The organism is Luteimonas sp. YGD11-2 (assembly GCF_004118975.1).
Taxonomy (GTDB): domain Bacteria; phylum Pseudomonadota; class Gammaproteobacteria; order Xanthomonadales; family Xanthomonadaceae; genus Luteimonas; species Luteimonas muca.
The window spans coordinates 679344-792542 of record NZ_CP035376.1; the positions used below are offsets into that span (position 1 = coordinate 679344).

Consider the following 113199-nt stretch of genomic DNA (forward strand, 5'->3'; position numbering starts at 1 on the left):
CGTCGTCCCCAAGTTCGCCACGCTGCTGACGCGCGCGGACGAGCTTCCATGGCTCGGGTGGGCCGTGCTCAGTACCGGCATGTTCGCCCGTGAATACTGGTGGGTGCTATTGGTGCTGCTGGCAGGGGCAGGCGCTGCAGCCTGGCGCTCGCTGCAGGATCCGCAGGCACGGGCCAGGGGTTACGAGCGCCTGGAATCGCTGCCGGTCATCGGCGCCTGGCGGGTGGAGGCCGAGACCGCGGCGTGGGCGCGCATCCTCGCCACGCTGCTGGGCAACCGGGTGCCGCTGCTGGATGCCTTGTCACTCGCCCAGGCCGGCGTGCGCGCGCCCGGCCGGCGCGCACGCCTGGATGACGTGGTGCGCAACGTCCGCGCCGGCGCGACGCTTGCGGACTCCCTGGAGGAGCAGGCCACCCTCACCGCCACCGGCTACAACCTGATCCGAGTGGGCGAACGCTCGGGCGAGTTGCCCGCCATGCTGCAGTCACTCGCACGGCTGTGCGAAAACACCGGTCGCGCCCGCATGAAACAGTTCCTTGCGCTATTGGAGCCGCTGGCGATTTTGCTCATAGGTTCGGTGATTGGCGTGATCATGATCGGGATCATCCTGGCCATCACCAGCGCGAACGATATCGCCGTCTAGCACGACATCAGCTAACGCGCTGAGCGCGGTGCTCCGCACGTCGGCAAAATTGGCCAAAACCCTTGCTTTTTCTGTGAAGGGCGCGTCAATTTTCCGTCGCATGTGACGATGTAAGCAGTCCCATGATGATGAATAGGCCCGTCTCCTAGTCAGGTAGTCGTCCTGATCCTGAAGAGGCGGGATCGTGCTTGACGCTGCACTAAGGGTTGGTTAACGTTCGGCGGTAGCTTGCGGTTCGGGGGGTCCGGGGGACATGTCGTCTGTCCAGGCTTCAAGGATGCAACCGGTTGCCAGAGGGTTCGCCCGACGGTACCGGGGAGAACGGGTAACCGGTAAGAGCTACTTGCAAACTAAACGTTTAGTTGCCTACACCTAATGGAGTTACAGATGACGAAGTTCAACAAGACCCTGCTCGCCGCTGCTGTGGCCGCCGCGGTCGCGCTGCCGGGCCTCGCCTCGGCGGCCTCGCTCTCCTATGAGGCGAACCAGCAGATCACGTTCGCCAAGGACCTGATCGTCAATAACGGCACCACCATCAACACACCCAGCGAGCTCACCTTGCGCGCCACCGGCGATGACGCCACGCGCATCGCGACTGTTACGCCGGCCAACAATGCTGTTACGGTCAAGGTAACGCTGACCAACGGTGCGAAGTTTGACGCCACCGCTGACGCCCGTACCTTCGTGGAGGGCTTCCTTGTTGGTGCCCAGCTGGGCGGCACCGGCCAGAACCTCGTTGGCCTCCTGGTTGGCGCGCCGTACTACTCGGCTGACGGCCAAGAACTGAATTTCACCTTCAATGCTCCGGGGCAGGGCGCGGTGGGCGCAGCTGGCGACTACGCGCTGCGTCTTAACAGCATGCAGGTGACGAATCTGGTTCAGGGTCTTTTTACCCAGAATTTTATCGGTGCGGAAATCACTGCCCAGAACTCGGTCGGTCAGCAGATTCTTGCTGCGGGTGAAACGATTGCCCGTTCCGTTTGGGGTTTGAACATTACGTCCAGCCCGGCTGCTAACACCGACACGCGCATTGACGTTGCTGGCGGCGGTACCGGTGCCAACGCATACGGCCGCAAGACCCGCTTCTCGCCGACGGGCTCCGTGGGTGGCGCAAACGTTCCTGCTGCCGTCAACACGCTGTGGTCGCCTGGCTCGATCGTCATCGACATCGCCAAGGCCATGGAGACCGGTGCGGGTGCGACCGAGAGCTATGTCAACAACTTCAGTGCTGTGGCTACTAATCCGCAGTACAACGTTGTTGCCACCGCGCAGATCAAGATCGACGTGAAGGGCTCGAACCTGAGGGCGTTCGGCGGCGGCGATGCTTTCCTTAATTCCGCTGCAAGCTGTGATGCGACGGGCAGCCTCGCCGGCGTCGTGAACGCCGCGGGCGATACGATCGCATTCGAGGCAGCAGCCAGCAATGATCTGTTCGCCAACGTCACCAATGCTTCACCGACTCCCAGCACCGTGTACGTCTGCCTGCGTGCCGATGATAGCGATGAGATGATTGCGCAGGCGCTGTCGGCCAGCGTCAATGTCGATTACCAGCTGTCGACCCAGCGTCGCAACCCGCCGGCCGTTAACGTTAACCTGTCGCCGCTGCAGATCAACGGCAGCACGATGGTGTTCCAGAACGTCAACCCGGGCGCCAACAGCCGTGCGCAGTCGTTCCTCCGCATCACCAACAACACTGCGGACGTCTGCCCGGTCACGCTTGACGCCAAGGACGACGCAGGTCGCCTGAGCGGTGAGGTCACCTTCAACCTGCCGGCGCACGCCTCGCAGCACTTCAACTCGGACGAGCTGGAGAACGGTTCCTCGAAGGGCAACGGCTCCTTCGGCGACGGCACCGGCCGCTGGTACGTGCGCGTCACCGCCGAGTGCGATTCGTTCAAGGCTTCGGCGCTGAACCGCAACCTCGACACCGGCGTGGTCACCAACCTGACTCCTGAGAAGGAACAGGGCATCGAGTGGCTGACCCCGAGCACCCGTCTGTAAGAAGGGCGCTCACCGGTCGTCTTCTGACAACCGGCGCTAGATAAGGCGGGGGGCGCAAGCCCCCCGCTTCTTTTGTTTTCAGCGCGGCCTCAGGCGTGGGCCCAACCGCGCGGATCCGCGATGACCAGGTGCTCGGCCCTGCTCAAAGGGTCACCGCCGGGTCGATCAGGGTGTTTGTCACTGAGGTGTTACACGCGGGCATGGCTGCCCCCGCTGCGACCGGCTGCAGCGAATGCAAAGGTTCATGCTTGGCCGGTAGCCCGTTCACATGGATCGGGCGTAGGTTCGGGTCGTCGGCTCTGGTGGTTTGGAGCCAGTCGGGTGCACGCATCCGGCCTGCGGCGCCACGGGGATGTGGCGCTCCCACCAATGCCATCCCGCCTCAACGTGCTCAATGGCGCGCGAACGGCCATTGCGCGGTGGTTGCCCTTCGACTATCGCGTGTGCGGTGTTGCGGAACCAGACGAGTCGACCCGCTCACCCGTGGGCGGCGGCAGTCTGCCTCGGGCGGCCGCCGGCACCGGGTCCTGCGTTACTTACGGCGCGCTGTCCGCGTCTTCGTCCACCGGCGGGGCGCCGAGCTTGTCGTCCATACCCGCAAGAACGACAGCATAGGCCTCGGCCTGTTTCACCCACACGTCGGCATACGCTGCAAACGCCGGGTCGTCCGGGAGGGTGGGGCAGGCGGTTGCGCGGCAACGCGTCGCCAGCATCTGCTGCGCCTCACGCTCGATCCCCGGGCGCACCTGCTGGATGGACGCGGCATAACGCGCTTCCAGCCCGTCTGATGCTTCCTGCAGTGCGGCACGCTGCGCTTCCACACTGCTCAACCCGGACTGCCAGCTCGTCGCTCCGCTACGGTCGAGCAGGGCGTGCGCGCGCAGCGCCCAGGTCACCCGCATCTGCCAGCTACCGTATTCCACGGCGGTGCGAACTTCCTTGTTCGAGCAAGACGTATCGGCGGGCTGCGGAGCGGCCGGTTCGCCGTTCTGCCAGGCAAGCCACGCGCGACGCTCCTCCGCTGTCGCCGCAAGCGCAGCGCGCGCGGCAGGGTCGAGCCAATTGCAACGCGTGTCGAGCGCAAGCATGCGATCGAGTTCTTCGACCTGCCGCCCTGCCAGCTCACGCTGCTGCGCGGTGGCCGGAGCCGGAACCTCGAACGTCGGCAGGGCTTCCACGGGCACGTCCTCGACAACGGGGGTCGTCGGGGCGCAGGCGGCGACGCCCAGCGTGAGTGCGATGGCGGCGGCGAGACGGTGGGTCAGTCGGTTCATGCTGTCGATATCCGGATGGTCGGTCGGTTGCGCCGCGGCGGTCGACGGCGGTAACGCCTTGCCGCAATGGCGATCGGGCGGCGGGCGTGAAGTATCGCAGCCTGCACCGTGGGCGGCAAAGCGACGTAATGTGGCTACGCGAGAGGCTCTAGGGGGCGAGCGTTATGCCATAACGCGCGCGGAGGGCCTCCAGCTCGCCCCGGTAAAGCAGCCCCAGCCAAGGTCGTAACGCGTTGGGCAGCCACCGCCCCTGCCACTCCCCCGCGAAGACGGTTCCGTGGGTCTGCGAGGTCCTCAACGGCGGCAGCTGCAGGAAGTCGACGACCTGCTCCACTGTCTGCTGCGGGAACTCGCGCAGATCGCGGCTACGCAGCAGCAGCACCTGGGATGGAGGGAATGCCGCGGTCAACACGTCCAACTGGGTGATATAGCGCCCCCGGGCCAGGTAACTATGGTGGCGCAGTGGCGAACCATGGCCGAAATCGTGTTCGTGTCCCTTGAGCCGCCAGCGCTCGGCCAGCAGCGCCAATGGCAACGGCAGCCATTCGTCGCCTCGACCCCGCTCCATGTAGTACTGCGAGATGGCCCGCTCCACCGGGTCGCGCAGCAGCACGATCCACCGCATGCCGGGGTTGTAGCGTGCGATCCTGCGCACGAATGCGGGGTGGAAGATGGAGATGGGGGTGGCATCGCCGTGCAGGATGCCCGAGTCGATGTCGAACCCGCCTGGAAACAATGGTTCGAAGCGCGCATCGATCGCATCCGCCGTCCATCGCTCATCGAAGTCAGGCGCGTCAAAGACGTGCGCTTCCTTGCAGGCTGGCAACCGCAATTGAGGGTGTCGTCCGAGATACTGGGCAAGCGCCGTGGTACCGCCCTTCTGCACCCCCCCGATCATGAAGCCGATCCTGGGCGCGCTCATGCAGGCGGCGTCTCGAGGGCAGCGGCAAGATCCGCGATCGCATTGCTGTCGTACCACCGGGTCCACGACGGGTCGGCCTGTCGCAGCAGGGCCTCAGCGAGGCGGTTGACCGGCGTGGCGCGGTAGATGGATCGCGTGTTGCGTGGCGTCAGGTCCTCCCGCGCCGCGCCGGTCAATGCCATGGCCTGGCGCAGCGACGCTCCGCCGGTCGCAACGACGTCCTCGTAACGGAGAACACGGGTAGGCGGCAGATGCGCGCGAAACCGTGCGAAGAACCATTCCAGCACCATGACCTGGCGTGCGAGCCGCTCTGGCGTTTGATCGAGACGGAGACGCAGCGCAGCGTCGAAGTGTTCGCCCGCGGGCACCCGGCCCTGCGACACGGGCAGTTCCACGGTATTCCATGACGCCAGCACCGCCAGCGGATTGCGCACGATCGCAAAGCACTCCAGACGCGCCGCCAGGTCAGGCAGCAGCGCAGTGAACGCCGCATTGTGTTTGATGACCAGTGTGAAGCCCTGTGCCGGGCGGCCGACATGGATCGCACCATGTTCCACCACCAGGCGCCGCCGGCCGTCGGAGGCCGGTTCGTCGAACGGATTGTCGGGAACCGTTCCATCCCGGTGTTTGCTCAGGGCCTGGCCCGACGCCAGGAGTTGATGGCGGGTGTCGGAGTAGAACTGGTCCACCTGGCCGATGGCCTTCGCGGGACTGGGGTCCAGCGCGTGGATGTCCATCGGTTCGAAAAGGGCCACCGTGTCGTCGCAGGCATCGAGCAGATGGCACGCCAGCGTGGTGCCGCCACGCGGCACACCGGTCACCGCGATATTGCGAGGGGTCATGCGTTGCTCCACAGCTCGTCCACGGCGTCGAGTACCCGATGGAAGGCCTTGCGTTCGCGCTCCAGTCCGAACGCGTTGGCGGTCTGGCGGGCGGCCTGCTCCAGTCGGGTGCGCAGATCCGGATCGGCCAGAAGCGTGCGCGCGGCTGTCGCGTAGCTTGCAGCATCATCGGCCACCAGGGCATTGACGCCAGGCCGCAAATACGCCCGATTGCCAACGCAGTCGCCAACGACCACCGCGCATCCAAACGACATCGCCTCGAGGGCTGGCAGGTAGAAGCCTTCCGTATCGTGGGGAAGGGTGAGGACAACCTCCGCGCTTACCATGGCACCCAGGTATTCGGACCGCGGCAGCCTGCGATCGGACAGCAGCACATCGCAGTGCGGGGACAGCAGGTCGGCGATCCGGCGGCCGAGTGAGGGTCGCTTGATCGCATCAATGAAGACCCCCGACCTGTGAGCAGGCAGAGCCACCGGAGGAAGGTTGAGGGCTGCGTCGATGACCACGACGGGCCCGCGCACGCGCCCGGTGCGCTGGATCGCATGCGCGACCGGCTCACTGACGCAGATACGGATCGCGCGGCGGTCGAGGAACTGGAACAACGGCTCATCCGGATCCGCATGGCGCACGTGCTGGACCAGGTTGATCACCGGCTTGTCGTGGTGGTCGACCGGGTACTGCAACCAGTCCATGCCGCCGAGGAACAGCACATCGGCCGCCTCGGGGTCGAAACTCGGGCTCAGGGCGTCAGGATCATCCCGCCATGGGTTGTCGTCCCAGCTGCTGGCGGGGTCCATGTGGACCTGGGCCCACCAGCCGGGGTGGCTGCGGACGTGATTGAAGTAATCGTGCACCTTGCCATGACCCCCGGTATACCCGCCGAAGAATCGATGGAAGAGGACCCGTTGGGGCCGTGGCCGCGCCTCGGGATGCATCTCGCCCAGCGTCAGAGCACGTCGGCGAAGCCCCGCCGGAGCCGGTCGAAGCACAGCCGTCCGAGGCCCAGCAGCAACAGCGCCACCAGCCAGTAGGTGACGTAATCCCGGGTCGGTACGGGCCATTCGCCGCGCAGGACCGCATCCCGAATCGCCTGCACGGGCCAGCTGATGGGATTGAGGTCAACGACATGGGCCAATACCGGCGGCACCATTTCCCGCGGGAAAAACACGGTGGACGTGAACAGCGCAATCGTGACCACGGCGCCGGTGATCTGCGAAAGATCCCGCAGGTAGACCCCCAATGCCGCGAGGCAGAGACAGATGCCGTGCAGCATGACGAGGTAGGGCGCGAGGATGAAAGGTACCGCCAGCACGCTGGGATGCAGGCCGTTGCCCCAGATGGCATTGACGGCCACCAGGATCCCCAACCCGATGCCTGCGTGGAATGCCGCGCTTCCCAACGGCACGGCCACCAGGACCGGAAGGGGAAAGACGACCTTCCGGACGAAATTGCTGTGACGGATGAAGAGCCCGGCCGCCTGGCCCACCGACTCCGCCAACATCGCGTGGACGAGCAGGCCGGCGAACAGGTTGAGGGTGAACCCCAGATGGTCGTCTTCAGCGAGGCCGGGCCATCGCGCACGGAACACGACGCCGAACACGAACGCGTAGATCGTCAGCATCACGATGGGCAGCAGAACCGGCCACGCCCTTCCGAGCAATGAGCCGCGATATCGTGTCGCCAGGTCCTGGCCGACCAGTGTCCGCCAGAGGTGAAAAGACGCGTTCAGCGATGCGCTCATGCTATCCAGTGCCGACGGCGGGAATCGCGCCGTCGACCGGCGCGCGCCCTCACGCAATGGCGTAGCATAGGCGGCTTTCGTCGTTGCGGCAATGAAATGAACCCCACGCTCGCTCAAGAGGAACTTCCGTCCCGACCAGAGCCTGCGATCGCTTCCGATACCGCCTTGCTGGTACGCGAGGTCAGCAAGACGTATCACCTGTGGAGCACGCCGGCGAGCCGCCTGTGGGTGCCGTTGCTGCTGAGGGTCGCGCACTCCATACCGTCGCGGCCATTGTCCAACTGGTTTGCGAGCCGCGCGCATGCGCGACTGCATCGCCACGAGGCGCTGCATTCGATCAGTTTCACGCTCAAGCGCGGCGAAGCGCTGGGAATCATCGGACATAACGGCAGCGGCAAAAGCACGCTGTTGCAGATCATCGCCGGCGTACTGCAACCCACTCGCGGGACCGTATCGGTGAACGGTCGGGTGGCTGCGCTGCTGGAGCTCGGGTCCGGTTTCAATCCGGAACTTACCGGCCGCGAAAACGTGCGGGTCAACGCCGCCATCCTTGGTCTCGATCCCGCGCAGATCCGCGAGCGGATGGATGACATCCTCGCGTTTGCAGACATCGGTAGTTTCGTCGACGAACCCGTCAAGTCATACAGTTCGGGCATGGCTTTGCGGCTCGCATTCGCCGTCCAGGTCCATACCGATCCCGATATCCTCATCGTCGACGAGGCACTTGCCGTTGGCGACGCGGCTTTCCAGGCCAAAGCCATGGCACGGATCGACGAGATCCTGTCGGGTGGTACGACGCTTCTTTTCGTGGGGCATGACCTCAATGCCGTCAAGGCGTTCTGCCATCGCGCGATGCTTCTGGAGCGCGGTCGCATCATCCTGGAGGGATTGCCCGAGGAGGTTGTGACGGAGTACCTGCACCGCACGCATGCAGATGCGCTTGCGAAGCAGGATGCTGGACGCGCAAAGGTGTCCGCGCTGCAGGGTGGGTATGGCCTTGGTACCGCCTGCGTCGTTGGTGCCGAGGTGAATGGCACCGAGCATATCGGTGTCCAGTATGGCGAGGCGATCCGGGTGGGTCTCCGGGTGCAGCTTGGCCAGGACATCCGCCATCCCGGGGTGATCGTAGACATTCTCGACAACCGGGGCTTGCAGCTGTCTGGCAAACGCATCCGGCTCGACCCGTATGACGGCATCGTCGAAGTCGGCCTCGAGTTCGCGGCCACCTTTCAGCAGGGCGTCTACCGGATCAGGACGCGCGTGATCGACGCGCCTTCGATCGAGCGGACCACGGTGCTTTCCAGGCAGGAGGGAATGCTCTCTTTCGAAGTCGTGGATGATCGGAGGGCGGACTTCACAGGCGTATTCCCGCTGCAGATGGACATCAGTGTGCGTCAGCTCTGATGGGCTCGGCGCGCAGACTGGATCAGGGGGTATAGATGGCGAATATTCTGGGTGATTCCGACGGCACCGGCACGAGCGCGACTGTGAGCGAAGGCGGCAGCAAGTTGCTGCTGGTGCTTGGCATGCATCGCAGCGGCACATCAGCCTTGACGGGTGTGCTGCAGAAGCTTGGTGCCGAACTCGGCGAGGAACTCCTGGCTCCCACGCCGGACAATCCAAAAGGGTACTTCGAGAATAGCCGGATCGTTGACGTGCACGAGTCGCTGCTGCATGGCCTTGCCCGCGGATGGCAGGATCCGCGGGCCCTGTCCGCGCAATGGCGAGAGACCGCGGAGGCGGACAAGGCATTCGATGGGCTGTCGGCGCTGGTGCGTTCGATGGCGAAGCAGGCGCGCTTCGTTGCCGTCAAGGATCCCCGGGCGAGCCGTTTCGTTCCCTTGTGGCTGGATGTGGCGCGTGCGCTTCGACTCGATGTTGGCGCAGTCTTGATGGTGCGGCATCCGAATGAGGTGGCCGCATCGTTGCGCAAGCGCGATGGCCTGTCGCGGTCCAGGGCGCATCTCCTCTGGATGGTGTACCTGCTGGAGGCGGAGCGGGGTAGCAGGGGAGTGGCACGTGCGTTTCTGTCATACGAACACTTGCTGTCCAGCTGGCGGCAGGCATTGGCCGGCTTGCGCGATGCGCTGGGCGACATTGTTCCCGACACGCCGGATACAGCCATCGGTGAGATCGACGGGTTCCTCGACGCGTCATTGCGACGCCAGAAGGTAGGGGAGCTGGACGAGGGTGTGTCTCCCTTCGAACCGCTGGCCCTGGAGTTGTTCGGGCTTGCACTGCGCGGGGCCGCCAACCCGGCCGACGATTTGTCCGCGGCCTTCGACAGTATCGCCCGCCGGCTGGAACCCCTGGCCGCGCATTACCATGAGGGTCCGCTGCCGCTGGAACAGGAGATCCAGCGACAGAGGGAGCATCAGGTCCAGGTGGATACGACGCTGCAGTTCGCGGCTGTGCGCGAACTCTGGCGACCATCGCTACCGGTGCTGGCACCAGGTGCGGCCCGACTCTACTTCCAGGCCGGAACCGAACCCTTCAGCGAGGACCGGGCGGTGTCTGCGGAGCCGGTTTGCGATGGCAACCGCCGAGTCGTGGTCTTCGAAATTCCTGAAGGCCAGAAACTTGATACCTTGCGAATCGATCCCGACAGTCGGCCTGGCATTTACGCGCTGGAATCGCTCTTGATCTGCGGTCGCGCAGTCGAGCCGCTGCACTCGCGCATCAGCGGGCTCAACGAGTTTCCGTTTCCTTCGATCCGCGCAAGTGATGCATGTCGTATCGGGGCGATAGGCGACGACCCTCATTTCGTCGTGGATGTGCAGGACCAAACGCAGACGTTCGAGCCGGGCACGATGATCCGTGTCGAGGTCCGCTACCGTGTCGAGACGGTATTGTCCGAGGTCGGTGGACACATCGAAGACTATCGGGAGGCGTTGCAGGCTCACGGTCGCGAACTGGCCAACACGCAGCAGGGACTCGACGCCGCGCTGAACGCTGCGCTGCAGGAGCTCGCAGGGATGCGCCAGGGTCTGGAGTCTGGACTCCGGGAGCTCGAGAGGCGCGAAGCGAGATTGCAGCCAGTTGTCGATGCGATCCCTGACGTAGTAGCGCGCCAGAAGCTGCTTGTTTCCCTGGTCGAGGCCACGACGCTAAAGGTGGACGAACTCAGGCGCTTGGACCTGGCACGCATGGAGCAACAGCAGGAAGTGCTATTGACATGGGTTCGTCGCCGTTCCTTCGGATACTGGTGGCGCAGACTCACGCGTCGCGGGCGTTCGGGTTAGGCCATCGTTCGCCCCGAACACCTCCCTGTACAACTCGCGGCGACGTAGACCGACGTCGCCATGCATTTGAATCCCACCACCTTGACCGGGTGGTGCTCACGTCACACGGTCTCCGTCATTACCTGTCCGCCGAAGACTCATACCAGCCGAGGCTCTATGAAATTGCATTCTTCCTTGCTTCCACTTCATCAGGTGGAGCGCGTCACAACGGCGGGACAGGAGGCCTTCTGGCGGGCATCAGGAAACGACCCTGCGTTGGACGTTCCGTTGCCGGCCGGTGGCATGGATGGCGGCTGGTACCGTCTTGACCTCGAGATCGAGGTGCTCAGGGGTACTGTACATGCGCCGGTCCTGTACCCGGACTACCGACGCGGCTTCGTGACGGAAGACGACGCGCTGGCGCTTCCGCTGGGCAATGCCCGCAAAGGAATCCATCGTGTCCAATGGCTTGTGCGCTTCGTGGACACGCTGTCCGCGCTGCGATTCGATCCTTCTACGCTGCCTTCCGAGTTCCGGGTCACTGATTTCTCCCTTCGACGCCTCGGGAAGGTGGGTGCGGCAGCTTGCATGTTGCGTGCGCTATGGGGCACCCGAACGAGCGCCGGGCGCCTGCAGCTCATCACCGCGAGCGGGGCCGATCTGATGGCCGGTGGACCACGGCGGATGGCAGACAAGCTCTATCGTCTGTATTCGTCGCAGGGCTCGGTCGGCGGCTTTTCCGACTACGACGTCTGGCTCGAGTTCTACGACGATGTATCTGCCGATGGAATTGCGCTGACACTTGAGACGATGCCGCAGCTCTCGTCTTCGCCGGTCTTCTCTATCCTGGTGCCGACCTACAACACCGACCCGCGGTGGCTGAAAGCGTGTATTGACAGCGTGCTGGCGCAGACCTACCCGCACTGGGAGTTGTGTATCGCGGACGACGCGTCGACATCTCCTCATGTGTGGGAAATCGTCCAGTCGTACGTCGCGGCCGACGAGCGCATCAAGGCGGTAAGGCGCTCGCACAACGGGCACATCGCGGCTGCTTCGAACAGCGCGTTGGCCTTGGCTTCCGGGAAATATGTTGCGCTGCTCGACCACGACGACGCATTGCATCCGTTAGCACTGCAGTGGTGCGCGCTCGAGCTCGAAAAGAATTCACGCTGGCGGATGCTGTTTACCGATGAGGACAAGATTGATTCGGCAGGCAAGCGCAGCGACCCGTACTTCAAGTCGGACTGGAACCCGGACCTGTTCCTGTCACAGAATTGCGTCTGTCATTTGGGGGTGTACGAACGCGACCTCATGTTGGAGGTGGGTGGGTTCCGCGAAGGTTACGACGGCGCACAGGACTGGGATCTGACGCTGCGAGTTACCGAAAAACTCGGTGCGGATGAGATCGGGCATATCCCGAAGGTGCTCTACCACTGGCGCATGATCGAAGGCTCGACCGCGCTGGCTCCCGGTGAGAAGAGCTACGCCCACCTTGCGGCTATGCGCGCAATCCAGGATCACTTCGACCGTACCGGCACACCTGCGCAGGTGGTGGAGATGCCCGGATTCAGCGGCTACTACCGGATCAGTCATGCGATTCCGGAGCCCGCTCCGAAGGTGAGCCTGCTGATCCCCACGCGTGACCGGGTCGATCTCCTGCGGCAGTGCGTGGATTCCATCCTGAAGTTGACGACATATCGGAATTACGAGATCGTAATTCTGGACAACGGTTCTGTCGAAACCGAAACGCTCAAGTATTTCGATTCACTTGCAACGATGTCGAACGTGCGGGTGTTGCCGTACGACGCGCCATTCAACTATTCGAAGATCAATAATTTCGGTGTCGCACAGACCAGCGGTGAATTGATCGGTCTGCTCAACAACGATATCGAGGTGATCAGCACGGACTGGTTGACGGAGATGGTGTCGCACGCGATTCGCCCCGCAATCGGTGTGGTCGGCGCCATGTTGTATTACCCAAATGACACGATCCAGCACGCTGGAGTCGTCCTGGGAATCGGCGGTGTGGCCGGGCATTCCTATGTGGGGATGCCACGCGATTATCCGGGCGACAAGCATCGGGCAGGACTTGTGCAGAACCTCAGCGCCGTTACTGCGGCTTGCGTCGTGTTACGCAGGGACGTGTTTGAGCAGGTCGGCGGCCTCGACGAGGATCTCGTCGTTGCATTCAACGATGTCGATTTCTGCATCCGCGTCAGGGAGGCGGGCTATCGCAACCTTTGGACACCCTTCGCGGAACTCTATCACCACGAATCCGCATCGCGCGGCTATGAGGATACGCCAGAGAAGATCGCCCGTTTCAAGCGGGAAGAGGCGCTTATGAAGGCGCGCTGGGGCCATTTGCTGAGCGCGGACCCTTATTACAACGTCAATTTCTCGCTGGTCAATGCGCCGTTCACCCTTGCCTATCCTCCACGGGGTTAAGTGATGCCCAGGCACAACCCGAGATGGGATGTGCCTGTTATCCGGCCGAATCCCTGATACCCCCGTCCTTCAGGGCATTGGGCATGGGCACAGGTCGCCGGCGGATGACGGGGTGCATTGGGGTCCGAGGCGTGTTCGCGATGTCGTAGCTGACGAAGGCAAGCAGAAACTGCAAGCCTGAAATGATTGCGATGGTCGCGATCATGATCGTGCCGACCGGCGTGCTGGTATCGGCAACGCTGGACTGGTACCAGTGGTATCCACCGAAGAGCACGCCGAACGTGAGTAGCAGCAGGCCTATCGCCAGTTCGATCGAAGCGACCGGCATGTCGCGGAGGAAGTAGCTGTATCCGATCCGTTTCAGTCCATTGCGCACGTGTTTGACGGCGAACTCCCCGATCACTTTCGAAATCTTCAGGTGACTCGTCTCATCCGCGTAGTGCGCGGTCATAGGAATGTCCTTGACCGTTGCGCGGAGGGTATTGAGGCGGAACAGGATGTCGGTCTCGAAGAAGTACCGCTGGCTGATCGAGTCGAATGGCAGATAGCTTGCGACACTCGCGTGTATCGCCGTATAGCCATTAGTGGGATCGAAAACGTCCCAGTAGCCTGATGAAGCCTTGGCCATGAACGAAAGGCCAAGGTTGCCAACCCGGCGAACTGGCGGCATCCGACGGATCTCGCCGAGCTCCCAGAAGCGGTTGCCCTTGGTGTAATCGGCGTTGCCGCTCAGGATCGGGGCGACGAATTCAGGTAACAGCGCCGGATCCATCTGCCCGTCGCCATCGATCTTGACGATGACGTCGCTGTCCGCGGCGATCGCTGCGGCATACCCCGTCATGACGGCGCCCCCAACGCCACGGTTCTGCGCATGCCTGATCACGTTCACGCGCGGATCCCGGCAGTGGGCCTCAATGAAATCGCCGCTCCCATCGGGACATCCGTCGTCAATACAGAAGATGCGGTTGACCTCGGGGCCGATGCGGTCGATTACGCCCAGCACGTGGCGGGTCACCCTGTAACAGGGAATCACCACGGCGACGGAGGGGGGGGGGCGAACCCAGCTGGAGATGAATTGATCATGGTGATTCCCCCTTATCTAGCATCCCGAGATGGGTGCAGGTGCGGGATCCGTCGGGAAAAACCATGGTGGTATCCACGGCACCCGACGCTAATCCAACAACGCACAACTCGGTGTCAGCGCTCGGATCTTCGAGGAATCCTTCGACGATGAAGCCGGAGTGGGCGAGCGCCGTTGAAACGGCAGCGGCAACGTCTGGGCGAGGCACCCGTTTTACCAGCACGTCCTGCATCCCCGCATTCGACCACAGGCCGATCATGGATTGCGCGCCGGGGGGCGTTCGGGACCAGCCAGCAAGGCGAAACCGGCCGTGCTGGTCAATGATCATGTCGTCTATGTGGCCATTGGCGAGATCGACTGCGACATCGGGTCGCTCGCTCATGAGGGCGACCTGCTCCGGCTCAGGCTTGGGCGTCAAAGCGCGCTCCATCCGGCCCGCCATGACGTCGAAGGGCACGCCCACGGAATCCGCAGCCATCAGCACCGGTTCGCTTCCTTCGATTACTGAAACGTGGGCGTACCTATTGAAGATTTCATTGAACCTTGCGGGCTCCATGTCTCCGAAGTATCCGCGGAAGAAATCGAGCTGGGGGGCATAAAGCACGTGATTGATGCTTGAAATCCCGGCGCCGGCGATCAGCGCCCCATAGTGGCCGGGCGCCACGAGCGTGCCGCGTTCGTCCAGCACGGCTCCGCGCTCGAGCAGCGTCGAGCGCACTAGTTCCCGATCAAGGTTGAAGATGGGATGGGCGACCTGCACAGGATTGAACAGACCGAACATGGCCAGGTTCGCCCCCGCTGCTACCCAGCAAACCAGGACGGTGCGTGCGTTGGCGGAGTGCACGATTGCCATACCGCCGAGCACCACGACGACAGCTGCGAGTGGCACCAAGTCGAGTCGGGAAAAGGTCCCGCTGATGGATCCATCGCCGAGAAGATATTTCACGGCGACAGCTCCTGCGGCCGCGCCAGCTAGAAGCAGGGCGCGAACGGTGGAGACGCGTACCCCCGCGATAGCCAGATAGGCGGCGGCGAGAATGTTCACCAGGAGCCCGAAACCGACAAGAGCGCGGGCGGGTGGTACGAGGTACAGCCCGGAGACGCGCGCAATCAGCGGGTTGACGCTCAAGAACATCCATGCCGCGAACACCCCCAGCCCGACCAGGATCGCGAAGATGCTCCAGCGGTGATCCTGCATCCAGGCGCGGAATCGGCGGTGATCCGCAAGGCACACCGCGAACAGCGGCAGAAGGGTGGATAGGACCGCGATCTCACAAGCGTTGGAATTGGTGAAGCGTGGCAACGGCTCGTAACCATTGATCAGCGCAGTTGGGGCGAAGTGGCCGAGAAGACGCTCCAGGCCGACTCCTCCGCTGGCGGCGATGCGGCGCCCCGGATATACGGTCTGCTGCATCACATCGATCAGCTCGTGGAAGTATCCGATGAACAGCGCGAGAGCGATGCTGCCGGCAACCGTGGCGTCGAAGAGGGTCCCCACGCGGATTGCGTCACGCCTGAAGCCCAGGATGAGGAAACCGATCGCCAGGGCGATGGAATAGAGGAACGGCGGATACGCGCATGACAACAGCCAGACAAGGATGGCGTAGGCGGTCAAACCGATCCGCGCGAGACGGTTGCCTGAGTACATCCATGCGAGCGCTACCCATGGCGCAAGGGCGAACGCACCAGCGTTGGTCGTCCACCATGCCTGCACGTACTGGGAGAAGTAGAGGGCGACGGCGATTGGCACGGAGACCCAGACGGACAGTCCGAGCTTGCGTACGAACAGCGCCCACCCCACGATGAACGCAGCTGCGAGGAAGAAGAAATAGAAGGAGTAGCCATAGGCTGGCGGCGCGACGATAAAGCCCCAGTGATAGGGCTTGAACAACAATGCCCAGTCGCGCAAGGGTAGAGCCTGGAAGGTACGAAGACTTTCCTGGTACGGAGAGATCGAATTCGCTGTCGCGAAGTCGTTCTCCACCGCAATCTGCATGTACGGAGTCAACACCATCCATTCGTCGGAACGGATGCCGCGCGCAGAGCCGAGGATTGTCCCCGTCACCGGCTGTCCCAGCATCTCCAGTCCCGCAGCATAGGAAGACGGGCTGAGTGCAAATCCGACGTAGCACACGCATGCCAACGCGACGAGAAGGCACCAGCGCCAATCCCACCGCACGGCAGCTGAAAGATGCGACATCCGGCCAACGGGCTGTGGCAACCGCGCGAAGCTGCGCGATAATCGGTTATTCACGGGTTGGATCTCGTTGGGTGATGGGGCGGGGACGTCAGTCGCTTGTCCGGTGCCTGGGGGGCGGCATGAAGTCGGGAGTACGTTGCATGGCAAAAGAGGACGACACAATGACGATCACTACGGTTGCGATGATCCTCGTGACTCTGACCATGCTTGCGTGTGGACAGGTCCTTTTCAAACTTGCATCAGGGGGCATCTCGTTCACCCGCCCGGAGACGTTCCTGTCGTGGACGCTCTTGGTCGCGCTGGCCATTTATGGGCTCGCCACCGTGCTCTGGCTGGCTGTGCTCGCTCGCGTTCCCCTGTCACAAGCATTCCCGTTCTACGGACTTTCCTTCCTCCTGGTTCCGATGTTTGCCCGGCTGTTCCTAGGCGAAGCCATACCATCCAGGGTCTGGATTGGAGGCGCGGTGATAGGCATCGGAATCCTTATTGCTTCTTGGGAGCGGTGAGCGTGTTGCGCGTGACCTGGTAGACGTGCCTCGGAATTGATCGATCAGCGTCGACAGCCCCAAGCTTCGCTTGCTTGGCGTTATTGGAGATGCGCCGCCAGCTCCGGCAGGACCTGGAACAGATCTCCCACCAGCCCGATATCCGCAACCTCGAAGATCGCCGCGTCCGGGTCCTTGTTGATCGCGACGATCGTGCCGGCGTCCTTGATGCCGGTCAGGTGCTGGATTGCGCCGCTGATGCCGATGGCGACGTAGAGTTCCGGCGCGATGATCTTGCCGGTCTGGCCGACCTGCATCTCGTTGGGCACATAACCCGCATCCACCGCCGCGCGCGAGGCACCGACGGCGGCGCCGAGCTTGTCGGCGAAGTCGAACACGATCTTGAAGTTCTCTTCCGAGCCGACGCCACGGCCACCGGCCACTACGCGCTTGGCGCTCTGCAGGTCAGGGCGGTCACTGCGACCGGCGGCGAGCTCGACGAAGCGCGTGTGCGAGGGCAAATCGGCTTCGACGGTGCTCGCTTCGACGGTGGCGTTGCCATCCATCGCGGCCTCCTTCCAGGACGCGGTGCGCACGGTGGCGACCACCGGGCGGTCGGCTGGGGCCTCGACGGTCACGATGGCATTGCCGGCATAGATCGGCCGCTTGAACGTGTGGCTGCCTTCCACCGCCATCACGTCGGAGACCTGCGCGGTCCCGAGCAGGGCGGCGACAACCGGCATCAGGTCCTTGCCGAAGGTGGTGGAGGGGCCGAACACATGCGAGTAGCTGGCGGCGAGCTTTGCCACCTGCGGGCCGAGCACCTGGGCGACCGGCGCGGCGTTCGCGGGGTTGCTGACCGCCAGCACCTTGCGCACGCCAGCGATGCGCGCGGCTTCGGCGGCGACCGCGCCAGCGTCTTCGGCCAGCACGACGATGTCGATGGCCTCGGCCTGCATGGCCTGGGCGGCCGACACGCACTTGGCGGTGGCGCCGTTGAGCTTGCCGTTGAGGTGTTCGGCGACGATGAGGATGTTGGACATGCGATGTGCTCCTGGATCCGTCGTTCCCGCTGTGGCGGGAACCCGGTGTCTGGCGATGGGGGCGACAAAGGTCGCCGGATCCCCGCTTCCGCGGGGATGACGGGCGCTTACAGCAGCCCCTTGTCCTTCAGGACGGCGACCAGTTCCGCCGCGTCCTTGACCATCACCCCGCGGGTGCGGCCGGTCGGTGCGGCGTGGCTGGTGGTCTTGAGGAAATCACCGCTTTCCACGCCGAGGTCGGCGAACTGCAGCGTCTCCAGCGGCTTGCTCTTCGCCTTCATGATGTCGGGCAGCTTGATGAAGCGCGGCTCGTTGAGGCGCAGGTCGGTGGTCACCACGGCCGGCAGGTCCACTTCCAGCGTCTCGAGGCCGGCGTCGACCTCGCGGGTCACGGTGGCCTTGCCGCCGTCGACGACCAGCTTGCTGGCGAACGTGGCCTGCGGGCGGCCCCACAGCGTGGCCAGCATCTGCCCGGTCTGGTTGGCGTCGTCGTCGATGGCCTGCTTGCCGAGGATCACCAGGTCCGGCTGTTCCTTTTCCACCAGCTTCAGCAGCGTGCGGGCGGCGGTCAGCGGCTGGATCGGCTGATCGCAGACCACGTGGATGGCGCGGTTGGCGCCCATGGCCAGGCCATTGCGCAGGTGCGGCTGGGCGTCGGCTGGGGCGATGGTGGCCACGACCACCTCGGTCGCCTTGCCGGCATCGCGCAGGCGCAGCGCTTCTTCCAGCGCGATCTCGTCGAACGGATTGGGCGAGAGCTTCACGCCGTCGGTGACGACGCCGGAGCCGTCGGGCTTCACCTGGATGCGGACGTTGTAGTCCACCACGCGCTTGTAGGCGACGAGGATCTTCATCGGAGGTCTGGTTCCTTGGGATCGGGGGAGGCCCGGCCGACCGGGCGTGCAGCCTGTGGATTCTACCGGGGACGCCGGGCGGCGGCGACCGCCCCGGGTTGCCGCGGCAGTGAAACGGCTGACCGGGGCCGGTATCCTGTGCCACCCGCCATCGACGGCGGACTCCAGCCCCCCACCAGGAGAGTGTTCGTGGCCACATGGCTCGTGACCGGCGGCGCCGGCTTTATCGGCGGCAATTTCGTCCTTGAGGCGGTTCGTCTCGGACATCGCGTGATCAACCTCGACGCGCTGACCTATGCCGGCAACCTGCAGACACTGGCGTCGATCGAGAACGATTCGAACCATGTGTTCGTGCACGGCGACATCGGTGATCGGGAACTGGTCGACCGCCTGCTGGCCGAACACCAGCCCGATGCGGTGCTGAATTTCGCCGCTGAAAGCCACGTCGACCGCTCGATCGACGGGCCGGGCGCTTTCATCCAGACCAACGTGGTCGGCACGCTGGCCCTGCTGGAATCGGTCCGCGACTACTGGAAAGCGCTGCCGGACGCGACTCGCGATGCATTCCGCTTCCTGCATGTGTCGACCGACGAGGTCTACGGCACGCTGGGCGAGACCGGAAAGTTCACCGAGACCACGCCGTATGCGCCAAATTCGCCGTATTCGGCATCCAAGGCGGCCTCGGACCATCTGGTGCGCGCGTTCCACCACACCTATGGCCTGCCGGTGCTGACCACCAACTGCTCGAACAATTACGGGCCGTATCACTTCCCCGAGAAGCTCATTCCGCTGGTGATCGCCAAGGCGCTGGCCGGAGAGCCGCTGCCGGTGTACGGCGACGGCCAGCAGGTACGCGACTGGCTGTTCGTCACCGACCACTGCGAGGCGATCCGCACGGTGCTTGAGAAGGGCCGGGTGGGCGAGACCTACAACGTCGGTGGCGATGCCGAGCGTCGCAACCTGGAAGTTGTCGAGACCATCTGCGGCCTGCTCGACGAGCGCCGTCCGCGCGAGGATGGCAAGCCGCGCAGCAGCCAGATCACCTTCGTGGCCGACCGCCCTGGCCATGACCGCCGCTACGCGATCGATGCATCCAAGCTGCAGAATGAGCTCGGCTGGCGCCCGCGACACAGCTTTGAGGACGGCATCGCGACCACGGTCGACTGGTACCTCGAAAACCAGACGTGGGTGCAGCACATCCTGGATGGCAGCTACCGGCTCGAGCGCATGGGAGCCGTGGCATGACGGCGCGCAAGGGCATTATCCTGGCTGGCGGCTCAGGCACGCGGCTGTATCCGATCACCAAAGGCGTCAGCAAGCAGCTGCTGCCGGTGTATGACAAGCCGATGATCTATTACCCGCTCAGCGTGCTGATGCTGGCGGGGATCCGCGAGGTGCTGATCATCAACACGCCGCACGAGCAGGTGCTGTTCCAGCAGCTGCTGGGCGACGGGTCGCAGTGGGGCATGGAAATCCAGTACGCCGTGCAGCCGAGCCCCGATGGCCTGGCGCAGGCCTATCTGATCGGCCGCGATTTCGTGGGTGGCAAGCCGAGCTGCCTGGTGCTGGGCGACAACATCTTCCATGGGCACGGGCTCACGGCGACGCTCAAGCGTGCCGATGCGCGCACCGACGGGGCGACCGTGTTCGGCTACTGGGTCAACGACCCGGAGCGCTACGGCGTGGCGGAGTTCGATGCCGAGGGCAGGGTGATCGACATCGCGGAGAAGCCGGAGAACCCTCGCTCGCACTACGCGGTGACGGGCCTCTATTTCTACGACGGCAACGCCAGCGACTACGCCGCCGAACTGAAGCCATCGCCGCGCGGCGAGTTGGAAATCACTGACCTCAATCGCCGCTACCTCGATGAAGGCGCGCTGTACCTCGAGCAGCTCGGCCGCGGTTACGCCTGGCTCGACACCGGCACCCACCAGTCGCTGCATGAGGCGTCCAACTTCATCCAGACCATGCAGGACCGGCAGGGTCTGCAGGTCTGTTGCCCGGAAGAAATCGCGCTGGGCAATGGCTGGATCGACGACGCGCAGCTGGAAGCGCTTGCCAAGCCCCTGGCCAAGAACGGCTACGGCCAATACCTGCTGTCGCTGATCCATCGTGGAGTCGTGCGTTGAAGATCATTGAAACAAAGTTGCCGGGTTGCGTGGTTCTCGAGCCCGCGGTCTTCGGTGATGCGCGCGGCTTCTTTTTCGAGACATGGAACGCAGAACGGTTCGGCCAGCACGGGCTGCCGACGACGTTCGTGCAGAGCAACGTGTCGTCGTCGTCGAAAGGCGTGCTGCGCGGGTTGCATTACCAATGGCCACGCCCGCAGGGGAAGCTCGTCAGCGTGCTGGAGGGTGAGGTGTTCGACGTGGCGGTGGATATCCGCCGTGGTTCGCCCACGTTCGGTGCATGGGAAGGCGTCCTGCTGAGTGCCGAAAACAAGCGGCAATTCTGGATTCCGGAAGGATTTGCTCACGGTTTCCTCGTGCTGTCCGACACCGCCCTCTTCAGCTATCTCTGCACCGAGGTCTACGTCAAGGAAGCCGATGCCGGCATCCGCTGGGATGACCCCGCGGTCGGCATCGACTGGCCTGTGGACGTCGCACCGCTGCTTTCGGAGAAAGATGCGAACGCGCCCTTGCTGGCGGACGTGGCCACGGAGCGGCTTCCGGTGTTCGCCGCATGACAGTTCTGGTCTTCGGCGCGAATGGCCAGGTCGGCACCGAGCTGTTGCGGGCCCTGCAGGTGTCCGGACCCGTGCTGGCGACCACGCGCAGTGGCGCGCTTGAGGATGGGCGTGAGTGCATCCGGGCGGACTTCAGCGAGCCCGATGCTGTGGTCGAGGTGCTCCACGACGTCAAGCCGCGCATCGTGGTCAACGCAGCCGCGTATACCGCGGTCGATCGTGCCGAAAACGAGCCGGAAGCTGCGCAGGTCGCCAACGCCACGACACCCGGCGCCATCGCGACCTGGTGTGCTGGGAACGACGTCCCGCTGGTTCACTACTCCACCGACTACGTCTTCGACGGCACGGGCACCGGGCCGTATCACCCCGGGGATGCCACCGCACCCCTAGGCGTCTACGGCGCCACCAAGCTGGCCGGCGAGAACGCGATCCGCTCAGCGGGCGGGCGCCACCTGATCTTCCGCACCGCCTGGGTCTACGCCGCGCACGGGCAGAATTTCCTGCGCACGATGCTGCGCGTGGGTGCGGAACGCGATGTGCTGCGCGTGGTGGCCGACCAGGTCGGCACGCCGACGCCGGCGGCGCTGATCGCGGATGTCACGGCCCGCGCGCTCGCCCATCCGGATGCAAGCGGAACCTGGCACCTCACCGCCGAGGGCGAGACCAGCTGGCACGGGTTTGCCGAGGCGATTTTCGCCGGCGCGGTCGAACGTGGCCTGCTGCCGCGCGCACCACACATTGAACGCATCACCACGGCGGACTACCCGACGCCTGCAAAGCGCCCGGCGTATTCGCGTCTGGACACCTCGACCCTGCAGCGCGATTTCGGCGTGGAGCTGCCGCACTGGACGCAGGGACTTTCCCGCGTGCTCGACCAGCTGGCAGCCCGGCACGCGAATTGACCGAAGGTCCAAGGCCATCGTGTGGGCGCGCGGCTAGAATGGTGGCTTCCCTCCCGCGTGAGTCCGCCCGATGAGTGAAGCGATTTCCACCGAGCGCCCGGCCCGCGCCGGCAAGGTCTGGCCCGATGCGCAGTCCGCGCTGGCCGACATCGTCGCCGACAACCAGACCCTCGCGGTGGGTGGGTTCGGCCTGTGTGGCATTCCCGAGGCATTGATCACTGCGCTACGCGATTCCGGCGTCAAGGGTCTGACGGCGATTTCCAACAACGCGGGCGTCGACGGCTTCGGCCTCGGCCTGCTGCTGGAGACGCGGCAGATCCGCAGGATGATTTCGTCGTACGTGGGCGAGAACAAGGAGTTCGAGCGGCAGTTCCTGTCCGGTGAGCTCGAGCTCGAGTTCAACCCGCAGGGCACGCTGGCCGAGCGCCTGCGTGCTGGCGGCGCCGGCATCCCGGCCTTCTTCACCGCCACGGGTTACGGGACGGTCGTCGCCGAGGGCAAGGAAACCCGCGAGTTCAACGGCAAGCACTACGTCCTCGAGACGGCGCTCACCGCCGACGTGGCCCTGGTGAAGGCGTGGAAGGCCGATACCGCCGGCAACCTCGTGTTCCGCAAGACCGCGCGCAACTTCAACCCCGCCTGCGCGATGGCCGGCAAGATCTGCGTCGCCGAGGTCGAGGAGGTGGTGGAGGTCGGCACGATCGATCCCGACCACGTGCATCTGCCGGGCATCTACGTCGATCGCATCGTCCACAACCCGACGCCCGAGAAGCGCATCGAGCAGCGTACCGTCCGCAGCAAGGAGTCGAACTGATGGCCTGGACCCGTGACCAGATGGCGCAACGCGCCGCGCGCGAGCTCACCGACGGCGCTTACGTGAACCTCGGCATCGGCCTGCCAACCCTGGTGGCCAACCACATCCCGGATGGCGTCGATGTCTGGCTGCAGTCGGAGAACGGCCTGCTCGGCATCGGCCCGTTCCCGACTGATGACGAGGTCGACGCCGACCTGATCAACGCCGGCAAGCAGACCGTCACTGCCCGCCAGGGCGCGAGCTATTTCGGCAGCCACGATTCGTTCGCGATGATCCGCGGCGGCCACATCGACCTCGCCATCCTTGGCGCGATGCAGGTCACCGCTACCGGCGACCTCGCCAACTGGATGGTGCCCGGCAAGATGGTCAAGGGCATGGGCGGCGCGATGGACCTGGTCGCCGGCGTCAAGCGCGTGGTCGTGTTGATGGAACACGTCGCGAAGGACGGCAGCCACAAGATCCTGCCTGAATGCACGCTGCCGCTGACCGGCGTGGGCGTGGTGAGCCGCATCATCACCGACCTTGCGGTGTTCGACGTGACGCCGGGGGGGCTGGTGCTGGTCGAAGCCGCGGATGGCGTCGAAGTGGACGAACTGCGCACGAAGACCGGCGTGCCGTTCGCCTGATTGACATGTCCGTCGGCTATCGTCGGCGCTTCGACCCATGCGTGCGCAACGGATGAAAGTGGCGATGTTCGGGACCGGCTACGTCGGTCTCGTGACCGGAACCTGCCTGGCGGAGATCGGCCATGACGTCACCTGCGTCGATGTCGACGCAGGGCGCATCGCTCGCCTAGAGCGTGGCGAAATCCCCATCTACGAGCCCGGGCTGGCGTCGCTGGTGCAGGCCAATGCAGGCGCCGGGCGCCTGCGGTTCACCACCGATCCGTCCGCGGCACTCCACGACGTGGCGATCGTGTTCATCGCGGTCGGAACGCCTCCCACGCAGGATGGCGGCGCCGACCTGACCCAGGTGTTCGACGCTGCGCGAACCATCGGCACATACCTGAGTGGCGATGCGATCGTGGTCAGCAAGTCCACCGTGCCGGTCGGTACAGCAGAGCGGGTGGCGTCCATCATCGACGAGGTGCTGGCTCGTCGTGGCGTGGCGTTCGATGTCGATGTCGCATCCAATCCGGAGTTCCTCAAGGAAGGCGCGGCGGTCAAGGACTGCATGCATCCGGATCGCATCGTGATAGGTGCGTCGCGCGCGTCCACCATCCAGAGTCTGCGTCGGCTGTATGCCCCGTTCGTTCGCAACCACGACCGCTTCGTTGAGATGGATGCGCGCTCGGCGGAGCTGACGAAGTACGCCGCGAATGCGCTGCTGGCCACCAAGATCAGTTTCATGAACGAGATGTCGCGCATCGCCGAGCAGGTCGGCGCCGATATCGAACAGGTGCGCCTGGGCATCGGCCCGGATCCGCGCATCGGATGGCACTTCATCTACGCCGGCGCCGGCTACGGAGGCGCATGTTTCCCCAAGGACGTGCTCGCCCTGGCGCACGCCGCACGCGACGCGCAGGTGCCTGCCGACCTGCTGGCCGCCGTGCATGCTGTCAACGATGCACAGAAGCGACACCTCTATGCGCTCATGGCGCGCCACTACGGCGGCGCGCCGACCGGCAAGGTCGTGGCCATCTGGGGCGCCGCTTTCAAGCCGAATACCGACGACATCCGCGGTGCTCCGGCACTTACGCTCATCGAACAGCTGTGGGCAGTCGGGGCGTGGGTCCGGGTATACGATCCGAAGGCCCTGAAGGAACTGCAGCGCTTCTACGGCACGCGTGACGACCTCACGTTGTGCGACAGCGCTGCGGAGGCGCTCGAGGACTGCGACGCCCTCGCAGTGCTGACGGAATGGCGCGAGTTCCGCAGTCCGGATCTGGCACTGATGCGGGAGCGCATCCGCGACCGCGTCATGTTCGACGGACGCAACATCTATGACCCCGCGGAGATCGAGGACGCCGGTATCGCGTATTTCGGTGTCGGGCGGGGGCGCTCGCTGGTGCCCTAGCGACTCCGGGTGCGGCCGGCGAACCGGTACCCTGTGCTTTCCGGTTGGGGGGGCAGCCCGGCGCACTCCGCGGCGGCCATCACGCGAAAGCCTGCATCTTTCGTGATCAGCAAAAAAACGCGCTCGATGGCATGTGCGAGCGTCCCATCGAGTTGCCCCTCCTCATCCTCGAACTCATCGACCTGTAGATGCGCATCGAGCAGCGGCCTGAGGCTGGCCAGCCGGAACCAGGCCATGCTGCCCGCGATGAACTGGTCGGCATCGGTGGCCGGCACCGAAATTCCAGTCCGCCGGCAGAGATAGTGACAGCGCCTTTCGTTTGCGCTCCAGTGGTAGTGGAGCGGCTGCATATGACCTTCAGGGCCGACCACACCCAGGGCAGGATCTTCCGCAAATGCCGCCAGCACTGCGCGGAACCGGTCCGGCGCGGCGAGACGCTGCAGCAGTTCGTGGCGCCACGTATCGCCATCCTCCCGGTGTGTGGAACGCTTGGTGTGGAGCTTCAGGACAACGTCCACCCCCTCATCCAGCAAGCGGCCAGCGACCTGCAGGAAGGGCAGGATGTCGCGACCACGGTTCTCGACCTCGACGATCTCGGCATGCGTGTCCTGTTGCAGCAACACCGTTTCGACCGCCAGACGCCGCTCCGCTGGCACCGTGATGACGAGCCGGTACTCGTGCGCCGCATCTCCCAGGATCCCGAGGATCTCGGGGAGAACGTCCGGATACCACGCATGTACGACGATCGCGACATTGTCCGGGGGCGGGCGGCGCGCGGCGACGGTACGGCACGGGGTCGCTCCGGCGAATAACGCCTCCCGGGTCGCGTCAAGCCACGCATGCCCCAGCCTCAGGTCCGGTTCCAGCACGGCGCCTTCGGCCCATTCGTTCCATGCGTTGATGAATACGAGATCGGAGCCGCTGCGCGGTAGACGATTCCGTAGGGTGGCCTCCAGCCAGTCGCGATAACCACGGGGAGACGCATGCAGGTAGGTGCGTCCGCGACCAGGGCGGCGCGGCTCGTTGTCCCAGCCGCAGTTCACCGCTGGATGCATCGGGTAGGCGGGGACTCCGCGTTGCGCCCAGTTGCCTGCCAGTTCGCGCCAGTCCAGCACTTCCCCTTCGTAGCCCGGATTCAACAGCCGCTGCTCGGCTGTCAACGACGCTGGCGAGGAGAGATTGGGGGGGAACTCCACCGCCGCATCGAAGCCGATCGACCGCGGATCATCGCGCTCGAAGGAATGCACGCATGCGAGGTGGATCTCACCGACGCCGTTTTCCCGGCACCACCCACGCCAACGCTCGGCCGTTGCGCGGGGATCGGGCAACAGACCGGTGCGATAGACCAGCAGCACGGGCCTGCCATCGACCCGCAGGTAGCGCGGGTCGCGAAGGTACGCCGCGATGTGGGCAATGAATGCCAGATCGTCTTCCGGGCTGTGGGATTGCCCGATCAGGATGTCCTGCTCGCGCCCGTCCCAGCGGCGAGACCAGTTCTCGTTGGCCCAGCACAGGCAGATCGGGAAGTCGATCGAAGTGTCGCCGAGCCACTGCCGCAGCGGGGTGTCCAGCAACGTCTTGCCGCCGAACCAGTAGAAGTAGCTGCAGAACGCCGAAATACCGTACGCCCGTGCAAGTTCGGTCTGCGCGCGCAGCGTGTCCGGAAGGCGCAGGTCATAGAAGCCGAGGTCACCCGGCAGCCTTGGCTGCACATGGCCTTCGAACTGCGGCAGTGCCCGGGTGACGTTGCGCCATTCGGTGAAGCCGGGGCCCCACCAGGCATCGTTCTCGGGGATCGGGTGGAACTGCGGCAGGTAGAACGCCACCAGGCGCGCGGGGAGCGGATCAGGCAACGGAGCGTCCGTACGCTCGCGATAATCGATCGCGCGACCGCCCGCGTGGCGGCGGGGGCGCTGTGGCGAATCGTCGCCGTGCCATTGCCCGGCCTCGGGTGGAGGAATGAGCGCAGGTGCGGCGTTCAAGACGCGCTGACGGACCCGGTCGCGCATGGCCTCGGGCATCGGCATTGCACGAAAGACCCAACGCAGCATCGCGAACGCGCCCCGGTGGGCACGGTCGCGGAGCGTCTGACTGCCTGTGCTCACAGATTCTGGTAATTCGGCCCCGAGCCACCCTCGGGCGTGACCCAGGTGATGATCTCGTACGGGTCCTTGATGTCGCAGGTCTTGCAGTGCACGCAGTTGGCGGCATTGATCTGCAGGCGCTTGCCGTGTTCGGCCTGCGTGTCCTCGACGATCTCGTAGACCGATGCCGGGCAGAAACGGGTGCAGGGGTTGTTGTATTCCTCGACGCAGCGGGTCACGCAGATCGAGGTGTCGTGCACGTGCAGGTGCACGGGCTGGTCCTCGTCGTGCTCGGTGGCGGCGAAGTACACGCCGGCGAGGCGGTCGCGTGGGGCAAGGTCGCGCTGCACGTAGTCGCGGTTCGGCCGCTCGTGCTCGCCGACCTTGTCGAGTGAACACCAGTCGGCGTTGACCTTCAGGGTCCACGGCGAATGCCCGCTGGTCACGGTCTCCCATGCACCGTTGGCGAGGCCGAACCACATGCCCCTCTTGAAGCCCGGCTTGATATTGCGCACCTTGCGCAGCTCGGCGACCGCATCGGATGCGCGCAGCCTGGCGTCGAAACCTTCAGGAGCGAGTGCGCTGGCGACCAGGTGCTCGGCGGCGAGCATGCCGCTGCGGATCGCCTGGTGGGTGCCCTTGATCTTGGGAACGTTGAGCAGGCCCGCGGTGTCGCCGATCAGCAGTGCGCCGGGCATCTCCACCTTCGGCAGCGACTGCCAGCCGCCGGTCACGATCGCGCGCGCGCCGGCCGAAAGGATGGTGCCGCCTTCGAGCAGCGGCCTGATCATCGGATGGTGCTTCCACTGCTGGAACGCCTCGTAGGGCGCGTAGTTCGGGTCCTGGTAGTCGAGGCCGCTGACATAGCCGATGGCGACCTGGTCGTTCTCCAGGTGGTACAGGAAGCTGCCGCCATAGGTGCTGGTGTCGGCCGGCCAGCCCAGCGTGTGCACGATCTTGCCGGGCGTCCCGCGCCCCGCGGGCAGCTGCCAGAGCTCCTTGATGCCGATCGAATAGGCCTGCGGATCGCTGTCGCCATCGAGGTTGAAGCGGCGCACCAGGCGCTTGGTGAGGTGCCCGCGCGCACCCTCGGCCAGCACGGTCACCTTCGCGCGGATATCGATGCCCGGCGTATAGCCCGGCTTGTGCGAACCGTCCTTGGCGATGCCCATGTCACCGATGCGCACGCCGAGCACGGTGCCGTCGTCGGCATGCAGGGTCTCGGCGGCGGCGAAGCCGGGGTAGATCTCGACCCCGAGCGCCTCGGCCTGCGGTGCCAGCCATGCGCACATCGCGCCGAGGCTGACGATGAAGTTGCCATGGTTGCGCATGCCCGGCGGCACGATCGGCGCCTTGCGGCCGCCATCCTTCGTCAGCAGCCAGAACTCGTCTTCGCCCGCGGGCACGCACACCGGCGGCGGGTTGTCCCGCCAGCCGGGCAGCAGCGCATCCAGCGGGCCGGGTTCGATCACCGCACCCGAGAGGATGTGTGCGCCGATGGTGCTGGACTTCTCGATCACGCAGACCGAGATCTCCGGGTTGAGCTGCTTCAGGCGGATCGCGAACGACAGGCCCGCCGGGCCGGCGCCCACGGTGACGACGTCGTACTCCATCACGTCGCGTTCGATGGCGTCGGCTGGCTGGTTCATGCTGGCTCGTACTCCCGGGTCACAGGATGCGATTGTCGCGTTTTCGCGGTGAACGCGGCAAATTGCCATACCGCTGACCCATTCCCGCGTGCCGAATGCTGGAACCGCTCGACCTTCCTGGCGCCGATATCCGTTTCGATCCGGCGTGGCTGTCGCGGCCGGAGGCCGATGCGCTGTTCGATGTCCTGCACGAAGGGCTTGCATGGGAGACCCACCGGGTGCGGCTGTTCGGGCGCGAGATCGACAGCCCGCGGCGCAGCGTGTGGATCGGGGAAGCGGAGGCGGTCTACCGCTATTCGGGAACCCGGTTCGTGCCGAGACCATGGACGCCGGAACTGAGCGCGCTGGCCTCCCGGCTCGGGACCGCCACCAGCGCACGATTCAACAGCGTGCTGGCCAACCTCTATCGTGACGGCCGCGATGGCATGAGCTGGCACAGCGACGACGAGCCGGAACTGGGCCCACATCCGGTGATCGCCTCGCTGAGCCTGGGCGCCCCGCGGCGCTTCGTGTTCAAGGCGCGCACGGGAGATGCGCGGCTCGCACTGACGCTGCCGCACGGCAGCCTGCTGCTGATGGCTGGCGAGACGCAACGGGTGTACCGCCACGCGCTGCCGAAGACCGCGCGGCCGGTGGGCCCGCGGATCAACCTGACCTTCCGGTGGGTGCAGGCGCGTGGGTGAGGGCGCCGGCGTGCTGTGGTGCTTGCCCTCATCCGCCCTGTGGGCACCTTCTCGCGCAGGCGGGGGAAGGGAAGCGGGAAAGCCTGAAATCCGCAGATTGGGAAGGCGCGAAAGGACGAAGGCTGGAAAGGCTCGCAATCGGGTGACACACGCGGATGGAATCCTTCTCCCGCTTGCGGGAGAAGGTGGCGCGAAGCGCCGGATGAAGGGCGCCTTGCGCGCAGGCGTTACAACCGGTCCAGCCACCCGTAGCAGTCCGGCGTGCTGCCGTCGAACAGGCCGAAATAGAGCCCCTGCAGCTGCCGCGTCACCGGCCCGACCCGGCCATCGCCGACGGCACGCCCATCGACCGAGCGGATCGGGGTGATCTCCGCGGCCGTGCCGCACATGAAGAGTTCGTCGCACAGGTACAGGTATTCGCGCGGCAGGTCGCGCTCGACGATCTCCAGCCCGGCGTCGCGGGCCAGCGTGATCAGCGTATGGCGGGTGATGCCGTTGAGCAGCGCGGCGCTGACCGGCGGCGTATGCAGCACGCCGTCGAAGACCAGGAACAGGTTCTCGCCGGCGCCTTCCGACAGCAGCCCGGTGGATGCCAGCGCGATACCCTCGCCAAAGCCCAGCCGGCGCGCCTCGCGCGCGACCAGCTGCCCGGAAAGATAGTTGCCGCCCGCCTTGGCACCGGCCGGAATGGTGTTGGGCGCGAAGCGCTGCCAGCTCGACACGCAGGCATCGATGCCGGTCTCCAGCACGCCTTCGCCGAGGTACGCGCCCCAGGGCCACGCACCGATGGCCATGTCCACCGGCGTCTCCGCCGACAGGCCGAAGCCGCCCAGCCCGCGGAATGCCACCGGGCGGATGTATGCACTATCCAGACGGTTGCGCCGCAGCACCTCGCGGGTCGCCTCGTTGAGCGTGTCGAGGTCGTAGGGAATGTCGATCTCGTGGATCTTCGCCGAGGCGTACAGGCGCCGGTTGTGGTCGGCGAGGCGGAAGATCGCGGTGCCGCCGGGCGTGCGGTAGGCGCGGATGCCCTCGAACACCGACGAGCCGTAATGCAGCGCATGCGCCATCACATGGGTGGTGGCCTCGGCCCACGGCTTGATCGTGCCGTTGTGCCAGATCCATTCGGGATACTGCATGCGCGCGACCTCGGCGGGGCGGAAAGTCATTCTGGCAGACCGTCGGGACGCGCGCCTGGGCAGCCCCGGTGATCTACAGGCTCACCCACCAGCAGCCCATATGCCGGCGCAGGCCGAGCACGGTGCTGCGCGGGGTGATGCGATCCCCCACGGTCTGTTCCAACCGCAACCCCACCGGACGCCGCCGCGCCGCAGCTGCGGTCGCCAGCGGCGGGGTCGCCCGGGATGGAAACGTGGACCCGCTGTATTCGGCCGAGGGAGCGGATGCGGGCGCCGTGGCCTGCGCCTGCACCGGCACGATCTGCACCAGCGGCCGCTGCACGATCACCTCGAGGCGATCCATCACGTTGTGGCCGTTGCGATGCGATACGCCCGCGAAGTGGTAGACGCCGGCCAGCCGGTTGACGTCGCGGCTGTCGATGGCGGTGCCGACCTCGTGCATCAGGTCCTGCACGTTGCGAGGGCAGCCGCGATACGCACGCGGGGCCGGGCCGGGCGCGGCACCGCGCTGCGGCGTGGAGACCGCGCCGACGTCGCTGCAGCGGCGGTCGGTATAGATGGTGGTGCCATCCGCGCCGGTGCAGCGGTTGATCGACTGCGCGTACGCCGGCGCGATGGCCGGGGCCCCCGTCAGGGTGGCGGCCAGAAACGCAAGGAGGGCGGAAGGACGGCGCATCCGCGGGAAGCGTAACGCGGGGAGGGGAGTGCGGCCATGCGCCTGGCGACGTGAGCGCGCGCGGCCCGGGCACACCCCCTGGCGGGTACTCGCTTCCCGCGTATGGACGGTGGCCACAGGCCGGGTCAGCACAGGCGCGCGAGTACCGCCTGCGTCGGGCGCGCCAGGTTGAGTGCATAGAAATGCAGCCCCGGCGCGCCACCGTCGACCAGGCGCTGACACAGGCGAGCCACCAGGTCGGCGCCGAACTCGCGGATGGCGTCGGCGTCGTCACCGTAGCCCTGCATGCGGCGGGTGATCCAGCGCGGGATCTCCGCACCGCAGGACTCCGAGAACCGCCGAAGCTGCGAGAAGTTCGCGATCGGCATCACCCCGGGCACGATCGGCACGTCCACGCCCAGCCTGCGGGCATCGTCGACGAACTGGAAGTAGGCGTCGGCGTTGTAGAAGTACTGCGTGATCGCGCCGTTGGCGCCGGCATCGACCTTGGCCTTGAAGTTGCGCAGGTCGAGGTGCGCGTCGTCCGCCTGCGGGTGGGTCTCGGGGTAGCAGGCCACCTCGATATGGAAGTGGTCGCCGGTTTCATCGCGGATGAACGCCACCAGGTCAGCGGCATAGCGCAGTTCGCCCGCATGGCCCATGCCCGACGGCATGTCGCCACGCAGTGCCACCAGCCGGCGGCAGCCGATCGCGCGGTAGAGCTTCAGGAGCTCGCGGATCTCCTCGCGCGTGCCGCCCACGCACGACAGGTGCGGAGCGGCCTCGAAGCCATGCTCCTGGCGCAGCCTGCGCACGGTTTCGGGGGTGTAGCTCAGGGTCGAGCCGCCGGCGCCGAAGGTGCACGACACGTACTCCGGTCCGTGCGCCTTCAGCCTGCGCGCGGTGCGGTCGAGCTGCTCGCGCTGTTCGTCGGTCTTGGGCGGGTAGAACTCGAAGCTGAGCGGGATCATCGCGGCGACTGTCGTGGCGTCGCCGCAGTCTATCTCTTTATCGCGATGAATGTGGTGAGCCGCTCAGCCGGCGTGCCCCGCGTCGTGGCGGCTGCCGCCGCGGCAATGCGGCGAGTCCGGCACCGCGCCTTCGCGCGCGTCCCACTCCTGTGGCGTCCATGCATGCAGGGCGAGCGCATGGATCTCCTGCATCAGCCCGCCCAGGACGCCGTAGACCTTCTGGTGGCGCTGCACCGCGCGCAGGCCGGCGAACGCGTCGCTGACGATGACGGCCTTGTAGTGCGTCTGCGTGCCGCGACTGTGCATGTGGCTTTCGTCGAGCAGCTCGAGATGGCGGGGCTCCAGCACCTGCAGCGCGGTGCGCAGGCGGTCGATGGTGAGTGTCATGGCGATGGCACGATGCGGGGTGCCCGATGATGCCATGGCGGTCGCGGGGGCCACGATGCAGCGGCTACCCTCCGGGTTTTCGCCGAGCATCCGCATGTCCATCGTCCTTACCCCGTTCGCCCGCGCGCGGCTGTTCCCGTCGCCGGTGCGTGCCAACACCATCCAGGATTGCAGCGCCGGGGAATTCGAGCGCCGCCTCAACAGCGAAACACCCGAGCGCGTGCTGCCGGGCTATGCGCCGTTCTGCCAGCTGCATGTGCACGCGAACTGGACGTCCACGCGCTGCCTCACCGTGCCGATCACCGATGCCAACCGCCACCGGCTGCGCTCGGCCTACGAGGCGCGCACGCGCGAGGAACTGCCGGTGCTGGTGCGCTGGTTCGAGGGCGTGGAGGCGCCGGTTGCGCGCTGGCTCATCCCCATCCTCTACAGCCGCGAGCAGCTGGCCAGGGAAGGCGCGGCGATCGACGCCGACTGGGGCGTCGTCGGCTGCCTGTACACGATGGAGCCGGAAGAGATCCCGATGGCGCCGATCACGATGATGCGCAACGCGCTCGGCGTGGAGGAGGGCGGTTCGGGCATTGCGCTGGATCGCGACGCCTATCGCCGTGCAGTGGATTTCTGGGAGCGAAACGCCAACTGGCGTCCCTGAACGCGCCGCCTCCACGCAATCACGACATCCTCCACGCGCTGCGTTCACGGCTCTCGCGAGAAGGTCGGAAACCACGCCGGATCCGTCCGGCGCTTCCGACCCCCACCGGAGACCTGTCCATGCTGGCCACCACCTACCGGCGCCCGCGCACGATGCGCATTGCCCACGTCGCCGAGCCCGAGATCGAACATCCCAACGACGCGATCATCCGCGTCACCCGCAGCTGCATCTGCGGTTCCGACATCCACATCTACAACGGCCTGGTGCCCGATACACGGGTCGGCCAGATCATCGGCCACGAGTTCACCGGCGTGGTGGAAGAAGTCGGCCCGTCGGTACAGAACCTCAAGGTGGGTGATCGCGTGCTGGTGCCATTCAACATCTTCTGCGGCAGCTGCTATTTCTGCCAGAAGGAGCTGTACGGCAACTGCCACAACGTCAACTCGCAGGCCAGCGCGATGGGTGGCTTCTATGGCTATACCCACACGGCCGGCGGCTACGACGGTGGCCAGGCCGAGTACGTGCGCGTGCCGTTCGCCGATGTCGGGCCGACGGTGATCCCCGACGACATCCACATCGAGGACGCGGTGCTGCTGACCGATGCCTTCCCCACCGGCTACCAGGCCGCGGAGATGGGCAGCATCCGCGAGGGCGACACCGTGGTCGTGTTCGGTGCCGGCCCGGTCGGCCTGTTCGCGGCCAAGAGCGCGTGGTTCTTCGGCGCCGGCCGGGTGATCGTGGTCGACTGCGAGGACTACCGCCTGGAGTTCGCCAAGAAGTTCGCCCACTGCGAGACGGTGAACTTCCGCGAGGTCGACGACATGGCCACGCATCTGAAGAAGATGACCGACTGGCTGGGCGCCGACGTGTGCATCGACGCGGTCGGTTGCGACGCCACCGGCAGCGCGTTCCACAGCGTCACCGGCAAGGTGATGATGCTGCAGGGCGGCTCGCCCATCGCCTTGCACTGGGCCATCAACAGCGCACGCAAGGGCGGGCGCATCTCGATCGTCGGCGTGTACGGGCCGACCTTCAACATGATTCCGATCGGCAATGCGATGAACAAGGGCCTGACCCTGCGCATGAACCAGGCCAGCGTGAAGCGTCATCTGCCGCGGCTGATCGAGCACATCCGCGCCGGGCACATCTCCCCGCGCGAGATCATCACCCACCGCATTCCGCTCGAGGACGTGGCCGATGGCTACGACATTTTCGTCAACAAGCGCGACAACTGCATCAAGCCGGTGCTGATCCCGCCGTCCGCGCGCGGGGCGGCGTGATGGCCGGCAACGAACGGGAGACGACCATGGATAACGCAAGCAAGTTCGCCCATATCCCCGGCTGGGGTGCAGACCTGGCGCGTGAGAACCGTCCTGCGGTACCGATGGAGCGCACGCCGCCGCGGCTCGACGTGCCGTGGAGCGATCCGCCGCCGCAGCAACCGCGGACGGTCGAGATCCTGAAGTCGGTGGAGCGGCCGGAGCATTCGCGCACGTTCGGCACCCGTCTGCCGCCGAAGGGTCTGAGCGGCGTGATCCGACGTGCCGCCTTCAAGCGCAGTGAGAACGACATCGGCCACTGGCTGATGCTGATGGCCGCCGACCGCGTCAACGTGGTCGAGGGACTTTGCGAGGACGTGCGCCACAACCCGGGCAAGGCGCTGGCCGTGGGCGCGGGCGCTGCGCTGGTCGCGTGGTGGCTGTTGCGCGACGACTGAGGCTGTCTACGCGATGCCACCCCTGGACGTCCCGCCCGCGAAGGCGGGAGTCCATGGACGTAAACGCGGACCGGAAGGTAGCGTCCTCCTGCGCTCAAGCGGATGACCGGAGCAGGAACAACTGTTGGACTGGAACGAAAACGGGCGCCGCGAGGCGCCCGTTTCCGTATCCACCGTAGCGGGCAGATCAGTAGCGGTAATGATCCGGCTTGAACGGACCTTCCACCGGCACGCCGATGTAGTCGGCCTGTTCCTTGCTCAGCCTGGTCAGCTTCACGCCGATCTTCTCGAGGTGCAGGCGCGCCACTTCCTCGTCGAGGTGCTTGGGTAGCAGGTAGACCTTCTTCTCGTACGTGTCGCGGTTGGCCCACAGGTCGATCTGCGCCAGCGTCTGGTTGGCGAACGAGTTCGACATCACGAAGCTCGGGTGGCCGGTGGCGCAACCGAGGTTCACCAGGCGACCCTCGGCAAGCAGGAAGATGCTGTTGCCATTGGCGAAGGTGAACTTGTCCACCTGCGGCTTGATGTTGGTGCGCGTGGCGCCCGAGTTGTACAGCGCGTCGACCTGGATCTCGTTGTCGAAGTGGCCGATGTTGCAGACGATCGCCTGGTCCTTCATCGCCTGCATGTGCTCGAGGCGGATGATGTCCTTGTTGCCGGTGGTGGTGACATAGATGTCGCCGCGGCCGAGGGTGTCCTCGATCGTGGTGACCTCGTAGCCTTCCATCGCCGCCTGCAGGGCGCAGATCGGGTCGATCTCGGTGACGATCACGCGGGCGCCGTAGGCGCGCAGCGAGGCCGCCGAACCCTTGCCCACGTCGCCGTAGCCGCAGACCACCGCGACCTTGCCGGCCAGCATCACGTCCATTGCGCGCTTCAGGCCATCGGCTAGCGACTCGCGGCAGCCGTAGAGGTTGTCGAACTTCGACTTGGTGACCGAGTCGTTGACGTTGATCGCCGGGATCAGCAGCTTCTGCTCTTGGGCGAGCTGGTACAGGCGGTGCACGCCGGTAGTGGTCTCCTCGGAGACGCCCTTCCACTCGGCGACGGTACGGGTCCAGAAGTCGGGACGCTCGCTGCGCACGCGCTTGAGCAGGTTCTTGATCACCTGTTCCTCGTGGCTGCCCGCCGGGGCGTTGACCCAGCTCTCGTCACCCTGCTCGAGCTCGTAGCCCTTGTGGATGAGCAGGGTCACGTCGCCGCCATCGTCGACGACCAGTTCCGGGCCGATCAGGCCGCCCTTGCCGTCGGGGAACGAGAGCGCCTCGAGCGTGCAGTCCCAGTATTCCTCCAGCGTCTCGCCCTTCCAGGCGAACACCGGGGTGCCGGTGGCGGCGATCGCCGCGGCGGCATGGTCCTGGGTCGAGAAGATGTTGCACGAGGCCCAGCGCACGTCGGCGCCGATATCCTTCAGCGTCTCGATCAGCACCGCGGTCTGGATGGTCATGTGCAGCGAGCCGGTCACGCGCACGCCCTTGAGCGGCGCCTCGGCGGCATGCTTGCGGCGGATCGACATCAGGCCCGGCATCTCGTGCTCGGCGATATCGATCTCCTTGCGGCCCCAGTCGGCCAGGGAGATGTCGGCGACCTTGTAGTCACCCTCGGTGGAGAACCGGCGCGCGTCCGGCTTGATCTGTGCGTTCATGGTGTGGCTCCGTCGTTAGGCATCGCAGTGCGATGCGCAATCGTCGGGCGCGGTTGTCGGGAAGCATGTGGCGAGCCTGGCCGGATGCGCCGCATCGTCGATGCGGCCTCGCGGAGCAACCCGCGGATCCGGTCGCAGCGCCCCTCGCCACGGCCCGGGCATTGTAAACGCGCAGCGCACCGCTGCAGTCGTGCCGTGTCGGGTGCCGTACGGCCTGCGGTCATTTGCAGCGCGGAGTGCGCTCGCCGATCCGGGAGGCTGGCACGGCCCTGGAATCTCCCAGTGCGCCCAGAGCGGAGCCATGCGAAGCGTAGTGGGCCGCCACGGTGCCCGATGCCGGGACACGCCGTGAATCCGTCCCTGGAGGCTTGTCGGCGCCATCCATGGCGCCGACAGTCCCGGCATCGGGCACCGCGCCGTCCCTCCTTCACGACGCTGCGGCTGGCCGTAGAGCGGTTCGTCAGGGGCCCAAGCGGTGCTGCGACCTCGCGCAGCGAGGCGCGCAAGCCGGTCCAGGTTATCGCCACAGCCTGACAGCGGGACCCACAGTTAGTGGCAGCCATGGCCGCCGCACACGCTCTTTTTCCAGTTCGCCCTGACTTCGGCAGGGCGATGCGGCGTTCCGCAGCGGGACTGTCGGCGCCATGGATGGCGCCGACAAGCCTCCATGGACGGATTCACGGCGTGTCCCGCTGTGGAATGCCGCGTCGACCCACCGCGCCGGCAGATCAACGCAGATCGGCTTAACCGCGATATCACTGCCGGCAGCGGAGGGCGCGCCCACGAACGCGATACGGAAGACGGAAGCCCGGCCTCCGCAATCCCATGACCAACCTCACGGGCCAGCGCCATTGGCCACCGGCTATCCTCGACGGTCGCCATTCCGGGACCCGACATGACCTCTCGCCTGCATCGCCTCGCCGGCCCCCTGCTTCTCGTCGCACTGCTGGCGGTGCCGCCACATGCGCCTGCGCGCACACCGGCCGCCGACGCCGCGACTGCCTCCGATGCGGGTGGCTATCGCCTGCCACCGCCCGAGCTGCAGGTGCTGGTCGATGCACCGCGCGCACCGCGACTGTCGCTGTCGCCGCGCCGCGACCTTGCCGCCTACCTGCGCAGCCCGGCACTGCCGGGCATCGACGTGGTCGCCCAGCCGGAACTCAAGCTCGGCGGCCTGCGTATCCATCCGCGCACCTATGCCGCCAGCCGCTTCTCGTTCGTCGACGACCTCTGGCTGCAGACCGTCGATGGTGGCGAGGAACGCCGCATCGCCGGCCTTCCGCAGCCGCTGTCGCTGGACACCATGAGCTGGTCGCCCGACCAGCGCCATATCGCCTTCACCCGGGTGGACGCGCGTGCCGGTCGCGTCGAGCTGTGGATTGTGGACGTCGCCGCCGCGCGCGCACGCCGCCTGATCGAGCAGCCGCTCAATACCGTGGTCGGCAGCGGCTTCGAGTGGTTGCCCGACAGCCAGGGCCTGCTGGTGCAGCTGCGCCCCGAGGGTCAGGGCGAGCCGCCGGCCGATGCCGGCATCCCCGCCGGTCCCAATATCCAGGAAACCGCCGGCGGCGGCGTGGTGCAGAGCCTGCGCACCTTCCAGGACCTGCTGCGCAATCCGCATGACGAGGCGGTGTTTGCACACTTTCTTACCACCCAGATCGCGCGTGTCGACCTGCGCGGTGGGGTGACGCCGGTCGGTGCGCCCGACCTGCATGTGGGCATGGCGGTTTCGCCCGATGGCCGGCACATCCTGCGCCAGCGCCTCGAGCGCCCGTTCTCCTACCTGGTGCCGTATTCGCGCTTCCCGCGGGTGATCGACGTGGTCGCGCTCGACGGCCGCGTCGTGCACACCGTGGCCAGGCTGCCGCTGGTGGAAGGCCTGCCAACCGGTAATGACGCCGTGGCCACGGGCGTGCGCCGCATCGCCTGGCGCGCGGATGCACCGGCCACCCTGGTGTGGGCGGAAGCACAGGATGGCGGCGATCCGTCTGTACAGACCGACGTGCGCGATCGCGTGTACATGCATGCCGCGCCGTTCCGCGGTGAGCCTCGGGTACTGGCCGAGCTGTCGATGCGCTATGCCGGTGCCGCGTGGGGCAATGGCGAACTGGCACTGCTCAACGAGTATTGGTGGCGCACCCGGCAGATCCGCGAATGGCGGCTGGCACCGGATGGCGACCGCGCGCCGCAGCTGATCCGCGAAGGCTCCTACGAGGACCGCTACGCGGATCCGGGCTCGCCGGTGATGGTGCCCGATGCCAACGGCTTCTCACGTCTGCTGGTCGGCGCCGATGGCAACAGCATCTACCGCATCGGCGAGGGTGCATCGCCCGAGGGCGACCGCCCGTTCCTGGACCGCCAGAGCCTTGCCGACGGCCGCAGCGAGCGTCTGTTCCACTCCAGCGCACCGTGGTACGAGATGCCGCGCGCGCTGCTCGACGACAACGCCACCCGCATCCTCACCACCCGCGAATCGCCCACCGAACCGGCGAACTTCTTCGTGCGCACGCTGGCCGGTGCCAGCGCGGAGCCGGTCGCGTTGACCGCGTTCGAGCATCCCACGCCGCAGCTGCGCGATGTGGTCAAGGAGCAGATCCGCTACCGCCGCAACGATGGCGTCGAACTTACCGGCACCCTGTACCTGCCGCCGGGCTACGACCCGCAGCGCGACGGCCCGCGGCCGCTGCTGATGTGGGCCTACCCGCAGGAGTTCAAATCCGCCGACGCGGCAAGCCAGGTCACCGATTCGCCATACCGCTTCAATACGGTCAGCTACTGGGGCCCGCTGGCGTATCTGGCCACCGGCTACGTGGTGCTCGACGACCCGGCGATGCCGATCGTCGGCGAAGGCGACGCCGAGCCCAACGACACCTATGTCGAGCAGCTGGTCGCCAGCGCGCAGGCCGCGGTGGACGAGGTGGTGCGCCGTGGCGTGGCCGACCGGGACCGCATCGCCGTGGGCGGGCATTCCTATGGCGCGTTCATGACCGCCAACCTGCTGGCGCATTCGGACCTGTTCCGTGCCGGCATCGCGCGCAGCGGCGCCTACAACCGCTCGCTCACGCCGTTCGGCTTCCAGGCCGAGGAGCGCAACTACTGGCAGGCGCAGGGCACCTACCAGCAGATGTCGCCGTTCAACCATGCGGAGAAGATCCGCGAGCCGATCCTGCTCATCCACGGCGAGGAGGACAACAACTCCGGCACCTTCCCGATGCAGAGCGAGCGCATGTACGCGGCCATCAAGGGCCTGGGCGGCACCACGCGGCTGGTGATGCTGCCGCGCGAGTCGCACGGCTACCGCGCGCGTGAATCGATCCTGCACATGCTGCACGAGAGCCACCAGTGGCTGGAAACCCATGTGCGCAACGCGCCGCCGCGCGAGCAGAAGGCCGCCGCGCGCTGAGGGGGCAGCCACGCTCGGCGCTCGTGATCGCCGTGCGGGCGGCGCTCAGCAGCCGGAAAGCTGCTCGGCGATCGAGGTGCGTGAGCACGACGTGGAATTCGCGACGACATCCCGGGGCGGCCTCGGTGCCGCCCCGGTTTCCTAGGGTCATCCCCAGCTGCCTCGCGGGACCCCGCATCGGACACTTGCCACCATCCATTCCGATCGCCGGAGTTCCAAGATGGTGCACATGATCCACGACGGTGGGCGCGCCTATGTCCCACCGCCGCCGCCGCCGCCACCGGCGGAACGCACGCAGCCGGTACAGCACCGCGTCGCCGGCGGCGACACCGTGCAGTCGCTGGCCGAGCAGTACGCAGTGAGCCCGGAGGCGATCCGCGCCGCCAATCCGCAGCTGGGGCAGGGCGGCAATATCGCCCGCGGCGATGTACTCGAGATCCCGCCGCCGCCGCAGAGCGTCACCGGCGACATCGACGCCGGTAGCGCCACCCACTCGACCACCGACGTCAAGGTCACCCTCAAGAACGACGACGGCTCCATCACATGGAAGCCGGACAGCCTGTCGGTGAAGCTCACCGACAAGCAGAAGACCGAACTCGACAACAGCCGCCCCGAAGGCAGCAACCGCCGCGACACCGCCGGTTTCTCGGTGAGCGTCTCCGAAGAGTCCTCGGTCACGGTCACCGAAAGCCACAGCAACACCCATTCCAGCTTCACCATCGCCACGCAGATGCAGGTCGGCGTGTCCGGCGAGGTGAGCGCCGGTGGCGGCAAGGGCGGCCTGGACATCAGCGGCGGGGTCACTACCGGCGTCGAGGCCAAATACAAGGTCTCGCTGCCGGGCGAGGCGACGGTCGAGCAGGCCGCGCAGGTCAATCCCTTCGACCCGACGACCCTCCCGGTCGGCGGCAGCGTGACGTTGAACGGCAGCGATTACGTCAACACCTCGTTCGATGCCTCGTTCCGCTACATCGGCACGCAGACCAGGGTGAACAGCTCCGAGGGCACCAGCTACGTCATGGAGCGCGTGGACGAGAACACCGTGCGCGTAACCGCCGGCCCCACCGAGACCATCAATGCCTTCAACGGCGTCGGCGTGTCGGTCGGCGACGTCAAGGTCATGGCCGGGCGCGAGGACCAGCTGCACGGCGCCACGCTGCAGACCGCGGAGTTCGACATCACCACGCCGGAAGGCCAGGCCGCGCTGCAGCACTTCAATGCCACCGGCCAGGTCCCCCACGAAACCGCCGGCGTGTCCGACGTGGCCACGATCGAGCGCGTGGACTTCTCCTCGCAGACCCAGCTGCGCGCGGAGTTCGGCAAGCACGCCGACATCACCCTCGGCGGGGAGGCGAACACCGGCAGTTCGGTGAAGATCACCTATCCCGACGGGTCGTATTCGCTTACCACCGACCTCGGCTACGGCGGCAACGTGCCGCTGACGATCGAGCAGCGTTTCGATGCCGAGGGCCACGAGCTGCCGGGCGAGCGCAGCTATACCTTCGAGGTGAACACCGACCGCCCGGCCTACGGCTGGTTCGATCGTTTCATGGGCGCCAACGAGGCATCCGAGGAGCAGTCGATGGCCAACCTCCTCAATGCCGCGCTGACCGGGTCGGTCGATGGCAGCGGGCCGGTGCAGGCAGCCGACACGGTCACCCTGACCTTCAGCGAGTCGCAGATGCAGGCGCTGATGGAGCAGACGCAGGCCACCGTCGATGCATCCGACGTCGGCGGCGGCGATGCGGACCTGCGGGTCATGCTGGGCGACGGGAACTATTCGCCGACGCCGACCGATTTCGCCATCTCGCTGGCGCGCAACCTCAACAGCGAACCCTACGGCTTCATCGACAAGCTATGGCGCATCTCGTCGGGTGCGGACGGTGACTCCGCCAACAACCGCTACGACCGCATCGACGTCGAAGCCAGTACGTCCTGACCTCCGTACCCATGCACGAACTGCAGTAACGAAAAGGGCCGCTTGCGCGGCCCTCTTCATGTGCAGCGGTCTACCGGTTCAAAGCCCGGCGTCGGACCGCAGCGCGTCGGCGCGGTCGGTGCGCTCCCACGAGAACGCGGTCGCGGCGACCGTATTGCCGTCGGCATCCACGTAGGTGAACTCCTTCGGCTTGCGGCCGAAGTGGCCGTACGCGGCGGTGGCCTGGTACATCGGGTGGATCAGGTCGAGCATCTTGATGATGCCGTACGGGCGCAGGTCGAAATGGGTGCGGATCAGCTTCTCGATCTGCGCATCCGGGATGCGCCCGGTGCCGAAGGTGGTGACCGAGATCGAAGTCGGCTCGGCCACGCCGATGGCGTAGGAGACCTGCACCTCGCACTTGTCCGCCAGGCCCGCGGCAACCACGTTCTTGGCCACGTAGCGCGCGGCGTAGGCCGCCGAGCGGTCGACCTTGGAGGGATCCTTGCCGGAGAACGCGCCGCCGCCGTGGCGGGCCATGCCGCCGTAGGTGTCGACGATGATCTTGCGCCCGGTCAGGCCGCAGTCGCCCACCGGTCCGCCGATCACGAAGATCCCGGTCGGGTTGATGTGCACCTTGTTCTTCGGCAGCGTGTCCATCCACTTCTTCGGCAGCACCGGCTTCAGGATGAACTCGCGCACCGCCTCGATCAGGTCCTTCTGTTTGATGCCCGGGTCGTGCTGGGTCGACAGCACCACGGCATCCAGCCCGGCGACCTGGTTGTTCTCGTCGTAGCGCAGGGTCACCTGGCTCTTGGCATCCGGGCGCAGCCACTTCAGCTTGCCGTTCTTTCGCACCTTGGCCTGCTGCTCGACCAGCCGGTGGCTGTAGTAGATCGGCGCCGGCATGTACTCGGGCGCCTCGTTGCAGGCATAGCCGAACATCAGGCCCTGGTCGCCTGCACCCTGTTCCTCGGGCTTCTTGGCCTTGCGGTCGGTGCCGTCCACGCCGGCGGCGATGTCGGGCGACTGCTTGCCGATCAGGTTGAGGATGCCGCAGGTGTGTCCGTCGAAGCCGACGTCGGAATTGGTGTAGCCGATGCCGTTGATGACCTTGCGGGTCAGTTCCTCGATGTCGACCCACGCGCTGGTGGTCACCTCGCCGGCGACGATCGCCACACCGGTCTTCACCATGGTCTCGCAGGCCACGCGGGCACGCTTGTCCTGGGTGAGGATCGCATCCAGCACGGCGTCGGAAATCTGGTCGGCGACCTTGTCCGGATGGCCTTCGGACACCGATTCGGAGGTGAACAGGTAGCTCGACATCGGCAATATCCTTGTATTCGGATGAAAAGATGGCCGCGGATGATACAGCTCCACGCGCCCGCACGCATGTTCGCCGGTGCGGCGTTGCGCCTTGGTTAAACTGGCTGGCCGCTGCTGGAGAAACGCCATGATCCCCACCCCCGAAACGTCGCCGTTCGACGACGACGACCTCGCCAGGCTCGAAGCGCTGCTCTACGACCACGCCGGCGAGGGCGATGGCATGCCTCTGGAGGCCGTGGACGGGTTGTTCTCCGCACTGATCGTCGGCCCGGAACCGGTGCTGCCCGACGAGGCGTTGCCGCAGGTGCTGGGCGACGGCGAAGCGGCGCCGGAACTGGTCGAACTGCTGCGCAAGCTGTGGGAGCACATCACCTGGCGCGTGCGCCAGCCGTTGCCCGTGGATGACGATGCCGATGCCGCCTACGAGCTGATGCCGTTCGTCGGCCTGCCGGAGCTGGAGGACGGCGAAGACGACGACATCGACGCGATCCCGCGCGACTTCCCGGTGGGTGCGCTGTGGGCGGCCGGATTCCTGCAGGGCATGTCGCTGCGCGCCGACGCGTGGACGAAGTGGATGGACGCCGATGGCGACCTCGCGCTCGACATCCAGGACCTGATGCGGATGTCGGTGGCGACGCCGGAGCACGCCGCGGAAATGGAACTCGACGCCGACGACCTGCTCGACTTCGACGACCGCTGGGGGCTGCTCGCCTCGGTGCCGGCGCTGCTGCAGGATCTTGACCTGATGCGCTTCGAGGCACAGCGCCCGCGCGAACCGATCCGCCGCGACGCGCTGCCGGGCCGCAACGATCCCTGCCCCTGCGGCAGTGGCCAGAAATGGAAGAAGTGCTGCGGCAGCACGGTGCACTGACCGCGCATGGATTCGCTGACCCAGATCCTGCTTGGCGCCTCGGTGGCTGCGGCCGTGGTGCCGGCGCGGCACCGGCGCGCCGCCATGGGGGCAGGCGCGGTGCTCGGCACGCTGCCGGACCTCGACTCGCTGCCGCTGTGGCTGCTGACCGACGACCCGGTCGCGCAGATGACCCTGCACCGCGGGTTGTCGCACTCGCTGTTCGTCCTGCCGCTGGTGGCGTGGGCGCTGTGGGCGTGGTTCCGGCGCCGCGGCGGACGCGTGGCCGACGCGCCGCGGGCGTGGTTCTGGGCGTTCCAGCTGGCGTTGGTGACCCACCCGCTGCTCGATGCGTTCACCGTCTACGGCACCCAGCTGCTGTGGCCGCTGCCGGCACCGCCGGTGATGTTGTCGAGCCTGTTCATCATCGATCCGGCCTATACGGTATGGCTGCTCGGTGGGGTGCTGGTGGCCTTGTGGGCCGGCGCGAAACCGGTGGCGCGCACCGCGCTGGTCGCCGGGCTGGTGCTGAGCAGCGGCTACATCGGCTGGTCGCTGGCGGCCAAGGCGATGGTCGAGCGCGAGGCGACGCGCACGCTGGCGACGATGGGGCTCGCCGATGCGCCGCGCTTCTCGGTGCCGATGCCACTCAACACGCTGCTGTGGCGGGTGGTGGTGATGACGCCCGACGGCTACCTGGAAGGCGAGCGTTCGGTCGTGGCCGATCGTGGACCGATCCATTTCCGCGCACATGATTCCGATGTGCAGGCGCTGGCCGCGGCCGGCGACCTGCCGGCGGTGCAGCGCCTGCAGTGGTTCAACCATGGCTTCATGCGCGCGCAGGTGCGTGACGGCACCCTGGTGCTCAGCGACCTGCGCATGGGCCTGGAGCCGGGCTACTTCTTCAACTTCGCCGTGGCCCGGCGCGCTGGCGATGGCAACTGGCAGGCACTGGCGCCGCCGCGACAGCTGCCCGGCGACGCCGGCCGGGGCGAACAGCTCGCCGGGCTGTGGCAGCGCATCTGGCAGCAGCCTGCGGCGGGCGTGCCGGCCGCCACGCAGCCCGCGGCCGGCGCTCAGTAGACCGTCGCGCGTGCCTGCATGAAGGCGTAGAAGAACACCGCGTCCGGGTCGTTCTGCACCTGGGCGATCTCGCGGCGCATGCCCTCGACGACCTCCGAGGTGACGCAACCGGCGGCGATCAGCTGGTCGGCCGCCGACAGCAGCAGTTCCTCCCAGAAGGCGATCATGGTCTTGCGCAGCGCCGGCTCGCGGTTGTCGAAGTGGAAGGTCTTGACCTCGGTCGAGACGTCGCGGAAGCCACCGGCCAGCAGCAGGTTGCCGAGCTTGGCGCCGATGAACGGATCGCCGCCGCTGTCGTACTGGAAGTCGTTGAACGCCATCCAGTAGCGCCAGACGTTGGGCGAGTACGGGTCGAGCACGAACGACGCGTTCATGACCTCGGTGACGTAGACCGGCGCACCCGGCGCCAGCACCCGTCGCACTTCGCTGAGCACGCGCGCAGGCTTCGGCACGTGTTCGAGTACCCAGCACAGGTAGGCGGCATCGAAGCTGCGCGGCTCGAAGGGCAGGTCGGTGGCGTCGGCCTGGCGGAAGTCGTAGCGGCCATCGAGCCATGGCTGTTGCGCGAGTCGTGCGCGGGCGGCGTCGACCTGCGCCGTGCTGAGGTCGACCCCGGTCACGTGCAGGTCGGGGAAACGTCGCAGCAGGATCTCGGTCTGCGCGCCGACTCCGCTGCCGACCTCGAGCAGCCGTTTCGCGCCGGGATAATCGATGTTGCGGAAGATCGTCGACTCGGCGAGCCGCGCCTGGCGCACCAGGCGTGCCTGCTCGGTGGGCGAGAAGCCGTGCAGGTAGGGGAAGTCGACGCAGGCGGGAAGGTCGCTCATGGGCGTGGCGCGTTGAGGGGCAGGGCCCATTCTAGGAATCCCGGCGTCTGCGCGCTGCGGCGCGTTTGCAACAGCGTGTGTGCCGGTACCGGGCCCGGGCGTGCCATCACCGTGGGCCCACGACGGGGCTCAGGCCGCGTCGGCCCACTCCGGGGCGACGCCCGCGATCAGCGCGTCGAAATAGTCGCGGGTCAGCGCCAGCTGGGCCTGCGCGGTCTCGGCGCGGTTGACCACGGCGCGGAACGCCGCGCGCTGTTCGGCCGAATGCTCCGGGCGGTCCTTCGCATACCAGCCCAGGTGCTTGCGCGCGATGCGCACGCCGCTCTGCTCGCCATAGAAGGCGTGCAGGGCCTCGAGATGGCCGAGCAGCACGTCGCGGACCTCGGCCAGGGTCGGCGGTGGCAGGCGTTCGCCGGTCGCCAGGAAGTGCGCGATCTCGCGGAAGATCCACGGCCGGCCCTGCGCGGCGCGCCCCACCATCACCGCGTCGGCACCGGTATGGCGCAGCACCATGGCCGCCCTGTCGGGCGAATCGATATCACCGTTGGCGATGACCGGGATCGTCAGCTGCGCCCTGATCGCGGCGATGGTGTCGTACTCGGCCTGGCCGCTGTACTGCTGGTCGCGGGTACGGCCGTGGATGGTCAGCGCGGTGATGCCGGCGGCCTCGGCGATGCGCGCGATCACCGGCGCGTTGCGGTTGTCCGCGTCCCAGCCGGTGCGGATCTTCAGGGTGACGGGAACGTCCACCGCGCCGACCACGGCCTCGAGGATGCGGCCGACCAGCGCCTCGTCGCGCATCAGCGCCGAACCCGCCCAGGCGTTGCACACCTTCTTGGCGGGGCAGCCCATGTTGATGTCGATGATCTGCGCGCCGTGCCCGACATTGTGGCGCGCGGCCTCGGCCATCACCGCCGGCTCGGTGCCGGCGATCTGCACCGACACCGGGTCGGGCTCGCCGACGTGGTCCATGCGGTGCAGCGACTTGCGCGTATTCCAGAAGCGCGGATCGCTGGTGGTCATCTCCGACACCGCCAGCCCGGCGCCCAGCCGCTTGCACAGCTGGCGGAACGGCTTGTCGGTGACCCCGGCCATCGGGGCCAGGACCACGCGGGGTTCGATGCGGTGCGGGCCGATCTGCATGGCGGCATTGTAGGCGCTGGTGCCGGCGGGCCGGCCGCCACGGTCGTCAGTCGTCGGCGCGCAGCAGTGGCATCGCCACCGCGGCGCCGGCGCGTTCGGTGGAGGCGGCCGCGTAACGGCTGGCGAAGCGCAGCTGCGCGCTGAAGGCGCGCTGCGGGTGCAGGGCGAGCGCCGCGGCGAGTGCGCCGTTGAAGGCATCGCCCGCGCCGGTGGTGTCGACCACCCGCGCCGGATGTGCCGGCAGCCGCGCATATGGCCGGGCATCGCCGAAGCGCGCCGGGTCGGCATGGGAGACGAAGCAGCCGGCGCCGCCAAGGGTCACCACCACCGTGCCCTGCGGCAGCAGCGCGCGACACAGCGCGTGCAATGCGCCATCGTCGAGGGCCGCCACCGCGTCGTCGTCGATGCGGCCATGGCCATGCGCCGCCAGCAGCGCGGCGAATTCACTCTCGTTGGGCGTCAGCAGGTCGCAGCAGGCCAGCAGTTCCGCGTCCACGACGGCATCCGCCGGCGCCGGATTGAGCATTGCCAGCGCGCCACCGCGGCGCGCCTGTGCGAGCGCGGCGGCGATCGCGTCGCGGGGTGATTCCAGCTGCGCCAGTACCACGGCCGCAGCCGCCAACGCCCCGGCATGGCCTTCGGCAAACGCCGCATCCAGGGTGGCGTTCGCGCCCGGCCCGATCACGATCGAATTGCGGCCGGCGTCATCGGTGTAGATGCCGGCGGTGCCGGTGGGTGCATCGCTTGCGCGTGCCTGCAGGTCGATGCCGTCGGCAGCTGCGAGATCACGGGCGAGGGCACCACCGGCGTCATCACCGAGCGCGCAGACGAAGCGTACGTCCGCACCGGCGCGGCGCGCGGCGACCGCCTGGTTGAAGCCCTTGCCGCCGGGGCCGGTGCTGTAGGCACCGGCCAGCGTCTCACCGGGCCGCGGCAGGCGCGTCGCGCGCCACACATGGTCGACATTGAACGAGCCGACGACGATGACGCCTGCGCGTGCCCCTGCCATGCCGGACTCAGGCGAAGGTGGTCAGCACGCCGGCGATGGTGGCGGTCATCATCGTGGCGATGGTGCCGCCCAGCACCGCGCGCAGTCCGAAGCGGGCGAGGTCCTGGCGACGGTCGGGCGCCAGCCCGCCGATGCCGCCAATCTGGATCGCGATCGAGCTGAAGTTGGCGAAGCCGCACAGCGCATAGGTGGCGATGAGCCGGCCCTGTTCGCTCAGCACCACGCCTTCCACGCGTCCGTTGACGATGTCGGCCAGCTGCAGGTAGGCCACGAACTCATTGATCACCACCTTCTGGCCGATCAGCGAGCCGACCACGCCGGCATCCGCCCACGGCACGCCGATCACCCAGGCGATCGGCGCCAGCACGAAGCCGAAGATGGTGGCGAGGTCGAGCGGGCGGCCCAGCGTGTCCTGCAGGCCGGTGATCTCGCCCAGCCAGGTCAGCGGCGCGTTGATCATCGCGATCAGCGCGATGAAGGCCAGCAGCATCGCGCCGATGTTGAGCGCCAGCCGCAGGCCGTCGCCGGCGCCGGCCGCGGCGGCGTCGATGATGTTGCTGGTGGTCTTCTCCACTTCCATCTTCACGGTGCCGCGGGTCAGCGGCTCGCCGGTTTCCGGGATCAGGATCTTGGCGATCACCAGCGTGGCCGGCGCGGCCATGATCGACGCGGCTAGCAGGTGCTTGGCGTAGAACGCCTGCTCGACCGGGTCACCGCCGCCGAGCATGCCGACATAGGCCGCCAGCACGCCGCCGGCGATATGCGCCATGCCGCCGATCATCATCGTGATCAGTTCGGACTCGGTCATCCGCGAGATGTACGGGCGCACCGTCAGCGGCGCCTCGGTCTGGCCGATGAAGACGCTGGCGCAGACGCTGGTGGTCTCGGCGCCTGACACACGCATCACCTTGGTGATGGCGAGCGCCATCACCCGCACCACCGCCTGCATCACACCGAGGTGGTAGAGCACCGCCATCAGCGAGGCGAAGAAGATGATCGTCGGCAGCACCTGGAAGGCAAAGATGAAGCCGTAGGTGTCGACATCCATCAGGTTGCCGAAGATGAAGCTCGAGCCGGCGTTGACGAAGCCCAGGATCTTCACGAAGCCGTGGCCGAGCCAGTCGAACACCTCGCGACCGCCCGGCACCAGCAGCACCAGCGCGGCAAATGCGATCTGCAGGGCGACACCGGTGCCGACCAGCACCCAGTCGACGCGCCGCTTGTTGTTGGAGAACAGCCAGACGATGCCGAGGAGCACCACCAGTCCGAACAGGCCGAATCCGACCCGTGCCAGTACTTCCATCGAGTGCCCCAGGGCGCCAGCAGACCGCGCAGGTTAGGGGAGGCGGGCGGTCGGGGCAATATCACGGAATCTTCACATTCTCCTGAAGGGCGTATTCATTCAGCAGTCGCGGGCCCACACCCGATCGCCGCCATCGCGCTTGGCCTGCTTGAGGCGCCGGTCGGCGGTGCCGAGCAGGGCCGAGGTGTCGGCGCCGTCCTGTGGCCAGGCCGCCAGCCCGGCGCTGAAGCGCAGGACGACCCCGTCACGGCCGCGGCCGGGCTGGAACGCCTGTTCGGCGAGGGCGCGGCGATGCCCGTCCAGGCGCTCCCAGGCACTGCCGATCGGGCTGCGCAGCAGCAGCACGAATTCCTGCCCGCCGATGCGCGCGGCGTGCTCGCCGTCCTCGAGCAGGGCGGTCAGCCCCGCCGCGAAGTGGCGCAGCGCGCGGTCACCGGCCGGATGCCCGGCCGCTTCGTTGATGCGGCGGAAGCGGTCGAGGTCCAGCAGCGCCACGCTCAGGCTGCGGCCGCTGGCCCGTGCGTCGGCGGCATCGCGCGGCAGGTGCTGCAGCAGCCAGGCCCGGTTGGGCAGACCGGTGAGTGCATCGTGTCCGGCGGCGGTGATCAGCCGCTGGATGCGCCGCACCACCACGGCAGTGATTGCGGTGACGATCGCCAGCAGCACCAGCCGCTGGGCCAGGGTGCCCGGCGACACCACGCCATACGCGTAGGACGCCGGCAACGCATCGCCGGGCGCCATCGCGGTGACCAGCCACCACAGCAGCGCGTACTGGGCGATCGCCAGCGCGCCCGTGTACAGCGCCAGCCGCACGTCGTTGCGCAGCGCGGTCAGCACGATCGCCACCGCGTAGAAGCACCACACCACCATGCTGTTGAGGCCCGCGGCCGGATCGTCGCGCGCGAGCAGCAACAGCACCAGCGAGGTCACGCTGACATCGTGGGTCGCGGTGGCCAGCGGCAGCCAGCGCACCCGGCGTCGCGCAAGCGCCAGCCACAGCTGCGCGCTCGCGTTGATCACCACCGCCGCACCCAGCCCGATCGCCACTTCGCGGCCGTCGCCATCCAGCGCGGCCAGCAGCGGCAGCGACAGCACCAGCAGCGACAGCAGCGCACGCACGCGTGCGGTCAGCAGCTCGCCATCCGCGCCGGTGTCGAGCAGCAGTGCGTCCGGGCGGGCGAACAACCCCGGCGCCCGTCGTCGCCCGGCTTTCGATGCGTCGCCCATGGCCTCCCCGCGCGCTGCCCCGCGCCGAGCATAGCGCCGGGCCGGGGCCGCGGCTCGCTACACTGGAGCACCATCCCCGGAGCGCCCGCGATGCAGTACCGCCGACTCGGCCAGTCAGGCCTGCAGCTGTCCGCGCTGTCGTTCGGTGCCTGGGCCACCTTCGGCAGCCGCATCGGCCGCGGCGAGGCCCGCGAGCTGGTCGCCGCGGCGTGGGACCACGGCATCAACTTCTTCGACAACGCCGAAGGGTATGCCCATGGCGACGCCGAGCGGATCATGGGCGACGTCATTGCCGACCTGCGCCTGCCGCGTGATGGCTACTGCGTCTCCAGCAAGGTGTATTTCGGTTCCGCCGCCGATCCGCGCCCGACCCAGCGCGGGCTGTCGCGCAAGCACGTGCACGACGCCTGCCATGCTGCGCTGCGGCGGCTGCGCGTCGACTATCTCGATCTTTTCTTCTGCCACCGCCCGGACCCGGACACCCCCGTGGCCGAGACCGTGTGGGCGATGGATACGCTGATCCGCCAGGGCAAGGTGCTGTACTGGGGCACTTCGGAATGGCCGGCCGAGCGGGTGATGGAGGCCGCAGATCTCGCGCGCAGGCACCGGCTGCACCCGCCGACGATGGAGCAACCCGAGTACAACCTGCTGCACCGCCGGCGCGTGGAGCTGGAATACGCACCGCTCTACGGCGAACTGGGCCTCGGTGCCACGGTGTGGTCGCCGCTGGGCTCCGGGCTTCTGACCGGCAAGTACAACGACGGTATCGGTGACGACAGCCGCCTCGGCCAGCCCGGCTACGCGTGGCTGCGCGAACTGCTGCTGCAGGACCCGTCGCGGCTGGAGCGTGCGCGCGCCTTCACCGCGCTGGCGGCGGAGCTGGGCGTTGCACCGGCGCCGCTGGCGATCGCCTGGTGCCTGCGCAACCCGCATGTGTCGACCGTGCTGACCGGTGCCAGCCGGGTGTCGCAGCTGCTGGAAAATCTGCAGGCGCTGGATCTGCTCGAGCGCCTCGAGCCGTCGGTGTGGCGGCGGATCGAGGCGGTGACGCAGGAGCGCTGACACCTGCGGGTCCGCCGCTGCTCGCCGGGACGACGCCACACACCTTGACTGGTTAATGAGAATCATTACTGTTGCGGCGTCCCCGCCCCGAGGCAGCAGAATGTCGCTCGATCACTCGCACGACCCTCTCCACGCCGATCCGTCCGCAACCCGCCCGACCTCCTGCACCGCGACGCAGGCAGCGCCGGCACAGGTGCTGGTCGACAGCGCGGGCCTGCTGGCCGGCCAGCGCGAGATCTGCATCCGCCATGGCAACGAGCTCTACCGGCTGCGCCATACCCGCAACGACAAGCTGATCCTGACCAAGTAGCCTCAGGTCGCCTCCGGCGGAGCGGCCGGCGCATTCGGTGGCGCGGGTGGCCGTGGCGGTGCCGGAGGTGCCGGCGGCGCCACCAGCCGCAGCGAGCGCTGCGCTGGGACCGTCACCTGGGCAGTGCCGCTCCTGCGGTCGCGCAGGTAGGTGATCGTCACCCGTTCGCCTTCGTCGCGGTCGCGCAGGCGCTGCATCACGTCGCGCGGGGTGGCGACCGCCTGGTCATCCACGCGCTGGATCACGTCGCCGGCACGCAGGCCGTCGATATTGCCGGTCGACAGCACCAGCACGCCGCGGTCGGTGCCGAAGTAGCGGCCGAGGTCGCCATCCAGCGCCGCGAGGTTGAGTCCGCTCCAGCGCATCGCGGACAGCAGCCGCGGGGTGCCGCAGGCCGTGCCTTCGCAGTCGGCATCGAGCCCGGCCGCTGCCAGCGCACGTTCGACCTCGGCGCCGATCCCGCTGGTGGCGATGCGCACCTGCTCGCCGATGCGCTGCATGTCCACGCCATCGATCCCTTCGCGTACGTTTTCCAGCGTGCGTGCCAGATCGGCGCCCGACAGCACCGCAACCCCGGTTCCCGGGCGCGGGGTGATGTCCACCGACGTGCGGCGCCCGCCGCGCTCGTAGTCCACCCGCACCGGCGTGCCGCCGGCCATCCCGCGCAGCAGTCCGCGTGCGTTGTCCAGGCGCAGCTCGCCATCGCGGCCGAGGATCGAGGTGCCGCCAATGGCGACGATGCGGTCGCCGCTGCGCAGCCCGGCATCGTCGGCCGCGCTGCCGGGGGTGACCGCGGCGATGCGCACGCCCGCATCGGCATCGGGTGCCAGCACCACGCCCAGCACCGGCCGCGTGCGCCGGTGCACGACATGCGCGGCGCTGTCGGTGGACAGCTCCGCGACCCGCGCGGCGGCGCGTTGCAGGTCGGCACGCGCCTGCTCGAGGCTGCGGTTGTCGGTGCCCTGGGCACTGGCGGTACCGGTGGCCAGCGCAACGGCGAGCGCAAGCATGGCGAGGGCGGGGGGGCGGCGGATCATGGTGGTTCTCCAGCAGGCGGTTGGTTGGGAGGTCAGTCGATCTGGACCAGTGCGGTGTCGAAGCGCGAGCCCTGTGCGGCAAGCCACGAGCGTTCGCCTTCGAACTGCACCAGCGCGAGCAGGGTGTCCACGCGCGAGCGCCACAGTTCCTCGCGGGCGCGTGCATCGAGCGTCGGGTCGCGCAGACGGGCGTCGATCGCGGCCAGCCGCAACTCGAGCTCACCGGACATCAGTGCCGCGCTGCCGCTCGCCACGCGGTCGTCGGCCAGCAGCGGCAGCAGCGCCTCGAGGCGGGCGGATTCGTCCTGCAAGGCGGCGACCGCGCTGTCGTCCGCTGGCGCGGTGCCGACAGGTGTATCGGGTGCCAGCCAGCGCAGCGGCAGCGCGACCACCAGCAGCAGCGAGGCCGCGAGCGCGGTCCACACCGGCCAGCGGCGCGGTCGTGATGGCTGCGGCAGGCGTGCGGCGATCGCGTCCCAGCCCTGCGCCGGCGGGCTGGCCAGCGGCAGGCGCGAAAACGCCTCCTGCCAGGTCGCGGGCGGGGGCGTGCGGGGGTCGGTCATGGCGACGCTCCGGTGAGGGTGGGATTGGGGGTATCGAGCAGTTCACGCAGGCGACGGGTGCCGCGCGAGACCTGTGATTTGGAGAAGCTCGGCGTGCGTTCCATCAGCGTGCCGATCTCCTCATGGGTGAAGCCTTCGGCGTGGTACAGCCACAGCACGCTGCGGGTGATCACCGGAAGCCCGGCCAGCGCACGCTGCAGTGCCGCGGCGTCGGCAGCGGCGCTCGGGGGCGGTGTGTCGCCGGCGAGTTCGTGCTCGTCGACATCCAGATGCCCCTCGAAGCGACGCCCGCGGCGCAGGCGCATCAGTGCCTCGTTGACCGCGATCTGCCGCAGCCAGCCCCAGAACGGACTGGCGCCGCGGAAGTCGCCGATGCGGTCGATCATCTTCAGCATGGTGTCCTGCAGCACATCCGCGGCGGTGTCGCGGTCGCCGCAGATGCGCAGCGCCAGCGTGAACGTGGGACGTTCGAACCAGCGATACAGCTGCTCGAACGCCGCCCGTTCGCCGGCTCGCGCGCGCTGCAGCAACGTGCCGGGCACCTCGATCGCGAAGCCGGACGCCGAGGTCGGCGCGGCCGGCGGCGGCCCGGGTGCGGGTGCGGGCGTGGCCTGCAGTGAGTGCATGGTCAGTGGCATCGAAGGGTTAGATGCGGCAGCTGGAGAAAGCGTCGCAACCGCGGACGCCGGGGTCACACCCGACCCCTATACTCCGTCCCCGGGGAACAATCACAGCGAGGAGATACACATGGGAGCGACCGGTTTTCTCACCGCGGTCCTGTTGCTGGCCGGCATCATCGTGCTGTTCAAGACCGTGCGCATGGTGCCGCAGGGCTACGAGTGGACCGTCGAGCGCTTCGGCAAGTACACCCACACGCTCGATCCGGGCCTGCACTTCCTCATCCCGGTGGTCTACGGCGTGGGTCGCAAGGTCAACATGATGGAGCAGGTGCTCGACGTGCCCAGCCAGGACGTCATCACCCGTGACAACGCGGTGGTGCGCGTGGACGGGGTGGTGTTCTTCCAGGTGCTCGATGCGGCCAAGGCCGCCTACGAGGTCGCCAACCTCGAGATCGCCACCATCGCGCTGGTGCAGACCAACATCCGTACCGTGATCGGCTCGATGGACCTGGACGAATCGCTGTCCAACCGCGAGACCATCAACGCGCAGCTGCTCAACGTGGTCGACCAGGCCACCAACCCGTGGGGCATCAAGGTCACCCGCATCGAGATCCGCGACATCCAGCCGCCGCGTGACCTGGTCGACTCGATGGCCCGGCAGATGAAGGCCGAGCGCGAGCGCCGCGCGGTGATCCTGGAGGCGGAGGGCCATCGGCAGTCGGAGATCCTGCGCGCCGAGGGCGACAAGCAGGCGGCGATCCTGCAGGCCGAAGGCCAGAAGGAATCCGCGTTCCGCGAAGCCGAGGCGCGTGAGCGCCTTGCCGAGGCGGAAGCCAAGGCCACGCAGATGGTGTCGGATGCCATCGCCAACGGCGACGTGCAGGCGATCAACTACTTCATCGCTCAGAAGTACGTCGAGGCATTCCGCGAGCTCGCCACCGCGCCCAACCAGAAGTTCGTGCTGATGCCGATGGAAGCCAGTGGCGTGATCGGCTCGATCGGCGGCATTGCCGAGCTCGCGCGCGAAGCGCTCGGCAAGCAGCAGGCCGGTGCGGTGGCGCGCGGCGTGCAGACGCCGCGCGGAGGCTGAGCCCATGCGCTGGGAAGTGGTGGCATGGGCGGCGGTGGCGCTGCTGCTGTTCGCGGCGGAGACACTCGCGCCGGGTGCCTTCATGCTGTGGATGGGCTTCGCCGCGGCCGCGGTGTTCCTCGGCGTGCTGCTGGTGCCGGGCATCGACCTGCTGTGGCAGGTCGTGGCCTTCGTCGTCCTGTGCTTCGTGTCGATCCAGGTCTATCGCACCTGGTTCCGCGGCCGCGGGCGCGTCAGCGACCACCCCACGCTCAACCGCCGTGCGGCCCATCACCTCGGGCGCGTGGTGCCGGTGGAAACCGCGATCGTCGATGGGCGCGGACGCGTCAAGATCGGCGATGCGTTCTGGGTGGTTGCCGGGCCGGACCTGCCCGTCGGCACGCCGGTGCGGGTGACCGGCGCCGACGGGCTGGTGCTGCTGGTCGAGTACGCGGGCCCGGAACACGCCGGGTAAACGACGACGGCGTGCCCCGGGGTCGACCAACGGCCCGGGGCACGGCCGCGACCGGTCTGGGATAATCGGGCTCTTTCGCAGCGAAGGCGCCCCCCATGACCCGCAAGACCATCCTCAACGACAGCCATCGCGCCCTTGGTGCGCGCATGGTGGATTTCGGCGGCTGGGACATGCCGCTCAACTACGGTTCGCAGATCGAGGAGCACCACCAGGTGCGCCGCGATGCCGGCATGTTCGACGTCAGCCACATGACCGTGGTCGACCTGCGCGGCGAGCGCGTGCGCGACTTCCTGCGCCGCCTGCTGGCCAACTCGGTCGACAAGCTGAAGAAGAAGGGCAAGGCGATCTACAGCTGCATGCTCGACGACAACGGCGGCGTGATCGACGACCTCATCGTCTATTACATGGACGACGGCTGGTACCGGCTGGTGGTCAATGCCGGCACCCGCGACAAGGACCTGGCGTGGATCGGCCGCCATGCCGAAGCCTTCGGCGTCGAGGTGGCCGAACGCTCCGAACTTGCGATCATCGCCGTGCAGGGCCCGAACGCCCGCGAGCGCGTGCTCGGTCTCGTCGATACCGCCGACCGCGATGCGCTGGCCGGCCTTGGCCGCTTCGCCGCGATCGACGTGCGCTCCGCGCAGGGCACCGCACTGTTCGTCGCGCGCACCGGGTACACCGGTGAGGACGGATTCGAGATCGTGCTGGAGCAGGGTGGCGCCGTCGCGCTGTGGGATGCATTGCTGGGCGCAGGAGTGAAGCCCGCCGGGCTGGGTGCGCGCGACACGCTGCGCCTGGAAGCCGGGCTGGCGCTGTACGGCCAGGACATGGACGAATCGGTCACCCCGTACGAGGTCGCACTCGGCTGGACGGTCTCGCTCGACGACGGCCGTGACTTCATCGGCCGCGAGCGCCTGGAGCGTCAGAAGGCCGATGGCGATGCGCGTCAGCTGATCGGTCTGGTGATGGACGAGAAGGGCGTGCTGCGCCATGGCCAGCGCGTGCTCAGCGATGCCGGTGACGGCGAGATCCTGTCCGGCACGTTCTCGCCGACCCTGGGCAAGGCGATCGCCTTTGCGCGCGTCCCCGCTGGAGACGCCGGCCAGGTGCGCGTGGACATCCGCGGCCGCGAGGTGGCAGTGCGCACGGTGAAGTTCCCGTTCGTGCGCGATGGCCAGCCGCAGCCGGGCATCCTCAACTGACGCGCGGCTCCTGCACACCCTGGCGTACGACGCGAACGGCCTGCGCGTCGCGCGCCTCCCCGGCTACACTTGGCCGCACTCACCACCCCCTGATTCGGAGCCCGACATGAGCGAGATTCCCGGCGACCTGAAGTTCCTCAAATCCCACGAATGGGCCCGCGTCGAGGGCGACGGCAGGGTCACGGTCGGCATCTCCGACCATGCCCAGGGCCTGCTGGGTGACCTCGTCTATGTGGACCTTCCCAGCGTCGGCGATCGCGTCGAAGCCGGCACCGGTGCCGCCGTGGTCGAGTCGGTCAAGGCCGCCTCCGATGTCTATTCGCCGGTCACCGGCACCGTGGTCGCGGTGAACTCCGATCTCGCCGACAAGCCGGAGACGATCAACGAGGATGCGTTCGGCGAAGGCTGGATCTTCGCGGTGGAAATCGAGGACAGCGAGCAGCTCAACGAACTGCTCGATCCCGACGACTACGCGTCGTTGCTCGATGACGCCGACTGATCGGCGAAAGCACTGGACGCTGCATCGAAACGCCGCCCACGAGGCGGCGTTTTCGTTGCCGCGTTCGACGTGCGTGCGGGCATGCATGACCGCGCAAGCGCGGTTTCTGTTCGCGCAGTTCCGCGCAAAGGTGTCGCTGCAGCGCGCAAGATGCATCCTTTCGCTGAGTTGTTCCGCAATGGCATGACCGGCTGCACGACGACGTTGCCGTTGCCGATCACCGGCATGACGCGCGATGGGCGATGTACGCATGCAATGCGGCGTGCATCCGAAAAGCACTTGAAAACAGCATCGGCCGACAACGTGTCGCGCTCGACGTGCGCTGCGCGCACGCATGTCGGGGACCCGCCGCGCCGGCAGCGTGATGCCCGATGTCGAGAACGCGTGCAGACGTGCGCGGACACATGCAGCGACAGGTGTTGACAGTTAAAAAAAGCGTGATTAGGTTTCGCCGAAACCACGCAACCGCAGGGACGAGTGATCAAGGCCGGGACGACATCGCACGCGACAACGCAGCCTTCCGCCCAGAAACACGACAAGGTGGAACCGGTCCTCGTCTCCCATGCAAAAACAGCACCCCGTTTCGGACACGCCCGCGCCATCCAGGCACGGGCGTTTTCCTGCGGGTGCGTCGGACATCGAATCGGCAGTGCGTGCCGGCCGGGTCGCGACGCAGGTATCCGTTCCGATGCGCGTCGCGCGTCGGCGGTTGGTCGCGGGTCCGATCCCCGCGGCGTTCGCGAACTGGGCACGTAGTACCCGAAGTTCCATTGACGAGGAGAGCCATCCCATGGCCACGAAGAAAGCCACCAAGAAATCGGCAACCAAGAAGACTGCCAAGAAAGCCGCGGCCACCAAGCGCGTGAGCAAGGTTGCCAAGAAGGCAACCGCCCGCAAGGCGGCGGCGAAGAAGACCACCGCGCGCAAGGCTGCAGCCAAGAAGACCACCGCACGCAAGGCCGCAACCAAGAAGACCACGGCCCGCAAGTCGGCAGCCAAGAAGACCACCGCGCGCAAGGCGGCAGCGAAGAAGTCGACGGCCCGCAAGGCCGCGACCGGCCGCAAGTCGACCGCGAAGAAGGCGGCGACCCGCAAGACCGCGAAGAAGGCCGTTGCCAAGCGTCCGGCGGCAAAGAAGGCGACTGCGCGCAAGTCGACGGCGAAGAAGGCCGCGACCCGCAAGACGCCTGCGAAGAAGACCGCGCGCAAGGCAACCGCCAAGAAGGCGGCGCCGCGCAAGGCCGTTGCCAAGAAGATGCCGCGTCGTGCGGCCAAGAAGCCTGCGCCGGTTGCCATCCCGGCAGCACCGGCTCCGCTGATGTAAGCCGCACCCAGAAGGCGGCGTCATCCCGGACCCCTTCCGCTGCCCAGGCGGAGGGGGTTCTTGTTTATGCGGGTCAGTGCGGCCGGGCGTGTGCGCTGGACGCTGCGGCACCTGGTGCGGTGCTGTCGCCGGCGCGGTCGGCGTAGAGCAGGTCGTCGATATCGATATCCAGCCAGCGGTGGTGCTGCAGGCCGAGCGCGCGGTCGATGATGGTGGGCATCAGGCCGGACGGCAGGCTGCTCTCGCTGTTCCACAGCACCACCATGCCGAAGTCGCTCTCCGGCACCATCGCCATCACGCCGCGGTAGCCCTGCACCGCACCGCCATGGAAGACCACGCGATGGCCGGCGTAATCGTAGACGCGCCAGCCGAGCCCGTAGCCGGCGGCATTGAGGCGTTCGCTGCGCCACGATCCCGCGCGGCTGCGCATTTCGCCGGGCGTGCCGACGATCGGCGAATGCAGCGTTGCCAGCAGCGGTGCAGGCAGCACGTCCGGGCGATGGCCGGTATGCGCGATGAGCCACTGCGCCATGTCGCTGATGCTGGCGTTGACGCCTGCGGCGGGCGCCACCCGGTAGTAGGTGGGCTTGGGCATCAGCGATGTCCAGCCGCGGTTGGCGCGCACGTGCGGCTTGGCCCAGCGCGGGCTTGCCTGGATGCCGTCGAGGCCATAGCTGGCATCGTTCATGCCGAGCGGCTTGAACAGGCGCCGTGATACCGCTTCGCTGAAGAACTGCCCGGAGGTCGCGAACACCACGTCGCCGACCAGGCTGAAGGCGACGTTCTGGTAGCCGTAACAGTCGCCCGGCGCGCAGGCCATGTTGGCCGACGACAGCCGCTGCACGAGGGTGGTGTAGTCGGTGCCGGCCTCGATGTCGCGGTCGTAGGTATGGCGCGGCAGGCCGACGCGGTGGCTCAGCACGTCGGCAACGGTGACCTGCTGGGCCGCATTGGGGTCGGCCAAGCGCAGGCCCGGCATGTAGTCGACCACCTTGCTGTCCCAGCGCAGCGCGCCTTCGGACACGAGCACGCCGGCAATGGTGCCGGCGAACGACTTCGACAGCGATGCCAGCCGGAACACGGTGTGTGCATCCACCGGCTCGGCGGCGCGCACGTCGGTGATGCCGTAACCGCGCGCGCTGAGCACGCGGCCGTTGTGGACGATGGCCATGGCCAGCCCGGGCACGCGCTGGTCGGCCACCAGTGCCTGCGCCATCGCCTCGAATTCACGCACATTGAAGGACGCTGGCAGCGGCTTCGCATCCACCGGCGGTGGCCGCTGTTCGGGACGGCCGTCGGTCGGACGCGGGAATACCGGCATCGGCTCCGCCGCGGAAGGCGCAACCTGCGCATGCGTGGGAAGGTCCTGCGCGGTGGTGCCGAGGGCCAGTGGCATCAGCATGCCGACCAGTCCAAGTTGCCATGCGCGTCCCCACCGACGGCGAAGCACCTTGTCTTTCATCGGGTCTGTCCCCTGCGTATGCTTGCTTGCGGGCCGATCATAACGCCTGATTCCTGTCTTGCATGAATAAGGGGAGCTTTGATGGGTAGCATGCTGATCCTGCTGGTAATTGTCGGCCTGGCAATCGTCGTCGCGATGTGGGGCGTGGGCATCTACAACGGCCTCGTCACCGCCCGCAACGCATTCAAGAACGCCTTCGCCCAGATCGACGTGCAGCTGCAGCGTCGCTTCGACCTGATTCCCAACCTCGTCGAGACCGCGAAGGGTTACCTCTCGCACGAGCGGCAGACGCTCGAGGCGGTGGTGGCCGCGCGCGGTGCGGCGATCAATGGCCTGCAGGCGGCGGCGGCCAATCCGGGCGACCCGGCGGCGATGGCCGAACTTGCGCAGACGCAGGGCGCGCTCAATGGGGCGCTCGGGCGGCTGCTTGCGGTGGTGGAGGCCTATCCGGACCTCAAGGCCAGCCAGAACATGATGCAGCTCACCGAGGAGCTGACCAGCACGGAGAACCGCGTCGCCTTCGCACGCCAGGCCTACAACGATGCGGCGATGGCCTACAACAACAGGCGCGAGGTGTTCCCGTCGAGCATCGTCGCCGGCATGTTCCGTTTCGAACCGGCCGCGCTGCTGGAGATCGCCGCCGACCGCGCCGAAGTGCGCGAGGCGCCGAAGGTGCAGTTCTGACCCGCGGGCGCTGACGCAGCGAGCCGATGAACTTCTTCGAGCGGCAGGCGCAGGCACGGCGCAACACCACCCGGCTGGTCGTGCTGTTCGCGCTGGCGGTGCTGTGCATCGTGGTGCTGGTGGACGTGGCGGTGCTGCTGTTCTTCGGCGGCAGTGTAGGCACCCTGGTGGGTGCCAGCATCGTCACCGTGATGATCATCGGCCTGGGCTCGCTGTACCGCATGGCGAGCCTGCGTGCAGGCGGCGAACGCGTGGCCACCCAGCTCGGCGGCGTGGCGGTGCCGGAGGACACCACCGATCCGCAGCTGCGCCGCCTGCGCAACGTGGTCGAGGAAATGGCGATCGCCTCCGGGGTGCCGGTACCGGCCCTGTTCGTGCTCGAGCACGAACAGGGCATCAACGCGTTCGCGGCCGGCTACGCGCCGACCGACGCCGCGGTGGCGGTGACCCGCGGCGCCCTTGAACGCCTCAACCGCGACGAGTTGCAGGGCGTGATCGCCCATGAGTTCAGCCATGTGCTCAATGGCGACATGCGCATCAACATCCGGCTCATGGGCGTGTTGTTCGGCATCCTGATGCTTGGCCTGATCGGCCGCAGGATCCTCATCCATGGCGCCGCCTCGCGCAGCCGCGATGGTGCGTTCGTGCTGGTGATGGCGCTGATCTGCCTGGTCATCGGCTACGCCGGCGTGTTCTTCGGGCGTATGATCAAGGCCGGCGTGAGCCGGTCGCGCGAAGTCCTCGCCGATGCGTCCGCGGTGCAGTTCACCCGCCAGACGCAGGGGCTTGCCGGCGCGTTGAAGAAGATCGGCGGCGTGCAGGAAGGCTCGAAGCTGCAGGAGCGCGCCGATGCCGAGGAGATCAGCCACATGCTGTTCGGCGATGGCGTGGGCTTCGCCGGTCTGTTGGCCACCCATCCTCCGCTGATCAGGCGCATCCAGGCACTGGAGCCCGGCTTCAGCGGCGAACAGCTGGCCGGGCTGCAGGCACGCTGGCTGCGCTCACCGCCCAACGGTCTCGAGGAGGACGTGCAGCTCGGCCTGGCCGCACGCGATGACGGCCCGCTGCCATCTGCCGCGGCCCGGATCGCGGTGACGCCGCCGATGATCGCGGCCCACGTGGCCGAGCCCGCGGACGACGACTGGACACGTGCCGGCGCCATCGTGGCGGCGATCCCCGCTGCCCTGCAGCAGGCCGCGCGACGGCGCGACGAGGTGATGGCGGTGCTGTTCGCGCTGCTGCTGGATGGCGACGAGGCCATCCGCGGGCGCCAGCACGCCGAGATCGCCGCGCGCATGGGCATGCCTGTGGCCGACCTGGCCACCCATCTGCGCGACGGCATGCAGGAACTGCATCCGATGCAGCGGCTGCCGCTGGCGCAGCTGGCCTTCCCGGTGCTGCGCATGCGCCCGCGTCCGGAACTCGCGGTATTCCTCGACGTGGTCGAGGCGATGGTGCACGCCGATCGCCGGGTCTCGCTGTTCGAATACTGCCTCGGGCGGCTGCTGCAGGTGCAGGTCACCGAATCGCTCGACCCGGGCCGCCATGCGCGCTTCGGGCGGCAGCGCGCCGTCAACGTGCGGCAGGAGTTCGCCACCCTGCTGGCGGTGGTGGCGCAGGCCGGGCACCCCGATGACGCCGACGGCGCACGCCGCGCGTATCTCGCCGGCCTGCAGCGCGTGCTGCCGCGCGACCACATGCCCTATGTGCCGCCGGACGACCCGGTGCAGGCACTGGATGCGGTGTGGGATCCCCTCGATCGGCTGGAGCCGGTCGCCAAGCAGATGCTGGTGGAGGCGATCACCGACGCCATCCTGCACGACGGCCGCATCTCGGTGCAGGAGGCCGAGCTGCTGCGCATGGTCTGCGCGGTGCTGCACTGCCCGCTGCCGCCGGTGCTGGATCACTAGCAATCGCCGGGATCACAGCCGTGTGCAGGTGCCGCGTAGGCGCATGTTTCGCAGGCTGCGCCGATTGATCTGTTCGGCGCGCATGGACGCGCGGCCTACGGCTCCCAGTCCGGCAGCTTCTTCGCCACCGGCATGTTCTTCAGCGATACATATGCCGGCAGGCCGTCGCGGTAGGGTGGCCACGCTTCGCCGCGCACCAGCGGTTGCAGGTAACGGCGCGCGGCCGCGGTGATGCCGTAGCCGTCGCGACGCAGGAACGCCCCCGGCATCTTCTTCTCGCGATTGGCCACCCGCGTCAGCGGTGCCGGCTCGATGGTCCAGCGGTACGGGCTCGCGGACACGCGGCGTACCGCCGGCATCGTCGCGTTGCGGCCTTCGAGTGCATAACGCACCGCGGCACGACCGACGGCGATGGCCTGGTCGAGGTCGGTCTTGGAGGCGATATGCCGCGCCGAACGCTGCAGGTAGTCGGGCACCGCCCAGTGCACCTTGAGCCCGAGGGCATCCTTCACCCGGCCCGCGAGGTAGGGCGCGACGCCGCCGAGCTGGGCATGGCCGAACGCATCGCTGCCGCCGCCGGACTCCGCAACGAACCTGCCGTCGGCGGTGCGGATGCCTTCGCTTGCAACCACCACGCACCAGCCGACGCGATCGACCACCGCCTGCACGCGGGCGAGGAAGTCGGCCTCGTCATAGGCGCGCTCGGGAAACAGGATCAGGTGCGGTGCGTCGTCCGGGCCGTCGCCGGCAAGCCCGGCCGCCGCCGCGAGCCAGCCGGCGTGGCGGCCCATCGCCTCGTACACGAACACGCGGGTCGACGAGCCCGCCATCGAGGCCACGTCCAGCGCCGCCTCGCGCACCGACACCGCGGTGTATTTCGCGGCCGAGCCGAAGCCGGGCGAAGAGTCGGTGACCGCGAGATCGTTGTCGATGGTCTTGGGGACGCCGATGCAGGTCAGCGGGTAGTCCGAAGCTTCCGCCAGCTGCGACACCTTGAGCGCGGTGTCGGCGGAATCGTTGCCGCCGTTGTAGAGGAACCAGCGCACGTCGTGCGCGCGGAACACGTCGAGCAGGCGCTGGTATTTCGCGCGGTCCTCGTCGAGCGACTTCAGCTTGAAGCGGCACGAGCCGAAGGCACCGCCCGGCGTGTGTGCCAGTGCGCGGATATCGGCGATGCGCTCGCGACCGGTATCGACGAGGTCCTCGCGCAATGCACCGAGGATGCCCTCGCGCGCGGCGAGCACGCGGATGCGTCGCGCGCGCGCCTCGGTGATGACCCCGGATGCGGTGGCGTTGATGACGGCGGTGACGCCGCCGGACTGGGCGTAGAGCAGGTTTCCTGTGGCCATCGTGGTGGTTCGCGGCAGTGGAAAGGGGGAGGGCGGCCGTGCCGGATTTCTCTCGTGGCGGCCGGGGTGGATACGGTACAGTGCGCCCTGTCTATGCGCGGCGGATGGTCCAGACGAGCCTGGCTGCGGCGAATTCCCGTTTGTAAGGAGTGGAGTCTTCGATGCGACTGGTTCTTTTGGGTGCGCCCGGTTCGGGCAAGGGCACGCAGGCGGCACGGCTGAGGGAATACCTGCAGGTCCCGCACATCTCCACCGGCGACCTGCTGCGCGCGGAAGTCGCGGCGCAGTCGCCGCTGGGGCTGCAGGCGAAGGAAGTGATGGCGCGCGGCGACCTGGTCTCCGACGACATACTGCTCGGCATGCTGCGTGACCGCTTCTCGCGCGACGACACCCGCGCCGGATTCATCCTCGACGGCTACCCGCGCAACCTCGCCCAGGCCGCCGCGCTCGGGGAGCTGCTGGCCGACCTCGGCCAGTCCTTCGATGCCGCGGTCCAGCTCGAGGTCGACAACGAGCTGCTGGTCGAGCGCCTCGCCGGGCGTGCGCAGGCAGAAGGCCGCGCCGACGACAACCCCGAATCGGTGCGCAAGCGCCTGCAGGTCTACGACCAGCAGACCGCGCCGGTGATCGAGTACTACCGCCAGCAGGGCCAGCTGACCGTCATCGACGGCGTTGGCAGCCTCGACGAGGTATTCAACCGCATCCTCGGCGCGATCCAGGTCGAGAAGCCGGTCGGCTGACCATCCTGCAGGCGGTGCGCCGCTGCTGGCACTGGATGGGTGGCACCGCGCCGCTCGGCGTGCTGCCCGGCGGGGTGACGCCTGTGCTTGCCGCGTGGCTGTTCGCACTGCTGGTGACTGCCGCGGTGGATGCTGCGGCGCCGATCCCATCCTCTCTGACACGTGCCGCGCTGGTGCTTGCCGCCGAGGTGGCGCTGGGCTGGGCAATCCTCGCGCTGGCCGGACGCACCCCGCTGCGCACGCAGGTACTGCTGGCGCAGGGTCTGCTGGCGGCATTGCGCAATGCGGTGCTGGCGCCGGTGTCGCTGCTGCTGGTGGCCGATGCCGGCGGCCTTGCCCCCGCGGCGGTACTCGCGGTCGCGGTGGCCGTGGGGCTTGCGACCGTCGCGGTGATGGCGGTGCTGGTGCGTCGCTATCTCGATCTCTGGCAGCAGGCTCTTGGCCGCTCGCGCCGCATGGCCGGCGCGGTGCTGCTGGTGACGGCGGTGCTGCTGCTGGGCCTGGAGGCAATACCGCACTGAAGCCGCGCGCCATCGGTGCCACCATCGATGGTCTCGGCTAGAGTGCGCGCTCGTTCCATGGAATTGCACGACTTGAAGATCCATATCCTCGGCATCGCCGGCACCTTCATGGGCGGCGTCGCCGCGCTGGCGCGCGAGGCCGGCGTCGAGGTCGAAGGCAGCGACCAGGCGGTCTATCCGCCGATGTCCACCCAGCTCGAGCGCCTCGGCATCGGTCTGCACCAGGGCTACCAGCCCGCACACATTGCCGGCGACGCCGACCTCGTGGTGATCGGCAACGCGCTGTCGCGCGGCAATGCCGCGGTGGAGGCGGTGCTCGATGCCGGCCGAGCCTATTCCTCCGGTGCGCAGTGGCTGGCCGAGCACGTGCTGCCCGGCCGCACCACGCTGGCGGTCGCCGGCACCCACGGCAAGACCACCACCTCGACCATCCTTGCCTGGCTGCTGCAGACGGCCGGGCGCGACTGCGGCTTCCTGATCGGCGGCGTGGCCGAGGACTTCGGTGTCTCCGCGCGGCTGGGCAGTGACCCGCTGTTCGTGGTCGAGGCCGACGAATACGACACCGCGTTCTTCGACAAGCGCAGCAAGTTCGTGCACTACCGGCCGCGGGTGGCGATCCTCAACAACCTCGAGTACGACCACGCCGACATCTTCCCGGACCTCGCCTCGATCCAGCGCCAGTTCCACCATCTGGTGCGCACGGTTCCCGGCGGCGGGCGGCTGGTGGTCAACGGCGAGGACCCGCACCTGGCCGAGGTGCTGGCGATGGGCTGCTGGACCCCGGTCGACCGTTTCGGCATCGACGGCGAGTTCGAATGGAACGCGCGGCTGATCGAGGCCGATGGCCGCGCGTTCGAGGTCGTGCACCGTGGCCGGTCGCTGGGCGAAGTGCGCTGGCCGCTGCTCGGCCGCCACAACGTGATGAACGCGCTGGCCGCGATCGCCGCCTGCCATGCCGCGGGCGTCGATCCGCAACCGCTGCTGCCGGCCCTCGCGCAGTTCCGCAGCGTGAAGCGGCGCATGGAGCAGGTCGGCGAGATCGACGGCATCCGCGTCTACGACGACTTCGCCCACCATCCCACCGCGATCGCGACCACGCTTGCCGGCCTGCGTGCCAGCGTCGGCGATGCGCGCATCGTGGTGGCCATGGAGCCGCGCAGCAATTCCATGCGCCTGGGCGCGCACGCCGACGGCCTGGCGCCGTCGCTCGATGCCGCCGATGCGGTGGTGTTCCTGCATCGCCCGGAGCTGGCGTGGGATGCCGGACGTGTGGTGCAGAGCGTGCGTGGGCAGGCGTTCGCGGTGCCCGATGCCGACACGCTGATGGCGACCCTCGGTGCACTGGTCGAGCCCGGTGACCATGTGGTCTTCATGTCGAATGGCGGTTTCGACGGCGCGCCGCGGCGCTTCGTCGCGATGCTGCAGGCAGGCCGGGCGGCGCCTCCGGCCTGATGCGGCGACACCGATCGCGGCCGGTGGGCAAAATCATTGCGGCACGATTGCCGGCCCGCGCATGGCGGCTATGAGCATCGGCCGATCCCGCCTACGATGGGGTCGATATGAACCCGTCCGAAGGCACCACGCCGCTGCCGCTGTTCCCGCTGTCGAGCGTGCTGCTGCCCGGCGCGGCCACCACGCTGCGCATCTTCGAGCCGCGCTATCTCGACCTGGTGCGCGACTGCGGCCGCAGCGGCAGCGGCTTCGGCGTCTGCCTGATCCTGGAGGGCAGCGAAACCGGGGCGCCGGCATTGCCGGCGGCGGTGGGCACGCTGGCGGCCATCGAGGATTTCGACCGCGACGCCGATGGCCTGCTGGTGCTGCGCGTGCGTGGTGGCCGGCGGTTTCGCGTGCGCCAGGTGCGGGTGCGCGACAACGGCCTGGTGGTTGCCGACGTCGTGTGGCTGGCCGATGACGTGCCCGCACGGACGCGCCCCGAACACATGCTGCTGGCCGAGCTGCTGCGGCGCATGCTCGAGCGCGCGGTCGGTGAGGGCGTGGTGCGCATCCCGGAACACCACTTCGCGGATGCGGCGTGGGTGGGCTGGCGGCTGGCGGAACTGCTGCCGCTGGGCGAACACGAGCGCCAGGCGCTGCTGCAGGAGGACGACGTCCACGCGCGCCTGCAGCAACTGCTCGAACAGGTCGTCTGAGCGCGCCTACCGGGCGCTGCCGCCGCTACCGGGCTCGCGCGTGCGCACGCGCAGTACCGCCACGCCGGATTGTGGATGCACGGCCTCGGCGGTCTCCAGTCCCGCAAGGTCGGCACGCAGCGCCAGCCACGCATCGTGGGCATCGGTCTGCGGTTGCCACAGCCCGAACAGGCCGAACAGTGGACGCGTGTAATCCAGCGTCTGCACCGTGCCCACCCATAGCGGCTCGCCGCTTTCCAGCAATGCCGGCGCGTGCCACAGCCGCAGCACCTGTTCGTGTCCACCGTCGGTCGGGCGCCGCATCAGCAGCACTTCGGCCTCGGTATCGAGCGCGGCAGGCAGCACCGCCTGCTCCGATGCCGGGGTGTCGTCGTCGAGCAGGCCCAGTACGGCGACCCAGTCGGCCTGCGGCTGGACCACCCAGCCCCGCTGTTCGAGATGCACGCGCAGCGGCGGCAAAGGCCCGGCCACCTGCAGGTCCAGCGGCCAGCGCAGGTCGGCGCTGCGTTCGTTGCGGCGCGAGGGCAGGGTCTTCCAGGCGGTGTCCCACCAGCCAGCCTCGGTGATGACCCGGGTCGGTGGCGGCGGCACGAAATCGGCCAGCAGGCGGTCGACCGCGCGTGGCGCATGCCAGGCGGCGGCCACGGCGAAGGTGATGTAGAACACCAGCGACAGCGGCCGCATCCAGAACGAGCGCGCCACGTGCCGGCGGTAGGCGAGCCCCAGCACCAGCAGCCACGCCACCCCGAGCAGCACGCCGCCGACCACGTCGCTGAGCCAGTGCGCGCCGAGGTAGATGCGCGCGAAGCCGAGCAGCGAGACCGTCACGCCGGTCACCAGATAGGGCCACACACGGTTGCGGCCGGGCAGCTCGCGGGCGATCAGCACCGCGAAGAAGCCGAAGGTGATGGTGGTCATGGTCACCGTCATCGACGGGAAGCCGAAGCCGCTGTGCGCCGTGGGCGGCCGCGGGACGTCGATCACCGCCTCCAGGCCCGCGGTCAGCACCAGCCCGAAGGCCAGCGCGGCCAGCCAGTGCGCAGCGGCCAGGAAGCGCCGCCGCCACACCAGCCAGAGAAGCGCCAGCCCCGCGGCCGGCACCAGCACCACTGCATCGCCGATGGAGGCGAGGCCCGCCATCAGACGGTCCGCCAGCGGATTGCGCAGCGCGATCATCGTCTCGTAGACGCTGAGGTCGACCATCAGCGGTTCGCCGCGCATCAGCACCGTGGTCAGCAGCGCGAACCAGGCCCAGGCGATCGCCAGCAGGCAGACGGCCAGGATCGCCAGCGAGGCCGACTCCGGCCGCCGCGGGTCGATCAGCGCACCGGCATAGCGGCCGAACACCGGGTGTGCACGCGACCAGGCAAGCCCCCGCGCCAGCAGCTTGTTGGCGTGGGCGTCGAACCAGCGGTAGGTGTAGACCACCAGCGCCCAGGCCAGCGCCAGCACCACCGCAAGTGCACCCAGCACCAGCGCGAGCCGGTCGGCGACCGCGGCCACCGCATCGTAGGACGCACCGAAGATCCAGCCCGGAGCGAGGAACAGCGCCGCCCACGAGATGCACGCCACCAGACTGACCGGCAGGTAGCGGCGCAGCGGCATCTTCGCGATGCCGGCGATTGCCGGCACGAACGGCCGGATCGCGCCGACGTAGCGCGCGATCAGGATGCTCTTGAGTTCATTGCGCCGGAACAGCACCTCGCCGCGGTCGAGCAGCTGCGGGTAGCGGTGGAACGGCCACACCTGGCGCAGGCTGCCGCCCCAGCGGCGTCCGACCCAGTAGCTGACGCCGTCGCCGGCGAACGCGCCCAGCGCCGCGCAGGCCACCGCGTACGGCCCCGAGATCTCCCCGAGCCCGATCAGCACGCCGATCGCGAACAGCAGCGGCAGCGCCGGCACCACCGCGCCGAGGATGATCACCGAATCGGCGAACGCGATCAGGAAGATGACGAGCCCGGCCGCCAGCGGATGGTCGCCGATCCAGGCGACGGTGTTCTCGAAGAATTCGGGCAGCATCGCCGCATTATGACAGCGGCATCGAGGGCATCCGTGGCGGCGGCGACGGCCCGGCCAGCTTCGCGACAGGCTCGTGCGCCCACGTACACTGCAGCGATGACACGTCCCGATGCCACGGAACGCCGTGCACTCAAGGCCGACAGCTTCGGCCGCATCTCGCTGATGGAAGACGCCCACGGCCACCGCTTCGTGCGCCGCGATCTCGCCCATGTGCCGCTATGGCTGCGGCTGCCGGCGTGGTGGCTGGCGCGGCGCGAGGCGCGCGCGCTGCAGGCCATCGACGGCATGCCCGATACGCCGCGGCTGCTCGACTGGACCGGCCGCCGCCTGGACCGCAGCTTCATGGCCGGAAATGCCATGTACCAGCGCCCGCCGCGCGGCGACGTGGCCTACTTCCACCAGGCGCGCCGCCTGCTGCAGCAGCTGCACCGGCGCGGCGTGGCGCACAACGACCTCGCCAAGGAGGCGAACTGGCTGGTGCTCGAGGATGGCCGCCCGGCACTGATCGATTTCCAGCTCGCCACCCGTGGCGATCCGCGCGCGCCGTGGATGCGCCTGCTGTTCCGCGAGGACCTGCGCCATCTCCTCAAGCACAAGCGCATGTACTGCCGCGAGGCGCTTACGCCGGTCGAGAAGCGGTTGCTGAAGCGGCGCTCGTGGCTGCGCAACCTCTGGTTCCGCACCGGCAAGCCGGTCTACCGGGTGGTCACGCGCCGGATCCTGCGCTGGGAAGACAACGAGGGGCAGGGGCCGAAACCGTGAACCGCGCTCATTCGATGCCCAGCACCTGCTGGCCGGCGAATTCGCGGCTGCTGTCGAAGTCGTAGGCCACCTTCAGGTGGCCGAGCGTCTCGCAGGCATGGCAGGTGCGCAGCGGTGTCGCATAGATGAAGCGCACGCCGCCCTCGGGCAGCGCCTGGCGTTCGACGAACTCCGCCGGCGCGAATGCGCGCGCATCGGGATGCGAGGTGCGGAAGGCCTCGATGGACGGCACCGACAGTGCGGATTCCGCCAGGCTGTCGACATCGGTCGGGCGACCGCGGCTGTCCACCAGCCAGGTGCCGTGATTGGTATTGGCGCGGAAGGGGTATCCGATGGTGGCGACGCCCACGCCGTCGCGCTCCTCCCAGGCCGACACATGGCCCGCTTCGCCGCGCCCGCGCAGGCGCTCGCTCACGGCGATTGCCGCAGCCGACGCATCGCCTGCGCGCATCGCGTCGGCCAGGCAGGCGTCCACTGCGCCGGTCCCGGTGCGGCAGTGCTCCAGGGGCCCGTTCCAGACCGCTTCGGGACCCGGCACGCGCGACGGCGGCGGATCCTGCGCGCCGTCGTCGAGCGGCGGCAGGATCGCGTTGGAGGCGCCGGTTGCCGGCGTCTGCATTGCCGGACCGGGCCCGGCCTGCCGGCAGCCTGCAAGCAGCAGGCCCGCGATGCAGCCGGCAAGCAACATGGATCGCATGGGATGATCCCTCCAGCGGCGCCGGAGCGGCGACGCACCGAGTCTAGGCAGCCGCCGGCACCGCGGCGTGAGGAGGTTCCATGGCATCACTTGCGGGCAAGACCCTGTTCATTACCGGCGCATCGCGTGGTATCGGCCTGGCGATCGCCGAGCGCGCGGCCCGCGACGGCGCCAACGTCGCGATCGTCGCGAAGTCCGACGTACCCAACCCGCGCCTGCCGGGCACCATCCACACCGCGGCGCAGGCCGTGACCGCCGCGGGTGGTCAGGCGCTGGCACTGCGCTGTGACATCCGCGAGGAAGACCAGGTGCGCGCCGCGGTGGCGGCAACGGTCGATGCCTTCGGCGGCATCGACATCCTAGTCAACAATGCCAGCGCGATCTGGCTGCGCGGCACGCTGGAGACGCCGATGAAGCGCTTCGACCTGATGCAGCAGGTCAACGCGCGCGGCAGCTTCCTGTGCGCGCAGGCCTGCCTGCCGCATCTGCTCGAGGCGCCGAACCCGCACATCCTCACCCTGGCGCCGCCGCCGTCGCTGGACCCGAAATGGTGGGGCCCGCACACCGGCTACACCCTGGCCAAGATGGGCATGAGCTTTGTGACCCTGGGGCTTGCCGCGGAGTTCGGGCCGCGCGGGGTGGCGGTCAACGCACTGTGGCCGCGCACCATCATCGCCACCGATGCGCTCAACATGATTCCCGGTGTCGACACTGCCGGTGCGCGCACGCCGGCGATCATGGCCGACGCCGCGCACGCGGTGCTGACGCGCCCGGCGGCGGGCTTCAGCGGCCGGTTCCTGATCGACGAGGACGTGCTGCGCGAGGCCGGCGTCGAGGACTTCGACGCCTACGCGGTGGATCCCTCCAGGCCGCTGTATCCGGACCTGTTCCTGGACTGAGCCTCAGGGGCCAGTCGTCGATTCCGCCCCGGCGACTGACAACTGCTGGCCGCAGCGTCGGCAGTGCAGCGCGTCATCGGCATGCCCGTGGAGCCCGCAGGCCACGCATGCACGGGGCGGGGCGTCGCCGCCCCCACCGCCCGATTCACGCAGGCTGGTGACCAGTTCGGCGGTGTAGATGCCGGTGGGCACCGCGATGATGCTGTAGCCGGTGAGCACCAGCAGCGAGGTGATGAAGCGCCCGCCGACGGTCTGCGGGACGATGTCGCCAAAGCCGACGGTGGCCACGGTGACGATCGCCCAGTACATGCTCAGCGGGATGCTCTCGAACCCGTGCTCGGGTCCTTCGACGACGTACATCAGCGCCCCCGCCACGACCACGATCGTCAGCACGCTGAAGATGAAGACGAAGAGCTTGCGTCGGCTGCGCCACAGCGCCCGCACCAGTACGGTGCTTTCCTCCATGTAGCGCGTGAGCTTGAGGATGCGGAACAGGCGCAGGATGCGCAGGATGCGCACCACCAGCAGGCTCTGGCTGCCGGGCATCAGCAACGACAGGTAGGTCGGCAGGATCGACAGCAGGTCGATCACGCCCCAGACGCTGACCGCATACCGGAGCGGATGTTTCACCACCAGCAATCGCAACACGTACTCGGCGGTGAAGATCAGGGTGAACGCCCACTCCAGCCCGTACAGCAGGCGGCCGTGGGCGAGGTTGATCGAGGCCACGCTGTCGAGCATCACCGCCAGCACGCTGGCGAGGATGGCGACCATGAGCATCAGGTCGAAATTCCTCGAAGGTGGCGTGTCGTGCCGGTAGATCACGTCGAACATTGCGCGTCGCCAGCCGTGTTCGCGGGCAGGTGCCAGCAGCGGCCGATCATCACTGTCGGCGAGTTCCTGGGGCCGCGACGTGCGCGTCACGCGTGCAGCGCCTGCGCGAGGTCGTCGATCAGGTCCTGGGCATGTTCGAGTCCCACCGACAGCCGCAGCAACCCGGCCGGGCTGACGCTGTCGGCGCCTTCGATCGATGCGCGATGTTCGACCAGCGACTCGGTCGAACCCAGCGAGGTGGCGTTGGTGAACAGCTGCAGGCGCCGTGCGGTGGCCAGCGCCGCCTCGCGCCCGCCGTGCAGCTCGAACGACAGCATGCCGCCGTAGCCGCGCATCTGCCGCGTGGCCACCAGATGGCCCGGATGCGCCTCGAGGCCCGGGTAATGCACCGCCGCCACCCGCGGATGCCCGGCCAGGAACGCGGCCACCGCGGCCGCGTTCGCGCAGTGTCGCTCCAGCCGTACCGGCAGCGTGCGCAGGCCGCGCAGCGTCATCCACGCCGAGAACGGCGAGGCACTGCTGCCGAACATCCGGCGCACGTCGTAGCAGGCCGCAGCCAGGTCGTCGTTGGCGGCGAAGGTGAGCGCGCCACCCATCGCATCACCATGCCCGTTGAGGTACTTGGTGGTCGAGTGCAGCACGATGTCGGCACCGAGCGCGAGCGGATGCTGCAGCGGCGGCGGCGCGAAGGTGCCGTCGACGAGCAACCGCGCGCCCGCCTCACGTGCCAGTGCCGCGAGCGTGGCGATGTCGCAGACCTTCAGCCGCGGATTGGAGGGTGTTTCCACCCACAACAGCGCGGTCGGCGTCGACAGCGCGGCGCGCACCGCGTCGGGATCGGTGGCATCGACCACGGTATGGCGCAGCCCGTGCGGTGCCAGGAAGCGAGCGATCAGCGCCCGGTAGCCGAAATAGGTGTCGTCGGCGATGACGAGGTGGCTGCCCGGCGGCAGCGCCTGCAGCACCGCGGCGCCGGCGGCCATGCCGGTGGCGAAGAACAGCGCGCGCGCGCCCCCATCCAGCCGCGCCAGCACGCGTTCCAGCTGCTGCTGGTTGGGGTTGTCGTGACGCTGGTAGAGAAAGCCCAGCGGCGTCTGCGCATCGGCGTTGTGCTCGAACGTGGTCGACAGCTGCAGGGCTGCGGTCAGCGCGCCGTTGGCCGGGTCGGGCGAGACCCCGGCGTGCGCGGCGATGGTGTCGGGGTGGGCTGGGCGTGGGGCGTCGGGGGCGTCGGAATCGGGGCTGGACATGCGGTGTCGGCGGCGAGGGCGGATAATGGCGGCGGCCCGAACGACGGGTCGTGCCGGACGACACTCTGCCATGAACCACACCGCTGCTCCTGCGGCTTCGCTCACCGCACTCGCCGGGCGTTACTGGCTGCCCGTGTACCGGCCGCGCGACCTCGTGCTCGCACGTGGCGAGGGTTCGCGGCTCTGGGACAGCGAGGGCCGCGACTATGTCGACCTCGCCGCCGGCATCGCGGTGTGCAGCGTCGGTCACTGCGACCCCGACCTCACCGCCGCACTGGTGGAGCAGGCCGGCCGGCTCTGGCACACCAGCAACGCGTTCTACAGCGAGCCACCGCTGCGGCTCGCCGAGGAACTGGTCACCGCCTCGCGCTTCGCCCGCCGCGTGTTCCTGTGCAACTCCGGTGCCGAAGCCAACGAGGCGGCGATCAAGCTGGTGCGCAAGTGGGCATCGGGCGAAGGCCGCAGCCCGCAGCAGCGGGTGATCGTGACCTGCCGTGGCAGCTTCCACGGCCGCACCCTGGCGGCGGTCACCGCCACCGCACAACCGAAGTACCAGGCCGGCTACGAGCCGCTGCCGCAGGGCTTCCGCTACGTCGACTTCAACGACCTCACCGGGCTGGAAGTGGCGATGGCCGCCGGCGACGTTGCCGCGGTCATGCTCGAGCCGGTGCAGGGCGAGGGCGGGGTGACGCCGGTGGCGCCGGGTTACCTGCGCGCGGTGCGGGAACTGTGTGATCGCCACGGCGCGCTGCTGGTGCTCGACGAGATCCAGTGCGGCATGGGCCGGACCGGCACGCTATTCGCGCACTGGCAGGACGACGTGGTGCCCGACATCGTCACCCTCGCCAAGGCGTTGGGCGGCGGTTTTCCGGTGGGCGCGATGCTCGCGGGCCCGAAGGTGGCCGACGTCATGCAGTTCGGCGCGCACGGCAGCACTTTCGGCGGCAATCCGCTGGCCAGCGCGGTGGCGCGCGTGGCGCTGCGCAAGCTGTCGTCGCCCGAAGTCGCGGCCAATGTCACCCGCCAGTCGCGCGCGCTGCGCGATGGCCTGCAGGCGATCGATGCCGAGCTCCGGGTGTTTTCCGAGGTGCGGGGCCGCGGCCTGATGCTGGGCGCACAGTTGCGCGATCCCTATGCCGGCCGCGCCGGCGAGATCCTCGATGCCTGTGCACGCGAAGGCCTGATGGCGCTTCAGGCCGGGCCGGATGTCCTGCGCTTCGTGCCGGCGCTGACCATCACCGATGCCGATGTGGCCGAGGGGCTGCAGCGCCTGGCCCGCGCGCTGCGCAGCGTTATCGCCGCTGCACCTGCCGGCCGCTGAAGGGGCCGGAGCCCACCACACCGTTGACCGGTGTGGTGGGCGTCGTCGTTCAACCCGCGCCGACCACCGCGAACGCCTCGCGCGCAGCGGCAAGCGTGGCGTCCAGCGTCTGCCGGTCGTGTGCCGACGACACGAACCCCGCCTCGAACGCCGACGGTGCCAGGAACACGCCACGCTCGAGCATCGCGTGGAAGAACCGCGAGAACGCCGCGGTGTCGCAGGCCACCGCCTGCGCATAGGTGTCGACCTTGGGTGCATCGGTGAAGAACATGCCGAACATCGCGCCCACCCGGCTGGTGGTGAAGGGAACGCCGGCATCGCGCGCGGCCGCTTCCAGTCCATCGCACAGCGCATTGGCATGCGCCTCGAGGCGGTCGTGAAAGCCCGGCTCCTGGATCACCCCGAGCAGCGCCAGCCCAGCGGCCATCGCCACCGGATTGCCCGACAGCGTGCCGGCCTGGTAGACGGGGCCCGCCGGCGAGATCTGCGACATCAGGTCGCGGCGGCCGCCATACGCACCCACCGGCATGCCCGCGCCGATGATCTTGCCGAAGGTGGTGAGGTCGGGCGTCACGCCATAGCGCGCCTGCGCGCCGCCCAGGGCCACGCGGAAGCCGGTCATCACCTCGTCGAAGATCAGCACCGTGCCGTGGCGCGTGCACAGCTCGCGCAGGTGCTGCAGGAAGCCGTCGCGCGGCACCAGGCAGTTCGCATTGCCGGCGACCGGCTCGATGATCAGGCCGGCGATCCCGTCACCGGCCTCGGCGAACAGCGCCGTCGCGGCGTCGAAGTCGTTGTAGGGCAGGGTGAGCGTGAGGTCTGCCAGCGCCTTCGGAACGCCCGGGGAATTCGGCACGCCGAAGGTCAGCGCGCCGCTGCCGGCCTTGACCAGGAACGAGTCGCCATGGCCGTGGTAGTTGCCTTCGAACTTCACGATGCGGCTGCGGCCGGTGGCCCCGCGTGCCAGGCGGATCGCCGACAGCGTGGCCTCGGTGCCGGAGTTGACCATGCGCACCATCTCGCACGATGGCACCAGCCGGGTCAGCGTTTCGGCCATCGTCACCTCCGCGGCGCACGGTGCGCCGAATGACAGCCCGTTGCCGAGTGCCTGCTTCACCGCCTGGCGCACTGCCGGATGGTTGTGGCCGGCGATCATCGGCCCCCACGAGCCGACGTAGTCGATGTAGCGGTTGCCGTCGACGTCGTACAGGTACGCGCCGTCTGCACGCTCGACGAAAAACGGCGTGCCGCCGACCGAGCCGAACGCGCGCACCGGCGAGTTCACTCCGCCGGGCAACAACTCGCTGGCGCGCTGGAACAACTGCTGGGAACGTGCGTGCTGCATGTCGGAACTCCGGTAGGGCGTCGTGATCGACGCCGGAAAAGTGGATCAGGACGAGGCGCGCGCGCGGTCGAACGCGGCGCGATATGCGCGGGCCGCGGCCACCGGGTCGGGTGCATCGAAGACGCCACCAACCACCGCGATGAGATCCGCGCCGGCATCGAGTAACGGGCCTGCATTGTCCGGGGTGATCCCGCCAATGGCCACCCGCGGCACGCCCAGCGCCGCGGCCTGGCCGAGCAGATCGGGATGGGCGCGACGTGCGCCCGGCTTGGTCGCACTCGGGTGGAAGGCACCGAAGGCCACATGATCGGCGCCGGCCTCCACGGCACGCCGCGCACGCGCGATGTCGTCGTAGCAGGAGGCGCCAACCAGCGCCTCCGGTCCCAGCAACGCACGCGCCTGCGCCAGGTCGCCATCGCCCTCGCCGAGATGCACGCCATCGGCACCGATGCGTGCCGCGAGCGCCACGTCGTCGTTGATCAGCAGCCGCACACCGTGCCCGCGTGCACGCACGAGCAGCGCGGCGGCCTGTTCATGACGCAACGAAGCGTCGGCCAGCTTGTTGCGGTACTGCAGCCAGCAGGCGTAAGGCAGCGCGGATTCGACACGCGACAGCAGCCTGGCGGTATCGATGTCGTCAGGGGTGATCAGGTACAGGCCACACGGGCGCTGTGGGACGGATGCAGGCACGGAACTCGCTCGGGTGCTGTGGGAGAATGCCGGAATGCCCGACGCGACCATTATCCGATGACCGACAGCACCGCCGCCTCCACCCTGCGTACCTGGATGTGCGTGGTGTGCGGGTTCATCTACGACGAGGCGCTTGGCATGCCGGACGAGGGCATCGCGCCGGGAACGCGCTGGGAGGACGTGCCCGAGGACTGGACCTGCCCGGACTGCGGCGTGACCAAGGACGATTTCGAGATGATGCCGCTCTGAGCCGGCCCGCGGCGGGCCGGTCGCGCGTGGCGCACGGTCAATGCAGCCGCGAGCGTTCGCCGCTTGCGACGATCAGCAGTTCACGCACGCGCTCCGCGTCCCCGGCACCCGGGCGCGCCTGCAGGTAGCGCGTCAGGTCGTCGCGCGCGCCACGCAGGTGGCGCATGCGGAAATAGCACAGCCCGCGATCACGCAGGGCGTCGGCGTTGTCCGGCAGCAGGTGCAGCACCCGGTCGATGCAGCGCAGCGCCCGCTCCCAGTCCCCGGACTTGACGTAGACCGCGTACAGATTGCGCAGCATCCGCACCAGGATCGCGCGGTTGGATGCGGGATGCAGGATCTGCTGCAGCACCTGGTCATCCAGCCCGGTGCCATCCAGGTGCGCGAGCGCGCGTTCGCGCAGCTCGTCCACATCGAGCGGGCGGCCGCGGTTGAACGGGTCCATCACCAGCACGCCACCATCCACCGGCAGCCGCACCAGGAAATGGCCGGGGAACGACACGCCATCCAGGGGCAGCCCGAGTCGCCGGGCGACCTCCATCTGCACCAGTCCCAGCGAGAGGGGGATGCCAAGGCGCCGCTCGCAGACCTCGTTGAGGTAGCTGTTGCGCGGATCGTCGTAGGTCTCGTGGTTGCCGGTGTAGCCCTGTTCCTCGAACAGGTAGCGGTTGATGACCATCATCTTCAGCGGCCAGTGCGACGCGGCATCCACGCGCGGGCGCAGCGCGGCCGCATGTGCCGCGATCAACTCCCCGTAGACCGCAGGATCGAGGTCCGGGTACTCGTCACGGGCGATCAGCAGCGCACTGGAGAACAGCGGGATCGCATCATCATCCAGCGCGGCGAGGCCGGCCCAGTTCGGCAGCGGGGTCCGCTCATGCATGCTGCGAGCCTGCGCCGCGGCGTGGAGCGTTGCAAGACACCGCCGGCCGGGCGTTCAGCGCGGAATATCGATGCCTGGGCCCACCTGCAGTTGCGCGCCGTCCTGCAATTGCAGCCGGGCCGCCTCCCCCGCATTGAGTTCCAGCACGAAGCGCGCCGGCGCTGCGCTGGGGTAGGGTGGACAGCGGTCGCCCGCAGTACACGGCGGCACATCCCGCTGCTGCGATACCAGGCGCAGACCGCTGTCGAAGTAGAGGATGTCCAGCGGGATGCGGGTGTTCTTCATCCAGTAGGCCTGCGGGCGCTCCTCCTCATGGATGAAGAGCATGCCGTGATCGCGCGGCATCGAGTCGCGGAACATCAGCCCACGGGCGCGGCTGGCGTCGTCGTCGGCGACCTCGACGATGTAGCGCTCGCCGCCCAGCTCCACCCATCGCCCGCCCGCAGTCGCACAGGCGGTCGCCAGCAGTACGAGGCAGGCCAGTGCGATGCGGAGCAGGGGGCGAAAGGTCATGGCAGGCGTCATCCGGTTGCGGGAGCTGAACATCGACGACCAGCCGCACCCCGTCAAGCACTCCGGGGCTTCCACTTCCGTCCGTAGATCGGCACAATGCGCGCCCGCTTCGGCAGACCATCGTTGCGGCGGTTCGACCCGGTCGTCACGAGGGGTTGACGCGGAAGATGATCGCGCTAGAATGCGCGGCCCGATTCGAGCCAGGCGCACGGTCGGGGCGAAAAAAAAGTTTCACAGGGTGTTGACAGAAACACGATCCGCGCTAAGATGGGCGGCTCACCTCGACGGAAACGTCGCGGTACGGAAACAAGGGGTTCGCGGCGCTGAGGCCGGAACCTGAAGATCTTTGACAGTGTACGCAGGAGACTTGTGCGGACGTCTGGCGGCTGGATGACCATCCAACAACGCAGACGTTCGAAAGAGCACAGAGTCGATTCCAAGCATGCAAATGCGAGTGATTGAATTCGAGCTCCGGACGACGACTGCACTCAAGCTTTAATGGGGTTTCGGCCCTATGCAAGACTTAAGTGAAGAGTTTGATCCTGGCTCAGAGTGAACGCTGGCGGCAGGCCTAACACATGCAAGTCGAACGGCAGCACAGGGGAGCTTGCTCCCTGGGTGGCGAGTGGCGGACGGGTGAGGAATACATCGGAATCTGCCTATACGTGGGGGATAACCTCGGGAAACCGGGACTAATACCGCATACGACCTACGGGTGAAAGCAGGGGACCTTCGGGCCTTGCGCGGATAGATGAGCCGATGTCGGATTAGCTAGTTGGCGGGGTAAAGGCCCACCAAGGCGACGATCCGTAGCTGGTCTGAGAGGATGATCAGCCACACTGGAACTGAGACACGGTCCAGACTCCTACGGGAGGCAGCAGTGGGGAATATTGGACAATGGGCGCAAGCCTGATCCAGCCATGCCGCGTGGGTGAAGAAGGCCTTCGGGTTGTAAAGCCCTTTTGTTGGGAAAGAAAAGCAGTCGATTAATACCCGATTGTTCTGACGGTACCCAAAGAATAAGCACCGGCTAACTTCGTGCCAGCAGCCGCGGTAATACGAAGGGTGCAAGCGTTACTCGGAATTACTGGGCGTAAAGCGTGCGTAGGTGGTTTGTTAAGTCTGATGTGAAAGCCCTGGGCTCAACCTGGGAATTGCATTGGATACTGGCAGGCTAGAGTGCGGTAGAGGATGGCGGAATTCCTGGTGTAGCAGTGAAATGCGTAGAGATCAGGAGGAACATCCGTGGCGAAGGCGGCCATCTGGACCAGCACTGACACTGAGGCACGAAAGCGTGGGGAGCAAACAGGATTAGATACCCTGGTAGTCCACGCCCTAAACGATGCGAACTGGATGTTGGGTGCAATTTGGCACTCAGTATCGAAGCTAACGCGTTAAGTTCGCCGCCTGGGGAGTACGGTCGCAAGACTGAAACTCAAAGGAATTGACGGGGGCCCGCACAAGCGGTGGAGTATGTGGTTTAATTCGATGCAACGCGAAGAACCTTACCTGGCCTTGACATGTCCGGAACCTCTGAGAGATCGGAGGGTGCCTTCGGGAACCGGAACACAGGTGCTGCATGGCTGTCGTCAGCTCGTGTCGTGAGATGTTGGGTTAAGTCCCGCAACGAGCGCAACCCTTGTCCTTAGTTGCCAGCACGTAATGGTGGGAACTCTAAGGAGACCGCCGGTGACAAACCGGAGGAAGGTGGGGATGACGTCAAGTCATCATGGCCCTTACGGCCAGGGCTACACACGTACTACAATGGGAAGGACAGAGGGCTGCAAACCCGCGAGGGCAAGCCAATCCCAGAAACCTTCTCTCAGTCCGGATCGGAGTCTGCAACTCGACTCCGTGAAGTCGGAATCGCTAGTAATCGCAGATCAGCATTGCTGCGGTGAATACGTTCCCGGGCCTTGTACACACCGCCCGTCACACCATGGGAGTTTGTTGCACCAGAAGCAGGTAGCCTAACCTTCGGGAGGGCGCTTGCCACGGTGTGGCAGATGACTGGGGTGAAGTCGTAACAAGGTAGCCGTATCGGAAGGTGCGGCTGGATCACCTCCTTTAGAGACCGGACGGCTTCCACCGTCCAGGCGTCCGCACAAGTCACCTGCATCCAGAAAGTTTCGGCACAGGCCGGAACAGTCCCTTACATGGGGCCATAGCTCAGCTGGGAGAGCACCTGCTTTGCAAGCAGGGGGTCGTCGGTTCGATCCCGACTGGCTCCACCAGGGTTGAGCCCAAGTGATTTGGGTCTGTAGCTCAGGTGGTTAGAGCGCACCCCTGATAAGGGTGAGGTCGGTGGTTCGAGTCCTCCCAGACCCACCAGTTTTTCTGGATGACGGCGTACACGAAAGAATTAGATGGGTTCCGCGTTGAGGCGGGGCCATGATCTTTGAAAATTGGGATGTAGCGAGCGTTTTGGAACGAAATGTCCAGACGTGTCGTAGAGGCTAAGGCGGGGGAGCAAATCCCCTGAAAACTTGATGTCGTTGAAATTCGCGTCTGCGGTTTGTACCCGCGGACACATTCAACTCCGAGGCGACTTGGGGTTATATGGTCAAGCGAATAAGCGCACACGGTGGATGCCTTGGCGGTCAGAGGCGATGAAGGACGTGGCAGCCTGCGAAAAGTGTCGGGGAGCTGGCAACAAGCTTTGATCCGGCAATGTCCGAATGGGGAAACCCACCTCGCAAGAGGTATTGCATGGTGAATACATAGCCATGCAAGGCGAACGCGGTGAACTGAAATATCTAAGTAACCGCAGGAAAAGAAATCAACCGAGATTCCCTGAGTAGTGACGAGCGAACGGGGAACAGCCCAAAAGTCGATGTGGTTCTAGCGGAACAGTCTGGAAAGGCTGGCCATAGACGGTGATAGCCCAGTACGTGAAAGGGCCATGTCGATGAAATTGAGTAGGGCGGGGCACGAGAAACCCTGTCTGAACATGGGGGGACCATCCTCCAAGGCTAAATACTCCTGACCGACCGATAGTGAACCAGTACCGTGAGGGAAAGGCGAAAAGAACCCCGGCGAGGGGAGTGAAATAGACCCTGAAACCGTGTGCGTACAAGCAGTAGGAGCTCCGCAAGGAGTGACTGCGTACCTTTTGTATAATGGGTCAGCGACTTATTGTTCGTGGCAAGCTTAACCGTATAGGGGAGGCGAAGGGAAACCGAGTCTGATAAGGGCGCATAGTCGCGGGCAATAGACCCGAAACCGGGTGATCTAGTCATGCCCAGGGTGAAGGTACCGTAACAGGTACTGGAGGCCCGAACCCACTCCCGTTGCAAAGGTAGGGGATGAGGTGTGATTAGGAGTGAAAAGCTAATCGAACCCGGAGATAGCTGGTTCTCCTCGAAAGCTATTTAGGTAGCGCCTCATGTGAATCCTCTCGGGGGTAGAGCACTGTTATGGCTAGGGGGTCATCGCGACTTACCAAACCATGGCAAACTCCGAATACCGAGACGGACTGCATGGGAGACACACGGCGGGTGCTAACGTCCGTCGTGAAAAGGGAAACAACCCAGACCCACAGCTAAGGTCCCAAATTCAGTGCTAAGTGGGAAACGATGTGGAAAGGCACAGACAGCCAGGAGGTTGGCTTAGAAGCAGCCATCCTTTAAAGAAAGCGTAATAGCTCACTGGTCGAGTCGGTCTGCGCGGAAGATTTAACGGGGCTAAAGCACTGAACCGAAGCTTGGGGTGTGCATATTTATATGTACGCGGTAGAGGAGCGTTCCGTACGCCTGCGAAGGTGGATTGAGAAGTCCGCTGGAGGTATCGGAAGTGCGAATGCTGACATGAGTAACGATAATGCGGGTGAAAAGCCCGCACGCCGAAAGCCTAAGGTTTCCTTGCGCAACGTTAATCGGCGCAGGGTGAGTCGGCCCCTAAGGCGAGGCAGAAATGCGTAGTCGATGGGAAGCTGGTTAATATTCCAGCACCTCGCGTGAGTGCGATGGGGGGACGGAGAAGGGTAGGTGTACCGGGCGTTGGTTGTCCCGGGGAAAGGCGGTAGGTTTGGGGCTTAGGCAAATCCGGGCCCCTTCAAGACCGAGCACCGAGACCAGGTCATTAGACTGAAGTCACTGATCCCACGCTTCCAGGAAAAGCCCCTAAGCTTCAGCTCACGCAGACCGTACCGTAAACCGACACAGGTGGGCAGGATGAGAATTCTAAGGCGCTTGAGAGAACTCGGGTGAAGGAACTAGGCAACATAGCACCGTAACTTCGGGAGAAGGTGCGCCCTTGGTCGTGGCCCATGCGGGCTATAGCGATCGGGGGCCGCAGTGACCAGGCCGCTGCGACTGTTTATCAAAAACACAGGACTCTGCAAACACGAAAGTGGACGTATAGGGTCTGACGCCTGCCCGGTGCCGGAAGGTTAATTGATGGGGTCAGCCGCAAGGCGAAGCTCTTGATCGAAGCCCCGGTAAACGGCGGCCGTAACTATAACGGTCCTAAGGTAGCGAAATTCCTTGTCGGGTAAGTTCCGACCTGCACGAATGGCGTAACGATGGCGGCGCTGTCTCCACCCGAGACTCAGTGAAATTGAAATCGCTGTGAAGATGCAGCGTTCCCGTGGCAAGACGGAAAGACCCCGTGAACCTTTACTATAGCTTTACACTGAACGTTGAGTTCGTCTGTGTAGGATAGGTGGGAGGCTGTGAAACCATGGCGCTAGCTGTGGTGGAGCCATCCTTGAAATACCACCCTGTCGTGCTTGACGTTCTAACCTGGGCCCGTAATCCGGGTCGGGGACCGTGTATGGTGGGTAGTTTGACTGGGGCGGTCTCCTCCCAAAGAGTAACGGAGGAGCTCGAAGGTACGCTCAGCGCGGTCGGACATCGCGCACTGTGTGCAAAGGCATAAGCGTGCTTGACTGCAAGATCGACGGATCAAGCAGGTAGGAAACTAGGACTTAGTGATCCGGTGGTTCTGTATGGAAGGGCCATCGCTCAACGGATAAAAGGTACTCCGGGGATAACAGGCTGATACCGCCCAAGAGTTCATATCGACGGCGGTGTTTGGCACCTCGATGTCGGCTCATCACATCCTGGGGCTGTAGTCGGTCCCAAGGGTATGGCTGTTCGCCATTTAAAGTGGTACGCGAGCTGGGTTCAGAACGTCGTGAGACAGTTCGGTCCCTATCTGCCATGGGCGTTGGAGATTTGAGAGGGGCTGCTCCTAGTACGAGAGGACCGGAGTGGACGAACCTCTGGTGTTCCGGTTGTCACGCCAGTGGCACTGCCGGGTAGCTACGTTCGGAAACGATAACCGCTGAAAGCATCTAAGCGGGAAGCGTGCCTCAAGATGAGATCTCCCGGGAGCTTGACTCCCCTGAAGGAACCATCAAGACCAGGTGGTTGATAGGCTGGGTGTGTAAGCACAGCAATGTGTTGAGCTAACCAGTACTAATGATCCGTGCGGCTTGACCATATAACCTCAAGTGGCTTCGCCGAAACATGCGAAGACCGAGGCCTCGACAACACGTCGACGACACGATTTCAAAATGCTCGCTACAATCCCACCCCTCGAGAGCGTGAGCGCTGCTCTGTCGCATCCGCGACAGTCCCGGCGACCCTCCACCCTCTCCCTGGTGACAATAGCTGTGTGGAACCACCCGATCCCATTCCGAACTCGGAAGTGAAACGCATATGCGCCGATGGTAGTGTGCATTCAGCATGCGAGAGTAGGTCATCGCCAGGGTCTTTACCCTGAAACCCCCCGCCGGTATCCGGCGGGGGGTTTTTCTTTGTTTCATATCCCGCCTGTCGCTGCTGACCGATGAGTCGTAGTGCGAGAGGGTGCGCGGCCGGACAGAGCTTCGGCCCCAGCCACCGTGCAGGCTGCGCGGTAGAGCAGGGTCCGTGTGTATATCGGAGTCCGGGCCACGTGCCCCGAACATGCCGGGGCATCCTTCGATGCCATGCTGTGGCCCGTCGCGCCTTGGCCACGCGGACCGCCTTGGCCAGACGGACCTGCCTCAGGACGCTTCCGGGTCGAGTCGCGCGCGATAGCGGCCGCGCACGTGCTGGTTGACGTACGTCGCGAGCCCGCTGCCCGCTTCGGCCCGCTCGCGCATGGCCTCGACATCAGCGGCGCCCGGCACGACGTCGTCATAGAGGTAGATGTATCGATCGTCCGCGAAGCGCAACAGGATGGAGCCCGGCAGCAGCGCGTACGCGAGCACCCCGGACTTTCCGGAGCGGTCCGCATACGACTTGAAGGCGGGCAGATCCATCGCCCGATCCTGCCCCGCACATGGTCAACTCACCGTCGTTGTTCGGTGGATCAAGGGTGTGCCGGTGCCGTCCGCGACCGCGACCCTTGCCCGCTGGCCTTCACCTTGCCGCGCTGGATCCGGCCTCCGCTGTCACGCCGACGTGTGCATCGGGGCACCTGAAGGACGCTGAGCTCACGCAGGACCGGGCCGGCGTGCCGCGCTTCGTGTGTGCTGGTGCCGTAACGACTGGGGCAGGTGCCTCACGCCCTGGACGAATGCAGCAGCGCGCGAAGTCGGTATCGGCCTGCAGTGCAGGCAGTTACAGCACCAGCGGCGGCTCGCCACCCACGATCACCACGTCGGCCCGGCGGCGCGCGAACAGGCCGACGCTTACCACGCCCGGAATCTGGTTGAGGCGCTGCTCCATCGCCACCGGATCGGTGATCTCCAGCCCATGCACGTCGAGTACCCAGTTGCCGTTGTCGGTGACGACGTTCTCGCGCCAGACCGGTTGGCCCGCGGTGAGCTCGACGATTTCCCGGGCCACCATGCTGCGCGCCATCGGGATCACCTCGACCGGGAGCGGGAAGCGACCGAGAATCTCGACCCGCTTGGCGGGATCGATGATGCACACGAAACGGGCGCTTGCCTGGGCGATGATCTTCTCGCGCGTCAGCGCTGCACCGCCGCCCTTGATCAGGCACTTGCCCGGGTCGCATTCGTCGGCACCGTCGACGTAGAGCGGCAGCGGGCCTGCGGCGTTGAGGTCGATGACCGGGATGCCATGCTGCTTCAGTCGCGCGGTGCTCTGTTCGGAGCTGGATACCGCACCCTCGATGCGCCCGCGGATACGCGCCAGCGCGTCGATGAAATAGGCGACGGTGGAGCCGGTGCCGACGCCGACGATGCTGCCGTCCTCGACGAACTCGATCGCCTTTTCGCCGGCGAGGCGCTTGCTTTCGGACATCGGTCAGCCCTTGTGTTCGAGGCCGAGCAGGATCTTCCACTGCGCGGCGGTCACGGGCAGCACGGACAACCGGCTCCCCTTGCGGATAAGTGCGAATTCCTCGCCGAGTGCGTCGGCGTGGGTGCGGATCAGGTCGAGCGGTACCGGGTTGTCCAGATGGCGCACGTACTTCACGTCGACCAGGTACCAGCGTGGTTCCTCGAGGGTGGCCTTCTCGTCGAAGTACTTCGACCTGCGCTCGAACTGGGTCGGGTCGGGGTAGCTGGTGCACGCCACCTCGCCGAGTCCGTAGATGCCCGGCACCTGGGTGTTGGAGTGGTAGAACAGCACGCCGTCACCGACCTGCATCTGGCGCATGAAGTTGCGCGCCTGGTAATTGCGCACCCCGGTCCACGGTTCGGTGCCGACGCGCTGGAGGTCGTCGATGGAGAAATCCGAGGGTTCGGATTTCATCAGCCAATAGCGTTTGCGCGTGCTCATAGGGCCGCCGTAAGCAGGGTGTCGGATTCGGTACAGATGGCGTCGAGCGGCACATCCCAATCGCGGGCGTCGAGTTCGCCCACCTGCTGGAACGCGTACGCGACCCCAGCAAGCCACGGCGGACCCGAACGATGGCGGCGTCCGGCGAAGGTCCGGTCGTACCAGCCAGCGCCCATGCCCAGCCGCTGGCCATGGCGATCGAAGGCCACCAGCGGCAGCACCGCCAGGGCGATGTCGTCGGCCTCCAGGCAGGCTTCGGGCCCGAGGTCCGGTTCGGGAATGCCGAAGCGGTTGGTCACCAGCGGATCGCCGGCACGCCATGGCGCGAACCGCAGCCGCCCATCCTCGTGCAGCACGGGCAGACAGTAGACAAGCCCCGGCGGCAGCCGCAGCTGCCAGACATGCAGGGCGACTTCGCCATCCATCGCCCAGTAACCGGCGACGTATCCCTGCGTCGGCATGAAAGGCAGCGCACCGAGCCGTGCGGCGACCGCTTCGGCTGCGTGGATGCGTTGCGCCGGCGGGACGTCGCGGCGGCGCTGCCGCAGTTCACGGCGCAGGGCGTCGCGGTCGACCGTCACGGCAGGAAAGTGATGATATGCACCGGCGCCATTGTCGCCCAGCACGCGTGCTTCGTCATGTCGGGCCCGAAACGCAGCGGGCGCGGCGGTAGCGGGTACGTCACCCGGCTACCGCCGCGCCCGCGGCTGGAATTCAATACGTCCTCCGCCAATGAAGATGCCTGCGAAACGACCTTGAACCCGGGGTTCAAGTGGGAACGCTGGGGATCCATCGGGCTTTCCGCACGGAGCGGACCTGCACACCCGGATCCGTCACATCCCCAAGGTCGTATTAAGGGACAAGGCGAATGTTTTGCAGGCTGTCGACACAGCAGAGGACGTGGGGCAAGTATAGCGCCGCGCACGGATTACGCATGCGCACACCGGTGACCCGGCCGGTGAAAGTTCAGTTGCGTGTGCACGAGGTGACCGCGCCGCCACCGTCACACGGCCGGCTTACCCCAGGGCATCGAGCCTGCGCTCGATGGCCGCCATCGCCTGCCGCAGTTCGCGCTCGCGCGCGTCCTGCTCGTTGCGCAGCTGTTGCAGCTCCGCTGCCAGATTCAGTGCCGTCAGCACCGCGATGCGGTCGATCGCTGCCATCCGGTTGCTGCCGCGCAGCTCGCGCATGCGGGTGTCGAGCAGGCGCGCCGCGGCGATCAGCGCATCGCGTTCGCCCGGGGCCACACCCACCGTGTACTCGCGGTCGAGCACGCGGATGTTGACCGGTTCGCCAGCGCTCACGTGTGCTGCTCGAGCGACTTCAGCCGGGCGATCATCGCCTCGACACGCGTGCGTGCCTGCTCGTTTCGCGCCAGCAGTTGCGAGCGCTCGCCGCTCAGCTGTTCCTGCTGCTGGCGCAGGCTGCGGTTCTCCTCGGTCAACCGCTGCACGCGGTCGACCAGACCATCGATGCGGCTGGCAACTGCGCGAAGCTGGGCGGCGACATCGGGATGGTCCATGGCGGCACGATAGGCAGCGGCCGGGGGGCGGTCAAGGCAGGCCGCTGGCGTGCGCACGCGGAGCCTGGCGCGCGCCGTCCCAGTTGCGGATGAAGCCGAGCGCGCTGTGTGCATCCAGCGGCGGCGACAGCCAGAACCCCTGTACCTCGTCGCAGCGCTGCTGGGCCAGGAACCCGAGCTGTGCTTCGGTTTCCACGCCTTCGGCGACCACCCGCAGGCCGAGCGAGTGGCCCATCGAGATCACCGTGCTGGTGATGGCCACGTCCTCGGGATCCGCGGGCAGGCCATCGATGAACGCCTTGTCGATCTTGATGGTGTTGATTGGCAGCCGCTTGAGATAGGCCAGCGACGAGTAGCCCGTGCCGAAGTCGTCGATCGCAAGCGATACACCCAGGGCGCGGAATGCCTGCAGGGTGGCGGCGCTCTGCGCGGCATTGGCCATCAGCACGCTCTCGGTCAGTTCCAGCTCGAGCACCGATGGCTCCAGCCCGGTGTCCTCGAGCACGCGTTGCACCACGTCCGGGAAGTTGCCCCGCAACAACTGCAGCATCGACACGTTGACCGACAGGGTGAGATCCCCCGCGCCGTGCTGCTGCCAGCGGCGCAGGGTCAGGCAGGCCTCGCGCAGTACCCATTCGCCGATCTCGAGGATCAGCCCGCTTTCCTCGGCGAGCGGGATGAAGTCGTCCGGCGCCACTTCGCCGTGCTCGTCGCTGTACCAGCGCAGCAGCGCCTCGACACCGCTGATGCGCGACCGCGCCAGGCTCAGCCGCGGCTGGAACACCAGGCGCAGCTCACCGCGGTCGAGCACCTTGCGCAGCCCGGCGGACAGGCGGGCGCGTTGCCGTGTGCTGGCATCCATCGCGTCGTCATAGCGCATGAAGGTGCGGCGTCCGGCGCTCTTGGCCTGGTACATCGCGGTGTCGGCGCGTTTGAGCAGTTCCGTCGGTACCTGGCCATGGTCCGGGTAGAGGCTGATGCCGATCGACGGCGAGATCGCGATCTCCTGGCGGGCATCCAGCAGCAGCGGCGCCTCGAAGGCCATGATGATCTCGCGCGCGGTGCGCTCGGCCTCCTGCGCGCCTTCGATGCCTTCCAGGATCACGGTGAACTCGTCGCCCGACAGCCGCGCGACGGTGTGCTGCTCGCCGACCGTCTGCTGCAGGCGGGTCGCCGCGGCGCGCAGGATGCGGTCGCCGGCGGCGTGTCCGAGCGAGTCGTTGATGTCCTTGAAGCGGTCGAGGTCGAGAAACAGCACCGCGATCCGCGTGCCCTCGCGGCGCGCGCGGACGATCGCGCGCGACAGCCGCTCCGACAGCAGCGAACGGTTGGGCAGGTTGGTGAGGGTGTCGAAATTCGCGAGGTAGCGCAGTTCCTGCTCGGTGCGCTTCTGCTGGGTGATGTCGTTGAGCACGGTCACGTACAGCGTCGAGTCCTCGCTGTCATCGGACTCCACCGCGCTGGCCTCGATCGCGCAGAGGAATTCATCGCCGTCCGAGCGCCGCTGCCACATCTCGCCGCTCCAGCGGCCCGAGCGCACCAGGCGCTTGCGGATGTGTTCGTAGAAGGCCGGCTCGTGCTGCTCGCTGTCGAGCACCCGGGCATTGCGGCCCAGCACGTCCTCCGCCGCGTAGCCGGTCATCCGGGCGAAGGCCGGATTGACCGTGACGAAGTTGAAGTCGGCGTCGACCACCGACACCGCCTCGCTCATGCTGCGCAGGACTTCGGTGGCGATGCGACGGTCGCGCTCCTGGCTGCGCGCACGGGTGATGTCGACGAGGGTGCCGGCAACGCGCCGGGGCCGCCGCGCCGCATCGGATTCGACCGTGCGGCCGCGCACCCGGACCCAGCGCAACCGGCCGTCAGCGGCGTGCACGCGCATGTCGTACTCGAAGCTGCGCACCTGGCCCGAGAGATAGGCCGCCATCCGCTCGCGCGCGGTGTCCAGGTAGCCGGGCAGCAGCACCTGCTCGAGGTCGATGTCGCGCTCGTGCAGGCGCAGGCTGCCGTCGCCGCGTTCGGTTTCCAGCAGGGTCACCCGCTGGGTCGCGAGGTCGTAGTCCCAGTAACGCTCGCCGGTGGCCCACAGCGCCTGCTTCAGGCGCTCCTTGCGCCGCCGCAGCACGCCGATCTCCTCGCGGTGCCGCACATGCTGCCGCCATGCCAGCACGGCCGCGATGACCGCAAGCGTGGCGCAGACAAGGGCGATGGCGACGAGGAGGCGCGGATCGGGTGGATCGGCCACGTGCGGGCAACTCCAGGCCGCAGGCGGCGGCAAACGAGTGTAGGCACTGCCCACCACGGGCAGCAAGATGCGCGGCGACCGCGCAGGGTTCGACAGCCACGGGGCGGCACCGGCGGGTGCCAGTGGCGCAGGCAGGCTCTAGACTGGTGCGCCCCTCCGCAACAGGACCGCCGCCGTGTCCGAGCACGAACTTCCCGCCGCCGCCGACATCGGCCGTTCGATCCACCGGCTGGGGCTGACTGCCAGCGTGCCGGAGCTGCATGGCATGGTCGCCGGATGGATGGCCGGCGGTGGCGATGGCAAGGCCGGCTGGCTGGGGCGGGCGCTGGCGGACCCCGAACTGGGCGACGACGAGGCGCTCGACGGCCTGCGTGCGGCGACTGCGGCGCAGCTGGAAGACCGCGACTTCGGTTTCGAACTGCTGCTGCCGGAACCGACGGCCTCGCTGTATGAGCGCAGTGGCGCGCTGTTCGAGTGGTGCCGCGGGTTCCTCGGTGCGTTCGGACTTGCTGCCGGCGAGGCGGGTGCACTGTCCGAGGAGGGTCGCGAGGCGCTGACGGACCTGGCGCGCCTGGCCGCGGCCGCGCCCCAGGAGGCCGGAGACGACGAGGAGGAAAGCGCGCTGGCCGAGCTCGAGGAGTTCGTCCGCGTCGCGGTGCTGCTGCTGCACGGTGATTGCGCGCTGGGGCCGCGCCACCGCCAGCGGCTGAACTGACGCGATGTCGGCTGCACGCAACGCGTCGGATCCGTATGCCCGCCGTCGCCGCCAGCTCATGCGCATGGCGGGCGACCACGCGATCCTGGTGCTGCCGTCCGCGCCGGTGCGCGTGCGCAGCCGCGACACGCACTTCCCGTACCGGCAGGATTCCGACCTCTGGTACCTCACCGGCTTCGAGGAGCCCGATGCGGTGCTGGTGCTGGTACCCGGCCGGGCGCATGGCGAGGCGCTGCTGTTCTGCCGCGAGCGCGACCCCGGGCGCGAGGCCTGGGACGGCCCGCGGGTGGGGCCCGAAGGCGCGGTGGATGCACTCGGCATGGACGATGCGTATCCGATCGACGACCTCGACGAGATCCTGCCCGGCCTGCTGGAAGGCCGCACCCGCGTCTACTACCACTTCGGCCGCGATACCGACTTCGACCTGAAGCTGATCGGCTGGCTCAACCGGGTGCGCGCACAGGTGCGGCTGGGTGCGCAGCCGCCGCATGAGTTCCTCGAGCTCGGTCACCTGCTCGACGAGATGCGGCTGTTCAAGTCGCGCGACGAACTGCGGCTCATGAAGCGGGCGGCGCGGATCAGCGTCGAGGCGCATGCCGCGGCGATGCGCGCGGTGCGCCCGGGCATGCACGAGTACGACCTGCAGGCCGAGCTCGAATACGTGTTCCGCCGCAACGAGGCGCAGCCGGCGTATGAAAGCATCATCGGCACCGGCGCCAACGCCTGCGTGCTGCATTACCGCGCCAACCGCGCGCGCATCGGCGCCGACGACCTGGTGCTGATCGACGCCGGAGCCGAATACCGCGGCTACGCCGCAGACATCACCCGGACGTTCCCCGCCAGCGGCCGCTTCAGCCCGGCACAGCGGGCACTCCACGACGTGGTGCTGGCCGCGCATGCGCAGGCCTGCGCCCAGGCGAGGCCGGGCGTGCCGTACGCGTCGATCCACGACGCCGCGGTGGAGGTGCTGGTGGACGGCATGTTGCAGCTGGGGCTGCTCAAGGGCCGCGCCCGGAAGCTCATCGCCGATGGCGCCTACAAGCGCTTCTATCCGCACAAGACCGGCCATTGGCTGGGCCTGGACGTGCACGATGTCGGCGATTACCGCATCGAGGGCGAATCGCGGCTGCTCGAGCCCGGGATGGTGCTGACCGTCGAGCCGGGGCTCTACATCCCGCCCGACGCGGCCGGCGTGGCTGCCAAGTGGCGCGGGCTTGGCGTGCGCATCGAGGATGACCTCGCGATCACCCGCGATGGCCACGAGGTCCTCACCGCCGGGCTTGCGCGCAGCGCCGGGGAGATCGAGGCCTTCATGGCCGGGCCGGGCTGAGCGCCCGGCCGCGTCGCATCCGGCGGAACCGTCAGCCGTCGGTGCGGGCGAACTCGTCGCGGGTCAGGTTGACCGGCGCACCGTCGGCGGTGATCACCAGGTCGTCCTCGATGCGGATGCCCCCGTACGGGCGCAGCGCGTCGACGCGGTCCCAGTCGACCTCGCCGGCGTGCGGCCCTTCGCGCAGCTCGCGCATCAGCAGGTCGGCGAAGTAGATGCCGGGCTCGTTGGTGACCACCATCCCCGGCTCGAGGGTACGGGTCAGGCGCAGGTAGGGATGGCCCTCGGGCTTCGGCAGGGTGCCGCCCGCATCCGATGCGGCAAAGCCCGCGACGTCGTGGACCTGCAGGCCGATGCCGTGGCCAAGGCCATGCGGGAAGAACCTGCTGCTCACGCCCGATTCGAGCGCCGCTTCCGGCGACATCCGGATCACCCCGGCGTCGCGCAGCACGCCGGCCAGTGCCAGGTGGGCGTCGAGGTGCAGCTCACGGTAGTCGGTGCCGGCGGTGAACCGCTCGCACAGCCCGCGTTCCACCGCGTCGACCGCGTCAATCAGCGACTGGAATTCGCCGTCGCGGTCGCTGGCCCAGGTGCGGGTGATGTCGCAGGCGTAGCCGGCGTGGCTGGCGCCGGCGTCGATCAGGAAACTGCGCACGGGCTTGGGCGGCAGGCGATCGCGCTCGGTGTAATGCAGCACGGCCGCATGCTCGTTGAGGGCGACGATGTTGTTGTACGGCAGTTCCGTGCTGTCCTGGCCCCCGGCCTGGCAGTAGGCGAGATGGATGCCGAACTCGGAGGCGCCGGCACGGAACGCGCGTTCGGCGGCACGGTGCGCGCGTACGCCGCGAACAGTGGCCGCGCGCATCATCTCGATCTCGTAGGGCGTTTTGTAGGCGCGGTGGTAGTCCAGATAGTCCAGCACCGGCTGCGGGTTGCCGGGCACGAAGTCGCCCAGCGCGCTCTGCGGCTCACCAAGGATCGCGCACCGCGCGGCGTTGTCCGGCAGGTGCTGCAGGGCTTCTTCCACGGTGCGGATGACCACCACGTCGAAGTGTTCCACCCAGAAGCCCGATGGCGCTTCCGGCACGACGTGCCAGTAGTCGAACGGCTGCAGGTAGACGAGCTTCGGGCGTTCGCCGGGCGTCACCACCAGCCAGCTGCCGGGATGGCGCACCAGCGGTACCCAGGCCTTGAACTGCGGATTCACGGCGTAGGGATAGTCGCGGTCGTCGAAGACCTGGTAATGCAGGGTGCCGGCCGGAATGACGAGGCGGTCGAAACCACCGCGCTCGAGGGCGACCGCGGCGCGGCGCTGCAGGGTGGCGAGGTGGTCGGCGTAAAGCGGCGCGAGGTCGACGGTCATCGCGGGCGGCTCCCGGTTCTGGAAAACCGCCATTGTCCCGCATCCGCCGGCGGGTTGCCGGCGGGGCTCAGACGAACTGGCCGCCCGGCGACTCCACCCATGCGCGCAGCTGCCGCGCCTGTGCATCGCTCAGGGCGACGAAGCGCAGCCCCGCCCACACCTGGCCCGGAGCGCTGGCGCGATCACTCCACAGCAGCTGCGCGCCGAGCTCGAGGTCCTCGCCGAGTGCGCCGGCGCTGCGGCCGGGCAGGGTGAAGCGCAACTGGTAGAGCGCGTCGTTTTCGAGCGAACTGCTGGCGATCAGCAGCAGGCCGCTTTCCGACAGGTTGCCGATGCGGCCGACCATCTCCCCGGTCATCGCATCGCTGACCTGGATCATGTCCGCGGCCTTGCGCCGGCGCGCGCGACGGAACTCCTGGATCATGCCGGCACTCCGTTGGGCGGTGCGCCCTCGCCGCGGCCGGCGAAGCTGCGCAGGGTGTTCACCGCGGCCTGCCACGCGCGGTCGACCAGGCGGCCACGGTCGGCGGTCACCATGCGCGCCTGGCCGTTGACCAGCATGCGCGCCAGGCTGTCGAGCGAGACCTCCGCCGCGCGCTGGCCGCGCTGGTTGACGAACAGCGCGTTGTCGGTGATCGGGCTGAACCACGACAGCCGGCGACGGCTGATGTCGCCCTGCTGGTTCTGCACGAAGTCGATCCACACCCCGAATGGCATCACCCGCAGCTGTTCGTACTGGGCCTGCTCCGCGGGCGTGCGCGGCGGCGGCTTCGGTTTCGCCTGCGCGGCCTTGTCCTCGCCCAGTCGTACGCGCGCCTTGAGCTTCATCGCAAGCTCGGTGCGCGAGGCGGGGTCTTCCTCGTCGTTGAAGCAGCCGGCCAGGCGCTGCGCGATCACCCTGGCCTCCTCGCCGTGATAGCCGACCTGGCCCAGTGATTCCTCCACCTGTGCGGCCAGTGCATCGTCGGCGCCGCCGTCGCTGCAGGCGGCCACCACCCGGCGGGTCACGTCGAGCTGGGTCTTCCAGGCGTCCGACTCCTCGCCCTGGCGCAGCAGCGTGAGCGTGAGCACATCGCTCCAGGCCTGGTTGAGCAGGGCGCGTGCGAACCGCGGCAGCCGGTGCTCGCCGATCTCGCGGGTCAGGGCTTCGCCGGCGCGCTGGCGTGCGACTTCGAGCTTCTCCTTGCCGCGCGCGGCTTCCACGTGCCGGCGCTCGGTCATCTCGGCGCGGCGCACGTGGGCCTGCATGCGCTCCTGCAGGCGCGCCTGCGCCTGCGCGAAGACCTCGGGGTCCTGATCGAAGCCGGCGACGACGTCGGCCACGGCCTGCTGCAGCGGCTCGATCAGCTGCGGGTCGAGCTCGTCACGATCCATCCAGCGCGCGGCGCTTTCGGCCACGGTGTTGAGCAGTTGCCGCGCGGGGTGCTGCGAGCGCAGGAAGAACGCGCGGTCGAGCAGCGCCATCCTCAGCAGCGGCACCTGCAGCTGGCGCACCAGTCCGGCCGTGGGCGCATCGCGGCGCAGCTCGGACTCGAGCTGCTGGTAGAGCAGGTCCAGCAGTTCGAAGGTGTCGTTGTCCTCGGGCGACAGCGCCGCGGCCTCGCCGCTGCTGTGGCGGGTCTGCGCGAGCACCGCGCGTTTGATCTCCAGCAGGTTGGCCTGGCTCGCACTGGCCGGCGGCTGCTGTTGCAGCGCGCGCAGCTTGCCGACCAGGTCGGTGGTGCCGAGCTCGCGCCGCGGGCTTTCGTCGCGGCCCGGGCGCAACTTGCCGAGCAGTGCGCGGCGGCCGGACAGCAGTTCCTGCAGCGTCGCGAAGGCCGCGGCTTCGTCCCGGTTGTCCTCCTCGGCCTGGGGCTCGCCGAACCATGCGGTATGCGGGCGCGTGACGGCGCCCGCACCCGTCTGTCCGGCGGGCTGTGGTGCTGCCCCCGGCTGGGCAGGCGCGCCGGAGGGCCGGCCGCCCGATGGCGTCAGCGTTTCGCGCATCAGCACCGGTGTCGGGCGCGCGCGCAGCGGCACGAAGGTCAGGGCCGGCAGGATTTCCTCGGCCACCATCAGTTCATTGACGCGGTCGAGCAGCTGCGGGTACCCCCCCATGACCTGGCGGTCGAAGATGCGGTACAGCAGCAGTCGCGCGTCGTGGGTGATCTCCAGCGCCACCGCCGCCTCGCGCAGCGCGTCGCACAGCACGTGCGGACCGAGCGGCAGGCGGATGGCGTCGAAGGCGGGCTTGCCGGCGAGTACGCCGAAGCGCTGGCCGAGCAGGTGCAGCGCAAGCGTCGCGCGGCCCTCCTGGCGGCTGCCGACTTCGCGCAGCACGGTGCCCTCGTCCATCACCGCGGTTTCGACCAGGCTGAGGTTGCGGAAGCTCACCTCGCCGGGGGCACTGCTGTCGGTGCGCGTGGCGGCGGGGCGGCGGATCGCCGCCAGGGCACGCTCGATGCCGATCATGAAGCGCGGCACCAGGTCCGCGCGGTTGAGGCGGAAGCTGCGCAGGGTCTGCATGTAGCCGGATTCCGCGCCCGGGTTGCGCGCGAGGTCGGCCAGCCGGAACAGCTCGCGCTCGAACTCGTCGAGCATGCGCGTCAGCCCGTGGTCGAGCTCCTCCGAGACCAGATGCAGGCTGCGTTCGAGCACCCTGCGTACCCGCGGCGGCAAGCCGGCCGAGGCGAGGCTGGCTGGCGTCGCCGGTTCCCTGTGCGGCGTCATGCGGCCCTCCGGAGTGTGACGTCTGTCACCGTTCTTACCACGCCCGGATGGGGGCCGCCAGCACGCGGCCGACGCTCAGTCGTCTTCGTCCATGAACAGCTGGATGACATCATTGCCGAAGCGCCCCCCCAGCGCCGTCGGCAGTATGCGCCCGTCGCGCTCTTCCAGCCAGCCGCGGGCGGTTGCGGCAGCCAGCGGCCGGGCGATGGCGGCACGTGGCAGGCCGGTGCACGCCTCGAAGTGTTCGAGGCGGAAGCCCTCCAGCAGGCGCAGCGCGTTGAGCATGTATTCGAACGGCCGGCGCGCGGGCGCGATGCGATCGTCCCCGCCGATGCCGGCAGGCGTGCCCGCGCTGGCCAGCCAGGCGGTGGGATGGCGCTGCTTCCAGCGGCGCAGGATCGTCTGTTCGTGGCCGAGGGTGATCTTGCCGTGGGCGCCGGCACCGATCCCCAGATAGTCGCCGAAGCGCCAGTAGTTGAGGTTGTGCTTGCATTGCCGGCCGGGTCGCGCATATGCCGAGACCTCGTACTGCGCATAGCCGGCATCGGCCAGCCGGGCCTGGCAGTGCTCCTGCATGTCCCAGGCGAGGTCGTCGTCGGGCATGCGCTCGGGCGGGCGCGCCGCGAACAGCGTGTTCGGCTCCAGCGTGAGCTGGTAGTGGGAGATGTGGGCCGGCGCAAGCGCCACCGCGCGTTCCACATCGGCCGCGGCCATCGCCAGGTCCTGCCCGGGCAGTGCGTACATCAGGTCGAGGTTGAGGTTGTCGAACCCGGCGTCCTGCGCCAGCTTCACCGCGCGGTCGGCTTCGGCGCTGTCGTGGATCCGGCCGAGACGCTGCAGGCAGCCGTCATCGAAGCTCTGGATACCGAAGCTGATGCGATTGACGCCGGCGGCGCGATAGTCCTCGAAACGGCCGTGCTCGGCGGTGCCGGGATTCGCCTCCAGGGTGATTTCCAGCCCGGGCGCGAAGCGCAGCCGTGCCGCCGCACCCTGCAGGAAGCGGTCGATATCCGAGGCGGGAAACAGGCTGGGCGTGCCGCCGCCGAAGAACACCGAGTGCACCGGACGGCCCCACACCAGCGGCAGGTCCTGGTCGAGGTCGGCCAGCAGCGCGTCGACATAGGCCGAGAACGGCGGCGGGCCACCACGCGGCTGGTGCGAGTTGAAATCGCAGTACGGGCATTTGCGCACGCACCAGGGCAGGTGCACATACAGCGCGAGGGGCGGGGTGGTCAGCATTGCAGGGGGTGTCTGTGCCGGGCGGCGGCACTCGGTTCGCGATATGGGGGCGGAAGGGCGGCGCCGGAAGCCCTGCGTCAGGCTTCGGGCAGCGCGCTGGCGATCCGCTCGCGCAACACGGCCAGCGCGCGGCCGCGATGGCTGATCCGGTTCTTGATCCCGGGTGCGAGTTCCGCGGCGCTCAGGCCGCTTGCGGGGTCGAGAAACAACGGGTCGTAGCCGAAACCGTGGTCGCCGCGCGGAGCGTCGAGGACCCGGCCTTCCCAGATGCCCTCGGCGATCAGCGGCTGCGGGTCGTCGCCGTGGCGCACCAGCACCAGCACGCAGTAGAAGCGCGCCGTGCGCGCGTGGGCGGGCACGTCGCGCAGCGCTTCGAGGAGCTTTGCATTGTTGGCCGCCGCGTCACCGTGCGCACCGGCGTAGCGTGCCGAGTACAGGCCGGGTGCGCCGTCGAGTGCATCGACGCACAGGCCGGAATCGTCGCCGAGTGCCGGCAGCCCGCTGGTGCGCGCCGCATGTCGCGCCTTGAGCAGCGCGTTCTCGACGAAGCTGAGCCCGGTCTCCTCGATGTCGTCGACGCCGTGGTCGGCCTGCGCCGAAAGCGCGAACCCGGCATCGCCCAGCAGTACCTGCAACTCGGCGAGCTTGCCGCGGTTGCCGCTGGCCAGCACCAGCCGCCGGGGTGTGCTCATTGCGCCAGCGCTTGCTGCTGCAACGCGAACAGTTCGCGGATGCCGGTCTCGGCGAGGCCGAGCAGGGCGTCGAGCTCGTCCCGGCGGAAGGCATGGCCTTCGGCGGTGCCCTGCAGCTCGATGAAGCCGCCGCCATCGTTCATCACCACGTTCATGTCGGTGTCGCAGGCGCTGTCCTCGGCGTAGTCGAGGTCGAGCACAGGCACGCCGCGGTAGATGCCGACCGAGACCGCGGCCACCGCGCCGACGACCGGGTCGCGGCTGATCTCGCGGCGCTTCTGCAACCAGCGCACGGCGTCGACCAGCGCCACGTAGGCCCCGGTGATCGCCGCGGTGCGGGTGCCGCCATCGGCCTGCAGCACGTCGCAGTCGAGGGTGATCGTGCGCTCGCCCAGCGCCGCGCGGTTCACGCAGGCGCGCAGGGTGCGGCCGATCAGGCGCTGGATCTCCAGCGTGCGCCCGCCCTGCTTGCCGCGCGCGGCCTCGCGGTCGTTACGGGTGTTGGTGGCACGCGGCAGCATTCCGTATTCCGCGGTCACCCAGCCCTCGCCCTTGCCGCGCAGGAAGCCCGGCACGCGGTTCTCCACGCTGGCGGTGCACAGCACGCGGGTCTCGCCGAACGACACCAGCACCGAACCTTCCGCATGCCGGGTGAAGCCACGCTCGATCCGGACGTCGCGCAGCTGCGTGGGAAGTCGGCCGCTGGGGCGGGTGACGGTATCGGTCATGGGCTGCTCGCGGCGGTGCGGGCGCGGCAGTCTATCAGGGGCGGTGCCGGCGCCCTGGCCGCGCGCGGGCCTGCCCTATACTGCACGCCCGCAGCCGACCCGCCGACCGCATGATCCGCAGCATGACCGCCTTCGCCGCCGGCGAGCGCACGACCCCCTGGGGCACGCTCGGTTGCGAGCTGCGCGCGGTCAACCACCGCTACCTCGAGGTCGGCACCCGGCTGCCCGACGAGCTGCGCGCGCTGGAGCCGCTGTTGCGCGAGCGGGTCGCGGCGCGCCTGTCGCGCGGCAAGGTGGATCTCGCGCTGCGCCTGCGCAACGGCGAGGCCGCCGGCCAGCTTGAACTCAACGAAGCGGTGCTCGACCAGCTGGCGACGCTCGCGGCGTCCTTGCAGTCGCGCTTCCCCGGTCTCAACACCGGCCTGGCCGAACTGCTGCAGGTGCCCGGCGTACTGCAGGCACGCGCGGTGGATGCCGATGCGATGCAGGCCGCGGCGCTGTCGCTGCTGGATGCGGTGCTCGACGACTTCGTCGCCGCGCGCGAACGCGAGGGTGCGAAGCTGCAGGCGGCGATCGCCGAGCGCGTGGATGGCATCGAGCGCATCGCCGGCGAGGTGCGCACGCTGGTGCCTGCGATCCGCGACGGCCAGCGCGTCCGCTTGGAAACCCGCCTGGCGGACCTGCCGCAGCCGCTCGATCCCGGTCGCCTCGAGCAGGAACTGGTGATGGCCCTGCAGAAACTCGATGTCGACGAGGAGCTGGACCGTCTCGACAGCCACGTCGACGAGATCCGCCGGGTGCTGGCCCAGCGCGAACCGGTCGGCCGGCGCCTGGACTTCCTGCTGCAGGAATTCAACCGCGAGGCCAACACGCTGGGCTCGAAGTCGGTGGACCGACGTACCTCGCAGGCCGCGGTCGAGCTGAAGGTGCTGATCGACCAGATCCGCGAGCAGGTGCAGAACATTGAGTAGGCACAGCCGGCCGCCGGTCCCGTCCACGCCTCGCACCATCCGGCGGCGATGGAGCCGCGCCTGATGCGGGGCACGCTGTTCATCGTGGCCGCGCCCTCGGGTGCCGGGAAGTCCAGCCTGGTCAACGCCTGCCTTGCGCGCGACACGGCCATCCGCCTGTCGATCTCGTTCACCTCGCGCCCGCCGCGCCCGGGTGAACGGCATGCCGAGCACTACCACTTCATCGACGCAGCCGGGTTCGAGGCGATGATCGAGGCCGGTGAGTTCTTCGAGTGCGCGCGCGTGCATGGCGACTGGAAGGGCACCGCGCGGCAGTCTGTGGAGCCGCAGCTGGCTGCCGGCCACGACGTGCTGCTGGAGATCGACTGGCAGGGCGCGCGCCAGGTCCGTGAAAAGGTGCCGGAGGCGGTGAGCGTGTTCATCCTGCCGCCATCGCGAGAAGCGCTCGAACAACGGATGCGCAAGCGCGGCCAGGACAGCGACGAGGTGATTGCCCGGCGGCTGGCCGCCGCGCGCGAGGAGATGTCGCATTTCCACGAGTTCGATTACGTGGTGGTCAACGAGGACTTCGACGCCGCGGTGGACGAGCTCTGCGCGGTCTTCACCGCCAGCCGGTTGCGTCGCGCGCAGCAGGCACAGCGCCACCACGGCCTGATCGAGGCGCTGCTGGCGGAAAGCACACCCGCAAGTGACTGATTCGCAAAGAGCGCGCTTGCGCTGGTGCGTTCGCCGACCGTACAATCCGCGGTCCTGTCACCCCCATTGAACGAGCGGCCCGCGCGGTCGCCGGGAGCCCCCATGGCGCGCATTACCGTCGAAGACTGCCTGCAGGTGGTCGACAACCGTTTCGAACTGGTCATGATGGCCGCCAAGCGCGCGCGCCAGCTGGCCAACGGCGTCGAGTCGCAGCTGGACAACCGCGAGAACGACGACAAGCCGACGGTGCTCGCCCTGCGCGAGATCGCCGCGCGTCGCATCGACAACGACTACATCGAGGCCGTCGACAAGGCCGAGCGCGAGCGCAAGGAGCGCGAGGCGCTGGAATGGGCCGCCGCCGAAGTGGTGGCCGACGAGGATCTCGCCAAGGGCGACGATCTCTGATCATGGCCGTCCGGTAACGCCGGACCCACTGGTCGACCGGGACGGCTCCGCGAAAGCGGGGCCGTTCGCGTTCTGGCGTCCTGTCGCGATCATCGGATCCCGCGCGTGCGCGATGTGCCGAGGCTTCCCCATTTACCGGCTTTTCGCCTAGGCTTCCTCGATGATGTCCCCGGTTTCCAGCCACGCTGCCCCGGTCGCGGTGCCGCCAGACGACGCCGTTCCGGAATACATGCGCGTGCTCGAACGCGCGGTGCCGTATCTCGATGCCGCCCAGCGGCAGGTGCTGCGTCGCGCCTGGGCCGTCGGCGCGCAGGCGCACGAGGGCCAGTTCCGCAAGTCCGGCGAACCCTACATCACCCATCCGGTCGCGGTTGCGGTGGTGCTGGCCGAGCAGAACGTCGACCTGGAAACCCTGGTCGCGGCGATCCTGCACGACACCATCGAGGACACCCCGCTGACCCGCGCCGAGCTTGCCGAGGAATTCGGCGAGCAGGTGGCCGAACTCGTCGATGGCGTCACCAAGCTCGACAAACTTCAATTCAGCAACCGCCAGGAGGCGGCTGCCGAGAGCTTCCGCAAGATGATGCTGGCGATGGCGCGCGACCTGCGCGTCATCCTGATCAAGCTTGCCGATCGCCTGCACAACATGCGCACGCTGGGCGCGCAGTCGACGGCCGCGCGCGAGCGCATCGCCCGCGAGACGCTCGAGGTGTACGCGCCCATCGCCCAGCGCCTGGGCATGAACCTGATCAAGTCGGAGCTGCAGGACCTGGGCTTCAGCGCGCTGCATCCGATGCGCCATTCGGTGCTGCGCAAGCGCATCAACGCACAGCCGCTGGTGCGCCGCGAGGCGCTGTCGACGATCGAGGCGCAGCTGGCGCAGCGCCTGGCCAACGAAGGTCTCGAGTACCGGCTGGTGAGCCGGGTGAAGTCGCCCTGGAGCATCTACAACAAGATGCAGGGTGAGGGAAAGACCTTCGACCAGGTGATGGACGTGTTCGGCTTCCGCGTGATCGTGCGCTCGGTCGCCGACTGCTACCACGCGCTCGGCGTGGCGCATTCGGTCTACAAGCCACTCGACGGCCGCTTCCGCGACTTCATCGCGATCCCCAAGGCCAACGGTTACCAGTCGCTGCACACGGTGCTGTTCGGGCCCTACGGTTCGCCGATCGAGGTGCAGATCCGCACCGAGGAGATGGACCTCATCGCCGAGCGCGGTATCGCCGCGCACTGGGCGTACAAGCATGGCGGCGCACCCACCAGCGCACAGACCCGCGCGCACTCGTGGATCGCCAACCTGCTGGAATCCCAGCGCGCCACCGGTTCATCGCTGGAGTTCCTCGAGAACGTCAAGGTCGACCTGTTCCCTGACGAGGTCTACCTGTTCACCCCGAAGGGCGACATCCTCTCGCTGCCGCGCAATGCCACAGCGCTGGACTTTGCGTATGCGGTGCACACCGACGTCGGCAACCACGCGGTCGCCGCACGTGTCGACCGCAAGCTGGTGCCGCTGCGCACCAAGCTCGTCAGCGGCCAGCAGACCGAGATCATCACCGCGCGCTCGGCGCTGCCCAAGCCGCAGTGGCTGGAATTCGTGGTCACCAGCAAGGCGCGCACCGCGATCCGCCAGCAGCTCAAGCAGCTCGAACACGAGGATGCGGTGCAGCTCGGCCATCGCATGCTCGACCGTGCGCTGGAGGATCTCGGCAGTTCGCTCGAGCGCGTGCCGCAGGCGCGGCTGGAAGCGTACCTGGGCGAGTCGCGCCACCCGCGGCTGGAGGCGCTGCTGGCCGATATCGCGCTGGGCAACCGGATGCCGTCGCAGGTCGCGCATGCGCTGGCGCAGTCGGGCGGGCAGGGTGGCCGCGACGGTGCGCGCCACTTCGAGAAGATCCTGATCACCGGCAGCGAGCGCGGGGTGATCACCTTTGCCAACTGCTGCATGCCCATTCCCGGCGACGAGATCATGGGCTACCACACCGCCGGCAAGGGCATCGTGGTGCACCGCATCGAGTGCCCGAACATCACCGACTACCGCAAGTCGCCCGAGCGCTGGGTCGACATCGGCTGGGACCGCGAGGTTTCGGGGGACTTCAGCGTGGCCCTGCGCATCGAGGTGGCGAACCGCCCCGGCGTGCTCGCCCAGGTGGCGGCGGCGGTGGCGCAGGTGGATTCCAACATCGATGGCGTGGAATACCTGGAACGCGACAGCAACGTCGCGGCGATCCGCTTCTCGATCGAGGTGCGCGGGCGCAAGCACCTGGCCGACGTGATCCGCAGGATCCGCAGGCTCAACGTGGTGCACGGGGTGCAGCGACTCTAGCCGGGTGCCTGGCGGCCGCGGCGCGGGCGGCGGTTAGAATCCGCTGTCACCTTTCGTGGAAGACACCATGCCCCGCATCCCCGTCAGCACCGAGCACGCTCCCGCCGCCATCGGCCCCTATTCGCAGGCCACGCGCGCCGGCGACACCGTGTTCGTGTCCGGGCAGATTCCGCTCGATCCGGCCACCGGCAATCTGGTCGACGGCGGCATCGAGGCGCAGGCACGCCAGGCGTTCGCCAACCTGCGCGCGGTGTGCGCGGCGGCCGGCGGCGGCCTCGATGATGTCGTGCGCGTCGGGCTGTACCTGACCGACCTCGGCGACTTCGCCGCCGTCAACGCGGTGATGGCCGAGGTGTTCGCGGCGCCGTATCCCGCCCGTTCGACGATCGAGGTCTCCGCGCTGCCCAAGGATGCGGCCTTCGAGGTCGATGCGATCCTGGTGCTGCGCCAGGCCACCTGACCGGTTTTCAACGTGCCCGCAGCACACGAGGCCGACCCCGCGCACATCCCGCTGACCGTGCTCGCCGGGGTCGGCGCACGCACCGCGGAGAAGCTCGCGGCGCGCGGCATCGTGACCCTGCAGGACCTGTGGCTGCACCTGCCGCGCCAGTACGAGGACCGCACCCGGCTGACGCCGATCGCCCAGCTGCAGGCCGGGGTGCCGGCGCAGGTCGAGGGCGTGGTCGAGGCGGTCGAGCGGGGTTTCCGTTATCGCCCGCTGCTGCGCGTGGCGCTCGGCGACGGCTCGCGCGCCACCCTGGTGTTGCGGTTCTTCCATTTCCGCGCCGCCCAGGTCGCGCAATTCGCGGTCGGCACGCGTGTGCGCGCCTACGGCACCCCGCGGCCGGGCCAGCACGGGTTGGAGATCGTGCATCCGAGCTACCGGGTGATCGATAACGGCGAGGCCGGCGTGCTCGATGCGGACCTCGAGCCGGTGTATCCGCAGGTCGAGGGCGTGGGGCCGGCGGTGCTGCGCAAACTGATCCGCCAGGCGCTGGAGCGCCTGCCGCCTGACGCGGTGCTCGAACTGCTGCCGGCCACCCTGCGCGGCAGCGTGCCGGGCCTGCGCGATGCATTGCTGACCGTGCACCGGCCGCCGCGCGATACCGACCTCGCCGCACTGTCGGCCGGCACCCATCCGGCGCAGCAACGCCTGGCGATCGAGGAACTGCTGGCCCACCATCTCAGCCTGCGACGCCAGCGCATCGCGCTGCAGCGCCATGGCGCGCCGGTATGCGATGGCCGCGGCGAGCTCGTCGAACGCCTGCTTGCAACACTGCCATTCGCGCTGACCGGTGCGCAGGAACGCGTGTTCGCACGGATCCGCGACGACCTGCGCCGTCCGCGGCCGATGTTGCGGCTGGTGCAGGGTGACGTCGGTTCCGGCAAGACGGTCGTCGCGGCCCTTGCCGCGCTGCAGGCCATCGAGGCCGGCACCCAGGCCGCGCTGGCCGCACCCACCGAACTGCTGGCCGAACAGCACTACGTCAGCCTGCGTGGCTGGCTGCAGCCGCTCGGCATCGAAGTGGCATGGCTGGCCGGCAAGGTGACCGGACGGGCACGGTCGCGCGCGCTGGAGGCAATCGCCGATGGCCGCGCCCAGCTCGTCGTCGGCACCCATGCGCTGATGCAGGAAGGCGTGAGCTTCCATCGCCTCGGCCTTGCGATCGTCGACGAACAGCACCGCTTCGGCGTGCACCAGAGGCTTGCCCTGCGCGACAAGGGCGGCGATGGCGGACTGGTGCCGCACCAGCTGGTGATGACCGCCACGCCGATCCCGCGCACGCTGGCGATGTCGGCCTACGCGGACCTCGACGTGTCGGCGATCGACGAGCTGCCGCCCGGCCGCACGCCGGTGCAGACCGTGGTGCTGAGCGGTGAGCGCCGACCGGAACTGGTGCAACGCATCCGTGCCGCCTGTTCCGAAGGGCGGCAGGCGTACTGGGTGTGCACGTTGATCGACGACAGTGACGAGGTGGTGGCGCAGGCCGCGCAGAGCACGTTCGAGGCCCTGCGCGATGCGCTGCCGGGAATCGAGGTCGGGCTGGTGCACGGGCGGATGAAGCCTGCGGAGAAGCAGGCGGTCATGCGCGCCTTCAAGGAAGGTGCGCTCGGCCTGCTGGTGGCGACCACGGTGATCGAGGTCGGCGTGGACGTGCCCAACGCATCGCTGATGATCGTCGAGAACGCCGAGCGGCTGGGCCTGGCGCAGCTCCACCAGCTGCGCGGGCGGGTGGGGCGCGGCGCCGCCGCGTCGACCTGCGTGCTGCTGTACCAGCCGCCATTGTCGATGCTGGCGCGGCAACGGCTGGCGACCATGCGCGAGACCAGCGACGGCTTCGTGATTGCCGAGCGTGACCTGGAGCTGCGTGGGCCGGGCGAGCTGCTCGGCACCCGCCAGACCGGCATCGCGGGGTTCCGGGTCGCCGACCTCGTGCGCGATGCGGCGCTGCTGCCGCAGGTGCATGCCATCGCCGAGCATCTGCAGGCGGCCGCGCCCACGCTTGCCGACCGCCTGGTCGAACGCTGGATCGGTGGTGCCTCGCGCTATGCGTCGGCATGACGTGCAGTGCATCCGCTTGCGGTGATAATCCGCCGATGGACGAACGTACCCCCCTGCTGATCGATACCGATCCCGGCGTCGACGACGCCCTGGCCCTGCTGATGGCCTTCAACGCCCCCGACCATCATGTGGTCGGGCTCACCGTGACCGCCGGCAACGTCGGCCTGCAGCACACGACAGCCAATGCGCTGAAGCTGGTCGAGGTGTGCGGCCTCGACGTGCCGGTGTTCGCCGGCGCCGACGCCCCGTTGCTGCACCCCGCACGCGATGCCGGCTATGTGCACGGCCGCGACGGCTTTGGCGACACCGCCTACGCACCGGCGACCCGCCAGCCCGAAGGCGAACACGCCGCGCTCGCGATCCTGCGCCTGTCGCATGCCTACGCCGGACGCCTGCTGCTGGTCGCGCTGGGCCCGCTGACCAATATCGCGCTGGCCCTCAAGCTGGACCCGACGCTGCCGCAGCGGGTCGGGCGCTTCGTGGTGATGGGAGGCGCGGTCAGTGCGCACGGCAACATCACGCCGGCGGCCGAATTCAATATCGCGTTCGACCCGGAAGCCGCGCACCTGGTGTTCGCGGCGTTCCCGCGCTTCGAACTGGTGGACTGGGAGGCCACGGTGGCACACGGGTTCGCCCACTCCGAGGCGGAGCAGTGGCTGGCCTGCGGGTCGGCGCGGGCAACGTTCTACGAAGGCATTTCCCGGCAGACGCGGCTGTGGTCGGAGGATCGCCGCGGTGACCTTTGGCACGCGGCCGATGCGCTCGCGATGGCCTGCGCGCTGCGCCCTGACCACGTGCTCGAGTGGGCGGAGCGGCCGGTGGCCGTCGAGCTTGCCGGGGGGCTCACCCGTGGCGTCACCGTGGTGGACTGGCAGCGCCAGGAGGGCGGGGTCGACAACGCCCGCATCATGCTGCGCTACGACCCACCCGCGTTCCAGGCGATGATGCGCGACGCGCTGGCCGTCGGCTGAAGACCGCGGAAGGATTGCACGCGCCCGCGAGGGCGCATACAATGGGCGGCTTCCAGCTATTCCGGTGTGCCGCCATGAAGGCCGACATCCATCCCGATTACCGCGACGTCGTGTTCCAGGACGTGACGTCCGATTTCCGCATTCTGACCCGTTCCACCATGGCCGCCACCTCCAAGGAGACGGTCAAGTGGGAAGACGGCAACGAGTATCCGCTGATCAAGGTCGAGGTCTCCTCGGCCTCGCACCCGTTCTACACGGGTCAGAACAAGATCATGGATACCAGCGGCCGCGTCGACAAGTTCCGCAAGCGCTACGCCAAGTAACGCGGCGGCCCGCTACGGCGGGCGACAGCGCAGGAGCCTTCGCGCTCCCGCAACGCTGATCCAGGTTTTCCCGACGGCTGCCCTCGAGGCGGCCGTTGGCGTTTGTGCGCATGTGACCATGCGACCAATGTCCGGCCCGTCCCTACGTACGGGTATGCGATAATCGCCAGCCCCGTGGCCTCGCCGCGGTTCCCCTGCATCACGTGCCGCGACGCCGCGCCCTGCCGCGTCTGGCCACGACCCTGAAAGGAGTGCGCTGTGTCGGAATTTGACCAGGTCACGCTGAGCGCCGGCGACAAGTCGGTGACCCTGCCGGTGCTCACCGGCACCCTCGGCAATCCCTGCATCGATATCTCGAAGCTGCCCAAGGAAACCGGCTGCTTCACCTACGACTCGGGCTTCACCGCGACCGCCTCGTGCAAGTCCGCGATCACCTACATCGACGGCGACAACGGCGTGCTCCTGTATCGCGGTTACCCGATCGAGCAGCTCGCCGAGAAGTCGAGCTTCCTCGAAGTCGCGTACCTGCTGATGAACGGCGAGCTGCCGACGGCCGACGAGTTCTCGCGCTTCGAGCACGAGGTCACGCATCACACGATGATGCACGAGTCGCTGAAGAACTTCTTCCACGGCTTCCGCCACGACGCGCACCCGATGGCGATGCTGTCGAGCTCGGTGGCGGCGATGTCGGCTTTCTATCACGACACCCTCGACCTCAACGATCCCGAGCAGCGCCGCCTGGCCGCCATCCGCCTGCTGGCGAAGATGCCGACGCTGGCCGCCGCTGCGTATCGCTACTCGATCGGCTGGCCGGTGCGCTACCCGCGCAACAACCTCGATTACGTCAGCCGCTTCCTGCACATGATGTTCGAGGTGCCGAGCGAGCCGCTGGAACTGAACCCGGTCGTCGCCAAGGCGCTGGACCTGTTGCTGATCCTGCATGCCGACCACGAGCAGAATGCCTCGACCTCGACGGTGCGCCTGGTCGGCTCGACCGGTGCGAACCCGTACGCATCGGTTGCCGCGGGCATCACCGCGCTGTGGGGCCCCGCGCATGGCGGCGCCAACGAGGCGGTGCTGAAGATGCTCGAGGAGATCGGTTCTCCCGACAACGTCGACAGTGCGATCGCGAAGGCCAAGGACAGGAACTCGGGCTTCCGCCTGATGGGCTTCGGCCACCGCGTCTACAAGAACTTCGATCCGCGCGCGAAGATCATCCGCGAGATGACGCACAAGGTTCTGGAAGAACTCGACATCGACGATCCGTTGCTGGAGATCGCGATGAAGCTCGAGGAGGCGGCGCTGAAGGACGAGTACTTCGTGCAGCGCAAGCTGTATCCGAACGTCGACTTCTACAGCGGCATCATCTACAAGGCGCTGAAGATCCCGACCGAGATGTTCACCGTCATGTTCGCCATCGGCCGCACCGCGGGCTGGGTGGCGCACTGGCTGGAGCAGCAGGTGGATCCGGAAGCGAAGATCGGCCGTCCGCGGCAGATCTATACCGGTTCCGACGTCCGCGACTATGTGGCGGCGGACCAGCGCTGACCGGGTGATGTCCGGCGCCCGCGCCGATGCGACGAAGCCGCGGCAGGTCCGCGGCTTCGTGCTTTTCAAATGGGCGATCTATTCGCTGCTGGCGGCCAATGTGGCGCTGTATGCGGCATCGGGCACGTCGACGGAGACGGTCGACACCGCCGCCTGGGTGCTGTTGCTGCTGCTGTTCGAATGGGAGACCGGCGACTGGCGGTTGCCGTTCTGGTCGCGTCCGCTGGTGCGGCTGCTGCGTGCCCTGGCCGGGCTGGCGGTGGTGTGGGCCTGCATCGACTACGGCCTCGATGGCGAGCGACTGGACTTCGCCAACGCCTGCACCTGGCTTGCCGTCGTGCTGGCGCTGGAACTGGAGCTGCGTATCCCCACGGGGCGGGAGTATCTCCACCGCATGCGGCGCGCGCTGGCATGGTGTCTGTACGTGGCGCTTGCCGCTTTCGCACTCGCCTGGTGGTTCCAGGCCGCCGCCGGCGTGGATGAGGCCTGGCTCGACGCGTGGGACGCCAGCCTGTGGCTTGCCGCGTTCGTGGCCATCGAACTCAATGTGTTCGGGCTGGCCGGCCCGACTGTGGCGGGTGCCGCGGCCTTTCAACGCGGTGGCGCGGAGCCGTCGTAGCCGGCGATCTCGTCCTCGGCCAGCAGCTGCCCGAGCTGGGCCAGCGATGCGCGCCGCATCGGCCGCTCGTCGACGCCCGACAACGGCGCCTGGCGCAACGCCAGCGGCGACAGCACCGTCAGGTCGAAGCCCACGCCGTCGACGCTGAAGATCCACAGCGGCACCACTTCGCTGCGCTCGCGGTCCATGCGCATGCGCCGGGTGCGCCCCTCCGCGGGGATGCCGTGCTCGTCGAGATAGCGGGTGACCGCGTCCGGATCGTCGGCGAACAGCTGCAGCTGCACCGGCGAGTTCTGGTCCGCGGTGCCCTCGAGTACCGGGCCCACCAGGCGCGGCTGGAACGGGGCGAAGAACTCCAGCGCCTTCCGCGCCGCTTCGCGACGTTCGCGCAACGCCGTGGCCTGGTCGTCGGCCTGGAACAGGCGCTGGTACTCGCGCAGCGCGGCCTCGATCTCGTGGTTGCGGGGCAGGGCTGCCTCGTCATCGATGCCCAGCCGCTGCGCGGCCTTGAGCTTCGCCTGGTGGTAGTCGCGGATGCCGCTCTCGGCCATCAGCCGCGCCGCCTCATGGGCGAGACGATGGCGCCACTCGCGGGTGCGGGTCTCGGCACGCTGCCGTGCGCGGTGCATGGGCGACTCCCGGGTCCGGGGCGGCCCACTCTAAGGGATGGGCGGGTGAAGAGCCCAGCATTGCCGGGCTCAGAAGATGTCGAAGGCCTCTTCGCCCGGCATGGTGTCCTCGTAGGAGTCGTAGACATCGGCGGCCATGCGTTCGAGGTCCTCGTTCTTGATGTACTCCAGCAGGCCACCGGTACCCCCCGGGATCAGCCGGCCGCTGGCGCTGACCGCCACCTGGGTCATGCCGGCGGGCGGCAGGTTGGGGGCGATCGACTGGCCCTCGAGTGCCACGCGCATGTAGTCGATCCAGATCGGCAGCGCGGACCTCCCGCCGTACTCGCGGTATCCCAGCGAACGGTTGTCGTCGCGGCCGACCCACACCGTGGTCACCAGGTCCCCGCCGAAGCCGGCGAACCATGCGTCGCGGTGTTCGTTCGTGGAGCCCGTCTTGCCGCCGATATCCTCGCGTTCGAGCACCTTCGCCGCGGTTCCGGTGCCGCGCGTGACCACGTCGCGCATCATCGAGACCAGCTGGTAGGCGACGCGTTCGTCGATCGCGCGTGGGGCGACCGGGGCATTCGGGTCGCGCGGTTGCGCGGGTGCGGCGACCGGTGTGTCGGCATCCGCGTCGTTGCCGGCCGTGGCCGGGGCCTGGCCGGGCCCCAGATTGAAGCCGTCGACGACGTAGGTGGTCGCACTGGTGTCCGGGCGGCCGTCGGCACCGCATCCGCGGCAGGCCAGCGCTGGCGCTTCCTTGAAGACCACGTTGCCGTCGCGATCGCGGACCTCGTCGATGAACCACGGGGTGACGCGCGAGCCGCCATTGGCGAATGCCGCGTAGCCGCGGGTGATCTCCATGATCGTCAGCGACGGCGTGCCCAGCGAGATCGACAGGTTGGGCGGCAGTTCGGACTCGTCGAAACCGAAATGGCTGATGTAGCGGCGTGCGTAGTCGACGCCGATGGTGTCGAGCAGGCGCACCGACACCAGATTGCGCGAACGCACCAGCGCCTCGCGCAGGCGCATCGGGCCGGCGAACTTGCCGTCGTCGTTCTGCGGGCGCCATTCCTGGCCACGGCGCATGCGGAACACCACCGGCGCATCGGGCACCACCGAGGCGGGGTTGAAGCCACGTTCGAATGCCGCCGCATAGATGAAGGGCTTGAAGCTCGACCCGGGCTGGCGCCGCGCCTGGGTGGCGCGGTTGAACTTCTGGCCCGCGAAGCTGAAACCACCGACCAGCGCACGCAGCGCGCCGCTCTCGTATTCCATCGACACCAGCGCGGCCTGGGCGCGCGGGATCTGCGCCAGCTGCCAGCTGATGGCCGGCGGCGGCGCGTCCTCGCCTTCGCGTGCGGGCTTGGACGCGGTCTCGATGCGGCGCACACGGATCATGTCGCCGCGCGAGACCAGCGCCGACGGCGCGCGATTGGTCCAGCGGCTGGATGCCGCATCCAGGCTCAGCGTGGTGCCATCGGCCAGCACCGCATCCACGGTACCGCCACCACTGCGCAAGACCACTGCCGGCAGCAACCCGGCCTGTGCCGGAACGCCGCGCAGGCGGCCAGCAGCGGCCGCTGCATCCTCGTCGTCGGCCAGCTCGAACTGCTGTTCCGGCTTCGAGAACCCGTGCCGGCGGTCGTAGGTCAGCAGCCCATCGCGCAGCGAACGGTCAGCCGCCAGCTGCGCGTCTGGATCGATGGTGGTGGTGACGTGGTAGCCGCGCGTCAGCACGTCGCCGCCGTAGCGGGCGATCATCTCCTGACGCACCATTTCGGCCACGTAGGGCGCGTAGACCTCGACCGGCCGCTCGTGCGGGCGCGCATGCATCTCCGCCGCCTGCGCCAGGCGCTCGTCGGTTTCGGCGATGAAACCCAGTTCGCGCATGCGCTGCAGCACGTAGTCACGGCGGATGCGCGCGCGCTCCGGATTGGTGACCGGGTTGCCGCTGGACGGGAACTTCGGGATCGAGGCCAGCGTTGCCACCTCGTCCAGCGTCAGCGCATCCAGGGTCTTGCCGTAGTAGAACTCGGCCGCGGCGGCGATGCCGTAGGCGCGGTTGCCGAAGAAGCTCTTGTTGAGATACAGCTGGAAGATCTCGTCCTTGCTGAGCTCGCGCTCCATCTTGATCGCCAGCAACATCTCGGCGAGCTTGCGCGTATAGCTGTATTCCGAGCTCAGGAAGAACTGCCGCGCCACCTGCTGGGTGATGGTTGAGCCGCCCGGCACCCGCTGGTCGTCGGTGGTGGCCAGCAGCCAGATCGCGCGCCCGACGCCGCGGTAGTCCACGCCGTGGTGTTCGTAGAAGCGGTTGTCCTCGATCGCGATGAAGGCCTGCTTGATGCGCTCGGGCACCTCCTCGATCCGCACCGGATACCGGCGGGTCTCGCCGAACAGCGCCATCAGGCTGCCGTCGCTGGCATAGACATACAGCGGTTCCTGCATCTCCACGTCGCGCAGGGTCTGCACATCCGGCAGCCGCGCGGAGACGACGAAGTACAGGGTGGCTACGGCAAGGACGCCAAGGACGATGGCTGCCGAAGCGGCAATCAGCGTCCAGCGCAGCAGGCGGCGGAATCGGGACATCGACGGGTTCCTGCGAAGAGCGTAGCCTTGAGTCAGGGCGCGGAGTATAGAGGTTTGGCCGGAGCGGCCCGTGCG

Annotated in this window: 100 protein-coding genes, 2 tRNA genes, 3 rRNA genes, 1 other RNA gene and 1 riboswitch (1 of these 107 cut by a window edge); of the genes, 55 read left to right on the forward strand and 51 right to left on the reverse strand. The window is 67.7% G+C overall.

All coding sequences use genetic code 11. The features are described from left to right. Positions 1–643, forward strand: the 3' portion of a protein-coding gene (locus tag ERL55_RS03065) for a type II secretion system F family protein (RefSeq protein ID WP_206733355.1). The gene continues 524 nt to the left of window position 1, outside the view; the window shows 643 of its 1167 coding nt (coding positions 525–1167); its start codon lies off the left edge, out of view; it ends in the stop codon at positions 641–643. Between the two features lie 387 nt (positions 644–1030). Next, complete coding sequence (locus tag ERL55_RS03070) at positions 1031–2644, forward strand: hypothetical protein (RefSeq protein WP_129135120.1); 1614 nt, start codon at positions 1031–1033, stop codon at positions 2642–2644. A 536-nt stretch (positions 2645–3180) separates the two neighbouring features. On the opposite strand, the gene ERL55_RS03075 is transcribed toward ERL55_RS03070, so the two are convergent. The 5 genes from ERL55_RS03075 to ERL55_RS03095 form a co-directional block, all read right to left on the reverse strand. Continuing rightward, positions 3181–3918 (reverse strand): hypothetical protein, encoded by a 738-nt coding sequence (locus tag ERL55_RS03075; RefSeq protein WP_129135121.1) that lies wholly within the window; start codon positions 3916–3918, stop codon positions 3181–3183. Positions 3919–4066: 148 nt separating this feature from the next. Continuing rightward, entirely contained in the window at positions 4067–4840 is a 774-nt protein-coding gene (locus tag ERL55_RS03080; RefSeq protein ID WP_129135122.1) for a sulfotransferase, read from the reverse strand. Further along, a complete protein-coding gene (locus tag ERL55_RS03085) occupies positions 4837–5682 on the reverse strand; it encodes a hypothetical protein (protein ID WP_129135123.1) in 846 nt (281 codons plus the stop codon). The genes ERL55_RS03080 and ERL55_RS03085 overlap by 4 nt, the downstream gene beginning before the upstream one ends. Then, complete coding sequence (locus tag ERL55_RS03090) at positions 5679–6536, reverse strand: glycosyltransferase (protein ID WP_164972105.1); 858 nt, start codon at positions 6534–6536, stop codon at positions 5679–5681. Before ERL55_RS03090 ends, ERL55_RS03085 begins: the two co-directional genes overlap by 4 nt. A 92-nt stretch (positions 6537–6628) precedes the next feature. Continuing rightward, the gene (locus ERL55_RS03095) at positions 6629–7423 is read right to left on the reverse strand and encodes an ABC transporter permease (RefSeq protein WP_164972106.1); all 795 of its coding nucleotides are present in this window, start codon (positions 7421–7423) and stop codon (positions 6629–6631) included. A 96-nt stretch (positions 7424–7519) separates the two neighbouring features. Here ERL55_RS03095 and ERL55_RS14890 point away from each other — a divergent pair, with 96 nt between their 5' ends. The 3 genes from ERL55_RS14890 to ERL55_RS03110 all read left to right on the forward strand — a co-directional run bounded on the left by ERL55_RS14890 (position 7520) and on the right by ERL55_RS03110 (position 13089). Next, complete coding sequence (locus ERL55_RS14890; RefSeq protein ID WP_164972107.1) at positions 7520–8827, forward strand: ABC transporter ATP-binding protein; 1308 nt, start codon at positions 7520–7522, stop codon at positions 8825–8827. Positions 8828–8862: 35 nt separating this feature from the next. Further along, entirely contained in the window at positions 8863–10665 is a 1803-nt protein-coding gene (locus ERL55_RS03105; RefSeq protein ID WP_129135126.1) for a hypothetical protein, read from the forward strand. A 156-nt stretch (positions 10666–10821) separates the two neighbouring features. Further along, positions 10822–13089, forward strand: a complete 2268-nt coding sequence (locus ERL55_RS03110; protein ID WP_206733356.1) for a glycosyltransferase family 2 protein — start codon at positions 10822–10824, stop codon at positions 13087–13089. 37 nt (positions 13090–13126) lie between these two features. Here the strand turns inward: ERL55_RS03110 and ERL55_RS03115 are convergent, their stop codons facing one another. Together ERL55_RS03115 and ERL55_RS03120 are read right to left on the reverse strand one after the other, a co-directional pair. Continuing rightward, positions 13127–14161 (reverse strand): glycosyltransferase family 2 protein, encoded by a 1035-nt coding sequence (locus ERL55_RS03115; RefSeq protein ID WP_129135127.1) that lies wholly within the window; start codon positions 14159–14161, stop codon positions 13127–13129. Between the two features lie 7 nt (positions 14162–14168). Further along, positions 14169–16370 carry a hypothetical protein gene (locus tag ERL55_RS03120; protein WP_164972108.1) on the reverse strand — a complete coding sequence of 734 codons (2202 nt, stop codon included), beginning with the start codon at positions 16368–16370 and terminating at the stop codon, positions 14169–14171. 140 nt (positions 16371–16510) lie between these two features. Here ERL55_RS03120 and ERL55_RS14895 point away from each other — a divergent pair, with 140 nt between their 5' ends. Next, positions 16511–16876, forward strand: a complete 366-nt coding sequence (locus ERL55_RS14895) for an EamA family transporter (protein WP_164972109.1) — start codon at positions 16511–16513, stop codon at positions 16874–16876. 80 nt (positions 16877–16956) lie between these two features. On the opposite strand, the gene ERL55_RS03130 is transcribed toward ERL55_RS14895, so the two are convergent. Both ERL55_RS03130 and ERL55_RS03135 read right to left on the reverse strand, forming a co-directional pair. Beyond that, the gene (locus ERL55_RS03130) at positions 16957–17898 is read right to left on the reverse strand and encodes an electron transfer flavoprotein subunit alpha/FixB family protein (RefSeq protein WP_129135130.1); all 942 of its coding nucleotides are present in this window, start codon (positions 17896–17898) and stop codon (positions 16957–16959) included. A 107-nt stretch (positions 17899–18005) separates the two neighbouring features. Beyond that, on the reverse strand, positions 18006–18752 hold the full coding sequence (locus ERL55_RS03135; protein WP_129135131.1) for an electron transfer flavoprotein subunit beta/FixA family protein: 747 nt from the start codon (positions 18750–18752) through the stop codon (positions 18006–18008). 189 nt (positions 18753–18941) lie between these two features. Here ERL55_RS03135 and rfbB point away from each other — a divergent pair, with 189 nt between their 5' ends. The 7 genes from rfbB (at position 18942) to ERL55_RS03170 (ending at position 25170) form a co-directional block, all read left to right on the forward strand. Further along, on the forward strand, positions 18942–19997 hold the full coding sequence (gene rfbB, locus ERL55_RS03140; protein ID WP_129135132.1) for a dTDP-glucose 4,6-dehydratase: 1056 nt from the start codon (positions 18942–18944) through the stop codon (positions 19995–19997). Continuing rightward, positions 19994–20881: a glucose-1-phosphate thymidylyltransferase RfbA gene (rfbA, locus tag ERL55_RS03145; RefSeq protein ID WP_129135133.1), complete on the forward strand. Its 888-nt coding sequence runs from the start codon at positions 19994–19996 to the stop codon at positions 20879–20881. The genes rfbB and rfbA overlap by 4 nt, the downstream gene beginning before the upstream one ends. Continuing rightward, positions 20878–21438: a dTDP-4-dehydrorhamnose 3,5-epimerase gene (gene rfbC, locus ERL55_RS03150; protein WP_129135134.1), complete on the forward strand. Its 561-nt coding sequence runs from the start codon at positions 20878–20880 to the stop codon at positions 21436–21438. The genes rfbA and rfbC overlap by 4 nt, the downstream gene beginning before the upstream one ends. Beyond that, positions 21435–22340, forward strand: coding sequence for a dTDP-4-dehydrorhamnose reductase (gene rfbD, locus ERL55_RS03155; RefSeq protein WP_129135135.1), 906 nt, complete (start codon positions 21435–21437; stop codon positions 22338–22340). The genes rfbC and rfbD overlap by 4 nt, the downstream gene beginning before the upstream one ends. A 70-nt stretch (positions 22341–22410) precedes the next feature. Then, positions 22411–23154 (forward strand): CoA transferase subunit A, encoded by a 744-nt coding sequence (locus ERL55_RS03160; protein ID WP_129135136.1) that lies wholly within the window; start codon positions 22411–22413, stop codon positions 23152–23154. Beyond that, positions 23154–23780, forward strand: a complete 627-nt coding sequence (locus ERL55_RS03165) for a CoA transferase subunit B (protein ID WP_129135137.1) — start codon at positions 23154–23156, stop codon at positions 23778–23780. The genes ERL55_RS03160 and ERL55_RS03165 overlap by 1 nt, the downstream gene beginning before the upstream one ends. A 52-nt stretch (positions 23781–23832) precedes the next feature. Then, positions 23833–25170, forward strand: coding sequence for a UDP-glucose/GDP-mannose dehydrogenase family protein (locus ERL55_RS03170; RefSeq protein WP_129135138.1), 1338 nt, complete (start codon positions 23833–23835; stop codon positions 25168–25170). On the opposite strand, the gene ERL55_RS03175 is transcribed toward ERL55_RS03170, so the two are convergent. Together ERL55_RS03175 and ERL55_RS03180 are read right to left on the reverse strand one after the other, a co-directional pair. Next, on the reverse strand, positions 25167–27221 hold the full coding sequence (locus ERL55_RS03175; RefSeq protein WP_129135139.1) for a glycoside hydrolase family 99-like domain-containing protein: 2055 nt from the start codon (positions 27219–27221) through the stop codon (positions 25167–25169). The two genes, ERL55_RS03170 and ERL55_RS03175, sit on opposite strands and share 4 nt — an antisense overlap. 50 nt (positions 27222–27271) lie before the next feature. Continuing rightward, complete coding sequence (locus tag ERL55_RS03180; protein WP_129135140.1) at positions 27272–28903, reverse strand: electron transfer flavoprotein-ubiquinone oxidoreductase; 1632 nt, start codon at positions 28901–28903, stop codon at positions 27272–27274. A gap of 95 nt (positions 28904–28998) precedes the next feature. Between ERL55_RS03180 and ERL55_RS03185 the strand changes: the two genes are divergently transcribed. Further along, a complete protein-coding gene (locus ERL55_RS03185) occupies positions 28999–29586 on the forward strand; it encodes an alpha-ketoglutarate-dependent dioxygenase AlkB (RefSeq protein ID WP_129135141.1) in 588 nt (195 codons plus the stop codon). A 227-nt stretch (positions 29587–29813) separates the two neighbouring features. Here the strand turns inward: ERL55_RS03185 and ERL55_RS03190 are convergent, their stop codons facing one another. From ERL55_RS03190 to ERL55_RS03205, 4 genes are all read right to left on the reverse strand, one after another. Then, a complete protein-coding gene (locus tag ERL55_RS03190) occupies positions 29814–30725 on the reverse strand; it encodes a branched-chain amino acid transaminase (RefSeq protein WP_129137180.1) in 912 nt (303 codons plus the stop codon). 73 nt (positions 30726–30798) lie between these two features. Next, positions 30799–31401, reverse strand: a complete 603-nt coding sequence (locus ERL55_RS03195) for a DUF4124 domain-containing protein (protein WP_129135142.1) — start codon at positions 31399–31401, stop codon at positions 30799–30801. Between the two features lie 125 nt (positions 31402–31526). Then, complete coding sequence (metF, locus tag ERL55_RS03200) at positions 31527–32351, reverse strand: methylenetetrahydrofolate reductase [NAD(P)H] (protein ID WP_129135143.1); 825 nt, start codon at positions 32349–32351, stop codon at positions 31527–31529. Between the two features lie 63 nt (positions 32352–32414). Further along, positions 32415–32738, reverse strand: coding sequence for a BolA/IbaG family iron-sulfur metabolism protein (locus ERL55_RS03205; protein WP_129135144.1), 324 nt, complete (start codon positions 32736–32738; stop codon positions 32415–32417). Positions 32739–32832: 94 nt separating this feature from the next. On the opposite strand from ERL55_RS03205, the gene ERL55_RS03210 reads away from it, so the two are divergent. From ERL55_RS03210 to ERL55_RS03220, 3 genes are all read left to right on the forward strand, one after another. Next, positions 32833–33390: a DUF3228 family protein gene (locus ERL55_RS03210; RefSeq protein WP_129135145.1), complete on the forward strand. Its 558-nt coding sequence runs from the start codon at positions 32833–32835 to the stop codon at positions 33388–33390. A gap of 119 nt (positions 33391–33509) precedes the next feature. Continuing rightward, positions 33510–34670 (forward strand): zinc-dependent alcohol dehydrogenase, encoded by a 1161-nt coding sequence (locus tag ERL55_RS03215; protein ID WP_129135146.1) that lies wholly within the window; start codon positions 33510–33512, stop codon positions 34668–34670. Between the two features lie 26 nt (positions 34671–34696). Beyond that, positions 34697–35107, forward strand: coding sequence for a hypothetical protein (locus ERL55_RS03220; RefSeq protein ID WP_129135147.1), 411 nt, complete (start codon positions 34697–34699; stop codon positions 35105–35107). A gap of 187 nt (positions 35108–35294) precedes the next feature. On the opposite strand, the gene ahcY is transcribed toward ERL55_RS03220, so the two are convergent. Then, the gene (ahcY, locus tag ERL55_RS03225; RefSeq protein ID WP_129135148.1) at positions 35295–36752 is read right to left on the reverse strand and encodes an adenosylhomocysteinase; all 1458 of its coding nucleotides are present in this window, start codon (positions 36750–36752) and stop codon (positions 35295–35297) included. A 38-nt stretch (positions 36753–36790) separates the two neighbouring features. Further along, a riboswitch (S-adenosyl-L-homocysteine riboswitch) is annotated at positions 36791–36904 on the reverse strand. A gap of 743 nt (positions 36905–37647) precedes the next feature. Between ahcY and ERL55_RS03230 the strand changes: the two genes are divergently transcribed. Continuing rightward, complete coding sequence (locus tag ERL55_RS03230) at positions 37648–40155, forward strand: prolyl oligopeptidase family serine peptidase (RefSeq protein ID WP_129135149.1); 2508 nt, start codon at positions 37648–37650, stop codon at positions 40153–40155. Between the two features lie 220 nt (positions 40156–40375). Continuing rightward, positions 40376–42094: a LysM domain-containing protein gene (locus ERL55_RS03235; RefSeq protein WP_129135150.1), complete on the forward strand. Its 1719-nt coding sequence runs from the start codon at positions 40376–40378 to the stop codon at positions 42092–42094. A 78-nt stretch (positions 42095–42172) separates the two neighbouring features. Here ERL55_RS03235 and metK read toward each other — a convergent pair whose 3' ends face one another. After that, positions 42173–43399 carry a methionine adenosyltransferase gene (gene metK, locus ERL55_RS03240; protein WP_129135151.1) on the reverse strand — a complete coding sequence of 409 codons (1227 nt, stop codon included), beginning with the start codon at positions 43397–43399 and terminating at the stop codon, positions 42173–42175. Between the two features lie 127 nt (positions 43400–43526). Here metK and ERL55_RS03245 point away from each other — a divergent pair, with 127 nt between their 5' ends. Continuing rightward, positions 43527–44270: a UPF0149 family protein gene (locus ERL55_RS03245; protein ID WP_129135152.1), complete on the forward strand. Its 744-nt coding sequence runs from the start codon at positions 43527–43529 to the stop codon at positions 44268–44270. A 6-nt stretch (positions 44271–44276) separates the two neighbouring features. After that, positions 44277–45332, forward strand: a complete 1056-nt coding sequence (locus ERL55_RS03250) for a metal-dependent hydrolase (protein ID WP_129135153.1) — start codon at positions 44277–44279, stop codon at positions 45330–45332. Here the strand turns inward: ERL55_RS03250 and ERL55_RS03255 are convergent. From ERL55_RS03255 to ERL55_RS03275, 5 genes are all read right to left on the reverse strand, one after another. Continuing rightward, entirely contained in the window at positions 45326–46159 is an 834-nt protein-coding gene (locus tag ERL55_RS03255; protein WP_129135154.1) for a class I SAM-dependent methyltransferase, read from the reverse strand. The genes ERL55_RS03250 and ERL55_RS03255 overlap by 7 nt on opposite strands. Before the next feature lie 129 nt (positions 46160–46288). Then, the gene (gene dusB, locus ERL55_RS03260) at positions 46289–47302 is read right to left on the reverse strand and encodes a tRNA dihydrouridine synthase DusB (protein ID WP_129135155.1); all 1014 of its coding nucleotides are present in this window, start codon (positions 47300–47302) and stop codon (positions 46289–46291) included. A 46-nt stretch (positions 47303–47348) separates the two neighbouring features. Continuing rightward, entirely contained in the window at positions 47349–48311 is a 963-nt protein-coding gene (locus ERL55_RS03265) for a ribokinase (protein ID WP_129135156.1), read from the reverse strand. 7 nt (positions 48312–48318) lie between these two features. After that, positions 48319–49614 (reverse strand): nucleoside transporter C-terminal domain-containing protein, encoded by a 1296-nt coding sequence (locus ERL55_RS03270; protein ID WP_129135157.1) that lies wholly within the window; start codon positions 49612–49614, stop codon positions 48319–48321. 99 nt (positions 49615–49713) lie between these two features. Then, complete coding sequence (locus tag ERL55_RS03275; RefSeq protein WP_206733357.1) at positions 49714–50841, reverse strand: GGDEF domain-containing protein; 1128 nt, start codon at positions 50839–50841, stop codon at positions 49714–49716. Between the two features lie 90 nt (positions 50842–50931). On the opposite strand from ERL55_RS03275, the gene ERL55_RS03280 reads away from it, so the two are divergent. Together ERL55_RS03280 and ERL55_RS03285 are read left to right on the forward strand one after the other, a co-directional pair. Further along, the gene (locus ERL55_RS03280; RefSeq protein ID WP_129135159.1) at positions 50932–51903 is read left to right on the forward strand and encodes an aldo/keto reductase; all 972 of its coding nucleotides are present in this window, start codon (positions 50932–50934) and stop codon (positions 51901–51903) included. A gap of 100 nt (positions 51904–52003) precedes the next feature. Beyond that, the gene (locus ERL55_RS03285) at positions 52004–52213 is read left to right on the forward strand and encodes a hemin uptake protein HemP (protein WP_129135160.1); all 210 of its coding nucleotides are present in this window, start codon (positions 52004–52006) and stop codon (positions 52211–52213) included. A 2-nt stretch (positions 52214–52215) separates the two neighbouring features. On the opposite strand, the gene ERL55_RS03290 is transcribed toward ERL55_RS03285, so the two are convergent. From ERL55_RS03290 to ERL55_RS03300, 3 genes are read right to left on the reverse strand one after another with little or no spacing between them, the layout of a single operon-like run. Further along, positions 52216–53250, reverse strand: a complete 1035-nt coding sequence (locus tag ERL55_RS03290; RefSeq protein WP_129135161.1) for a PDZ domain-containing protein — start codon at positions 53248–53250, stop codon at positions 52216–52218. 32 nt (positions 53251–53282) lie between these two features. Beyond that, entirely contained in the window at positions 53283–53813 is a 531-nt protein-coding gene (locus ERL55_RS03295) for a hypothetical protein (RefSeq protein WP_129135162.1), read from the reverse strand. Next, positions 53810–54451 carry an RNA polymerase sigma factor gene (locus ERL55_RS03300; protein WP_241685820.1) on the reverse strand — a complete coding sequence of 214 codons (642 nt, stop codon included), beginning with the start codon at positions 54449–54451 and terminating at the stop codon, positions 53810–53812. Before ERL55_RS03300 ends, ERL55_RS03295 begins: the two co-directional genes overlap by 4 nt. Before the next feature lie 109 nt (positions 54452–54560). Here ERL55_RS03300 and ERL55_RS03305 point away from each other — a divergent pair, with 109 nt between their 5' ends. The 5 genes from ERL55_RS03305 (at position 54561) to ERL55_RS03325 (ending at position 59002) form a co-directional block, all read left to right on the forward strand. Further along, positions 54561–55523: an SPFH domain-containing protein gene (locus ERL55_RS03305; RefSeq protein WP_129135163.1), complete on the forward strand. Its 963-nt coding sequence runs from the start codon at positions 54561–54563 to the stop codon at positions 55521–55523. Between the two features lie 4 nt (positions 55524–55527). After that, entirely contained in the window at positions 55528–55977 is a 450-nt protein-coding gene (locus tag ERL55_RS03310) for an NfeD family protein (RefSeq protein WP_129135164.1), read from the forward strand. Positions 55978–56072: 95 nt separating this feature from the next. Continuing rightward, positions 56073–57179: a glycine cleavage system aminomethyltransferase GcvT gene (gene gcvT / locus ERL55_RS03315; RefSeq protein ID WP_129135165.1), complete on the forward strand. Its 1107-nt coding sequence runs from the start codon at positions 56073–56075 to the stop codon at positions 57177–57179. A gap of 106 nt (positions 57180–57285) precedes the next feature. Continuing rightward, positions 57286–57678: a glycine cleavage system protein GcvH gene (gene gcvH / locus ERL55_RS03320; RefSeq protein ID WP_129135166.1), complete on the forward strand. Its 393-nt coding sequence runs from the start codon at positions 57286–57288 to the stop codon at positions 57676–57678. Positions 57679–58240: 562 nt separating this feature from the next. Then, entirely contained in the window at positions 58241–59002 is a 762-nt protein-coding gene (locus tag ERL55_RS03325; protein ID WP_206733358.1) for a histone H1-like repetitive region-containing protein, read from the forward strand. Between the two features lie 73 nt (positions 59003–59075). Here the strand turns inward: ERL55_RS03325 and ERL55_RS03330 are convergent, their stop codons facing one another. Next, positions 59076–60464: a serine hydrolase domain-containing protein gene (locus ERL55_RS03330; RefSeq protein ID WP_129135167.1), complete on the reverse strand. Its 1389-nt coding sequence runs from the start codon at positions 60462–60464 to the stop codon at positions 59076–59078. A gap of 81 nt (positions 60465–60545) precedes the next feature. Here ERL55_RS03330 and ERL55_RS03335 point away from each other — a divergent pair, with 81 nt between their 5' ends. Further along, positions 60546–61148, forward strand: a complete 603-nt coding sequence (locus ERL55_RS03335; protein ID WP_206733359.1) for a LemA family protein — start codon at positions 60546–60548, stop codon at positions 61146–61148. A gap of 26 nt (positions 61149–61174) precedes the next feature. After that, complete coding sequence (locus ERL55_RS03340) at positions 61175–63058, forward strand: M48 family metallopeptidase (RefSeq protein ID WP_129135168.1); 1884 nt, start codon at positions 61175–61177, stop codon at positions 63056–63058. 95 nt (positions 63059–63153) lie between these two features. On the opposite strand, the gene ERL55_RS03345 is transcribed toward ERL55_RS03340, so the two are convergent. Then, positions 63154–64407: a 6-phosphofructokinase gene (locus ERL55_RS03345; protein WP_129135169.1), complete on the reverse strand. Its 1254-nt coding sequence runs from the start codon at positions 64405–64407 to the stop codon at positions 63154–63156. Positions 64408–64568: 161 nt separating this feature from the next. On the opposite strand from ERL55_RS03345, the gene ERL55_RS03350 reads away from it, so the two are divergent. The 4 genes from ERL55_RS03350 to ERL55_RS03365 all read left to right on the forward strand — a co-directional run bounded on the left by ERL55_RS03350 (position 64569) and on the right by ERL55_RS03365 (position 67818). Then, entirely contained in the window at positions 64569–65147 is a 579-nt protein-coding gene (locus ERL55_RS03350) for an adenylate kinase (RefSeq protein ID WP_129135170.1), read from the forward strand. A gap of 35 nt (positions 65148–65182) precedes the next feature. Then, positions 65183–65668 (forward strand): hypothetical protein, encoded by a 486-nt coding sequence (locus ERL55_RS03355; protein WP_129135171.1) that lies wholly within the window; start codon positions 65183–65185, stop codon positions 65666–65668. A 57-nt stretch (positions 65669–65725) separates the two neighbouring features. Further along, positions 65726–67120, forward strand: coding sequence for a UDP-N-acetylmuramate:L-alanyl-gamma-D-glutamyl-meso-diaminopimelate ligase (gene mpl, locus ERL55_RS03360; RefSeq protein ID WP_129135172.1), 1395 nt, complete (start codon positions 65726–65728; stop codon positions 67118–67120). Positions 67121–67227: 107 nt separating this feature from the next. Further along, positions 67228–67818, forward strand: a complete 591-nt coding sequence (locus ERL55_RS03365; RefSeq protein WP_129135173.1) for an LON peptidase substrate-binding domain-containing protein — start codon at positions 67228–67230, stop codon at positions 67816–67818. A gap of 6 nt (positions 67819–67824) precedes the next feature. Here the strand turns inward: ERL55_RS03365 and ERL55_RS03370 are convergent, their stop codons facing one another. After that, on the reverse strand, positions 67825–69837 hold the full coding sequence (locus ERL55_RS03370; RefSeq protein ID WP_129135174.1) for a bifunctional DedA family/phosphatase PAP2 family protein: 2013 nt from the start codon (positions 69835–69837) through the stop codon (positions 67825–67827). 96 nt (positions 69838–69933) lie between these two features. Here ERL55_RS03370 and ERL55_RS03375 point away from each other — a divergent pair, with 96 nt between their 5' ends. Next, entirely contained in the window at positions 69934–70599 is a 666-nt protein-coding gene (locus ERL55_RS03375; protein WP_129135175.1) for a serine/threonine protein kinase, read from the forward strand. A gap of 7 nt (positions 70600–70606) precedes the next feature. Here ERL55_RS03375 and ERL55_RS03380 read toward each other — a convergent pair whose 3' ends face one another. After that, positions 70607–71296, reverse strand: coding sequence for a hypothetical protein (locus ERL55_RS03380; RefSeq protein ID WP_129135176.1), 690 nt, complete (start codon positions 71294–71296; stop codon positions 70607–70609). 80 nt (positions 71297–71376) lie between these two features. Between ERL55_RS03380 and ERL55_RS03385 the strand changes: the two genes are divergently transcribed. Next, positions 71377–72195, forward strand: a complete 819-nt coding sequence (locus ERL55_RS03385; RefSeq protein ID WP_129135177.1) for an NAD(P)-dependent oxidoreductase — start codon at positions 71377–71379, stop codon at positions 72193–72195. Between the two features lie 3 nt (positions 72196–72198). Here ERL55_RS03385 and ERL55_RS03390 read toward each other — a convergent pair whose 3' ends face one another. Together ERL55_RS03390 and ERL55_RS03395 are read right to left on the reverse strand one after the other, a co-directional pair. Continuing rightward, the gene (locus ERL55_RS03390; RefSeq protein WP_129137184.1) at positions 72199–73029 is read right to left on the reverse strand and encodes an ion transporter; all 831 of its coding nucleotides are present in this window, start codon (positions 73027–73029) and stop codon (positions 72199–72201) included. A gap of 86 nt (positions 73030–73115) precedes the next feature. Then, positions 73116–74279, reverse strand: a complete 1164-nt coding sequence (locus tag ERL55_RS03395) for a PLP-dependent transferase (RefSeq protein WP_129135178.1) — start codon at positions 74277–74279, stop codon at positions 73116–73118. 70 nt (positions 74280–74349) lie between these two features. Between ERL55_RS03395 and ERL55_RS03400 the strand changes: the two genes are divergently transcribed. Continuing rightward, a complete protein-coding gene (locus ERL55_RS03400) occupies positions 74350–75600 on the forward strand; it encodes an acetylornithine transaminase (RefSeq protein WP_129135179.1) in 1251 nt (416 codons plus the stop codon). 49 nt (positions 75601–75649) lie between these two features. On the opposite strand, the gene hemL is transcribed toward ERL55_RS03400, so the two are convergent. After that, entirely contained in the window at positions 75650–76945 is a 1296-nt protein-coding gene (gene hemL, locus ERL55_RS03405) for a glutamate-1-semialdehyde 2,1-aminomutase (RefSeq protein ID WP_129135180.1), read from the reverse strand. Between the two features lie 45 nt (positions 76946–76990). Beyond that, complete coding sequence (thiE, locus tag ERL55_RS03410) at positions 76991–77635, reverse strand: thiamine phosphate synthase (RefSeq protein ID WP_241685821.1); 645 nt, start codon at positions 77633–77635, stop codon at positions 76991–76993. A gap of 57 nt (positions 77636–77692) precedes the next feature. Here thiE and ERL55_RS03415 point away from each other — a divergent pair, with 57 nt between their 5' ends. Next, positions 77693–77884 (forward strand): rubredoxin, encoded by a 192-nt coding sequence (locus ERL55_RS03415; protein ID WP_129135182.1) that lies wholly within the window; start codon positions 77693–77695, stop codon positions 77882–77884. Between the two features lie 37 nt (positions 77885–77921). Here the strand turns inward: ERL55_RS03415 and ERL55_RS03420 are convergent, their stop codons facing one another. Continuing rightward, a complete protein-coding gene (locus ERL55_RS03420) occupies positions 77922–78767 on the reverse strand; it encodes a SirB1 family protein (protein ID WP_129135183.1) in 846 nt (281 codons plus the stop codon). A gap of 54 nt (positions 78768–78821) precedes the next feature. Further along, positions 78822–79280: a DUF192 domain-containing protein gene (locus tag ERL55_RS03425; RefSeq protein WP_129135184.1), complete on the reverse strand. Its 459-nt coding sequence runs from the start codon at positions 79278–79280 to the stop codon at positions 78822–78824. Positions 79281–79804: 524 nt separating this feature from the next. On the opposite strand from ERL55_RS03425, the gene ERL55_RS03430 reads away from it, so the two are divergent. The 5 genes from ERL55_RS03430 (at position 79805) to rrf (ending at position 84995) form a co-directional block, all read left to right on the forward strand. Continuing rightward, a 16S ribosomal RNA gene (locus ERL55_RS03430) occupies positions 79805–81349 on the forward strand. Positions 81350–81438: 89 nt separating this feature from the next. After that, positions 81439–81514, forward strand: a tRNA-Ala gene (locus tag ERL55_RS03435). A gap of 20 nt (positions 81515–81534) precedes the next feature. Continuing rightward, a tRNA-Ile gene (locus ERL55_RS03440) sits at positions 81535–81611 on the forward strand. Positions 81612–81841: 230 nt separating this feature from the next. Next, positions 81842–84725 (forward strand): 23S ribosomal RNA (locus ERL55_RS03445). Positions 84726–84881: 156 nt separating this feature from the next. Further along, a 5S ribosomal RNA gene (gene rrf, locus ERL55_RS03450) occupies positions 84882–84995 on the forward strand. Together the 16S, 23S and 5S rRNA genes with 2 tRNA genes alongside form the textbook arrangement of a ribosomal RNA operon. A gap of 277 nt (positions 84996–85272) precedes the next feature. On the opposite strand, the gene ERL55_RS03455 is transcribed toward rrf, so the two are convergent. From ERL55_RS03455 to ERL55_RS03490, 8 genes are all read right to left on the reverse strand, one after another. Beyond that, positions 85273–85530 (reverse strand): hypothetical protein, encoded by a 258-nt coding sequence (locus ERL55_RS03455; RefSeq protein WP_129135185.1) that lies wholly within the window; start codon positions 85528–85530, stop codon positions 85273–85275. A gap of 301 nt (positions 85531–85831) precedes the next feature. Continuing rightward, positions 85832–86479, reverse strand: coding sequence for a ribose-5-phosphate isomerase RpiA (rpiA, locus tag ERL55_RS03460; protein WP_129135186.1), 648 nt, complete (start codon positions 86477–86479; stop codon positions 85832–85834). Between the two features lie 3 nt (positions 86480–86482). Beyond that, complete coding sequence (locus tag ERL55_RS03465; protein WP_129135187.1) at positions 86483–86959, reverse strand: EVE domain-containing protein; 477 nt, start codon at positions 86957–86959, stop codon at positions 86483–86485. Further along, positions 86956–87540 (reverse strand): 5-formyltetrahydrofolate cyclo-ligase, encoded by a 585-nt coding sequence (locus ERL55_RS03470; RefSeq protein WP_129135188.1) that lies wholly within the window; start codon positions 87538–87540, stop codon positions 86956–86958. The genes ERL55_RS03465 and ERL55_RS03470 overlap by 4 nt, the downstream gene beginning before the upstream one ends. Positions 87541–87678: 138 nt before the next feature. Beyond that, a non-coding RNA gene (ssrS, locus tag ERL55_RS03475) (6S RNA) lies at positions 87679–87860 on the reverse strand. 115 nt (positions 87861–87975) lie between these two features. Then, the gene (locus tag ERL55_RS03480; protein ID WP_129135189.1) at positions 87976–88263 is read right to left on the reverse strand and encodes a cell division protein ZapA; all 288 of its coding nucleotides are present in this window, start codon (positions 88261–88263) and stop codon (positions 87976–87978) included. Next, a complete protein-coding gene (locus tag ERL55_RS03485) occupies positions 88260–88481 on the reverse strand; it encodes a TIGR02449 family protein (protein ID WP_100323675.1) in 222 nt (73 codons plus the stop codon). Before ERL55_RS03485 ends, ERL55_RS03480 begins: the two co-directional genes overlap by 4 nt. A gap of 31 nt (positions 88482–88512) precedes the next feature. Then, positions 88513–90726: an EAL domain-containing protein gene (locus ERL55_RS03490; RefSeq protein WP_241685822.1), complete on the reverse strand. Its 2214-nt coding sequence runs from the start codon at positions 90724–90726 to the stop codon at positions 88513–88515. Positions 90727–90901: 175 nt separating this feature from the next. On the opposite strand from ERL55_RS03490, the gene ERL55_RS03495 reads away from it, so the two are divergent. Continuing rightward, entirely contained in the window at positions 90902–91441 is a 540-nt protein-coding gene (locus tag ERL55_RS03495) for a UPF0149 family protein (RefSeq protein ID WP_129135191.1), read from the forward strand. A gap of 4 nt (positions 91442–91445) precedes the next feature. Further along, a complete protein-coding gene (locus ERL55_RS03500; protein ID WP_129135192.1) occupies positions 91446–92771 on the forward strand; it encodes an aminopeptidase P N-terminal domain-containing protein in 1326 nt (441 codons plus the stop codon). A 31-nt stretch (positions 92772–92802) separates the two neighbouring features. Here the strand turns inward: ERL55_RS03500 and pepQ are convergent, their stop codons facing one another. The 6 genes from pepQ to rph form a co-directional block, all read right to left on the reverse strand. Next, entirely contained in the window at positions 92803–94134 is a 1332-nt protein-coding gene (gene pepQ, locus ERL55_RS03505; RefSeq protein WP_129135193.1) for a Xaa-Pro dipeptidase, read from the reverse strand. A 67-nt stretch (positions 94135–94201) separates the two neighbouring features. Continuing rightward, positions 94202–94558, reverse strand: a complete 357-nt coding sequence (locus ERL55_RS03510; RefSeq protein WP_129135194.1) for a PilZ domain-containing protein — start codon at positions 94556–94558, stop codon at positions 94202–94204. Then, positions 94555–96843: a DUF1631 domain-containing protein gene (locus ERL55_RS03515; protein ID WP_129135195.1), complete on the reverse strand. Its 2289-nt coding sequence runs from the start codon at positions 96841–96843 to the stop codon at positions 94555–94557. Before ERL55_RS03515 ends, ERL55_RS03510 begins: the two co-directional genes overlap by 4 nt. A gap of 75 nt (positions 96844–96918) precedes the next feature. Continuing rightward, a complete protein-coding gene (hemW, locus tag ERL55_RS03520; protein WP_129135196.1) occupies positions 96919–98082 on the reverse strand; it encodes a radical SAM family heme chaperone HemW in 1164 nt (387 codons plus the stop codon). 77 nt (positions 98083–98159) lie between these two features. Continuing rightward, complete coding sequence (gene rdgB, locus ERL55_RS03525; protein WP_129135197.1) at positions 98160–98774, reverse strand: RdgB/HAM1 family non-canonical purine NTP pyrophosphatase; 615 nt, start codon at positions 98772–98774, stop codon at positions 98160–98162. Next, positions 98771–99502, reverse strand: coding sequence for a ribonuclease PH (gene rph / locus ERL55_RS03530; protein WP_129135198.1), 732 nt, complete (start codon positions 99500–99502; stop codon positions 98771–98773). Before rph ends, rdgB begins: the two co-directional genes overlap by 4 nt. Before the next feature lie 110 nt (positions 99503–99612). On the opposite strand from rph, the gene ERL55_RS03535 reads away from it, so the two are divergent. From ERL55_RS03535 to ERL55_RS03580, 10 genes are all read left to right on the forward strand, one after another. Beyond that, entirely contained in the window at positions 99613–100473 is an 861-nt protein-coding gene (locus ERL55_RS03535; RefSeq protein WP_129135199.1) for a YicC/YloC family endoribonuclease, read from the forward strand. A 63-nt stretch (positions 100474–100536) separates the two neighbouring features. Beyond that, positions 100537–101169 (forward strand): guanylate kinase, encoded by a 633-nt coding sequence (gene gmk / locus ERL55_RS03540; RefSeq protein WP_129135200.1) that lies wholly within the window; start codon positions 100537–100539, stop codon positions 101167–101169. A 102-nt stretch (positions 101170–101271) separates the two neighbouring features. Then, the gene (rpoZ, locus tag ERL55_RS03545) at positions 101272–101574 is read left to right on the forward strand and encodes a DNA-directed RNA polymerase subunit omega (protein ID WP_100323664.1); all 303 of its coding nucleotides are present in this window, start codon (positions 101272–101274) and stop codon (positions 101572–101574) included. A 163-nt stretch (positions 101575–101737) separates the two neighbouring features. Further along, a complete protein-coding gene (locus tag ERL55_RS03550) occupies positions 101738–103897 on the forward strand; it encodes a bifunctional (p)ppGpp synthetase/guanosine-3',5'-bis(diphosphate) 3'-pyrophosphohydrolase (protein ID WP_129137185.1) in 2160 nt (719 codons plus the stop codon). A 67-nt stretch (positions 103898–103964) separates the two neighbouring features. Further along, positions 103965–104357, forward strand: a complete 393-nt coding sequence (locus ERL55_RS03555) for a RidA family protein (protein ID WP_129135201.1) — start codon at positions 103965–103967, stop codon at positions 104355–104357. Positions 104358–104369: 12 nt separating this feature from the next. Continuing rightward, positions 104370–106460 carry an ATP-dependent DNA helicase RecG gene (gene recG / locus ERL55_RS03560; RefSeq protein WP_129135202.1) on the forward strand — a complete coding sequence of 697 codons (2091 nt, stop codon included), beginning with the start codon at positions 104370–104372 and terminating at the stop codon, positions 106458–106460. 35 nt (positions 106461–106495) lie between these two features. Next, the gene (locus tag ERL55_RS03565) at positions 106496–107431 is read left to right on the forward strand and encodes a nucleoside hydrolase (RefSeq protein ID WP_129135203.1); all 936 of its coding nucleotides are present in this window, start codon (positions 106496–106498) and stop codon (positions 107429–107431) included. Between the two features lie 74 nt (positions 107432–107505). After that, positions 107506–107754 carry a type B 50S ribosomal protein L31 gene (locus tag ERL55_RS03570; RefSeq protein ID WP_129135204.1) on the forward strand — a complete coding sequence of 83 codons (249 nt, stop codon included), beginning with the start codon at positions 107506–107508 and terminating at the stop codon, positions 107752–107754. Positions 107755–108012: 258 nt separating this feature from the next. Next, entirely contained in the window at positions 108013–109302 is a 1290-nt protein-coding gene (locus ERL55_RS03575; RefSeq protein ID WP_129135205.1) for a citrate synthase, read from the forward strand. Between the two features lie 7 nt (positions 109303–109309). After that, positions 109310–109921: a hypothetical protein gene (locus ERL55_RS03580; protein ID WP_129135206.1), complete on the forward strand. Its 612-nt coding sequence runs from the start codon at positions 109310–109312 to the stop codon at positions 109919–109921. Here the strand turns inward: ERL55_RS03580 and ERL55_RS03585 are convergent. Together ERL55_RS03585 and ERL55_RS03590 are read right to left on the reverse strand one after the other, a co-directional pair. Continuing rightward, entirely contained in the window at positions 109894–110550 is a 657-nt protein-coding gene (locus ERL55_RS03585; RefSeq protein ID WP_129135207.1) for a hypothetical protein, read from the reverse strand. The two genes, ERL55_RS03580 and ERL55_RS03585, sit on opposite strands and share 28 nt — an antisense overlap. Before the next feature lie 69 nt (positions 110551–110619). Then, the gene (locus tag ERL55_RS03590) at positions 110620–113124 is read right to left on the reverse strand and encodes a penicillin-binding protein 1A (protein WP_129135208.1); all 2505 of its coding nucleotides are present in this window, start codon (positions 113122–113124) and stop codon (positions 110620–110622) included. Positions 113125–113199: the final 75 nt, after the last annotated feature.

Coding starts and splice junctions, on each gene's coding strand:
- ahcY (WP_129135148.1), bottom strand. CDS start 36,752: ATGAACGCACAGATCAAGCCGGACGCGCGCCGGTTCTCCACCGAGGGT.
- ERL55_RS03270 (WP_129135157.1), bottom strand. CDS start 49,614: ATGGAAGTACTGGCACGGGTCGGATTCGGCCTGTTCGGACTGGTGGTG.
- ERL55_RS03245 (WP_129135152.1), top strand. CDS start 43,527: ATGATCCCCACCCCCGAAACGTCGCCGTTCGACGACGACGACCTCGCC.
- ERL55_RS03330 (WP_129135167.1), bottom strand. CDS start 60,464: ATGAAAGACAAGGTGCTTCGCCGTCGGTGGGGACGCGCATGGCAACTT.
- ERL55_RS03095 (WP_164972106.1), bottom strand. CDS start 7,423: ATGAGCGCATCGCTGAACGCGTCTTTTCACCTCTGGCGGACACTGGTC.
- ERL55_RS03350 (WP_129135170.1), top strand. CDS start 64,569: ATGCGACTGGTTCTTTTGGGTGCGCCCGGTTCGGGCAAGGGCACGCAG.
- ERL55_RS03295 (WP_129135162.1), bottom strand. CDS start 53,813: ATGACCGACCCCCGCACGCCCCCGCCCGCGACCTGGCAGGAGGCGTTT.
- ERL55_RS03385 (WP_129135177.1), top strand. CDS start 71,377: ATGGCATCACTTGCGGGCAAGACCCTGTTCATTACCGGCGCATCGCGT.
- pepQ (WP_129135193.1), bottom strand. CDS start 94,134: ATGACCGTCGACCTCGCGCCGCTTTACGCCGACCACCTCGCCACCCTG.
- hemW (WP_129135196.1), bottom strand. CDS start 98,082: ATGCTGACCACCCCGCCCCTCGCGCTGTATGTGCACCTGCCCTGGTGC.
- ERL55_RS03180 (WP_129135140.1), bottom strand. CDS start 28,903: ATGAACCAGCCAGCCGACGCCATCGAACGCGACGTGATGGAGTACGAC.
- hemL (WP_129135180.1), bottom strand. CDS start 76,945: ATGCAGCACGCACGTTCCCAGCAGTTGTTCCAGCGCGCCAGCGAGTTG.
- ERL55_RS03085 (WP_129135123.1), bottom strand. CDS start 5,682: ATGACCCCTCGCAATATCGCGGTGACCGGTGTGCCGCGTGGCGGCACC.
- ERL55_RS03135 (WP_129135131.1), bottom strand. CDS start 18,752: ATGAAGATCCTCGTCGCCTACAAGCGCGTGGTGGACTACAACGTCCGC.
- ERL55_RS03585 (WP_129135207.1), bottom strand. CDS start 110,550: ATGCACCGCGCACGGCAGCGTGCCGAGACCCGCACCCGCGAGTGGCGC.
- ERL55_RS03300 (WP_241685820.1), bottom strand. CDS start 54,451: ATGCCACTGACCATGCACTCACTGCAGGCCACGCCCGCACCCGCACCC.
- ERL55_RS03310 (WP_129135164.1), top strand. CDS start 55,528: ATGCGCTGGGAAGTGGTGGCATGGGCGGCGGTGGCGCTGCTGCTGTTC.
- ERL55_RS14890 (WP_164972107.1), top strand. CDS start 7,520: ATGAACCCCACGCTCGCTCAAGAGGAACTTCCGTCCCGACCAGAGCCT.
- ERL55_RS03515 (WP_129135195.1), bottom strand. CDS start 96,843: ATGACGCCGCACAGGGAACCGGCGACGCCAGCCAGCCTCGCCTCGGCC.
- ERL55_RS03455 (WP_129135185.1), bottom strand. CDS start 85,530: ATGGATCTGCCCGCCTTCAAGTCGTATGCGGACCGCTCCGGAAAGTCC.
- ERL55_RS14895 (WP_164972109.1), top strand. CDS start 16,511: ATGGCAAAAGAGGACGACACAATGACGATCACTACGGTTGCGATGATC.
- ERL55_RS03420 (WP_129135183.1), bottom strand. CDS start 78,767: ATGCATGAGCGGACCCCGCTGCCGAACTGGGCCGGCCTCGCCGCGCTG.
- ERL55_RS03500 (WP_129135192.1), top strand. CDS start 91,446: ATGTCGGCTGCACGCAACGCGTCGGATCCGTATGCCCGCCGTCGCCGC.
- gmk (WP_129135200.1), top strand. CDS start 100,537: ATGCGGGGCACGCTGTTCATCGTGGCCGCGCCCTCGGGTGCCGGGAAG.
- ERL55_RS03265 (WP_129135156.1), bottom strand. CDS start 48,311: ATGGCAGGGGCACGCGCAGGCGTCATCGTCGTCGGCTCGTTCAATGTC.
- ERL55_RS03210 (WP_129135145.1), top strand. CDS start 32,833: ATGTCCATCGTCCTTACCCCGTTCGCCCGCGCGCGGCTGTTCCCGTCG.
- mpl (WP_129135172.1), top strand. CDS start 65,726: ATGGAATTGCACGACTTGAAGATCCATATCCTCGGCATCGCCGGCACC.
- ERL55_RS03375 (WP_129135175.1), top strand. CDS start 69,934: ATGACACGTCCCGATGCCACGGAACGCCGTGCACTCAAGGCCGACAGC.
- ERL55_RS03215 (WP_129135146.1), top strand. CDS start 33,510: ATGCTGGCCACCACCTACCGGCGCCCGCGCACGATGCGCATTGCCCAC.
- dusB (WP_129135155.1), bottom strand. CDS start 47,302: ATGCAGATCGGCCCGCACCGCATCGAACCCCGCGTGGTCCTGGCCCCG.
- ERL55_RS03380 (WP_129135176.1), bottom strand. CDS start 71,296: ATGCGATCCATGTTGCTTGCCGGCTGCATCGCGGGCCTGCTGCTTGCA.
- ERL55_RS03105 (WP_129135126.1), top strand. CDS start 8,863: ATGGCGAATATTCTGGGTGATTCCGACGGCACCGGCACGAGCGCGACT.
- rpoZ (WP_100323664.1), top strand. CDS start 101,272: ATGGCGCGCATTACCGTCGAAGACTGCCTGCAGGTGGTCGACAACCGT.
- ERL55_RS03285 (WP_129135160.1), top strand. CDS start 52,004: ATGTCGCTCGATCACTCGCACGACCCTCTCCACGCCGATCCGTCCGCA.
- ERL55_RS03110 (WP_206733356.1), top strand. CDS start 10,822: ATGAAATTGCATTCTTCCTTGCTTCCACTTCATCAGGTGGAGCGCGTC.
- ERL55_RS03390 (WP_129137184.1), bottom strand. CDS start 73,029: ATGTTCGACGTGATCTACCGGCACGACACGCCACCTTCGAGGAATTTC.
- ERL55_RS03080 (WP_129135122.1), bottom strand. CDS start 4,840: ATGAGCGCGCCCAGGATCGGCTTCATGATCGGGGGGGTGCAGAAGGGC.
- ERL55_RS03555 (WP_129135201.1), top strand. CDS start 103,965: ATGCCCCGCATCCCCGTCAGCACCGAGCACGCTCCCGCCGCCATCGGC.
- ERL55_RS03195 (WP_129135142.1), bottom strand. CDS start 31,401: ATGCGCCGTCCTTCCGCCCTCCTTGCGTTTCTGGCCGCCACCCTGACG.
- rfbA (WP_129135133.1), top strand. CDS start 19,994: ATGACGGCGCGCAAGGGCATTATCCTGGCTGGCGGCTCAGGCACGCGG.
- ERL55_RS03120 (WP_164972108.1), bottom strand. CDS start 16,370: ATGTCGCATCTTTCAGCTGCCGTGCGGTGGGATTGGCGCTGGTGCCTT.
- ERL55_RS03590 (WP_129135208.1), bottom strand. CDS start 113,124: ATGTCCCGATTCCGCCGCCTGCTGCGCTGGACGCTGATTGCCGCTTCG.
- gcvH (WP_129135166.1), top strand. CDS start 57,286: ATGAGCGAGATTCCCGGCGACCTGAAGTTCCTCAAATCCCACGAATGG.
- ERL55_RS03570 (WP_129135204.1), top strand. CDS start 107,506: ATGAAGGCCGACATCCATCCCGATTACCGCGACGTCGTGTTCCAGGAC.
- ERL55_RS03400 (WP_129135179.1), top strand. CDS start 74,350: ATGAACCACACCGCTGCTCCTGCGGCTTCGCTCACCGCACTCGCCGGG.
- ERL55_RS03165 (WP_129135137.1), top strand. CDS start 23,154: ATGGCCTGGACCCGTGACCAGATGGCGCAACGCGCCGCGCGCGAGCTC.
- ERL55_RS03170 (WP_129135138.1), top strand. CDS start 23,833: ATGAAAGTGGCGATGTTCGGGACCGGCTACGTCGGTCTCGTGACCGGA.
- ERL55_RS03325 (WP_206733358.1), top strand. CDS start 58,241: ATGCAAAAACAGCACCCCGTTTCGGACACGCCCGCGCCATCCAGGCAC.
- ERL55_RS03075 (WP_129135121.1), bottom strand. CDS start 3,918: ATGAACCGACTGACCCACCGTCTCGCCGCCGCCATCGCACTCACGCTG.
- ERL55_RS03305 (WP_129135163.1), top strand. CDS start 54,561: ATGGGAGCGACCGGTTTTCTCACCGCGGTCCTGTTGCTGGCCGGCATC.
- metF (WP_129135143.1), bottom strand. CDS start 32,351: ATGATCCCGCTCAGCTTCGAGTTCTACCCGCCCAAGACCGACGAACAG.
- ERL55_RS03190 (WP_129137180.1), bottom strand. CDS start 30,725: ATGCAGTATCCCGAATGGATCTGGCACAACGGCACGATCAAGCCGTGG.
- metK (WP_129135151.1), bottom strand. CDS start 43,399: ATGTCGAGCTACCTGTTCACCTCCGAATCGGTGTCCGAAGGCCATCCG.
- rph (WP_129135198.1), bottom strand. CDS start 99,502: ATGACCGATACCGTCACCCGCCCCAGCGGCCGACTTCCCACGCAGCTG.
- ERL55_RS03535 (WP_129135199.1), top strand. CDS start 99,613: ATGATCCGCAGCATGACCGCCTTCGCCGCCGGCGAGCGCACGACCCCC.
- ERL55_RS03160 (WP_129135136.1), top strand. CDS start 22,411: ATGAGTGAAGCGATTTCCACCGAGCGCCCGGCCCGCGCCGGCAAGGTC.
- ERL55_RS03550 (WP_129137185.1), top strand. CDS start 101,738: ATGTCCCCGGTTTCCAGCCACGCTGCCCCGGTCGCGGTGCCGCCAGAC.
- ERL55_RS03340 (WP_129135168.1), top strand. CDS start 61,175: ATGAACTTCTTCGAGCGGCAGGCGCAGGCACGGCGCAACACCACCCGG.
- ERL55_RS03365 (WP_129135173.1), top strand. CDS start 67,228: ATGAACCCGTCCGAAGGCACCACGCCGCTGCCGCTGTTCCCGCTGTCG.
- ERL55_RS03275 (WP_206733357.1), bottom strand. CDS start 50,841: ATGGGCGACGCATCGAAAGCCGGGCGACGACGGGCGCCGGGGTTGTTC.
- ERL55_RS03425 (WP_129135184.1), bottom strand. CDS start 79,280: ATGACCTTTCGCCCCCTGCTCCGCATCGCACTGGCCTGCCTCGTACTG.
- ERL55_RS03185 (WP_129135141.1), top strand. CDS start 28,999: ATGCTGGAACCGCTCGACCTTCCTGGCGCCGATATCCGTTTCGATCCG.
- ERL55_RS03465 (WP_129135187.1), bottom strand. CDS start 86,959: ATGAGCACGCGCAAACGCTATTGGCTGATGAAATCCGAACCCTCGGAT.
- ERL55_RS03485 (WP_100323675.1), bottom strand. CDS start 88,481: ATGGACCATCCCGATGTCGCCGCCCAGCTTCGCGCAGTTGCCAGCCGC.
- gcvT (WP_129135165.1), top strand. CDS start 56,073: ATGACCCGCAAGACCATCCTCAACGACAGCCATCGCGCCCTTGGTGCG.
- ERL55_RS03070 (WP_129135120.1), top strand. CDS start 1,031: ATGACGAAGTTCAACAAGACCCTGCTCGCCGCTGCTGTGGCCGCCGCG.
- ERL55_RS03355 (WP_129135171.1), top strand. CDS start 65,183: ATGGGTGGCACCGCGCCGCTCGGCGTGCTGCCCGGCGGGGTGACGCCT.
- rpiA (WP_129135186.1), bottom strand. CDS start 86,479: ATGTCCGAAAGCAAGCGCCTCGCCGGCGAAAAGGCGATCGAGTTCGTC.
- ERL55_RS03510 (WP_129135194.1), bottom strand. CDS start 94,558: ATGATCCAGGAGTTCCGTCGCGCGCGCCGGCGCAAGGCCGCGGACATG.
- ERL55_RS03580 (WP_129135206.1), top strand. CDS start 109,310: ATGTCCGGCGCCCGCGCCGATGCGACGAAGCCGCGGCAGGTCCGCGGC.
- ERL55_RS03565 (WP_129135203.1), top strand. CDS start 106,496: ATGGACGAACGTACCCCCCTGCTGATCGATACCGATCCCGGCGTCGAC.
- ERL55_RS03130 (WP_129135130.1), bottom strand. CDS start 17,898: ATGTCCAACATCCTCATCGTCGCCGAACACCTCAACGGCAAGCTCAAC.
- ERL55_RS03235 (WP_129135150.1), top strand. CDS start 40,376: ATGGTGCACATGATCCACGACGGTGGGCGCGCCTATGTCCCACCGCCG.
- ERL55_RS03335 (WP_206733359.1), top strand. CDS start 60,546: ATGGGTAGCATGCTGATCCTGCTGGTAATTGTCGGCCTGGCAATCGTC.
- ERL55_RS03175 (WP_129135139.1), bottom strand. CDS start 27,221: ATGCTGCGTTGGGTCTTTCGTGCAATGCCGATGCCCGAGGCCATGCGC.
- ERL55_RS03290 (WP_129135161.1), bottom strand. CDS start 53,250: ATGATCCGCCGCCCCCCCGCCCTCGCCATGCTTGCGCTCGCCGTTGCG.
- ERL55_RS03280 (WP_129135159.1), top strand. CDS start 50,932: ATGCAGTACCGCCGACTCGGCCAGTCAGGCCTGCAGCTGTCCGCGCTG.
- ERL55_RS03230 (WP_129135149.1), top strand. CDS start 37,648: ATGACCTCTCGCCTGCATCGCCTCGCCGGCCCCCTGCTTCTCGTCGCA.
- ERL55_RS03345 (WP_129135169.1), bottom strand. CDS start 64,407: ATGGCCACAGGAAACCTGCTCTACGCCCAGTCCGGCGGCGTCACCGCC.
- ERL55_RS03220 (WP_129135147.1), top strand. CDS start 34,697: ATGGATAACGCAAGCAAGTTCGCCCATATCCCCGGCTGGGGTGCAGAC.
- ERL55_RS03255 (WP_129135154.1), bottom strand. CDS start 46,159: ATGAGCGACCTTCCCGCCTGCGTCGACTTCCCCTACCTGCACGGCTTC.
- ERL55_RS03395 (WP_129135178.1), bottom strand. CDS start 74,279: ATGTCCAGCCCCGATTCCGACGCCCCCGACGCCCCACGCCCAGCCCAC.
- rdgB (WP_129135197.1), bottom strand. CDS start 98,774: ATGAGCACACCCCGGCGGCTGGTGCTGGCCAGCGGCAACCGCGGCAAG.
- ERL55_RS03415 (WP_129135182.1), top strand. CDS start 77,693: ATGACCGACAGCACCGCCGCCTCCACCCTGCGTACCTGGATGTGCGTG.
- ERL55_RS03205 (WP_129135144.1), bottom strand. CDS start 32,738: ATGACACTCACCATCGACCGCCTGCGCACCGCGCTGCAGGTGCTGGAG.
- rfbD (WP_129135135.1), top strand. CDS start 21,435: ATGACAGTTCTGGTCTTCGGCGCGAATGGCCAGGTCGGCACCGAGCTG.
- ERL55_RS03250 (WP_129135153.1), top strand. CDS start 44,277: ATGGATTCGCTGACCCAGATCCTGCTTGGCGCCTCGGTGGCTGCGGCC.
- ERL55_RS03370 (WP_129135174.1), bottom strand. CDS start 69,837: ATGCTGCCCGAATTCTTCGAGAACACCGTCGCCTGGATCGGCGACCAT.